This is a genomic window from Bradyrhizobium sp. HKCCYLS3013, assembly GCF_051167615.1.
Taxonomy (GTDB): domain Bacteria; phylum Pseudomonadota; class Alphaproteobacteria; order Rhizobiales; family Xanthobacteraceae; genus Bradyrhizobium.
On the sequence record NZ_JBNPTK010000010.1, the window covers coordinates 1 to 114435 of the forward strand.

Annotated in this window: 103 protein-coding genes, 1 pseudogene and 1 riboswitch (1 of these 105 only partly in view); of the genes and pseudogenes, 53 read left to right on the plus strand and 51 right to left on the minus strand. The window is 66.3% G+C overall.

Features of this window, described 5'->3' with window-relative positions:
* Positions 1 to 435: 435 nt before the first annotated feature.
* The 13 genes from ACQR1F_RS18575 to ACQR1F_RS18635 form a co-directional block, all read right to left on the minus strand.
* Entirely contained in the window at positions 436 to 747 is a 312-nt protein-coding gene (locus tag ACQR1F_RS18575; protein ID WP_434913604.1) for a hypothetical protein, read from the minus strand.
* Positions 748 to 816: 69 nt separating this feature from the next.
* Positions 817 to 3048: an AAA family ATPase gene (locus tag ACQR1F_RS18580; RefSeq protein WP_434913605.1), complete on the minus strand. Its 2232-nt coding sequence runs from the start codon at positions 3046 to 3048 to the stop codon at positions 817 to 819.
* Positions 3049 to 3230: 182 nt separating this feature from the next.
* Positions 3231 to 5234: a methyl-accepting chemotaxis protein gene (locus ACQR1F_RS18585; RefSeq protein WP_434913606.1), complete on the minus strand. Its 2004-nt coding sequence runs from the start codon at positions 5232 to 5234 to the stop codon at positions 3231 to 3233.
* Positions 5235 to 5641: 407 nt separating this feature from the next.
* Positions 5642 to 6985 carry a methyl-accepting chemotaxis protein gene (locus ACQR1F_RS18590; RefSeq protein WP_434913607.1) on the minus strand — a complete coding sequence of 448 codons (1344 nt, stop codon included), beginning with the start codon at positions 6983 to 6985 and terminating at the stop codon, positions 5642 to 5644.
* A gap of 289 nt (positions 6986 to 7274) precedes the next feature.
* Positions 7275 to 7763 (minus strand): cytochrome c-type biogenesis protein, encoded by a 489-nt coding sequence (locus ACQR1F_RS18595; RefSeq protein ID WP_434899731.1) that lies wholly within the window; start codon positions 7761 to 7763, stop codon positions 7275 to 7277.
* Between the two features lie 5 nt (positions 7764 to 7768).
* The gene (locus ACQR1F_RS18600) at positions 7769 to 9748 is read right to left on the minus strand and encodes a heme lyase CcmF/NrfE family subunit (RefSeq protein ID WP_434913608.1); all 1980 of its coding nucleotides are present in this window, start codon (positions 9746 to 9748) and stop codon (positions 7769 to 7771) included.
* Entirely contained in the window at positions 9745 to 10263 is a 519-nt protein-coding gene (gene ccmE / locus ACQR1F_RS18605) for a cytochrome c maturation protein CcmE (RefSeq protein WP_434883514.1), read from the minus strand. Before ccmE ends, ACQR1F_RS18600 begins: the two co-directional genes overlap by 4 nt.
* A 31-nt stretch (positions 10264 to 10294) precedes the next feature.
* On the minus strand, positions 10295 to 11395 hold the full coding sequence (gene ccmI, locus ACQR1F_RS18610) for a c-type cytochrome biogenesis protein CcmI (protein WP_434913609.1): 1101 nt from the start codon (positions 11393 to 11395) through the stop codon (positions 10295 to 10297).
* 138 nt (positions 11396 to 11533) lie between these two features.
* Complete coding sequence (locus tag ACQR1F_RS18615) at positions 11534 to 11803, minus strand: hypothetical protein (RefSeq protein WP_315804188.1); 270 nt, start codon at positions 11801 to 11803, stop codon at positions 11534 to 11536.
* A 106-nt stretch (positions 11804 to 11909) separates the two neighbouring features.
* A complete protein-coding gene (locus ACQR1F_RS18620) occupies positions 11910 to 13376 on the minus strand; it encodes a hypothetical protein (RefSeq protein ID WP_315804189.1) in 1467 nt (488 codons plus the stop codon).
* A 110-nt stretch (positions 13377 to 13486) separates the two neighbouring features.
* On the minus strand, positions 13487 to 14863 hold the full coding sequence (locus tag ACQR1F_RS18625) for an ATP-binding protein (RefSeq protein ID WP_434913610.1): 1377 nt from the start codon (positions 14861 to 14863) through the stop codon (positions 13487 to 13489).
* A gap of 62 nt (positions 14864 to 14925) precedes the next feature.
* Positions 14926 to 15600: a response regulator transcription factor gene (locus ACQR1F_RS18630; RefSeq protein ID WP_006614547.1), complete on the minus strand. Its 675-nt coding sequence runs from the start codon at positions 15598 to 15600 to the stop codon at positions 14926 to 14928.
* A gap of 272 nt (positions 15601 to 15872) precedes the next feature.
* Positions 15873 to 16025, minus strand: a complete 153-nt coding sequence (locus tag ACQR1F_RS18635) for a hypothetical protein (protein ID WP_009027687.1) — start codon at positions 16023 to 16025, stop codon at positions 15873 to 15875.
* A 263-nt stretch (positions 16026 to 16288) separates the two neighbouring features.
* On the opposite strand from ACQR1F_RS18635, the gene ACQR1F_RS18640 reads away from it, so the two are divergent.
* The 3 genes from ACQR1F_RS18640 to ACQR1F_RS18650 all read left to right on the plus strand — a co-directional run bounded on the left by ACQR1F_RS18640 (position 16289) and on the right by ACQR1F_RS18650 (position 20562).
* Positions 16289 to 17245, plus strand: coding sequence for a Ku protein (locus ACQR1F_RS18640; RefSeq protein WP_434913611.1), 957 nt, complete (start codon positions 16289 to 16291; stop codon positions 17243 to 17245).
* Between the two features lie 414 nt (positions 17246 to 17659).
* Positions 17660 to 18661: a LysR family transcriptional regulator gene (locus tag ACQR1F_RS18645; protein ID WP_315804192.1), complete on the plus strand. Its 1002-nt coding sequence runs from the start codon at positions 17660 to 17662 to the stop codon at positions 18659 to 18661.
* A 404-nt stretch (positions 18662 to 19065) separates the two neighbouring features.
* Entirely contained in the window at positions 19066 to 20562 is a 1497-nt protein-coding gene (locus ACQR1F_RS18650; RefSeq protein WP_315804193.1) for a porin, read from the plus strand.
* 199 nt (positions 20563 to 20761) lie between these two features.
* Here the strand turns inward: ACQR1F_RS18650 and ACQR1F_RS18655 are convergent, their stop codons facing one another.
* Complete coding sequence (locus ACQR1F_RS18655) at positions 20762 to 20926, minus strand: Flp family type IVb pilin (RefSeq protein WP_315716136.1); 165 nt, start codon at positions 20924 to 20926, stop codon at positions 20762 to 20764.
* 390 nt (positions 20927 to 21316) lie between these two features.
* On the opposite strand from ACQR1F_RS18655, the gene ACQR1F_RS18660 reads away from it, so the two are divergent.
* The 4 genes from ACQR1F_RS18660 (at position 21317) to ACQR1F_RS18675 (ending at position 28610) form a co-directional block, all read left to right on the plus strand.
* Positions 21317 to 22852 carry a thymidine phosphorylase family protein gene (locus ACQR1F_RS18660; RefSeq protein ID WP_434887687.1) on the plus strand — a complete coding sequence of 512 codons (1536 nt, stop codon included), beginning with the start codon at positions 21317 to 21319 and terminating at the stop codon, positions 22850 to 22852.
* Positions 22853 to 22895: 43 nt separating this feature from the next.
* A complete protein-coding gene (locus tag ACQR1F_RS18665) occupies positions 22896 to 24488 on the plus strand; it encodes an MBL fold metallo-hydrolase (protein WP_434913612.1) in 1593 nt (530 codons plus the stop codon).
* A gap of 258 nt (positions 24489 to 24746) precedes the next feature.
* A complete protein-coding gene (locus ACQR1F_RS18670) occupies positions 24747 to 26864 on the plus strand; it encodes an OmpA family protein (protein WP_434913613.1) in 2118 nt (705 codons plus the stop codon).
* A gap of 12 nt (positions 26865 to 26876) precedes the next feature.
* Entirely contained in the window at positions 26877 to 28610 is a 1734-nt protein-coding gene (locus ACQR1F_RS18675; protein WP_434913614.1) for a cell envelope biogenesis protein TolA, read from the plus strand.
* Positions 28611 to 28791: 181 nt separating this feature from the next.
* Here ACQR1F_RS18675 and ACQR1F_RS18680 read toward each other — a convergent pair whose 3' ends face one another.
* Complete coding sequence (locus ACQR1F_RS18680; RefSeq protein ID WP_315804198.1) at positions 28792 to 30375, minus strand: MDR family MFS transporter; 1584 nt, start codon at positions 30373 to 30375, stop codon at positions 28792 to 28794.
* 168 nt (positions 30376 to 30543) lie between these two features.
* The gene (locus tag ACQR1F_RS18685; RefSeq protein WP_315804199.1) at positions 30544 to 31056 is read right to left on the minus strand and encodes a YcgN family cysteine cluster protein; all 513 of its coding nucleotides are present in this window, start codon (positions 31054 to 31056) and stop codon (positions 30544 to 30546) included.
* A 342-nt stretch (positions 31057 to 31398) separates the two neighbouring features.
* On the opposite strand from ACQR1F_RS18685, the gene ACQR1F_RS18690 reads away from it, so the two are divergent.
* From ACQR1F_RS18690 to ACQR1F_RS18710, 5 genes are all read left to right on the plus strand, one after another.
* Complete coding sequence (locus ACQR1F_RS18690; RefSeq protein ID WP_434913615.1) at positions 31399 to 33678, plus strand: transglycosylase domain-containing protein; 2280 nt, start codon at positions 31399 to 31401, stop codon at positions 33676 to 33678.
* A 14-nt stretch (positions 33679 to 33692) separates the two neighbouring features.
* Entirely contained in the window at positions 33693 to 34274 is a 582-nt protein-coding gene (locus ACQR1F_RS18695; RefSeq protein ID WP_315716128.1) for a DUF1214 domain-containing protein, read from the plus strand.
* Positions 34271 to 34855: a DUF1254 domain-containing protein gene (locus tag ACQR1F_RS18700; protein WP_315804202.1), complete on the plus strand. Its 585-nt coding sequence runs from the start codon at positions 34271 to 34273 to the stop codon at positions 34853 to 34855. Before ACQR1F_RS18695 ends, ACQR1F_RS18700 begins: the two co-directional genes overlap by 4 nt.
* A 119-nt stretch (positions 34856 to 34974) precedes the next feature.
* Entirely contained in the window at positions 34975 to 35478 is a 504-nt protein-coding gene (locus ACQR1F_RS18705) for a CYTH domain-containing protein (protein WP_434847179.1), read from the plus strand.
* 108 nt (positions 35479 to 35586) lie between these two features.
* The gene (locus ACQR1F_RS18710) at positions 35587 to 37077 is read left to right on the plus strand and encodes an acetyl-CoA hydrolase/transferase family protein (RefSeq protein WP_434913616.1); all 1491 of its coding nucleotides are present in this window, start codon (positions 35587 to 35589) and stop codon (positions 37075 to 37077) included.
* 27 nt (positions 37078 to 37104) lie between these two features.
* Here the strand turns inward: ACQR1F_RS18710 and ACQR1F_RS18715 are convergent, their stop codons facing one another.
* Both ACQR1F_RS18715 and ACQR1F_RS18720 read right to left on the minus strand, forming a co-directional pair.
* Positions 37105 to 37866: a hypothetical protein gene (locus ACQR1F_RS18715; protein WP_315804205.1), complete on the minus strand. Its 762-nt coding sequence runs from the start codon at positions 37864 to 37866 to the stop codon at positions 37105 to 37107.
* 19 nt (positions 37867 to 37885) lie between these two features.
* Entirely contained in the window at positions 37886 to 38074 is a 189-nt protein-coding gene (locus tag ACQR1F_RS18720; protein ID WP_315739858.1) for a hypothetical protein, read from the minus strand.
* Between the two features lie 398 nt (positions 38075 to 38472).
* On the opposite strand from ACQR1F_RS18720, the gene ACQR1F_RS18725 reads away from it, so the two are divergent.
* Entirely contained in the window at positions 38473 to 39426 is a 954-nt protein-coding gene (locus ACQR1F_RS18725) for a DUF2336 domain-containing protein (protein ID WP_316218094.1), read from the plus strand.
* A 31-nt stretch (positions 39427 to 39457) separates the two neighbouring features.
* Here ACQR1F_RS18725 and ACQR1F_RS18730 read toward each other — a convergent pair whose 3' ends face one another.
* Genes ACQR1F_RS18730 through ACQR1F_RS18740 form a run of 3 tightly spaced genes read right to left on the minus strand, consistent with a single transcriptional unit; the run spans position 39458 to position 42306 of the window.
* Positions 39458 to 39808, minus strand: coding sequence for a DUF1491 family protein (locus tag ACQR1F_RS18730; RefSeq protein ID WP_315804208.1), 351 nt, complete (start codon positions 39806 to 39808; stop codon positions 39458 to 39460).
* A 49-nt stretch (positions 39809 to 39857) separates the two neighbouring features.
* Complete coding sequence (locus ACQR1F_RS18735) at positions 39858 to 40550, minus strand: peptidoglycan-binding domain-containing protein (protein ID WP_434913617.1); 693 nt, start codon at positions 40548 to 40550, stop codon at positions 39858 to 39860.
* Positions 40543 to 42306: a PAS domain-containing sensor histidine kinase gene (locus tag ACQR1F_RS18740; protein WP_315804210.1), complete on the minus strand. Its 1764-nt coding sequence runs from the start codon at positions 42304 to 42306 to the stop codon at positions 40543 to 40545. The genes ACQR1F_RS18735 and ACQR1F_RS18740 overlap by 8 nt, the downstream gene beginning before the upstream one ends.
* Before the next feature lie 452 nt (positions 42307 to 42758).
* Here ACQR1F_RS18740 and ACQR1F_RS18745 point away from each other — a divergent pair, with 452 nt between their 5' ends.
* Positions 42759 to 43220 carry a DUF5330 domain-containing protein gene (locus tag ACQR1F_RS18745; protein WP_315804211.1) on the plus strand — a complete coding sequence of 154 codons (462 nt, stop codon included), beginning with the start codon at positions 42759 to 42761 and terminating at the stop codon, positions 43218 to 43220.
* 74 nt (positions 43221 to 43294) lie between these two features.
* On the plus strand, positions 43295 to 43720 hold the full coding sequence (locus tag ACQR1F_RS18750) for a SufE family protein (protein ID WP_315804212.1): 426 nt from the start codon (positions 43295 to 43297) through the stop codon (positions 43718 to 43720).
* A gap of 9 nt (positions 43721 to 43729) precedes the next feature.
* On the opposite strand, the gene ACQR1F_RS18755 is transcribed toward ACQR1F_RS18750, so the two are convergent.
* Entirely contained in the window at positions 43730 to 44146 is a 417-nt protein-coding gene (locus ACQR1F_RS18755; RefSeq protein ID WP_315716114.1) for a MucR family transcriptional regulator, read from the minus strand.
* Between the two features lie 229 nt (positions 44147 to 44375).
* Positions 44376 to 45296: a hypothetical protein gene (locus ACQR1F_RS18760; RefSeq protein WP_434913618.1), complete on the minus strand. Its 921-nt coding sequence runs from the start codon at positions 45294 to 45296 to the stop codon at positions 44376 to 44378.
* A 441-nt stretch (positions 45297 to 45737) separates the two neighbouring features.
* Between ACQR1F_RS18760 and ACQR1F_RS18765 the strand changes: the two genes are divergently transcribed.
* A complete protein-coding gene (locus ACQR1F_RS18765) occupies positions 45738 to 47390 on the plus strand; it encodes a glycosyltransferase family 39 protein (protein WP_316182575.1) in 1653 nt (550 codons plus the stop codon).
* 92 nt (positions 47391 to 47482) lie between these two features.
* Positions 47483 to 48262: a class II aldolase/adducin family protein gene (locus tag ACQR1F_RS18770; RefSeq protein WP_315804214.1), complete on the plus strand. Its 780-nt coding sequence runs from the start codon at positions 47483 to 47485 to the stop codon at positions 48260 to 48262.
* A 108-nt stretch (positions 48263 to 48370) separates the two neighbouring features.
* On the opposite strand, the gene ACQR1F_RS18775 is transcribed toward ACQR1F_RS18770, so the two are convergent.
* The 5 genes from ACQR1F_RS18775 to groES all read right to left on the minus strand — a co-directional run bounded on the left by ACQR1F_RS18775 (position 48371) and on the right by groES (position 52183).
* A complete protein-coding gene (locus ACQR1F_RS18775) occupies positions 48371 to 48904 on the minus strand; it encodes a hypothetical protein (RefSeq protein ID WP_316182574.1) in 534 nt (177 codons plus the stop codon).
* Between the two features lie 90 nt (positions 48905 to 48994).
* Positions 48995 to 49444: an Hsp20 family protein gene (locus ACQR1F_RS18780; RefSeq protein ID WP_434913619.1), complete on the minus strand. Its 450-nt coding sequence runs from the start codon at positions 49442 to 49444 to the stop codon at positions 48995 to 48997.
* A gap of 265 nt (positions 49445 to 49709) precedes the next feature.
* Complete coding sequence (locus ACQR1F_RS18785) at positions 49710 to 49940, minus strand: hypothetical protein (RefSeq protein WP_315716108.1); 231 nt, start codon at positions 49938 to 49940, stop codon at positions 49710 to 49712.
* A gap of 265 nt (positions 49941 to 50205) precedes the next feature.
* Entirely contained in the window at positions 50206 to 51828 is a 1623-nt protein-coding gene (groL, locus tag ACQR1F_RS18790) for a chaperonin GroEL (RefSeq protein ID WP_434913620.1), read from the minus strand.
* Between the two features lie 40 nt (positions 51829 to 51868).
* The gene (gene groES / locus ACQR1F_RS18795) at positions 51869 to 52183 is read right to left on the minus strand and encodes a co-chaperone GroES (protein ID WP_316182572.1); all 315 of its coding nucleotides are present in this window, start codon (positions 52181 to 52183) and stop codon (positions 51869 to 51871) included.
* Positions 52184 to 52405: 222 nt separating this feature from the next.
* Between groES and ACQR1F_RS18800 the strand changes: the two genes are divergently transcribed.
* Complete coding sequence (locus tag ACQR1F_RS18800; protein WP_434913621.1) at positions 52406 to 53500, plus strand: trypsin-like peptidase domain-containing protein; 1095 nt, start codon at positions 52406 to 52408, stop codon at positions 53498 to 53500.
* A gap of 145 nt (positions 53501 to 53645) precedes the next feature.
* Positions 53646 to 54857: a diguanylate cyclase domain-containing protein gene (locus tag ACQR1F_RS18805; protein ID WP_434913622.1), complete on the plus strand. Its 1212-nt coding sequence runs from the start codon at positions 53646 to 53648 to the stop codon at positions 54855 to 54857.
* 51 nt (positions 54858 to 54908) lie between these two features.
* Here the strand turns inward: ACQR1F_RS18805 and ACQR1F_RS18810 are convergent, their stop codons facing one another.
* Both ACQR1F_RS18810 and ACQR1F_RS18815 read right to left on the minus strand, forming a co-directional pair.
* Positions 54909 to 56312 carry a M20/M25/M40 family metallo-hydrolase gene (locus ACQR1F_RS18810; RefSeq protein WP_434913623.1) on the minus strand — a complete coding sequence of 468 codons (1404 nt, stop codon included), beginning with the start codon at positions 56310 to 56312 and terminating at the stop codon, positions 54909 to 54911.
* Between the two features lie 158 nt (positions 56313 to 56470).
* Positions 56471 to 58078, minus strand: coding sequence for a helicase HerA-like domain-containing protein (locus ACQR1F_RS18815; RefSeq protein WP_434899720.1), 1608 nt, complete (start codon positions 58076 to 58078; stop codon positions 56471 to 56473).
* Positions 58079 to 58413: 335 nt separating this feature from the next.
* On the opposite strand from ACQR1F_RS18815, the gene ACQR1F_RS18820 reads away from it, so the two are divergent.
* The 14 genes from ACQR1F_RS18820 (at position 58414) to ACQR1F_RS18885 (ending at position 70229) form a co-directional block, all read left to right on the plus strand.
* The gene (locus ACQR1F_RS18820) at positions 58414 to 58620 is read left to right on the plus strand and encodes a hypothetical protein (RefSeq protein WP_315804223.1); all 207 of its coding nucleotides are present in this window, start codon (positions 58414 to 58416) and stop codon (positions 58618 to 58620) included.
* Positions 58621 to 58687: 67 nt separating this feature from the next.
* Positions 58688 to 59095, plus strand: coding sequence for a DUF4332 domain-containing protein (locus ACQR1F_RS18825; protein ID WP_316182561.1), 408 nt, complete (start codon positions 58688 to 58690; stop codon positions 59093 to 59095).
* A 75-nt stretch (positions 59096 to 59170) separates the two neighbouring features.
* Complete coding sequence (folP, locus tag ACQR1F_RS18830) at positions 59171 to 60028, plus strand: dihydropteroate synthase (protein ID WP_434899719.1); 858 nt, start codon at positions 59171 to 59173, stop codon at positions 60026 to 60028.
* Positions 60025 to 60393, plus strand: a complete 369-nt coding sequence (folB, locus tag ACQR1F_RS18835) for a dihydroneopterin aldolase (RefSeq protein ID WP_315804226.1) — start codon at positions 60025 to 60027, stop codon at positions 60391 to 60393. The genes folP and folB overlap by 4 nt, the downstream gene beginning before the upstream one ends.
* 5 nt (positions 60394 to 60398) lie before the next feature.
* Positions 60399 to 60890, plus strand: coding sequence for a 2-amino-4-hydroxy-6-hydroxymethyldihydropteridine diphosphokinase (folK, locus tag ACQR1F_RS18840; RefSeq protein ID WP_316218106.1), 492 nt, complete (start codon positions 60399 to 60401; stop codon positions 60888 to 60890).
* 102 nt (positions 60891 to 60992) lie between these two features.
* Positions 60993 to 62861, plus strand: a complete 1869-nt coding sequence (locus tag ACQR1F_RS18845) for a methylmalonyl-CoA mutase family protein (protein WP_434913624.1) — start codon at positions 60993 to 60995, stop codon at positions 62859 to 62861.
* Positions 62858 to 63322: a GFA family protein gene (locus ACQR1F_RS18850; protein WP_434913625.1), complete on the plus strand. Its 465-nt coding sequence runs from the start codon at positions 62858 to 62860 to the stop codon at positions 63320 to 63322. Before ACQR1F_RS18845 ends, ACQR1F_RS18850 begins: the two co-directional genes overlap by 4 nt.
* Before the next feature lie 19 nt (positions 63323 to 63341).
* Positions 63342 to 65498 carry a methylmalonyl-CoA mutase gene (scpA, locus tag ACQR1F_RS18855; protein ID WP_434913626.1) on the plus strand — a complete coding sequence of 719 codons (2157 nt, stop codon included), beginning with the start codon at positions 63342 to 63344 and terminating at the stop codon, positions 65496 to 65498.
* A gap of 125 nt (positions 65499 to 65623) precedes the next feature.
* Positions 65624 to 66400: an RsiV family protein gene (locus tag ACQR1F_RS18860; protein ID WP_316182550.1), complete on the plus strand. Its 777-nt coding sequence runs from the start codon at positions 65624 to 65626 to the stop codon at positions 66398 to 66400.
* 50 nt (positions 66401 to 66450) lie between these two features.
* Entirely contained in the window at positions 66451 to 66765 is a 315-nt protein-coding gene (locus ACQR1F_RS18865) for a nucleotidyltransferase family protein (protein WP_434847190.1), read from the plus strand.
* A 1-nt stretch (position 66766) separates the two neighbouring features.
* Entirely contained in the window at positions 66767 to 67108 is a 342-nt protein-coding gene (locus tag ACQR1F_RS18870; RefSeq protein ID WP_434913627.1) for a HepT-like ribonuclease domain-containing protein, read from the plus strand.
* A gap of 1 nt (position 67109) precedes the next feature.
* Positions 67110 to 68093 (plus strand): methylmalonyl Co-A mutase-associated GTPase MeaB, encoded by a 984-nt coding sequence (gene meaB, locus ACQR1F_RS18875; RefSeq protein ID WP_434913628.1) that lies wholly within the window; start codon positions 67110 to 67112, stop codon positions 68091 to 68093.
* Positions 68090 to 68740: a pyroglutamyl-peptidase I gene (locus ACQR1F_RS18880; protein ID WP_434913629.1), complete on the plus strand. Its 651-nt coding sequence runs from the start codon at positions 68090 to 68092 to the stop codon at positions 68738 to 68740. Before meaB ends, ACQR1F_RS18880 begins: the two co-directional genes overlap by 4 nt.
* A 112-nt stretch (positions 68741 to 68852) precedes the next feature.
* Complete coding sequence (locus tag ACQR1F_RS18885; RefSeq protein ID WP_434913630.1) at positions 68853 to 70229, plus strand: TIGR03808 family TAT-translocated repetitive protein; 1377 nt, start codon at positions 68853 to 68855, stop codon at positions 70227 to 70229.
* Between the two features lie 13 nt (positions 70230 to 70242).
* On the opposite strand, the gene ACQR1F_RS18890 is transcribed toward ACQR1F_RS18885, so the two are convergent.
* Complete coding sequence (locus ACQR1F_RS18890; RefSeq protein ID WP_434913631.1) at positions 70243 to 71109, minus strand: DMT family transporter; 867 nt, start codon at positions 71107 to 71109, stop codon at positions 70243 to 70245.
* A 70-nt stretch (positions 71110 to 71179) separates the two neighbouring features.
* Entirely contained in the window at positions 71180 to 71776 is a 597-nt protein-coding gene (locus ACQR1F_RS18895) for a TetR/AcrR family transcriptional regulator (RefSeq protein ID WP_434913632.1), read from the minus strand.
* A gap of 54 nt (positions 71777 to 71830) precedes the next feature.
* Between ACQR1F_RS18895 and ACQR1F_RS18900 the strand changes: the two are divergent.
* Positions 71831 to 72561: pseudogene (locus tag ACQR1F_RS18900) on the plus strand (TIGR03808 family TAT-translocated repetitive protein); the annotation flags it as partial.
* 18 nt (positions 72562 to 72579) lie between these two features.
* On the opposite strand, the gene ACQR1F_RS18905 reads toward ACQR1F_RS18900, so the two are convergent.
* From ACQR1F_RS18905 to ACQR1F_RS18925, 5 genes are all read right to left on the minus strand, one after another.
* On the minus strand, positions 72580 to 73215 hold the full coding sequence (locus tag ACQR1F_RS18905) for a hypothetical protein (RefSeq protein WP_434913633.1): 636 nt from the start codon (positions 73213 to 73215) through the stop codon (positions 72580 to 72582).
* Between the two features lie 106 nt (positions 73216 to 73321).
* Positions 73322 to 73912, minus strand: coding sequence for a TIGR03809 family protein (locus ACQR1F_RS18910; RefSeq protein WP_434913634.1), 591 nt, complete (start codon positions 73910 to 73912; stop codon positions 73322 to 73324).
* 469 nt (positions 73913 to 74381) lie between these two features.
* Positions 74382 to 76019 carry a S8 family serine peptidase gene (locus tag ACQR1F_RS18915; protein ID WP_434913635.1) on the minus strand — a complete coding sequence of 546 codons (1638 nt, stop codon included), beginning with the start codon at positions 76017 to 76019 and terminating at the stop codon, positions 74382 to 74384.
* A 33-nt stretch (positions 76020 to 76052) separates the two neighbouring features.
* Positions 76053 to 76892 carry a hypothetical protein gene (locus ACQR1F_RS18920; RefSeq protein ID WP_434913636.1) on the minus strand — a complete coding sequence of 280 codons (840 nt, stop codon included), beginning with the start codon at positions 76890 to 76892 and terminating at the stop codon, positions 76053 to 76055.
* Complete coding sequence (locus ACQR1F_RS18925; RefSeq protein WP_008961196.1) at positions 76889 to 77458, minus strand: sigma-70 family RNA polymerase sigma factor; 570 nt, start codon at positions 77456 to 77458, stop codon at positions 76889 to 76891. Before ACQR1F_RS18925 ends, ACQR1F_RS18920 begins: the two co-directional genes overlap by 4 nt.
* Positions 77459 to 77780: 322 nt before the next feature.
* Between ACQR1F_RS18925 and ACQR1F_RS18930 the strand changes: the two genes are divergently transcribed.
* Together ACQR1F_RS18930 and ACQR1F_RS18935 are read left to right on the plus strand one after the other, a co-directional pair.
* Positions 77781 to 78944, plus strand: coding sequence for a GGDEF domain-containing protein (locus ACQR1F_RS18930; RefSeq protein WP_315804239.1), 1164 nt, complete (start codon positions 77781 to 77783; stop codon positions 78942 to 78944).
* Positions 78941 to 80050, plus strand: a complete 1110-nt coding sequence (locus tag ACQR1F_RS18935) for a DUF2336 domain-containing protein (RefSeq protein ID WP_434837897.1) — start codon at positions 78941 to 78943, stop codon at positions 80048 to 80050. Before ACQR1F_RS18930 ends, ACQR1F_RS18935 begins: the two co-directional genes overlap by 4 nt.
* A 5-nt stretch (positions 80051 to 80055) precedes the next feature.
* Here ACQR1F_RS18935 and ACQR1F_RS18940 read toward each other — a convergent pair whose 3' ends face one another.
* Both ACQR1F_RS18940 and ACQR1F_RS18945 read right to left on the minus strand, forming a co-directional pair.
* Positions 80056 to 80694 carry an NrsF family protein gene (locus tag ACQR1F_RS18940; RefSeq protein WP_434848785.1) on the minus strand — a complete coding sequence of 213 codons (639 nt, stop codon included), beginning with the start codon at positions 80692 to 80694 and terminating at the stop codon, positions 80056 to 80058.
* A gap of 2 nt (positions 80695 to 80696) precedes the next feature.
* Complete coding sequence (locus ACQR1F_RS18945; protein ID WP_315804242.1) at positions 80697 to 81242, minus strand: sigma-70 family RNA polymerase sigma factor; 546 nt, start codon at positions 81240 to 81242, stop codon at positions 80697 to 80699.
* 337 nt (positions 81243 to 81579) lie between these two features.
* Here ACQR1F_RS18945 and ACQR1F_RS18950 point away from each other — a divergent pair, with 337 nt between their 5' ends.
* The 6 genes from ACQR1F_RS18950 (at position 81580) to ACQR1F_RS18975 (ending at position 86665) form a co-directional block, all read left to right on the plus strand.
* A complete protein-coding gene (locus ACQR1F_RS18950) occupies positions 81580 to 81969 on the plus strand; it encodes a hypothetical protein (RefSeq protein ID WP_315804243.1) in 390 nt (129 codons plus the stop codon).
* Between the two features lie 83 nt (positions 81970 to 82052).
* A complete protein-coding gene (locus ACQR1F_RS18955) occupies positions 82053 to 82832 on the plus strand; it encodes an enoyl-CoA hydratase (protein ID WP_315804244.1) in 780 nt (259 codons plus the stop codon).
* A 471-nt stretch (positions 82833 to 83303) separates the two neighbouring features.
* Positions 83304 to 84722 (plus strand): TolC family outer membrane protein, encoded by a 1419-nt coding sequence (locus ACQR1F_RS18960; RefSeq protein WP_434913637.1) that lies wholly within the window; start codon positions 83304 to 83306, stop codon positions 84720 to 84722.
* Positions 84723 to 84838: 116 nt separating this feature from the next.
* A complete protein-coding gene (locus tag ACQR1F_RS18965) occupies positions 84839 to 85126 on the plus strand; it encodes a DUF3303 domain-containing protein (RefSeq protein ID WP_316218117.1) in 288 nt (95 codons plus the stop codon).
* A gap of 11 nt (positions 85127 to 85137) precedes the next feature.
* Positions 85138 to 85530, plus strand: coding sequence for a hypothetical protein (locus ACQR1F_RS18970; protein ID WP_434913638.1), 393 nt, complete (start codon positions 85138 to 85140; stop codon positions 85528 to 85530).
* Positions 85531 to 85855: 325 nt separating this feature from the next.
* Positions 85856 to 86665: a hypothetical protein gene (locus ACQR1F_RS18975; protein ID WP_434913639.1), complete on the plus strand. Its 810-nt coding sequence runs from the start codon at positions 85856 to 85858 to the stop codon at positions 86663 to 86665.
* 36 nt (positions 86666 to 86701) lie between these two features.
* Here the strand turns inward: ACQR1F_RS18975 and ACQR1F_RS18980 are convergent, their stop codons facing one another.
* Both ACQR1F_RS18980 and ACQR1F_RS18985 read right to left on the minus strand, forming a co-directional pair.
* On the minus strand, positions 86702 to 87901 hold the full coding sequence (locus ACQR1F_RS18980) for an adenylate/guanylate cyclase domain-containing protein (protein ID WP_315804249.1): 1200 nt from the start codon (positions 87899 to 87901) through the stop codon (positions 86702 to 86704).
* A 195-nt stretch (positions 87902 to 88096) separates the two neighbouring features.
* Positions 88097 to 89443 (minus strand): carbohydrate porin, encoded by a 1347-nt coding sequence (locus ACQR1F_RS18985; protein WP_434899709.1) that lies wholly within the window; start codon positions 89441 to 89443, stop codon positions 88097 to 88099.
* Between the two features lie 390 nt (positions 89444 to 89833).
* Between ACQR1F_RS18985 and ACQR1F_RS18990 the strand changes: the two genes are divergently transcribed.
* Positions 89834 to 90340 carry a hypothetical protein gene (locus ACQR1F_RS18990; protein ID WP_434887708.1) on the plus strand — a complete coding sequence of 169 codons (507 nt, stop codon included), beginning with the start codon at positions 89834 to 89836 and terminating at the stop codon, positions 90338 to 90340.
* Between the two features lie 14 nt (positions 90341 to 90354).
* Here the strand turns inward: ACQR1F_RS18990 and ACQR1F_RS18995 are convergent, their stop codons facing one another.
* From ACQR1F_RS18995 to alaS, 4 genes are all read right to left on the minus strand, one after another.
* Positions 90355 to 90612: a hypothetical protein gene (locus tag ACQR1F_RS18995; protein ID WP_434887709.1), complete on the minus strand. Its 258-nt coding sequence runs from the start codon at positions 90610 to 90612 to the stop codon at positions 90355 to 90357.
* A gap of 334 nt (positions 90613 to 90946) precedes the next feature.
* Positions 90947 to 91153 carry a hypothetical protein gene (locus ACQR1F_RS19000; protein WP_434887710.1) on the minus strand — a complete coding sequence of 69 codons (207 nt, stop codon included), beginning with the start codon at positions 91151 to 91153 and terminating at the stop codon, positions 90947 to 90949.
* 764 nt (positions 91154 to 91917) lie between these two features.
* Entirely contained in the window at positions 91918 to 93147 is a 1230-nt protein-coding gene (locus ACQR1F_RS19005; protein ID WP_434913640.1) for a cyclic nucleotide-gated ion channel, read from the minus strand.
* 2 nt (positions 93148 to 93149) lie between these two features.
* Positions 93150 to 95831 (minus strand): alanine--tRNA ligase, encoded by a 2682-nt coding sequence (gene alaS / locus ACQR1F_RS19010; protein ID WP_434913683.1) that lies wholly within the window; start codon positions 95829 to 95831, stop codon positions 93150 to 93152.
* 181 nt (positions 95832 to 96012) lie between these two features.
* Positions 96013 to 96124: riboswitch (glycine riboswitch) on the plus strand.
* A gap of 146 nt (positions 96125 to 96270) precedes the next feature.
* Between alaS and gcvT the strand changes: the two genes are divergently transcribed.
* The 3 genes from gcvT to gcvP all read left to right on the plus strand — a co-directional run bounded on the left by gcvT (position 96271) and on the right by gcvP (position 100825).
* Entirely contained in the window at positions 96271 to 97419 is a 1149-nt protein-coding gene (gcvT, locus tag ACQR1F_RS19015; RefSeq protein WP_316238710.1) for a glycine cleavage system aminomethyltransferase GcvT, read from the plus strand.
* Positions 97420 to 97428: 9 nt separating this feature from the next.
* Positions 97429 to 97794, plus strand: coding sequence for a glycine cleavage system protein GcvH (gene gcvH, locus ACQR1F_RS19020; RefSeq protein ID WP_316238711.1), 366 nt, complete (start codon positions 97429 to 97431; stop codon positions 97792 to 97794).
* A gap of 157 nt (positions 97795 to 97951) precedes the next feature.
* Positions 97952 to 100825, plus strand: coding sequence for an aminomethyl-transferring glycine dehydrogenase (gcvP, locus tag ACQR1F_RS19025; protein WP_434913641.1), 2874 nt, complete (start codon positions 97952 to 97954; stop codon positions 100823 to 100825).
* On the opposite strand, the gene ACQR1F_RS19030 is transcribed toward gcvP, so the two are convergent.
* Together ACQR1F_RS19030 and recA are read right to left on the minus strand one after the other, a co-directional pair.
* Complete coding sequence (locus ACQR1F_RS19030) at positions 100804 to 101883, minus strand: DUF1835 domain-containing protein (protein ID WP_434872485.1); 1080 nt, start codon at positions 101881 to 101883, stop codon at positions 100804 to 100806. The two genes, gcvP and ACQR1F_RS19030, sit on opposite strands and share 22 nt — an antisense overlap.
* A gap of 295 nt (positions 101884 to 102178) precedes the next feature.
* Positions 102179 to 103267, minus strand: coding sequence for a recombinase RecA (recA, locus tag ACQR1F_RS19035; protein ID WP_315804259.1), 1089 nt, complete (start codon positions 103265 to 103267; stop codon positions 102179 to 102181).
* Positions 103268 to 103834: 567 nt separating this feature from the next.
* Between recA and ACQR1F_RS19040 the strand changes: the two genes are divergently transcribed.
* Together ACQR1F_RS19040 and ACQR1F_RS19045 are read left to right on the plus strand one after the other, a co-directional pair.
* Entirely contained in the window at positions 103835 to 104128 is a 294-nt protein-coding gene (locus ACQR1F_RS19040) for a hypothetical protein (protein WP_434887764.1), read from the plus strand.
* Positions 104129 to 105396: 1268 nt separating this feature from the next.
* Positions 105397 to 105636: a DUF6894 family protein gene (locus ACQR1F_RS19045; protein ID WP_434913684.1), complete on the plus strand. Its 240-nt coding sequence runs from the start codon at positions 105397 to 105399 to the stop codon at positions 105634 to 105636.
* A gap of 339 nt (positions 105637 to 105975) precedes the next feature.
* Here ACQR1F_RS19045 and ACQR1F_RS19050 read toward each other — a convergent pair whose 3' ends face one another.
* The gene (locus tag ACQR1F_RS19050) at positions 105976 to 106221 is read right to left on the minus strand and encodes a hypothetical protein (RefSeq protein ID WP_315804260.1); all 246 of its coding nucleotides are present in this window, start codon (positions 106219 to 106221) and stop codon (positions 105976 to 105978) included.
* Between the two features lie 111 nt (positions 106222 to 106332).
* Positions 106333 to 106629: a hypothetical protein gene (locus tag ACQR1F_RS19055; RefSeq protein WP_316182504.1), complete on the minus strand. Its 297-nt coding sequence runs from the start codon at positions 106627 to 106629 to the stop codon at positions 106333 to 106335.
* Between the two features lie 254 nt (positions 106630 to 106883).
* On the opposite strand from ACQR1F_RS19055, the gene ACQR1F_RS19060 reads away from it, so the two are divergent.
* Positions 106884 to 107342, plus strand: a complete 459-nt coding sequence (locus ACQR1F_RS19060; protein ID WP_409997964.1) for a PaaI family thioesterase — start codon at positions 106884 to 106886, stop codon at positions 107340 to 107342.
* A gap of 147 nt (positions 107343 to 107489) precedes the next feature.
* Positions 107490 to 107741 carry a PilZ domain-containing protein gene (locus ACQR1F_RS19065; RefSeq protein WP_315716061.1) on the plus strand — a complete coding sequence of 84 codons (252 nt, stop codon included), beginning with the start codon at positions 107490 to 107492 and terminating at the stop codon, positions 107739 to 107741.
* Between the two features lie 15 nt (positions 107742 to 107756).
* Here the strand turns inward: ACQR1F_RS19065 and ACQR1F_RS19070 are convergent, their stop codons facing one another.
* Together ACQR1F_RS19070 and ACQR1F_RS19075 are read right to left on the minus strand one after the other, a co-directional pair.
* Complete coding sequence (locus ACQR1F_RS19070) at positions 107757 to 109730, minus strand: pyrroloquinoline quinone-dependent dehydrogenase (RefSeq protein WP_434913642.1); 1974 nt, start codon at positions 109728 to 109730, stop codon at positions 107757 to 107759.
* Positions 109731 to 110009: 279 nt separating this feature from the next.
* A complete protein-coding gene (locus ACQR1F_RS19075; protein WP_434913643.1) occupies positions 110010 to 111494 on the minus strand; it encodes a caspase family protein in 1485 nt (494 codons plus the stop codon).
* Positions 111495 to 111743: 249 nt separating this feature from the next.
* Here ACQR1F_RS19075 and ACQR1F_RS19080 point away from each other — a divergent pair, with 249 nt between their 5' ends.
* The 3 genes from ACQR1F_RS19080 to ACQR1F_RS19090 all read left to right on the plus strand — a co-directional run.
* Positions 111744 to 112133 (plus strand): hypothetical protein, encoded by a 390-nt coding sequence (locus tag ACQR1F_RS19080; RefSeq protein ID WP_316238716.1) that lies wholly within the window; start codon positions 111744 to 111746, stop codon positions 112131 to 112133.
* Between the two features lie 210 nt (positions 112134 to 112343).
* Positions 112344 to 113390, plus strand: a complete 1047-nt coding sequence (locus ACQR1F_RS19085; protein ID WP_316182497.1) for an HD-GYP domain-containing protein — start codon at positions 112344 to 112346, stop codon at positions 113388 to 113390.
* Positions 113391 to 113529: 139 nt separating this feature from the next.
* Positions 113530 to 114435: the 5' portion of a GNAT family N-acetyltransferase gene (locus tag ACQR1F_RS19090; RefSeq protein ID WP_316238717.1), read on the plus strand. It continues 330 nt past the right edge of the window; the window shows 906 of its 1236 coding nt (coding positions 1-906); the start codon lies at positions 113530 to 113532; its stop codon lies off the right edge, out of view.

Sequence of the window (114435 nt, forward strand, 5' to 3'; positions counted from 1 at the left end):
GGCGCGCCTTCGCGCCAGCCTTGAGGCCGGCCGATCACCGGTCTACAAAAAAGACAGTTGCTCCCCGGGGACCGGCTCATTGACCCCGTCGCCGGCGGATCATCACCACCGGCTTGGCCTCGGCACCGGGAGGCCAGGACGACACGCTTTCCTGTCCGCAGTCCGCCGTTCGTCGGCGAGGCCAAAACCCCGCTGCGGCAGCCCGCATCCATCGCATTCCATCCCGACGTCCGTGACGATCGCGATACGCCCCCTCGGTGGAACGGAACGGCGCGGAGGATAAGGGTGATTTGGGGTAGGAGGCAAACGATTTATGTTTTTCGGAATTACTTGACGAGTTTTCGGAAGGCGGCTGATTTGGACGACGGGCTATTGGCGCTAGAGTTGAGACGCGAAAAGTCGACGCGGAGTGAAGGCGCTGCACAAATAATTGGGTTATCGACGTCTGCCGAGCGATGGCAGGCCACCTGACGCGGATCGACCCCGAAGTCGGCCCCAGTCATTTGAGACCCAGCCCCTGTTGATCTTCTTCACGGTCTGAGCCTCGGCTTCGGTAGCCGGTCGCGTGGTATCGACGACGTCGTCCCAATCATCGACCAAATCGGGATCGGCCTCGGGATGTTTCGCGTGACCGGCGGGCTTCCGGTTCTTTTTCTTATTGAGCGACCCGCGTTTAACTACCATCGCCGCCAGCATCTCCGCGCGATGGGCCAGATATTTCTTTCGCTGCTCTTTCGATCCAGCCATTTGACTAAATCCTAGCTCTCAGGTGCGCAATGAGTCGGGCGAACGCAAAGGCGCGAGCGCTGAAATCTGTCAGCCCTCGCTCAGCAAGTCGTCAAAAAGCTTTGCCCAATTGTCCAAAGTATGGTTGTCGAAAAGAGGTTTCGCCGCCTCCAATGCTCGCCTTTTAGCTTCGCGCGCCACGTCCACTTTCCATCCATCATCAAGTGACACGCCTTGCGACCTCGCCCACACCTCGATTTGCGGAACGATGGGCTGCCCGGATTTCACAACGTCAGCAAATGGCACGTCTGCCTTTCTTCCCCAACGGTCAACGGCTGCAACAAGGAAGATTTGCGGGAAGAGGTCTTCAATCTCGGAATCGGCAAAGCCAACGTACTTGTCCGTAGTTTTTACTTTACCCTTTGCACCTTGGTACAAGCCATTCTGCAGGTCGCGCGCCATCTTCTTTCCGGCGTCATCCCCGTCGAGGAGCACGTTTGGCAAAACCTCATCTTTTCCGCCAAGGATACTCGCGATTACCTTGGCGTTGTTAGCGCCATGAGAGGGCGGAAAAACCATCTCTCGCTTCGGATTTATCTTCTTGTTGGCAATCAAAACTGTTTTGATCAGAGCCAGATAATGCTGGTCCGATGGACCCTCCACGATCACCGGGTGGCAACCATATAGGATGCTCTCGGCAAGACTCATATTGAGCGCGGAGTAAATCGCATATGTCGCTCCAGCTCGTCGCGGATCATCGTTACCCTGTCGCAAGTCTGGCGAGGATTTGGTTGAGCCATCCTCCGAAACAAAGACCTTCCGCACACGGTCGAGCATGTCTGCATCGACAAGAAAGGGCGAATGGGTTGTATAGATAATCTGATTGGTCGAAGAGAGGTTTTCGAAAAACGCCGACAAATCGCGTTGGGCCAGCGGATGGAGGGAAAGCCCCGGCTCGTCTAATAGCAGAATCGCATCGGCATGCACACCACTGCTCTCGACCAAGAAAATAAGATAGAAGCTCAAGAACCATTGCAGCCCACTGCTGCGATCTTCAAGTTCTATCTTTTCTGGTCGCCTTGCATCGCTGACCCAAATCCGAAAATGGTCTCCGTCGGCTTGAAATTCGAACGTATAATCGCCTTGCTTCCACCACTCACGGAACTTTTTGGTTAAGTCAGTTCCGGCTGAGTTCAATAAAATCGTGCGTTCACGTTTTTTGGTTGCGATCTCAGCGATTTCTTCGTCATTCGGCTGCCTATTGGGATCTTTGAAGTCGCGCCCAAGCTGCAGAATTTCCTTGGGCTTTAGTCTGACAAATCGGAATAGGACCCGGAGCGTTCTGGCTTTTGCGGCTTCCTTAGCGCCAAGGTCTTCGCGCGCCAGATTCTGGACGACATGCGGCAAGTAGATTTCGGAATCGAGATTACCGTAGTTTGAGTAATACACAAATCGCGGGAGGCTTCCTACGACGAACTTCGCCACTTCATCAATTTCGTTCGGCGCGGGAGCTTCCAACTTCAGCTTGGCAGCTTGGAGGTCTTGAATTAGCAAATTCAAGCGCGGTACGATCGAGCTTGTCGCTGCTGGTGCTTCAGGCAGCAGAGCGGCGAACGGCTCAATAACATCATCTAGCGCTTTGGCGTCATAAGCCGAGACTGGTCCGTCGCTCTGTTTGGCAGATGCCAAGGCACTTTGTATGTCGGCCTTCAAACTCCCTTCTTTGCTGAGTTGATTCATCGCGCTGATTTCAGTCTCAGCAGCCGTAAGGATCGCGATCAAGTCCGCGCTGGTAAGCGCATCGACTTTCTTGAAGTTCGGAAATGTGACTGCGTACCGCCCATCGAAGAACCGCTGCACGCAAATAATATCAAGCGATCTCTCGTCGAGTCCAGCAAGCTCGGCGAGCTTCGTTTTGACTGCATCAGTCGGCACAAACTCGGCACGTATGAACGGAAATGAACCGGGAGCGGCGCGCACCGCGGCGTAATTGCCTTTTGGATAATCCGAGGTGGGTCTAATCTCGCCTTCATGTGCCGGGTTCAACTTCCAAAGGGGGAGTAACAGATTGGTCTTGCCCGATTCATTAACACCAATAAGCGCTGTAACCCGCTCAGCGTCGATCCAGCCGCTGTCAACCACGGACCGAAAATTCGTCACTTGAAACCTAAGCAGCCGCATTATGCCCCCCAGCGCCTCGTCAGATTGTCGCGAAAAGACGGCAAACGCAATGCGATTAACGTTGAGGATCCACAACTTGACGGAGTTTCGGACGTAACCAGATGGGGGCATTCCCAGACGGATCGACTGTCTGAACCTCATGACACCTCCGCCCACGCGCTCGATCGATTCCCCAGTACCAAGCGCCGACCCGCTGGCCGACGCGCCAGTGGCGAGATGGCGCGTGCCACGGTGCTTCGAATAAAATCCCTGCCGGCGAAGCTGCTCAAATAACCAATGTCATTCGGACGTTGATTTGGCTGCGAGACGCAGCCTCCGCTCCATCACGCCGCCCGCAGCGACCCCAGGAACCGGCTCACCTCGCGCTTCAGCCGTCCGCTCTCCGCCGACAGCGACCTTGCCGCCGCCAGCACCTGCGACGACGCCGAGCCCGTCTCCGATGCCCCCCGCTGTACGTCGTCGATATTCCGCGAGACGCGCTGGGTGCCGTTGGCGGCGTGCTGGACGTTGCGGGAGATCTCTTGCGTCGCGGCGCCCTGCTCTTCCACGGCGGCGGAGACGGCGGCGGAGATTTCGGACAGGCGGCCGATGGTGCTGCCGATCTCCTTGATGGAGCCGACCGACTCCTCGGTGGCGGCCTGGATGCCGGAGACCTGCTGGGCGATCTCGCCGGTGGCCTTCGCGGTCTGCTCGGCCAGCGCCTTGACCTCGGCGGCGACCACGGCGAAGCCGCGGCCGGCCTCGCCCGCGCGCGCCGCCTCGATGGTGGCGTTGAGCGCCAAGAGGTTGGTCTGGCCGGCGATGCTCGAGATCAGCTCGAGCACGTCGCCGATGCGGGTGGCGGCCTTCGACAGGGTGCCGACGCGCTCATTGGTGCGGTTGGCCTGCGCCACGGCTTCGCTGGCGATGCGCGCAGATTCCTGCACCTGGCGGGAGATCTCGCTGACCGAGGACGACAGCTCCTCGGCGGCGGAGGCCACCGTCTGCACGTTGGACGAGGCCTCCTGCGAGGCGGCGGCGACGTCCGCCGACAGGTCCTGGCCGCGCGCGGCGGTGCTGGTCAGCGTCCCGGCGGAGGCTTCGAGCTCGCTCGAGGCATGCGACACCGCATCGACGATCTCGCCGACCGCCTGCTCGAACTGGCGGGCGAGCTTCGCCATGTCGTCCCGGCGCTGCTGCTCCTGCCGCGCTTCGGCGTCCGCGTGCTCGGCGCGCAGCCGCTCGGTCTCGGCCATGTTGTCCTTGAACACCTGGATCGCCGTCGCCATGGCGCCGATCTCGTCGCGGGCGCCGCGGCCGGGGATCTCGACGGCGACGTCGCCGCTCGCGAGCCGGCCCATCGCCCGCGTCATCGACGCCAGCGGGCCTGTGATGCTGCGCGCGATCAGGAACGCGACGAGGCAGCCGAACAGGATGGCGGCGGCGCCGACCAGCATCTGCAGCGAGATCGTGCTGGCGATGGCGCCCTCGGCCGATGTGCGCGAGGCGTGATAATCGGCATTCACGCCTGTTTCGGCGGCCTTGAGCGTGTCGATGCTTTTGGCGATCAGCGGCTCGATCGCATTGGCGTAGATGTCCTCGGACTTCAGCGCCGCGGCGGCGGTGGCCTCGAACGCGGTCTTGTTGAGCGCCAGCGAGGCCTTCACCGGCGCGATCGCGGCCAGCACGCCCGCCGGCGGCGACGCGCCCTCCAAGGTGGCGAGCCGCTGCTCGACATTGTCGACGCCGGCGCGGAAGGCCGACGCCGACTTGGTGTCGCGCAGCGCCAGGAAGCGCCAGGTGGCGATGCGGACGAGCTGCAGCCGGGCGTCGATGTCGGCGACCGCGGTCATCACCTCCGGCTCCTTGCTGATGCGCGCGGCGATCGACAGCTTGGCGGCCTTGGCGGCAAGGTCCTCGCCGCCCGGCAGCAGCGCGGCGCGGCCGGACTTCACCTGCTTGACGGCGTCGCTCAGGGCATCGCGCTGGGTCTTCATCTGCGCGATCTCGCTGGTGAGATCGCCATAGAGCTTGAGCCGCTCGGCGGATAGCGGACCGGCGGTGGCCGCCTGCAGCAGCGCCGTCGCCGCCGCCTCGCGCTCGGCCGCCTCCTTGAGCGCCGGCTCGTTGGCGTCGTGGATGTAGCGCAAATTGGCGCGCTGGATCGCCTGCAAATGGTTGGATATCTGCAGGATGCGCGCGGTCGCGTCCGACAGCGCCGACATGCTCGCGACCTGGTCGCGCACCGCCCACAGATTCCACACCGCCACAGCGGCCATCACGGCACCGGCGACGATGAGCGCCGCAAAGCCGGCGTAGAGACGCCCCCTGATCTTCAAGCTCATCATGTCCTCGTCCGCTCCCCCAAGAGCGGCAGGCGGGCGAACCGACGTCGCCACGCGCCTGCCCCGCAGCAGCGGCCGCCTGGCTGGCGACTCACAGCTGTGCTGTATGCACGATGGGCGGTATTTACTAGTAGCGGGTTAGACGGAGCCGCGGGGACGGGGCATCGTTTGTCGCCGAGCTACGCAGTCCGGATGCGTGCCGTCCGGTGCCCTCAGCTCGCGGCGGACGCAGGTGCGCTCAACTCACCCGGTCGTCATGCGCGGGCTTGACCCGCGCATCCATCCCTTGCGCAGACGGACCGGCGTGGATGGCCGGGTCAAGCCCGGCCATGACAGGAGAGAGGTGGGCTCACAACGCACGCCATGACAGCGGAGAAATACAACTGGCGCCCCCGGCGGTGCGCCTGCCCTCAGCTCGCCTTCACGCTGATGATGAACGCATCGACCTCGCGCTTCAGCGTCTCGGCCTGCTGCGACAGGTCGCCGGCGGCGTCGCGGGCCTCCGAGGCGAGGCGGCCGGTTTCGGCCGAGGTGGAGCTGATCTGGGCGATGTGGTTGGAGACGTCGAGGGTGCCGCGGGCGGCCTCCTGGACGCTCCTGGAGATGTCCTGGGTGGCGGTGCGCTGCTGCGAGGTGTCGACCTCGATGCCGGACATGATGGCGCTGATCTCGCTCAATGTGGTCGAGATGCCGTCGATGGCGCCGCGGGTCTCGGCGGTGATGCCCTGGATGCTGGCGACGTGGGCGGAGATCTCGTCGGTCGCCTTGCTGGTCTGGTTGGCGAGGTTCTTCACCTCCGACGCCACGACCGAGAAGCCCCGGCCGGCCTCGCCGGCGCGGGCGGCCTCGATGGTGGCGTTGAGCGCCAGCAGGTTGGTCTGCGAGGCGATCGCCTGCACGAGCTGCACCACGGCGCCGATCTTCTCGGCGGCGTCCGACAGCGCGTGGATGGTGTTCTTGCTCTTCTCGGCCTGCGAGGCCGCGCCCTCGGCGCGCTGGGTGGCGTCGGAGACGCGGCGGCTGATGGTGCCGATCGAGCTCGTCATCTCCTCGGTCGAGCCGGCCACGGTCTGGACGCTGCGATTGGCGTGGTTGGCGGCGGCCTCGACCGCATTGGCCTTGGCCGAGGTGTCGTTGGCGGCGCGCGACAGGGTCTCGGCATTGCTCTTCAGCCGGATGGCCGACGACGCCACGCTGCCGACGACGCTGGCGACGAGGTCGTTGAAGGAGTGGATGCGGCCGTCGAGAAAGCGCGAGCGCTCGCCCTGGCGCTGCGCCTCCTGCAGCTCGCGCGCGGTGAGGCGCTGGCGCTCGATGCCGTTGGTCTTGAACACCTCGAGCGCGCCGGCGAGCTGGCCGATCTCGTTGCCGAGGCCGAGGCCGGGAATCGGCGTGTCGTATTTCTGGCCGGCGACGTCGCGCATGGCCGAGACCATCGCGGCGAGCGGGCGCAGGATGCCGTTCTGCACGGCGGCATAGGTCATCAGGCAGACGGCGCTGGCGAACACCGCGATGGCCGCGCAGGCCATCAGGAAGTAGGAGAACGCCGACTGCGCCTGCTGATAGATCAGCATCGCATGATCACGGGCCGGACCGCTGAGATTGGCGAAGTCCGACGACAGGCTGGTGATCTGGTTGTTGAGATAGAGCACCGCGATGAAGCCGGTGCCGCCGCCGATCGCCAGGAGCATGAGGAGAGAGGCGACGACGCCTCCCACGAGGAAGCGGATCGTCAGATTGCTGCTGGAGAACATTGGCCTTGCCCGGACGCGTCACATGGAATGTCAACGCACACTTCCAGACAAAGGTAAAATAAGATGAAAGCGCGGGTAGGCGCGGAGCACGGGAAAGCACGGGGTTTTGCGGATCCACGGCGCGTTCCCATTTGCTGCGCTCGCTTCTTACTCGCGACAGCCGGCCTTCGCACCACGCGCTTTCAGCCCGCCTCTCTCCGTCGTCATGGCCGGGCTTGACCCGGCCCCGGGTCAAGCCCGGGCATGACGGGGTAACTAACTGGCAGGGGATCGTGGCGTTAGCGGATCATCACGTCGCCGGCGGCTGCTGCTCGGCGGCCATCAGCGCGGCGAGGCGCGCCTCCTCCTCGGCCGTCAGCTTGGGCGTGGCCTCCGCGCCGCGCTGGCCGCGGCGGCGCACCTGCCACCACAGCGCCAGGCCGCCGCCGAGCAGCAGCACCGGCGGCAGCAGCCACAGCAGCAAAGTCTGGCGCTCGAAGCGCGGCTTCAGCAGCACGAACTGGCCGTAGCGCGCGACCAGGAAATCCAGCACCTGATTGTCACTGTCACCGGCCGCGAGCCGCTCGCGCACCAAGAGGCGCAGATCGCGCGCCAGCGGCGCGTCGGAATCGTCGATCGACTGGTTCTGGCAGACCATGCAGCGCAGCTCGCGCGACAGCGCGCGGGCGCGCTGCTCCTTGGCGGTGTCGGCCATGACCTCGTCGGGCTGCACCGCATGCGCCACCGGCGAGCTCAACAGCAGCAGCGCGAGCGCGAGGAGGCTGAGACTGCGTCGCATCCGCCCTACTCCGCCGGCTGCAGCGCGCGCGCCGCACGCGCCGGCCGCGGCGCGCCGACGCGCAGGCGCCGGTCGGACAGCGACAGCAGGCCGCCGAACGCCATCAGCACCGGACCGAACCAGATCAAGAGCACCAGCGGCTTGTGATAGATGCGCACGGCCAGCCCGCCGTCGGCGGTGGCATCGCCGAGCGAGACGTAGAGCTGGCTGACGCCGCGGGTCATCAGCGCGGCTTCCGTCGTCGACATGCCGCGGGTGGCGAAGCTGCGCTTGCTCGGCGTCATCACCGCGAGCTGCCGGCCGTCCTGGCTGATGACGAAGGTGCTGACGACCTCGCTGAAGTTCGGGCCCTGGCGCTGGGTCATGCCGTCGAACTTGATCTGGTAGCCGGCGAGATTGCGGACGTCGCCCGGACGCAAGGTCGAGATCAGCTCGCTGTTCCAGGTGGTCTCGCAGACGATGCCGAGCAGGGCCACGCCGAGGCCGGCATGCGCGAACGCCGTGCCCCACACCGAGCGCGGCAGGCCGCGGGTCCGGTGCAGCGCGGTCTTGAACGGCACGCGGGCCACGCCGCTGCGCTCGACCAGATCGACGACCGAGCCGGTGATGACGAACACGCCGAGGCCGATGCCGAGCGGCGCCAGCGCGCTGCCGCCGCGCGCCCAGGCCCAGACGATCGCGATCGCCACCAGCGCCGTGACGCCGGCCGCGAGCAGCCGCTGCGTCGCCGCGACGAGGTCGCCGCGCTTCCACGCCAGCATCGGGCCGAACGGCACCATCAGCAAGAGCAGCGCGAACAAGGGGCCGAAGGTGATGTTGTAGAACGGCGCGCCGACCGAGAGCTTGAAGTCGAGTGCCTCCATGATCACCGGGTACAGCGTGCCGAACAGCACGGTGGCGCAGGACACGGTGAGCAGCAGGTTGTTCAAGACCAGCGCGCCCTCGCGCGAGATCGGCGCGAACAGGCCGCCCTGCTTTAGCGCGGTGGCGCGGCCGGCGAACAGCGTGAGGCTGCCGCCGATGAACAGCACGAGGATGCCGAGGATGAACACGCCGCGGGTCGGATCGCTGGCGAAGGCATGGACCGAGGTGATGACGCCGGAGCGGACCAGGAAGGTGCCGAGCAGCGACAGCGAGAAGGTCAGGATCGACAGCAGGATGGTCCAGACCTTGAGCGCGTTGCGCTTCTCCATGACGACGGCGGAGTGCAGCAGCGCGGTGCCGGCGAGCCAGGGCATCAGCGAGGCGTTCTCGACCGGGTCCCAGAACCACCAGCCGCCCCAGCCGAGCTCGTAATAGGCCCAGTACGAGCCCATGGCGATGCCGAGCGTCAGGAAGATCCAGGCCATCAGCGTCCACGGCCGCACCCAGCGCGCCCAGGCGGCATCGATGCGGCCTTCGAGCAGGGCCGCGATCGCGAACGAGAACGAGATCGAGAAGCCGACATAGCCGAGATAGAGCATCGGCGGATGCACCGCGAGGCCGATGTCCTGCAAGACGGGATTGAGGTCGCGGCCCTCGATCGGCGGGTTGGCGAGGCGGGCGAACGGATTCGATGTGGTCAGGATGAACAGATAGAACGCGGTCGCCACCCAGGCCTGCACCGCGAGCACGCGGGCGCGCAAGGACAGCGGCAGGTTGTTGCCGAACATCGCGACCATGGCGCCGAACAGGGCCAGGATCGACACCCACAAGAGCATCGAGCCTTCGTGGTTGCCCCAGACGCCGGTGATCTTGTAGAGCAGCGGCTTCATCGAGTGCGAGTTCTCGAACACGTTGGCGACGGAGAAATCCGAGGTCACGTGCAGGGTGACCAGCGCGATGAAGGAGAGACCGGCGAACAGCAATTGCGCCAGCGCGGCCGAGCGGCCGACATTCATCAGGGCGATGTCACGTTGATGCGCGCCGAGCATCGGCACGGTGGACTGGATCAGCGCCAGCGCGAGCGCCAGCACCAGGGCGTAATGTCCGCTCTCTGCAATCACTGCGTCGCTCCTGCAGCCGTCTTCTCGGCGCCTTCGCGCATCGACACCGGGCCCGGTTTGGCGCCGGCTTTCGGCTTGCCGTAATCGTCCTTCCAATGGCCCTGCTTCTTCAGGGCATCGGCGACTTCCTTCGGCATGTAGGTCTCGTCATGCTTGGCGAGCACGGTGTCGGCCTTGAACACTCCGGCGGCATCGAGCGCGCCCTCGGCGACGACGCCCTGCCCTTCGCGGAACAGATCCGGCAGAATGCCCTTGTAGGCGACCGGCAGCTTGGCGCCGCCATCGGCCACTTCGAACGTCACGGCGAGATCGTCGCCCTTCTTCAGCGAGCCCGGCTGCACCAGGCCGCCGAGCCGGAAGCGCTTGCCCGGGCCGATATGCTTTTCCGCCACCATGGTCGGTGTCGAGAAGAACACGATGGAGTCGCGCAGCGCATTCAGCACCAGCCCGGCCGCGACCGCGAGCACGAACAGCGCCCCGCCGATGATCGTCAAACGCCTCTGCTTGCGTGTCATCCCTTGATCCCGTTGGCGGCGGAAGCGCCGCTCATCCATCCAAGCCGAAAGTCTTCACACCCTCGTTGAGCTGCCGCAACCGCTCGGCATCGCCGGACACCGCCTGCCGCGCCTCCGACAGCGCCCCCTTGGCCTTGTCGAGATCGCCCATCACGACATAGGCGCGCACCAGGCGCAGCCAGCCCTCGACGTCGTCGCCATTCTGCTTCAGCCGCGCCGCCAGCCGGTCGACCATGCCGCGGATCATCGTCTCGCGATCGCCTGCGCTCATGTCCTTGGCCGCGGCGATCGTCTCGCTCGGCAGCGCCGGCACCTCGCCGCCGCCGACGCGGGCCAGCGCCGCCGTCACCAGCGGCCGCCATGGCGCATCCGCGGGCGCCTTGCCCAGCATCGCCCGCCAGATCGCGCTCGCCTCGTCCTTGCGGCCGTCCTGCTCGGCAGAGAGGCCGAGATAGTAGTTCGACTTCGGCTCGTCGGCCTCGAGCGCATGGGCGCGCTCGAACTCCGCCTTGGCCTCGGCGGTGACGACGCCGCCGGCGGCCGCGGTGATCATCTCGCCGAGATCGGCGCGCTTGGCCGCACCGTCGCCGGCATAGGTGATCATGTTGCGATAGGCCCGAATCGCGTCATCGGTGCGGCCGAGCCGCGCCAGCACCGGGGCGAGCACGGTCCAGCCGCGGCCGTCGGTCGGGTTCTTCTGCAGGTGCTGCTCGACCTGCGCCACCAGCGTTTCCAGCGGCTGCGTCCCGTTGGGCGCCGCGCGGGCGGTGAGCGGGAAATCCGGCAGTTGCGGCGAGCCGAGCGGGAGGTAGACCGCGAGCGCCACGATCGGCACGCCGATCAGCGCCAGCACCGCCGACGCGCGGCGCAGGCCGAGGCTCGGCTTCCCCGCGGCCTCGCCCTCCTGGTCCGCGGCGGCCAGCAGGCGGCGGCTGATCTCGACCCGCGCGGCTTCCGCCTCGACCTTGCCGATCAGCCCGGTCTCGACGTCGCGCTCGATCTCCGCCAGCTGGTCCTTGTAGACGGCGACCTCGCGCCCGTCCGACGCGGCCCGCGCGCCCAGCCCGAGCGGCAGCAGGACGGCGAAGATCGCCGCGGCCGTCATCACGGCGAACACGAACCAGAGAGTCATCGGACAGGGTTCCAGTCAGCGCCTACCGGCAGGCGCGCCTCGCGCCGCTTTTAACCAGCACCGTTCCCGGCGGCAATTCACATTTGCCGCCGTGGTAGCCCAGCCGTCCGAGCCGAAAAACTCAGGACAATTACGTAATTAGGGGACCTCGAACTCGGCGCTCTTGGCGAGATAGCTGCCGTGCCCGTTCAGGGCCACCAGGAAATAGGTCCCCGGCCGGACATGGTCGGTGAGCCTGATCCGCAGCGACCCGACCGGGACCGGAGAGGCGATGGTGGTGACGGGATCGGGGAGTGGCGCCCCGCTCGTCTTGTCGACGAGCACGACCTTGGCCTTGATCATGAGGTTGCGATAGGTCGCGCGCACGACGCGGTTCTCGACCTCGACGAAGTTGATGACGGAAATCATGGTCTTGATGAAAACGGATGGAACCTGCGGGAACCTATGCGTGGCCCCGGGGCGGGGTCAACCTGAAATTGCAAAAATCAAAACGTGGACAGACTAGCAGAAAATCTCAACCGGCGCGCGAGGATTTTCGCTCGCCGTTCATCGCGTTCTCGGCCGCCCTGCTCATCAATTGGGCGTAGTCGTTGCCGAACAGGACGTGACAGAAGCGGATCGCCGCCGACACCTGCGACTGCCGATAGGCGCGCGCCCGCGCGTCGCCCGAGCGCAGCGACTGCACCAACGCTTCGGTGGCCTTCTCGACATATTGCTGCAGATCGGAATAGGTCCGCAGCGTCACCTCGTTGATCGCGAGCTCGCTGGCATAGTTGCGGCAGACCGCGACGAACTCGATCAGCGCCGCCACCTCCTCGACCTCGCCGCCGTCGACGCCGGCGCCGGCCGGAATGTCCTTGTCGGCGCGCTGGCGCAGGATGCGGCGGACGCGGCCCGGCACGCTGTCGATCTCCGATTGCAGGGCATTGGAGATGTCGGCGCGGATCGCGGTGAGCTGCTTGCCCCAGTTCGATTCCGAGCGCAGGTCGAGCTCGGTGCGCAGGCCGCGAACGCCGTCATGCAGCGTCTTCAGCGTATCGCCGAGATTGGAGAAATGACCGCGCCGGATGTCGGCGCGCAGCACCGAGGCGAGGCCGGCGAGATCGTTGAGCGCGATGGTGACGGCGACGCCGAACGGGGTCGCCGCCACGCGGATCTCATCGTCCGATGCCGCGATCTTGGTGGCGAGCCGGATGATCTGCCAGGGCGCGGCGAGCCGCTGCATCACCAGCGACAGTGCGAACGGCAGCATCGAGGGCGTCTGCAGTGACGGCACGTTGATGGCTTCGGTGACGGAGGCAATCTGCGAATCGCCGAGCACGCGGATGATGCCGGGCAGCCGGCCGTTGAGGCCGTCGAGCGCCTCGCGATTCTGCAGCACCAGCCCGATCGGCAGCAGATCCTCGATCACGCTGGGTGCGCCGATGCGGGCGAGCGCGCGCTGGCGGTCGCCGGTCGCGTTGGGGCCGACGAGGTTCATCAGCGCCTCGGCGGCGGCGCGCTGCAGCTTGCGTGCGGCCATCTCGACCTCGCGCGAACTGTCGCCGGCGACCGACATCGCGGCCTCGAATTCGGCGTAGCGCTCCGGCGCGCCTTCGCGGCCGAGCCACTGCCAGACCGGCAACAGCGAGGCACGGCGGATCTGGCCGGGACGGAGAGGACCAGTGGAATCGGTGAGGAACGGGTCGAGCGGCCGGAACAGCCGACGCGGGCCATCGCCACTCTGGCGGCGCTCCTCGCGGGCCGGCGGACGAGCGACCTCGATGGCGGGTTGGGGACGCACGGGATCCAATGTTGGAGCGGGAGCCGGCGGCGCGACGGGCCGCACCACCTTGCGCAACTGCTCGAGCACCAGGGTCGCCACGGCGACGTCCTGGCCACGCTCGATGGCGCGCTCGAATTCGCGCATCAGGAGCGACTGCGCGTTCGGCGGCAGCTGCCCGAGATATTCCCTTAACCGCTCGTGAGCTGTCTGACCCATGCGCCGGCGTGCAAATTTCCACGGCGAGAGCGCACATCGCGCACCCCTGCCCGGACCATACGGTCCGCGGTATTAAGAACACCTTTAGGATGGCGAAATTCGCCGCCCCGTCAAACGCCGGGCAATCTCAGCTCCGCCCGCAGGCCCCCGGTCGGGGCATCGCCCAGGGTCAATCGGCCGCCATAGAGCGCGGCCAGATCGGTGACGATCGACAGCCCGAGCCCCGACCCCGGCTTGGATTCGTCCAGCCGCTGGCCGCGCCGCAGCACCTGGGCACGCTCGGCGGCCGAGAGGCCACGGCCATCGTCATCGACCACGATCCGCAGCATCGGCGAGGCCCCGGACTGGGCCGGCCGCTCCACGGTGAGCTCGACCGAGACCCGCGACGTCGCCCATTTGCAGGCATTGTCGACCAGATTGCCGACCATCTCCTCCAGATCCTGGCGCTCGCCACGAAACCTCGCCGCGGGATCGGCGGTCGCCGCGACCACGATGCCGCGGTCGCGGTAGATCTTTTCCATGGTGCGGCGCAGCGCCTCGATGGCCGGCGCCACCTCGGTCACGGTGGACACGATGGTGACGCGCGCGGCGATCCGCGCCCGCTCGAGGTGGTGGGCGACCTGGTCGCGCATGACGTCCGCCTGCTCCATCACCTTGGCGGCGAACGGGTCCGCCGCATGGGTCGCCGCTTCATTCACGATGACCGAGAGCGGCGTCTTGATGGCATGGGCGAGATTGCCGACATGCGTGCGCGCCCGCTCGACGATCTCGCGATTGGCATCGATCAGGGCATTGGTCTCGCGGGCCAGCGGCGCGATCTCCACCGGGAACTCCCCTTCCAGCCGCTCGGCGCGCCCGGACCGGATGTCGGCGATCGATTCGGAGATGCGTTTCAGCGGCGCGAGGCCATAGCGGACCTGGAAAATGGTCGTGAGCAGCAGCACGATCCCGAGCGCGGTGAAGGTGCCGCCGAGGTAGTAGTCGAAGCTGCGGGTCTCGTCGAAGATCTCCGAGGCATCGCCTGCGACGCTGACCAGGAACTTGCCGTCGGAGCCGAGATCCACCGGGCGCTCGACCATGCGCAGGTCCTGGTTCTCCGGCCCCTCGACATAGCCGATCCGGATCCCGGCCGCCGTCAGCTCGATCCCCTGCTCCTCCAGCTTGGGCAGCTTCTTGTCCCACAGCGAGCGCGAGGCCCGTACCTCCGGCTTCTCGGCGTCGGTACGGGTGATCTGCCAGTACCAGCCGGACAGCGGCAGCTCGAACAGTGGCTCGCCCAATGACTGGAATTGGCGGTCCGGCGGATCGTCGGGGGTGGCGACCTCGGCGATCAGGGTGCGCAGATAGAGATTGAGCCGGCGATCGAAGGCGCGCTCGGTCGCGTTGCGATACACCGAGGACAGCACGATGCCGGTGATGGCGAGAATGACCACGAGCCACGCGGTCGCGGACAGGAACAACCGGGTGGCAAGTGAGCTCTGGCGCATGACCGCAAACTAGCGAAACGGCCGGCGCCCGGCCACCGCGAATGGCTGGCTCCGGAAACGGATCAGGCGCCTGCGGCCGGCGGCGGGGTCAGCAGATAGCCGAGGCCGCGCACGGTCTGGATGACGTCGCAGTCGAGCTTCTTCCTGATGCGGCCGACGAACACCTCGATGGTGTTCGAGTCGCGGTCGAAGTCCTGGTCGTAGAGATGCTCGACCAGCTCGCTGCGCGAGACGACGCGGCCGGAATGATGCATCAGATAGGACAGCAGGCGGTATTCGTGTGAGGTCATCTTGACGGGGTTGCCCGACACGCTGACCTTGCCGGTGCGGGTGTCCAGGGTGACCGGCCCGCAGGTCAGCTCGCTCTGGGCGTGGCCGGCCGAGCGGCGCAGCAACGCGCGGATGCGCGCCAGCACCTCTTCGAGGTGGAAGGGCTTGGCAACGTAGTCGTCGGCGCCGGCGTCGAAGCCCTGGACCTTGTCGCTCCAGCGGTCGCGCGCGGTGAGAATCAGGACCGGCATCGCCCGGCCATTGCGCCGCCACGCCTCCAGCACCGAGATGCCGTCCATCTTGGGCAGGCCGATATCCAGCACGACAGCGTCATAGGGCTCGCTGTCGCCCAGATAGTGCCCTTCCTCCCCATCGAACGCACGGTCCACGACGTAGCCGGCGTCGCTCAGGGCCGTGGTGAGCTGACGGTTGAGATCCGGATCGTCCTCGACAACGAGCAGACGCACGCTTGCCTCCAAAGCTGAACTGCACGATTTCCGCCCTCAAGATGAACCGGAAGGCCGTGAACCGTGCATGAACGGAACCCGAGCGACCAGGTTACTTTTTGGTCATCTCGATCGGGACCGCCGGCAGGCGGCCGACAGAATTGGGGCGGATATAAGCTCCGGGACACCACGATGAAAAGCCCGGCCATGGGAATGGCCGGGCTGGATTTCGTGACCAGGCGAAGGGCGGCGGCCGCGGCGTCACGCAGCCGGCCGACCTCGCGATGTGCCTCTCAGGTGTGGAAGAACACGAACCACACGAGGCCCAGGACCAGCAGTGCCAGCCCCGTGGAGATGGCCAGCATCGCGAGGACCGACGGGCCGGGCTCACCCTGCCGCGCTTCGGTTGGAGTTTCGACGATCTGCGACCCTCGTCTTGTTGCCATGGCGCCCTCAGCTCGCTGCTGTTCGATATCGAGCGCGGTATCGCGCTCCCTCAGTTGCTCCCGTTGGCAACGTCGACCGCCAGATGATGTTCCGGGTCGGATACGGCTGCGACCAGTTAACGCCGCTCTCAGAATCTGCAGCTACGCTTGTTGAATCCGGGGCCTGCGGTGTTATCCTCGCGGCAGCTGGCGACAACTACGTCCGCAGCAGCCCGGTCCCGGGGGAGCACGCCCGTCAGTTTGCAGTTGAGTGGAGTTGAGGAATGGCCCCGCGCGCCAATTGGAAGGGTTTTCTGCGCCTGTCGCTCGTGACCTGTCCGGTCGCGCTCTATCCGGCGACGTCGGAGTCCGAGAAGGTCTCCTTCAACCAGATCAACCGCAAGACCGGCCACCGCATCAAATACAGCAGGGTCGATGCCGAGACCGGCGAGGAAGTCGCCAGCGACGACATCGTCAAGGGCTACAAGGTCGACACCGACACCTACATCGAGGTCACCAAGGACGAGCTCGACGACATCGCGCTGGAATCGACGCACACGATCGAGATCGACGAGTTCGTGCCGCGCACCGACATCGACAGCCGCTATCTGATCCGCCCCTATTACCTCGTGCCCGACGGCAAGGTCGGCCATGATGCCTTCGCGGTCATTCGCGAGACCATCCGCAGCATGGACAAGGTCGCGATCGGCCGTGTCGTGCTGACCAACCGCGAGCACATCATCGCGCTGGAGCCGCTCGGCAAGGGCCTGATGGGAACGCTGCTGCGCTACCCCTACGAGGTGCGCAGCGAGGACGAGTATTTCGACGACATCCAGGATGTGAAGATCACCGGCGACATGCTGGATCTCGCCAAGCACATCGTCGAGAAGAAATCGGCCGACTTCCAGCCGGAGACCTTCGAGGATCACTACGAGGCCGCGCTGATCGAGCTCATCAACAAGAAGCGCAGCGGCGTGACGATCGCCGCCAAGACCGCGCCGAAGTCGAGCGGCAACGTCATCAACCTGATGGACGCCCTGAAGCGCAGCCTTGCCGGCGAGGGTGACAAGGCGCCCGCCGCGGCCGCCCCCGCGCCGAAGGCCAAGGCCAAGAAGCCGAAGAAGCGCGTCGAAGGCCAGCGCGAGATGCTGCTGCCGATCAGCGGCAAGAAGGCCAAGGACGAGCCGAAGAAGTCGGACAAGCCAGCGCGGACCACCGCACGCTCGCGCAAGGCGAGTTGAGAGCGACGTCCGAACCTTCGCACGGCCTGCCGAACCTGCGCATCACGATCGCTCGGCCGCGAGTTCCGAGTGTTGCCGCGGGTTCGCCACCGCGTGTGGCGCCACCGCATTCCGATTGGCGCAGGAAATATCTGCGTTGGTCAGGTAAGTCGATCCGGCGATGGTGATCCGGCGATCAGGCGCGGATTCGTGATCGTTTCGACATCACTTGGATGCTTGCGGAATGATCACGTCGCGCCTAGCTCTGCCCCGCGGGATGGTGATCCGGGCGTCAGCTTCCTGACGGAAGATCGATGTGCCTGATCGGTCGGGACGACGCTGGCGAAGTCGTCCCAGCCGCACGACGCGGCGTATCAAGGGGATGTGGATGTTTCAGCACGATGCGGACCAACGCCGGGCGCAGTACGCCTAGCGATGGCACGGGTTCAGCTGTCCGAGCTCTCCGCTTTCGCAGCCGTCGCGGATTCGTTGAGCTTCACCAAGGCGGCCGCTCATCTCGGCTGCTCCTTGCCGACCATCAGCCAGACCATCAAGAGCCTCGAGGAGCGGCTGGACGTCAGGCTGTTCAACCGGACGACGCGCAGCGTGGCCCTCACCGAGGCCGGCGAGCGCCTGCTGGCGGAGATCCAGCCGATTCTCGAACGGGTCGACCAGGCCATCGAGAGCATCAACGCGTTCCGCGACAAGCCGATGGGCACCCTGCGCCTGACCGTATCGCGTGTGTTCGCCGTGAGAGGGCTCGGGCCCCTGATCAGGTCGTTCCTGGCCGAATACCCGGACATCCATATCGAACTGGCTGTCGACGACACCAACAGTGACATCGTGCGCAATCGCTTTGATGCCGGCATCAGATCCGGACACCGGGTGGAGCGCGACATGAAGGTCATCCGCGTGTTCGACGAGTGCAGCTTCGTTGCGGTTGCTGCCCCCGGCTATCTCGCGGCGCATCCCGCGCCGGCCGTTCCCGAGGATCTCCAGGCCCATAACTGCATCCGGCATCGGGTCCCTGCCGACGATACGCTGCAGCCCTGGATCTTCGAAAAGGGCGGCGAGCGCACCGAGATTGCCGTGGACGGCTCTCTTATCGTCAACGACTTCGATCTCGCGCTGAATGCCGCGCTCGACGGCATCGGCGTTGCTTATCTGGTCGAGCCGATGATCGAGTCGCATCTGGCCGAAGGACGGCTGATGCGGCTGCTGCCCGGCTGGCGCTACGCGACGCCCGGACTGTTCCTGTACCATCCGAGCCGCCGGCAACCGCCGATGCCGCTGCAGGTCTTTCTCGACTTCGTCAAGCGCTGGCGCAGCGGCGTCACGCTGGACGCAATGTCGCGCGCGGCGGATTACGATGCACGCGGGTTGGTAGCAGCGACGTCACACCGAGCGTCGATGCACGTCGAGCCGAACCGCCGTTGATATCTCACGTGTGGCCTGAGAATCTTCGCGCGTCGCCGACGGCGCCGCGGAAGCACAATGACGTGCGCAGTTTGCACTGAGCGCCCGGGATTGTTCGGGATTCCCATCTAGCCTATTCACGATTATCACCATTAACAAATCGACACCGCGAGGCCAAAACCGCGGCGTCACTGCGTCGATGCTGGTGCGTGCGAGCAGCGTGTTAACGACGATCGAGTGGGCTTCGAACAAGGCAGAGCACATTCATCAAATCGAAATTGGCTCATGCACACTTCATTCAACCATTCCGCCGGTCGCGCCGATCGAGCCGTCGTCGGAATCAGAGGTGTGAGAGCGGCAATCTGGCGAAGCCAGAGGCGACACGCGGGGGGCCGTGTGCATCGCCGTCAACCGGAGAAACGGAAATGAAGACGTTGAGGGGCCTGCTTCTCGGAACGGGAGCAGTGATACTGTCCGCCGCTGCGGCTCAGGCCGCGGACCTTCCGCTGAAGGCCAAGGCCGTCGAATATGTGAAGGTGTGCTCGCTCTACGGCACGGGCTTCTACTACATTCCCGGCACCGACACCTGCATCAAGCTCGGCGGCTATCTGCGTGCCGAGACCGCGCTGTGGACCAACAGCAACTATGGTGGCGCCTATTCGGGGCAGGCCGGCGCCGACAACCGCCTGAGCAACCGCTATCAGACCCGTTCGCGCCAGGATCTGAACATCGATACACGCACCGCGACCGAATATGGCGTGGTGCGCACCTACTTCGAAACCGTGCTGAACTGGACCTCGGGCTCCTACGGCGGCACCGGCGCCGGCGCGACGTCCTACACCGGCGACGCCATCTCGGGCGGCATCGTCGGCGTCTACTACGCCTTCATCCAGTTCGCCGGCTTCACGATGGGCAAGGCGGTGTCGACCTTCGACGCGCCCTGGACCAATTATCCCGGCAACAATTTCGACGGCCTGGTCGGCGGCAGCGGCTCCAACAACGGCGTCAACCAGTTCACCTACACCGCCGATTTCGGCCAGGGCATCACCGCCGCGATCTCGCTGGAAGACCAGACGCAGTTCTTCACCACCAACATCTGGAACACCTCCGGCATCACCGCGGCTGGCGTGCTCGGTGGCAATTACGGCTCGAGCGCCTTCGGCGGCACTGTCGCGCCCGACATCATCGGCATGGTTCGCGTCGACCAGGCCTGGGGCCTCTTCCAGGCATCGTTCGCCGCGCATGACAATCATGCCGCCTATTACGGTGCGGCCGAGACCTCGGGTCACCCCTCCGACAAATGGGGCTGGGCCGCGCAACTGGCGCTGTCCATCAAGAACATCCCCACCGGTCCGGGCGACGTCGTCAACCTGCAGGCGGTCTACACCGACGGCGCGAGCCGCTACAACTTCCAGAGCCTCGCCAACACGACCTATTCGATGTACGGCAGCACGGGCGTGGCCGGCGCCTATCAGAGCATCGGCTTCGCCGGCGTCGGCGACGCGGTGTTCGGCACCGGCACGGGCCTGTCGACCGTGCAGACCTGGGGCATGCGCGGCGCCTTCACCCACAATTGGGATCCGCGCTGGAATACGGCGCTGTATGGCGCCTATGCCCAGGTGAAGTATGGTCAGACGGGCTCGGCTCTCGTCTGCGCCGGCATTGCCGCCACTGGCATGCTCACGGCGGGCTCGACCTGCAATCCCGACTTCAATCTCGGTCAGATCGGCCTCATCACCCGATGGACGCCGGTCAAGGGCCTGACCTTCTCGGCCGACGTGACCTACAGCCACCTCGACCAGAAATTCTCGGGCACGGCCATTGCTCCGGCCGTCACGAGCACGGCCAAGCCGGCCGCGACCTACCAGCTCAAGGACCAGGACACGGTGAGCATGCTGCTGCGCGCCCAGCGCAACTTTTGAAGCTGGGCCGTTGAACCTCTGACCGCTCGACGAGCTTCCGGCGATGCCCCCGCCGGAAGCTTCGTTCGTGGAGACGAGCGGCGCGTCGCGAGGGATGGGGCGAAATGCGGCAGGCGTCGTGCGGGTCACGACGCCTGTGACTTGTCGGACGGCGATGATCGCCGCGCTGACCTGATCGCGCGGCGGCGTGACCGGCCGGCTACTTGATCGAGGTGTTGATCGCGGTGAACTTGCTGCTCAGCCCCGAGCCCAGGCCATTCACGGCCGCCAGGATCACGATGCTCAATCCACCGGCAATGATGGCGTATTCGATCGAGGTCGCGCCAGCCTGATTCTTCAGGAAGCTCGCAATCAACTGCCGCATCTACCTCTCCGGTCGGGCTCGATCATGGGATCGCGCCGGAACGGCGCGCGCAGGCCGGGACGGACGCCCCAGCGAAAACCCTCGGTCATCCGCTTGAACAATCAGTTAACCCGATCAGGTACCTGGCGGGCCCGCCGCGCCGGCCCCCGGCCCCGCCCTTGCTCTCTGATCCGGCACGCAGCCGCGCCGCCGACTGATCCGCAAACATCTGGATTGATTGAGCTTTATTTTCTGCTTGCCACGCCTTCGGCAGGCCGGCCCGGCCATCGCCGAGCTCGGCCCTTGCCCGGACATATTGAGAAAAAATTCGGTCGGCCCGGGTAGACGCCGGCCGCATGATCTGCGTCAACGGCCATGGCGCGGACGGGCTTAAGGGGTATCCTGGCCGCCATGAGCACAACAGATTCCGCCCGTCCCCAGCTCAAGATCCGCAGCGTCGCGCTCGATACCGGCCGCGAGAACGTGGTCGTGATCTCCCGACGCTCGAAGGCGTTGCGGCCCGAGGTCTTCCGCGGCTTCAGCCGCGTCGAGCTGCGCTGCAACTCGCGGACGCTGCTGGCGACCCTCCTGATCACCGACGACGATGCGCTGGTCGGCCCCGACGAGATCGGCCTGTCGGAGCCGGCGATGCGGCGCTTCGCGGAAGCCGCCGGCACGCTGGCGACGGTGTCGCCGGCGACCCCGCCCGAGAGCCTGGAAGCGGTGCGCGCCAAGATCCGCGGCGAGACCCTGAGCGACCAGGCGATCGCGGCCGTGATCGACGACCTCGCCCACTACCGCTACTCGGACATGGAGATCGCCGCCTTCCTGATCGGCTCAGCCAGCTTCATGAGCTCCGGCGAGCTGCTGGCGCTGACCCGCGCGATGGCCAATGCCGGCACGCAGTTGAAATGGCCCGAGCCGGTCGTGGTCGACAAGCACTGCATCGGCGGCATCCCCGGCAACCGCACCTCGATGGTGGTGGTGCCGATCGTCGCCGCCCACGGCCTGACCATTCCAAAAACCTCGTCGCGCGCGATCACCTCGCCGGCCGGCACCGCCGATACGATGGAGGTGCTGGCGCGGGTGAATGTGGGCGCCGACGAGATGAAGTCGATTGTTGCGGCCTGCAATGGCTGCATGATCTGGGGCGGCCACGTCAATCTGTCGCCGGCCGACGACGTCCTGATCTCGGTCGAGCGCCCGCTCAGCCTCGACACCCGTGAGCAGATGGTCGCCTCGATCCTGTCGAAGAAGCTGGCCGCCGGCTCGACGCATCTGCTGCTCGACCTGCCGGTCGGGCCGACCGCCAAGCTCACCAGCGGCGCGGAGGCGATGCGGCTGCGCAAGCTGTTCGAATTCGTCGGCGACCGGTTCGGGCTCAAGGTCGAGGTGATCACGACCGACGGCCGCCAGCCGATCGGCAACGGCATCGGCCCCGTGCTGGAGGCGCGTGACGTGATGGCGGTGCTGGGCAACGAGCCGTCGGCGCCTGCGGACCTGCGCGAGAAGTCGCTGCGGCTCGCCGCGCATCTGCTCGAATATGATCCGAAGCTGCGCGGCGGCGCCGGCTACAACAGGGCGCGCGAGCTGCTCGACAGCGGCGCGGCGCTCAGGCAGATGCTGAAGATCATCGATGCCCAGGGGCCACCGGAATGCCGCAGCGAGCTCGGCGATCTCGCCTTCGACGTCAAGGCCGAGCACGACGGCATCGTCTCCGCGATCGATTGCCTGCGGCTCAATCGCCTGGCGCGTACCGCCGGCGCGCCGGTGAACAAGGGCTCCGGGATCATGCTGTTCAAGAAGATCGGCGATCGCGTCGACCAGGGTGAGCCACTTTATCGCGTGTTCACCTGCGATCCGTCGGAGCATGATCTGGCCGCAGCCGCAGCCGCCGTCAACCACGGCTATGGCTTCGCCGACGGCGCGAATGGTCGTTCGCAATGAACTGTCAGCAATCGTCGATCCAGAGTTCTCGGGAGACCGCCGCATGAGTGTGACCGTTCGCTTCTGCGGGGCCGCGCATACCGTGACCGGGTCCTGCTATCTGGTGCGGAGCGGCAAGAGCCAGTTCCTGATCGATTGCGGCCTGTTCCAGGGACAGAAGACGCTGAAGGAGCTCAACTACGGCGACTTTCCGTTCCGTCCCGCCGACATCGACGCGGTGCTGCTGACGCATGCGCATATCGACCATAGCGGCCTGCTGCCGAAGCTCGTGCGCCTGGGCTTCGACGGCAAGATCTTCGCCACGCGCGGCACCATCGATCTGTGCTCATGGATGCTGCCCGATGCCGGCAACATCCAGGAGCAGGAGGTGCTGGCGCTGAACCGCCGCAACATCGCGCGCGGCCGCGGCGAGGTCAGCCCGATCTATACCCAGGCCGACGCCATCGCGGCGATGCAATACTTTCAGCCGGTCGCCTATGAGACCTGGACCGACATCGTGCCGGGCGTTCGCGCCCGCTACTGGAATGCCGGGCATCTGCTGGGCTCGGCCTCGATCGAGATCGAATTCGCAGGACAAGGAGCCGACGGCGCGGCGCTGCGGCTGCTCGCCTCCGGCGATGTCGGGCCCGACGCCAAGCTGCTGCAGCCGGACCCGAAAGCGCCCGAAGGTTTCGACTACGTGATCTCGGAGGCCACCTATGGCGACCGCATTCGCGAGCCGACCACGCCGGAGCTGCGCCGCGGCCGTCTGGCCGGCGAGGTGCGCGACGCGGCAGCAGCCAAGGGCGCGCTATTGATCCCGGCCTTCGCGGTCGAACGGACGCAGGAGCTGATCGTCGATCTGGTCGGCCTGATGGAGCGCGGCGAGATTCCGGCCGCACCGGTGTTCCTGGATTCGCCGCTTGCGATCCACGCCACCGAGGTGTTCCGCGCGCATACCGAGAGCCTCGACGGCGGCAGCGATGTCGGCCGTCTGCTGTCGTCGTCGCATCTGCGCTTCACCGAGACCGTCGATGAAAGCAAGGCGATCGCCAAGCTGACCGGCTTCCACATCATCATCGCCGCCAGCGGCATGTGCGATGCCGGCCGCATCCGCCATCATCTCAAGCGCTGGCTGTGGAACAACCGCGCCACCGTGCTGCTGGTCGGCTACCAGGCCAACGGCACGCTCGGACGTTTCCTGCAGGACGGCGTCAAGGCGGTGCGCATCCAGGGCGAGGAGATCAAGGTCGCGGCGCGCATCCGCATGATCGACGACTATTCCGGCCACGCCGACGGCACCGAGATCGCCCGCTGGATCGCGGCCCGCCGTCCGATCGCGCGCGGCCTTTTCCTGTCCCATGGCGAGGAGGCCGCGATCACGGCGCTGGCGGCACGCGTCGCCGAGCGCATCGTGCCGACCGCGAAAGTGTTCTCCCCCCTGCTCGACGACGTCTACGAGCTGACGACCGCGGTGCCGACGCCGCTCGACGTCGCACGCCGGCGACGGCTGGCGCCGGAGGCGGTCACCCGGCTGGACTGGCACAACGACATGTCGGGCCTGCTGCTCGACATCCACGAGCGGATCGAGCAGGCCGCTGACGACCGCGCCCGCGGCGTCATCATCCGCCGCCTGCGCCGGGCGCTGGAAGAATGATGCGAGCGGCGCCGCCGCGAAGGCTGCGCGCCTGCGATGTTCGTCGTCGAACGGTCACACTTTGATCGCACCCTGAGGACGATCAGGTGCGGTGCGAAGCTCGCAGACGGCGACGCTCCTGCAGCTTGTGCATATTGAAACACACAACGTGCCGACGGCTGGTCTCCGGGAGCTGTTCTGATAGGCTCGGCACGTGGTTCATAACAACGGAACGATCCGGGTGAACCGGGCGCAGGTGGGGAAACGAGGGGCTCTCACATGCATCAACCATCGAAATGGTGGGCGGGACTGATCGCTGTTGCCGTGCTGTGGCTCGCCGCCATGAGCTTCAAGACGGCTGATGTCGAGGACGACATTGCGCCGCGAGTCCGCGCCGCCATTGCCGCCGCCGTCCCCGATACGGCCGCAGCGCTCAAGGTCTCGGTCGCGGGCCGCGACGTTCGCATCGCAGGGCCGGAGTTCAGTCCCGACCAGTCGACGAAACTGGCAGACGCCGCCACGGTCAATGGCGTCCGGCTCGTCGACGGTACCTACGACAAGCTGCCGACACCGAAGCCCTATGCTTTCCGCGCCACGCGAAACGGCGGCCAGCTCGTGCTCGAAGGCGCGGTGCCGACGCCCGCCGTTCGCAATGCCGTGCTCAATGCCGTCCGTTCGTCCGGCGGTGAGGTGGTCGATCGCCTCTCCTATGCACTGGGGGCTCCGGCCGACTTCGCGGCCATCGCAAGCCACGGAGCGATCCAGGCCGCCAAGCTCAATGGCGGCACGTTCGCGCTCGCGGACAAGGCCTATTCGATCGCAGGCGCCGCCGCCTCATCGGACGTCTACGAGGCCGCCGTCGCCGCGACGCGGCAGCTGCCCGGCGGCGCCGTGCTCGACAAAATGGCGATCCTGCCGCCGGAGGCAAAGCCCTTCATCTGGAGCGCGGTCCGCGAGGGCAACACGCTGGTGATGTCCGGCGTCGTCCCGAACGACGACATCAGGCGCGCGCTCGAGGCCGCCGCGACCAAGGCCTGGCCCGGCACGTCGGTGATGCATCAGATGCAGATCGCACGCGGCGCGCCTGACGGTGATTTCGGTGCCTACACGTCCTACGCGCTTGCGGAGCTCGCCAGGCTGAGCACGGGCCGCGTCGTCATCTCCGACGCCACCTACGCGATCTCGGGCGAAGCACCCTCGACCGCCGCCTACGACGAAACGATGGCCGGCGTCGGCAAGCTGCCGGCCGGGCTGACCTTGGCCAAGGCCGACATTCTGCCGCCGGAGATCAAGCCCTATCGCTGGTCGGCGGAGTTCGACGGCACCGGCCTGAGCCTCACAGGTCTCGCGCCGAGCGCGACCGCCCGCGAGGCGATGCTGGCCTCTGCCAGCGGACAGTTCGACGGCAAGCCGATCAAGAGCCAGATCGGCATCGCCCGCGGCGCCCCCGATGGCGACGTTGCCAAAGCGAGCGCGAGCCTGCTGCAGCAGCTCGCCAAGCTTGCGCAGGGGCGCGCCGAGATCAACGACACCCAGGTCTCGCTCAGGGGCGTGGGACTCGCCAATGTCACCGGCGCGACCGTGCGCGAGCAACTGGCCGGCGCCCTGCCCGCGCCGTTCGCGCTCGCATCCATCGACGTCCGCGACGGCCCGGTCTCGCCCTACGCGTTCGGACTGCAGAAGCAGGATGGCCGTGTCAGGCTGAGCGGCTACGTGCCTGATGATGCCGCCCGCCGCGATCTCGTCGACGCCGCCACGACGACCTTCATCACCGAGACGGTCGAGGACGGCCTGAAGATCGGCGACGGTGCGCCAAAGGATTACGTGCAGTCGCTGAAGGCGACGTTCCCGGCGCTGGCGCGGCTGTGGTCCGGCGCGCTGACGGCGAAGGATGCGGCGATCACGGTCGACGGGCTCGCCATCTACGACAAGTCGGCCGAGCAGGTCCGCAAGGAGCTCGCCGACGCGGTCGGCAGCGGCTTCAAGCTCGACGACGTCAAGATCGGCCTCAAGCCGGAAGGCCCACCATTGGCGGTCGCGGAGTGCCAGCCGGCGTTCAACGGGCTGCTCGCCAAGGGCCGCATCCGCTTCAGCACCGGCAGCGCCGAGCTGAGCCGCGCCTCGCTGGCGCTGCTCGACCACCTGATCGAGGTTGCGCAGCGCTGCAAGGACGCCGAGATCGCGATCGAGGGCCACACCGACAATGTCGGGGACGAAGCTGACAACATGGACCTCTCGAAGCGCCGGGCGGCGGCGGTGGTCGGCTATATCGGCGACGCCGGCATCGACACCTCGCGCATGACCTCGGAGGGCTACGGCCAGAACAAGCCGGTCGCCTCCAACGACACGGCCGAAGGCCGCGCGCAGAACCGCCGCATCGAATTCGTCGTCAAGTGAGGCGCTGACATCATGATGTACGACCTTGCGACATTTCCGTTCTGGATCATCCTCGCCGCCGGCATCGGCGGCTTCGTCGGCTGGCGCACCTGGTCGGACGAGCCGCGGCCGGACTGGCTGAGAAGCTGGCTGCTGCCGGCGACGCTCGCCCTTGTCATCGGGATCCTGATGGCGCTGCTGAGCGTGCTGCCCGGACGTGCCGGCCTGTGGCTCGAGGTCGGCCTGCTGATGGTCGGCGCCTATGTGCTCGGCTGCCTGATCGGCGGACAGCTCAAGGAATATGTCGGGCTGGGTGACACCAGTGCGATGTCGCCGGGCGGTCCTGGAAACAGCGTCGCGTTCGCCGGCGCAACCGCGGCGGCTCGTCCTTGGGCGGACAGCCCTTCCCCGGCTTCGCAAGCTGCAGCCAGCGTCGAGGCCGACCGCCTCGCCACTGAAGCTGCCGCAAAGGCTGAAGCCGAACGTGTTGCGGCCGAAGCCGCGGCAAGGGCGGAGGCCGAGCGGCTGGCCGCCGAAACGGCCGCAAAGGCCGAGGCTGAGCGGCTCGCCGCGGAAGCCGCGGCAAGGGCCGAGGCTGATCGTCTGGCGGCTGAAGCCGCAGCGAAGGCCGAAGCCGAACGTCTCGCTGCCGAGGCGGCGGCGAAGGCCGAGTCCGATCGCCTTGCTGCGGAGGCCGCCGCGAAAGCCGAATCCGACCGCCTCGCTGCGGAAGCCGCCGCGAAAGCAGAGGCCGATCGTGTTGCGGCAGAAGCGGCTGCAAAGGCCGAAGCTGAACGCTTGGCCGCCGAAGCAGCGGCGAAAGCCGAAGCGGACCGTCTTGCGGCGGAGGCCGTTGCGAAGGCCGCGGCGGAAGCCCAGCGTCTCGCGGCCGAAACGACCGCCAAGGCCGAGGCCGATCGCCTGGCCGCCGAAGCGGCCGCACGGGCGGAAGCCGATCGCCTCGCCGCCGACGCCGAGGCGGAACGGCTCGCAGCCGAGGTTGCCGCATCAGCGGCCCCGGACAGCCCAGCCGCGGCCGACGACAGACCGCCGGCCCTGCCCGCGCCCGAGGGCGCCGCCGACGATCTCAAGCTCATCAAGGGCATCGGACCCAAGAACGAGCGCATCCTGAACGACATCGGCGTGCATCATTTCAGCCAGATCGCGGCGTGGTCGCCAGCGCATGCCGACTGGGTCGGCCATCACATGGCCTTCCCCGGCCGCATCGAGCGCGAGCATTGGATCACGCAGGCCAAGCTGCTCGCGGCCGGCCTCGACACCGCGCATTCCAGCGCGGTGAAGTCCGGCGCGATCACCATCGACGAACACGCCGACACGCCGCTGAGCGAGGACGAGGCGAGCTACCTCCTGGCCCACCTGCCGGCGCTGATGCCGCCCGTCGAGAACGAAGACGCCCATGGCGGCGCCCGCCCGCTCGGGCTCGTCGCGCCGCGCGGCGGCCAGGCCGACGATCTCAAGCTGATCAAGGGCATCGGCAAGCAGAACGAGGCGCGGCTGCACGGCCTCGGCATTTGGCATTTCGCGCAGATCGCGGCCTGGACCGCCGAGCACGCCAAATGGGTCGGCTCGTATCTGGCGTTCGCAGGACGGATCGAGCGCGAGCAATGGATCAGCCAGGCCAGGGAGCTGGCGAGCGGCGGCACGACCGAATTCGCGAAACGCGTCGAGGCCGGTCTGGTGAAGTCATCGCTCGACGATGGCTCGCGCGGGCAGGACAACATCGAAATCGTTCAGCCGCGCGAGTAGATGCGCCGACGGGCGAACCGTAGGGTAGGCAAAGGCGCTGTCGCGCCCTCGCCTCACGCGCGCTCGTGGTGGCGCCGTGCTCACCGTCTCGCCGCGGCCGTGCTGGACGATGGTGGGCACGGCGCGCGACAGCGTGCTTCGCAGGGCCGTCCTGCCGGGCGCCTTTGCCCACCCTACGGCCCTATTCCGCCAGCTCCACGGCCTCATTCCGCGACGGGCCGGCCAGCGGCCGCTCCTCCATCAGCATCATGCAGACGGAGGCGCAGGCGAGCATCGCGGTGGCGGCGGCATAGACGAAGCGGAAGGCATGGATCATGTCGGCTTCCGCAATGCCGCTGACGGCGCCATGAGCGCCCTCTGCCAGCGAGATGTCGGCGCCCAGCGCCATCAGCAGGATGGCGCTGAAGGCCGCGACCGTGAACGAGGACATCATCGAGCGGAAGAAGTTCATCGCGCCGGTGATGGTGCCGATCTGGGAGCGGTCCACCGCGTTCTGCAGCGACACCACCGAGATCGGGAACGCAGTGCCAAGCCCGATGCCGTAGATCGACAGCAGCACCATCAGCACCCATAGCGACGGCGTCGTCACCGTCATGACCGCGGCGGCGATGGTGCCGATGATCGTGCCCACGATGGCGACGCGCTTGTAGTGCTTGACCCGGGCCATGGTACGACCGGCAATCGCGGCACCGAAGGTCGAGATCGCCGCGATCGGAATCAGGCCGAGGCCGGCCTGGCTCGGGGTCAAATGATAGACCAGCTCGTAGTACAGCGGCAGATGGACCGTGAGCCCGATCAGCGCGCCGAGGGCGCAGCCGCTGGCCAGCATGCCGTAGGGCACGACCGTGCCGCCCATCAGCGACAGCGGCAGGAATGGCTCATCGGCCCGCTTGGCGTGCCAGACGAAGGCTAAGCCCAGCGCCACCGCGCTGCCGATCATCGCGAGCAGCGTGGGCGACAGCCAAGCCAGCTTGTGCCCGCCCCAGGTCAGCACCAGCATGAACACGACGGCCGAGGCCATCAGCAGCAGGCCGCCGGCCCAGTCGACCTTGCGCAAGCGGTGATAGACCGGCAGCCGGCCCATCTTGGGCAGCAGCAGCGCCAAGGCCGCGACCGCCAGCGGCACGTTGATCCAGAAGATCATCGACCAGTGCAGATGGTCGGCGAAGAAGCCGCCGATCACCGGCCCGAGCAGGCCGGCCAGCAGCCAGACGCCGCTGAAATAGGCCTGATACTGGCCGCGCTCGCGCGGGCTGACGACGTCGGAGATCACGGTCTGGACCACCGGCATAATGCCGCCGCCGCCGAGCCCCTGCAGGCCGCGGGCAAGGATCAGCACCGGCATGTTCGGTGCCAGCGCGCAGACCACCGAGCCGACCACGAACAGGCTGAGCGCGGTGATGATCATGGAGCGGCGGCCATAGATATCGCACAGCGTGCCGAACACCGGCGCCACCGCGGTCGACGCCAGCAGGTAGGCCGTGATCACCCAGGACAGGTTGGTCACGTCCTGGAACTCGCGGCCGATGGTCGGCAGCGCCGTCGCCACGATGGTCTGGTCGAGCGCGGCCAGGAACATCGTCAGCAGCAGGCTCATCAGGATGGTGCGCACCTCGGCCTGGGTCAGCGGCACCGGCGGCGCAAGCGACGGCGCATCCTCGATCGCCTGCACCTGCGGCGGAATGGCCGGCAGCTCGGCGGCAATCTCTTCAGGCAAGGACTGGGACGCGGCAGGGTAATGCGTCTGCCGATCAAACTTGTTCATGGGATGAATGCTGTGCCCGGGCGCGACATCGCCGCGCGGATTCGCCGACTGGCGAACTACTTAAGGCATAATTTTCCCGTGCGGCAGCGGGTCGGGTGCATGGGTGCATTCCGACAGCACGGGAACGGTCGCATCATCGTGACTTGCTGCGGGCGCGAGGTGATCGCGCTATTTCGGCCGACGCTTCAGCTTGGCCCGCTTCGGCAGCAGCACCGGCCACTGCACGATGTGGTCCTCGAGCTGGTCGTCCGGAACGTCCTCCTCGGTGCCCTCGACCCGGCCGCGCACCGAGACGCCGGCTTCATGGACCGTCTGAGGATCGCCCGAGATCAGAGGATGCCACCAGTAGAGATCGCGCCCCTCCGCCACGAGGCGGTAGCCGCAGCTCGGCGGCAGCCACGTCAGGGTGCGGACGTTCTCAGGTGTCAGTCGAACGCAATCCGACACCTGTTCGGAACGATTCGGGTAGTCCTTGCAGGCACATAGCCCGGCATCCAAGAGTTTGCAGGAAATGTGGGTGAAGTAGATGTCGCCGGTATCCTCGTCTTCCAGCTTCTCCAGGCAGCAGCGCCCGCAGCCATCGCAGAGGCTTTCCCATTCCGCCTCGGACATCTCTTCCAAGATCTTGGTTTTCCAGAACATTCCCTCCTGGCCCGAGGGACGTTTGAGCGGTGCGGTCATCGGGCGATTCTCAAAGAGGGCGTGGGACTTGGCCGCCATCTAGGTGCCCGGCCCCGAGCCGCGCAAGGGGCTTTGCCGGCTTCAGCGGCACGTTAGCTTTGTGCATCAAATTGTGAGCGGAACCATTGGTTTGTGACCCCCGCTCGGCTAGATAGATGATTGAGTCACTCCGGCGGCGGCGCCGGCACGCGGCTTGGGGTCAGGTGCTCGGGTTCGGGCGGCTGACTGTGCAGTGCCATGGGTTTGCCGCAACAATCGCGCAAGACCCTTCGATGGCCCCCAGCCCACTTGCTGAGTGCTTTCGAAGCCAGCTGACACGCTTTCGAAACGACCAGGGTTCCCGTGCGGCAGTTCATTCCAGACGATTGGAAGAAGCGGATCAACAATTTCCGCCTGGATCTCGACGCCCGCTTCGATTCGGCGCTGTTCTCCTCCCTGCGCGGCACCCGTGAGCTCTACGAGCGCTATTCCGCGTTCATGGACCGCTTCTATGTCGGCGGCTGGAAGCGCTGGGTGTTCGTCGAGCCATTGTCGGAGGCGGCCACGATCGGCCTCGGCGGCCTGGTGCTGATGCTGGCGCTGGCGATTCCCGCCTTCCGGGAAACCGCCGACGAGGACTGGCTGAAGAAGTCCGACCTCGCCGTCACCTTCCTCGACCGCTACGGCAACCCGATCGGCAGCCGCGGCATCAAGCACAACGATTCGATTCCGCTGGAGGACTTCCCGGACAATCTGATCAAGGCGACGCTCGCTACCGAGGACCGCCGCTTCTACGACCATTTCGGCATCGACATCGCCGGCACGGCGCGTGCCCTCGTCACCAACGCCCAGGCTGGCGGCGTCCGCCAGGGCGGCTCCTCGATCAGCCAGCAGCTCGCCAAGAACCTGTTCCTGTCCAACGAGCGCACCATCGAGCGCAAGGTCAACGAGGCGTTCCTGGCGATCTGGCTGGAAACCCGCCTGACCAAGAACGAGATCCTCAAGCTCTATCTCGACCGCGCCTATATGGGCGGCGGCACCTTCGGCGTCGACGGCGCGGCACACTTCTATTTCAACAAGTCGGTGCGCGACATCAACCTCGCCGAAGCCGCGATGCTGGCCGGCCTGTTCAAGGCGCCGACCAAGTTCGCCCCCCACATCAACCTGCCCGCCGCCCGCGCCCGCGCCAACGTCGTGCTCGACAACCTGGTCGATGCCGGCTTCATGACCGAGGGCCAGGTGTTCGGTGCCCGCCGCAACCCGGCGTTCGCGGTCGACCGCCGCGACGAGAGTTCGCCGAACTACTTCCTCGACTACGCCTTCGACGAGATGCGCAAGCTGGTCGACACGTTCCCGAAATCCTACACCGAGCGCGTCTTCGTGGTGCGGACCTCGATCGACATGACCGTGCAGCATGCCGCCGACGAGGCGATCGAGAACCAGTTGCGCCAGTTCGGCCGCGACTATCACGCGACCCAGGCGGCGACTGTCGTCTCCGACCTCGACGGCGGCATCCGCGCCATGGTCGGCGGCCGCGACTATGGTGCCAGTCAGTTCAACCGCGCCGTCGACGCCTACCGGCAGCCGGGATCCTCGTTCAAGCCGTATGTCTACACCACCGCGCTGCTGAACGGCTTCAAGCCGACCTCGATCGTGGTCGACGGCCCGGTCTGCATCGGCAACTGGTGCCCGCAGAATTATGGCCATTCCTATTCGGGCTCGGTGACGCTGACGCAGGCGATCACCCGCTCGATCAACGTCGTGCCGGTCAAGCTGTCGATCGCGCTCGGCGGCAAGGAAGGTCCGAAGGCCGGCCGCGCCAAGATCATCGAGGTCGCGCGGCGCTTCGGCCTCAAGGCGCCGCTGCCCGACACCCCGTCGATGCCGATCGGCTCCGACGAGGTCACGGTGCTGGAGCATGCGGTCGCCTATGCGACCTTCCCGAACAAGGGCAAGGCGGTGACGCCGCATTCGGTGCTGGAGGTGCGAACCGGCGCCGGCGACCTGGTCTGGCGCTGGGACCGTGACGGGCCGAAGCCGAAGCAGGCGATCCCGGCCTCGGTTGCCGCCGACATGGCGGGCATGATGAGCCACGTCGTCAGCGAGGGCACCGCGCGCCGCGCCGCACTCGACGGCATTCCGACCGCCGGCAAGACCGGCACGACCAATGCGTATCGCGACGCCTGGTTCGTCGGCTACACCGGCAACTTCACCTGCGCGGTCTGGTACGGCAATGACGACTATTCTCCGACCAACCGCATGACCGGCGGCTCGCTGCCGGCGCAGACGTGGCACGACATCATGCTCGCCGCGCATCAGGGCGTCGAGGTCAAGGAGCTGCCCGGCGTCGGCATGGGCGAGAAGCTGCCGCAGTCCGCGTCCGCCGCGATGGCACAGGCCGGCCAGCCGAAGACCCTGGAGATCAAGCCCGGTCCGCCGCCGATCCTGACCCGCCGCGGCGCCGAGGTGCTGGTGCAGGTCGAGAAGATGCTCGACGATGCCGCGCGCGTCGCCGAAAAGAGCGCGCCAGCGGATCCGCGCAAGCCCGCCAAGCCGGTCTCATCGAGCGCGCTGGCCTTCCCCGAGAACTACGCCGCGGCAACGGCCGACGGCGTCGCCACCCCTGCCTTGCGCAAGAACTGACGTCAGCGATTCCCGTGCGGCTGCTCTTCATCACCTTGGTCACGCTCCTGATCGCCACCGGCGTCGGCATCGGCGCGACCTGGATGACGACGACCCGCGGCACCGAATTCGGCACGCTGACGATCGGCGCCTGGACGGCGCGTCCGAAAACCGGCACGGCCGATGTCGACCCCTATGCGCGCGCGACCATCACCCGCAATGGCGAATTGCCGATCGGCACCGGCGACGGCGTGGCCTTCACCGCCACCACAGACGACAAGAGGAAGCCGCTCGACGGGCGCTGCGACATCCTCGTCAGCGGCGTGACGCCGCCCGCCCGCTTCTGGACGCTCACGCTGTACGACCGCAAGGGCCACCTCGTCGCCAACACGCTGCAGCGCTACGGCTTCACCAGCCAGGAGCTGGTGCGAGGTGCCGATGGCTCGTTCGAGATCCGTGTCGCCGCACGCTCGCGCTCCGGCAACTGGCTGCCGACCGGCGGCATCGAGCGCTATGCGCTGATGCTGCGGCTCTACGACACGCCGGTCGGCGTCGCGACCCGCACGCAGCGCGACGCGCCGATGCCCTCGATCACGACAGTAGGCTGCCCATCATGATCCGGCTGCTGTTCACCATCGTGGTCGGCGTGCTGCTCGGCGGCGTGGTCCATCTCGTCAGCGTGCTGGCGCTGCCGCGGATCTCGACCCAGGACGCCTACTCCCGGCTGACGCCGATGACCAAGCTGAACGCCGTGACGCAATTGCCATTGGCCGACCCCGGCAATTCACCGATGCCGTTCATGGATCCGGCGTTCGCGATGGCGATCTGCCGCTACGATCTGTCGGACGGCCCGCTGAAGCTCACGGTCCCGGTGAGCCAGGCCTATACGTCGGTGTCGTTCTACACGCGCAACGAGATCGCCTACTACGCCATCAACGACCGCTCCGCCGGCAAGCGCGTGATCGAGCTCAACCTGATGACCGAGGCGCAGCACGAAGACCTGCCCGAGGACGAGGAGATCACGGCCGCCGACCGGCTGATCATCGATTCGCCGACGACGACCGGTTTGATCGTGCTGAAGGCCCTTGCCGCCGAGCCGGGCCTCATGCCGCAGGCGCAGGCCTCCCTTGCAGCGGCAAGCTGCGGCGTACAGACCGAGGCACCGGCCAAGGCCGAGAAGCCGCGCGGCAAACGATAAGTCAATACGACGTCCGGAATGAATTCGACAACACTCTCTTCACCCTTGGTGGCATAGTCGTTGTCGCGCGCCGCTGCTATGACGTATCAGGACGGCGGCGCTTCGCTCAACATCAGGTCATGCCTCTCGAAATCGAACGGAAGTTTCTCGTCAAGTCCGATGCTTGGCGGGATCAGGCGACGCACAGTGAACGCCTTCGCGACGGCCTCGTCGCACGTCAGGACGGCCTCAAGGTCCGCGTTCGCTGCTATGGCAACCGGACGACTCTGTGCGTGAAGAGCGGCCGCCGCGGTCTGGCCCGGGATGAATTCGAGTACGATATTCCCGCGGACCACGCCGCGGTGCTGTTCGCGCATTGCGCGGGACGCATCCTCGAAAAGACGCGTCACTACGTGCCGGCCGAAGCCGGCGTCTGGGAGATCGACGTCTACCACGACCCGCTCGAAGGCGTCGTCATCGCCGAGATCGAGCTGCCGACCGAAACGACCGTCGTGACCCTTCCCGACTGGGTCGGCGACGAGGTCACCGGCGACCCGCGCTACAGCAAGGCCAACATGCTGACAGAGCGCTCGCGCGCGGCGAAAGTCCGGGAACTGCGGCGCGCGCGCCTTGCAGGGCTGTGATGCACGCACGGGCCGTTGCGGCTTGACCCCTGTCAAATCACGCGCCGAGCGCACGCCTTAAACAGCGCGGACTTGGCGGTCTGAACGATCGCGCATGGAGTTTGCACGATGAGTTCATCGCAGGTGATGTCGCAGGCGCTGCGCGCCAAGATCATGTCGGCCGACGAGGCTGCCGCGCTGGTCGAGCCCGGCAACCATGTCGGCATGAGCGGCTTCACCGGGTCGGGCTACCCGAAGGCGGTGCCGCTCGCGCTGGCGCGCCGGATCGAAGCGGCGCATGCGCGCGGCGAGCCGTTCCGCGTCGGCGTATGGACGGGGGCAAGCACCGCGCCCGAGCTCGACGGCGCGCTCGCCCGGGCTGACGGCATCGACCTGCGCCTGCCCTATCAGTCCGATCCGGCGACACGACAGCGCATCAACGCCGGCAGCATCGACTATATCGACCTGCATCTCAGCCATGTCGCGCAGTTCGTATGGTTCGGCTTTCTCGGCCATCTCGACGTCGCGGTGATCGAATGCGCCGGCGTCCTGCCCGACGGGCGGCTGATCCCCTCGACCTCGATCGGCAACAACAAGACATGGCTCGATCTGGCTGACCGCGTCATCATCGAGGTCAATTCGTGGATGAATCCGGCGCTGCTCGGCATGCACGACGTCTACTACGGCACCCGCCTGCCACCGCATCGCAAGCCGATCCCGATCGTGGCGCCCGGCGACCGCATCGGCGAGACCACCTATCGCTGCAATCCGGACAAGGTCATCGCGGTCGTCGAGACTCATGCGCCGGACCGCAACACGAGCTTCGCCGCGCCGGACGACGTTTCCGGCGCGATCGCCGGGCACATCCTGGAGTTCTTCGAACACGAGGTGAAGCAGGGCCGCCTGCCGCGCAACCTGCTGCCGCTGCAATCCGGCGTCGGCAATGTCGCAAACGCCGTGATGGCCGGGCTCGATGACGGCCCGTTCCCGCATCTGACCGCCTATACCGAGGTGCTGCAGGACGGCATGCTCAATTTGATCCGCTCGGGCCGCATGGATCTCGCGTCGGCCACCGCGCTGTCGCTGAGCTCGGAAGCTGCGGTCGAATTCAACCGCGAAATCGAGTTCCTGCGCGACCGCATCGTGCTGCGGCCGCAGGAGATCTCCAACCATCCCGAGGTGATCCGCCGGCTCGGCGTCATCGCCATGAACGGCATGATCGAGGCGGACATTTACGGCAACGTCAATTCGACCCATGTGCGCGGCAGCAGCATCATGAACGGCATCGGCGGCTCCGGCGACTTCGCCCGCAACGCCTATCTGTCGATCTTCATGACGCCCTCGACCGCCAAGAACGGCACGATCTCCTGCATCGTGCCGATGGTCACCCATGTCGACCACACCGAGCACGACGTGCAGGTCCTCGTGACCGAGCGCGGCCTCGCCGATCTGCGCGGCCTGTCGCCGAAACAGCGCGCCCGCACCATCATCGACCAGGCGGCGCATCCGAAATTCCGGCCGGCGCTCGCCGACTATTTCGAACGCGCCTGCCGCGATTCGACCGGCAAGCACACGCCGCATCTGCTCGAGGAGGCCTTCCGCCTGCTCAGGCCGGACTGAGCGAAGCGGCGTGCGACCGCGTGCGGGCTAGCCCCGCGTCGTCAGCGGCCGTTCGATCAGGGGCCGCGCCGCGACCGGCGGATTGGCGGTCTGGGCCGCCAGTTCATGGATCAGGCGATCGGCCTCGGCGGCCATGCCGTCGGGCGCCTGCAGCACCAGGCGCTCCAGCGCCCAGCGATAGGACGAGACGCGCTGCTCCAGGCTGATCTGCACCCATTGCACGATCAGCGAGTTCTCCTGCATGCGCGCGACCGCGTCGGCCTTCTCGCGCGGCGAGAGTTCGGTCATGTACTTCATGCTGGCATCGCGCTTGCGGTCGAGATCGATGACGCGGATCGCCGAGGCGAAGAACGGCTCGAACCGGGTGATGTCGTCGCGCACGTCGTCGATCAGCTGGGTGTAGCGCGAGGCGTGCGAGCGGTGCGGTTCGTCGATCAGGGCGCGGCCATAGGCGGTGCGGTCGAACACGACCTTCTGGCGCCAGGGCGAGGCCGACGGCTGATAGTCGCCGAACACGCTCTTCCAGGCGGGGCGCGAATGCGGCGGCTCGATCAGCGGATAAGCGAGATCGCGCAACTGGCGCTCATTGTCGGTGAGCTGGAACTGCGATGGCATGACACCGACGCTGGCGGTGGCTTCCGCGCCGATCCATTTGTGCATGTCGTCATTGCGCATGTCGGCGCGGGTGCGGCCAAAATCGCCGCCGCTGCAGGCGCCGAGCAGGTCGCCGACGAGGACGAGCGCGAGGACCGGCAGCGCGCGCCGGACCGGATTGACGATGGCCGGCATTCCCATGTCCCCCGACCTGTCAGCGGCGACGGCGGCGGCGGCTTGGCGCTGTGCCCTCGCGGGGCCCGCGATCGTCGGTCGTGGTCTCGCGCTCGATCCGAACGACGGGAAGAATCAGGATCGTTCCCATGCCCTCCTGCGGCGCGCCGGTCACGGCAGGCCGCGCGCGACGCGCAACGTCCGCCGGGAATTCAATGATGGTCGCCATGTCCACTCTCTTTCGTGCCCGAAGTTCTTACCCCCTGAAAACTCCCCGTCGCCCGAACTTCGCAGGCAAGAGGGCACGCAGAACTGACGATCACGAATGCCGGCGCATGACGCTGCACTTTGGCATTCGGCGCGGCGAAGATCAGGCTGGGCGCGAGACGCGGCCAAGGCGAGATCATCGAACGGATCGATTAAGATCAGGACGTGGTTAAGAGGATATTAATGCGCGGGCCGCCCGACACGGATCGCGTGCACCGGTGGGAGAGAAGGCAAGCCGGCGTTGCGCCTTTGTCTCACCGGGTCATTTCGACCCATCTTCACCGATTGTTTTCCTTAACGCCGCATTAAAACAACTCCGCTCTAATCGGCGCAACGATTGCCGAAGTTGCGTACCCCGACATGACAAGATCATCGCTGTTCCCCGGCTTCGACGGGTTGCTCACGCTCTCGCGCCGCGAGGGCGTCGACATCAAGCCCACTCTGCTGCGCGTGCTGACCGACCTCTATGTCCAGGCGAGCGCGCATTCCGCTGACGAGGAGCGGCAGTTCGTCGAATTGGCTTCCCGTCTGGTCGACGACGTCGATGATGCGACCCGTGCGGCGGTGCGTGCGCGGCTGGCGATCTATCCGGCGACGCCGATCGAGATCCTGAACAAGCTGGGCTTGCGCCCGGCGCAGAGCGAGCCGGCGCCGCCGCTCGCCGGCCCCATTCCCGCATCGCTTCGCCCCTCGTCTCCGATGCCGCCGCGCGACGACGCATCGTCGGGATTGTCGATGCAGCCGAAGGATGCCGCCGAGCTGAGCGAGATGTTCATGCGCGCCGCCTCGCACGAGCGCATCGCCATCCTGCAGAACCTCGCCACCACGCCGCTGAGGCCCGCCGCGCCGACGCCGTTGCACCGCGCGGTGCATGCGATCGAGGCGCTGGAGATGGCCGCCTTCAACGCCGACGTCGAGACGTTCACGATCGAGCTCGGCGAGAGCCTGATCCTGCCCTCACGCATGACCCTCGAGGTGGTCAACGATCCCCATGGCGAGCCGCTGGCCTGTGCCGCAAAGGCGCTCGGCATGCCAGCGCCGGTGTTCGAGCGCGTGCTGCTGTTCCTCAAGCCGGAGATGGGCCAGTCCGTCCAGACCGTGTTTCGGCTGTCACGCTTCTACGAACGCCTCAGCGAGCGCGCGGCGCTGATCATGCTGGCGGCCTGGCGCGGCTCGGGCATGGCGGCGATCAGGGCCAAACATCGCACGATGCTGTACGACGACGAGCGCCAGTCTGTCCGCGCAGGCGGAGCGCGGCCCGGCACAGCGACGCGACCGATCGTGCGCACGGGCACCGACGGCTTCAAGCGCTGACGCGCGATCACCGTCGCGGATCGGAGGATGATCAGGGACGCTCGCGCACGAGATCGAGGAAATGACGGCCCTGCCTGTCCTCGGTCTCGATGATCCAGGCGTCGGGATCGAAGCGCAGCTCCTTGACGAGACGCTCCTCGACCTGCGCTTCCGCGATCGGCTGCGGCGATACCGGTACGAAGAAGCGGTCGATCGGCCGGCTGTCGTCATAGACGGTCTGCGGCGCGGGGACATAGAGCTGCGCCGTGCCGTCCATCAGCGCGACCTTGACGAACACCGCACCGGCCTCCTCGGCGCCGCGGTGGCGGATCGCGCTGAACGCGCCGGCCGACTGGCAGCGCCGCAGATAGGCGCTCACCCAGATGCTGGTCTTCAATCGCATGATGGTTCGATGCAGGAGCAAGCGCGCTGCACGTCGCAGCCGCCCTGCTCTATTCGATCGGGTGACCGATGACAATCGCAAGCTCGCGCACCAGGCGGTCCGAAACCTGGCCGGTCACCGGCAGCTTGCGCTCACGCTCGAACTTCTGGATCGCGGCCTGGGTGTCGGAGCCGACCATCCCGGTCGGCTTCAATTGGCCATAGCCATATTCGGTCAGCGCACGCTGGACCGCAGCCACACGGCGAACATTGCCGCCCTGCTGCGTCGGCTGCGGACGCGGCACGTTGCCCTGCCCGCCGCTGACCGAGCGGACGAGATCGGCCAGGGGATCGGCATATTTCTGATCCGGACGCGCCTCGGTCGCGCGCTGCTCGACCGCCCTCTGCTCCGCCGCCCTGGTTTCAGCGGGCCGCGTCTCGATCACCTTCGGATCGAGCGGCGAGATGTCCATCGGCCGGGGCCGCGGCAGCGGATTGGAGCTCGTCAGATTGGGCGGAATGGTGACGATCGATCCGAACATCGGCGCCGGATGCGGTCCCGATTGCAGGAACACGGCATTGATGATGATGGCGCTGCCAGCCGCACAGGCCAGCAGGCCCGCAAACAGATCCTTCGGGCTGTAGAGCATGGCCCGCAGCAGCCAGCCGCGCTCCTCCGCCACGTCGGCGACGGCCGCAGCCGCAGCGGCGCGCTTGCGACGGCGCGGCGGCGCCGGATCATCCTCTGCAGCTCGTCTAGGCACTCTTCTTCACCTGCATGACCTGCCCTGGCTGGGCGGAGCGCGAGGGTGACAGCGGCGTGACGGTGGCGCCGGCGGCCGCCTCGGCCACGAAGTTGATCGGCAGCGCGATCGTGACCGTGGTCCCCTCGTCGATCTTGCTTTCTATCGACATTTCGCCGCCGTGCAAGTTCACGAGGCTCTTGACGATGGACAGCCCGAGCCCGGTTCCCTCGTGACGGCGCTGGTAGGTCTTGCCGGCCTGAAAGAACGGATCGCCGATGCGCTTGAGATCATCGGCGGCGATGCCGACGCCGGTGTCGGTGATTCGCAGCAGCAGGCGCGCGCCGTCGACGCCGGCAGAGACCGTGACACGGCCGCCGCGCTCGGTGAACTTGATGGCATTGGAGACGAGGTTGAGCACGATCTGCTTGAAGGCGCGCGGATCACCGGTGACCATCGGCAGGTCCTGCGGCACGTCGGCCGACAGATCGACACCGTTCTCGCGCGCCCGCAGCGCCAGCAGGTTGCAGCAATTGATCAGCGCAGCGCGCGGCGCAAACGGCTCCGGCGTCAGCTCGAAATTGCCGGACTCCATCTTCGACATGTCGAGGATGCCGTTCACGACCGACAGCAGATGCTGGCCGGAATCGTTGATCAGCTGCGCATATTCGCGGCGCCGCGCCGCGTTCAGCACCAGCACCTGCTCCTGCATCAGCATCTCGGAGAAGCCGATGATGGCGTTCAAGGGCGTGCGCAGCTCGTGGCTCATGGTCGCGAGGAATCGCGTCTTCGCGGCGTCGGCGCGCTCGGCAGCGCTGCGCGCCAATTCGAGCGCCTGCTCCTGCAGCTTGCGGTCGGTGACGTCGCGCATGACCGCGACCACCTCCTGCTCCGACCCGCCCGGCATCACGCCGATGCGGTCGAGCGGGCGGCACCGCATCTCGACCCAGATGAAATCGACCGGATGATGAAAGCCGCGGCCCTCGCCCGGCGCATCGCGGCGCAGGCGGAACTCGACGCTCGAGGCTTCGCTGCCGCCCGCCGCTTCCGACAGCGCCGTGAGGTAGGCCGGCCGGTCGGCGACATGGACCCGTTCGAACAGGCCGTGGCCGTGCAACTGCGCGACCGGCGCGCCGAGCAGCGTCTCGGCCGCCGGCGAGATGAACATGACCGCGCCGTTGCGACGGTGACGGGAGATCACGTCGCTCATATTACGTGCGAGCAGGCGATAACGCTCCTCCTCCATCGACAGCAGCGTCACGCTGGTGCGCGCGAGCGTGTCGGCGGCAAAGGCGAGCACGGCCGCATAGAGCGTGGCCGAGGCGACGCCGAACGCGAGCAGCCCGGTGCGCAGGGCGGGGTTGATCTCGGGCTTCGGCAGCCACCCGAAATGACCGATGAGGATGAGCAGCAGCGCGCAGCACAGTGCGAGCCCCGCGGAGAACACGACGACGCGGCGCGAGGCCGAGAACGAGGCTTCCAGGGGTACGACGATCAGCCACACCGCGGCAAAGGATTCGATGCCGCCGGTCTCGATCGACACCGCCATGATCAGCGCCGACAGCGCCATCGACGACAGCGCGCAGGCGCTCTCGTAGCGGCCGGTGCGTGACAGATACCAGGACAGCAGAATGGGCGCGATCAGCCAGGACAGCGCGCCGACCTCGAGCGCGCTCGGCGCACCGCGTAGCGCGAGATAGGCGGGAAACACGGCGAAGGCGGCGAGGCTGCCCAGCAGGCGCGGCGCGATGAAGGCGCGATGACGCGCGCGCGTCATCGCATCAGTTCGAGCCGATGGATGCAATAACGCATCGAGACAATCGCGGATGATACTCAACACACTCACGGCTCTCGCGCCTCGGCCTAATCGGTGGTTCTCACAAAGAGAACGCGCCGGGACGCCCCCTGTCGTCGGAAGTCACCGTGTCAGACTCGCATTAAGCGAACGCTAAGGTCCAGACTGCGGTGAGCCCGCCATTCGGCCGGGATGGTGAATGCATCGTTTCCGGCCGGGCCTGCGGTTGCGAAAGCGGCGCGATCTACAGCCGGTTGCACGGCGCGGGCGCCCGACGCCAATGAAAAATTGACTCCGAAAAAAATCCAGCGCCCGGCTTCGCGAAATCTCAACCAATTAAGCCCAATGCAAGCAGTCGCGACATAGAACAATCAGCTGCGATCCCGTTGCGCGATTTGAGCACGCGAGATCAGCAGCACGGTCGGGGTTGCGTGATGTTCTTTCTGCTTCGGATGGCATTCTGGCTCGGACTCGTGCTGGTGCTGCTGCCGCGCGAGAAGAGCCCGGACGCCGACAAGCTGCCGCAGATCAATGCGCACGAAGCCGTGCAGGCCGCGACCGCGGCCGTCTCCGACATGAGCCAGTTCTGCAAGCGCCAGCCGCAGGCCTGCGAGGTCGGCGGCCAGGCCGCGACCGTGATCGGCCACCGCGCCCAGGAAGGCGCGCGCAAGATCTACCAGATCATCACCGACAAGGCCGAAGGCGCGGAGAAGCCCGCCGGCGCCGACAAGTTCATCGGCCCGGTGAAGCCGGCCAGTCTCGACAAGCGCGGCAACGATCACACCGGCTCGATCGACGCCCCCGTGCTCGAGGAGATTCCGCCGGGCGACGCGCCGGCCGATACGCTCTCGACCGACGATCTCGCCGTCGAATGGCATCTGCCGCCGACGCCCTGAACCGGCGGAACCGACTGTCGCTTTCGTCGTCCCGAACGCCTATATGAAAGCCGACATCGGGACCGAAGAGCATCATGACGATCGACGACATCCGCGACAATTTCGCCCTGCTCGACGACTGGGACGACCGCTACCGCTACGTGATCGAGCTCGGCCGCACCCTGGCCCCGATGCCGGAGGACGAGCACTCCGCCGCGAACAAGGTGCAGGGCTGCGCCAGCCAGGTCTGGCTGTCCAAGCACGTCGATCACAGCAGCGCCGTGCCGGTCCTGAACTATCTCGGCGACAGCGACGCCCATATCGTTCGCGGCCTGATCGCAATTCTGCTGACGCTGTATTCGGGGCGGACGCCGCAGGAGATCATGACCATCGATGCGCCCGCGGTGTTCGACGAGCTCGGGTTCCGCGAGCATCTGACGCCGCAGCGCTCCAACGGCCTGCGCTCGATGGTCGAGCGCATCCGCGCCGACGCCCGCGAGGCGCTCGCCGCGGCGTCCTGATCGGCTCGGCTACTTTTCCCGCTCGGGCCGCTGCTGGCCCAGGCCCATCTTCTTGGCAAGCTGCGAGCGGGTGACCGCGTAGTTCGGCGCCACCATCGGATAGTCCGGCGGCAGGTTCCATTTGTCGCGGTATTGTTCCGGCGTCATGTTGTACTGCGTGCGCAGATGCCGCCGCAGCGACTTGAAGCGCTTGCCGTCCTCGAGGCAGACCAGATAGTCCGGATGGATCGATTTCTTCACTGGGACCGCGGGCCGCGCCGGCTCCGGCGCGGGCTCGCTTCGTCCCGCTGCGACCCGCGTCAGCGCCGCATGCACCTGGCTGATCAGCGAGGGAATCTCCGCCGCCGGGGTCGGGTTGTTGCTGAGATAGGCCGACACGATGTCAGCCGTCAGATCGATAAAGCTCTTGCCGACCGCTTCGGTCATTGACCCCTCATCCCGCTCCGCCCTGTGACCGTCGATCGCAAGTATCCCTCGATCGCAAGTATCACTCGCGCCGAGTGGCAGCGTTGTCTCGCGATTCTGCAAGCAATATGGGCAAATGACTGGCAAAATGACAAGATAGTGAGGACTTCTTCTTGAGAAGTCTGTCACCCGCCAAGTACTGTGTACCGTATGCCAGCCGGGTTCAACCTGACCGTGTGATCCCGCTGCCTCAGGTCCGGCCTTCCAGATGGGTGCGCAGCTCGTCGATCGACGCAAAGCGCATCATCCCTTCGGGCATCTGCGCCTCGATCGAGCCGTCGGAATAGAGCGAATAGGCCATCCCATCCACCACGCCCGACTTGACGATGCTGACGGCCGGCGCGTCCAGATCCTTCGGCTCAGGCGGCGGCGGGGTTGGCTCGGGATCGACGAAGGCCGGGGCGGCCCGCGCCAGGCGCCGCGGGAACGGCGGGCGCAGAGGCTCCGGCGTCCGCTCCGGTCGCGACCAGCCGTCCGACGCGCCCGGCTCGGTCGCGGCAGGTTCGTCCAGCGGCACGGGCGGCGGGGCGCTGAGGGGCGGTGACCGGAAATCCGTCGGCAGCGGCTCGGCGCCGCGCTTCTCCGCGCGTTCCCGCTCCCGGCGCGACGACGCAAACAGCAGGTTGCGCTTGGGCCGCTCGGCGGGTTCGGACGGCGACTCGGCGGGATCCCGCAAGGACTCGGAGGCGCGCAGCGAGCTTGACAAGGGAGACGAGGACAGCGGTGAGGACGACGACAGCCCCGAGGACAAGGGGGCCGACAGGTCCGGCATGCGGGGACGCGGACGCGGCGAACCGCCTTCGCGCCAGACATCTTCTGTCGGCGGCACCGGGGCGGTCTCGAAGTCGGTCGTCCCGGCGGCAGGCGGGAGCTGCAGGGGCCTGGCGTCGGACTCGGCGCCCGAACGCGACCTCAGCCGGCTCGAAATCACCTTCAGCTCGTTGAGGACGGCCGCCAGTCCGAACAGGATCAGCCCGCTGCACACGCCAAGGGTCCCCGACAGGATCAGCGTATTACCGACGCTGAACTCCTTGACCGGAATTCCCCAGGCGATCGCCCCGAGCCCGGCCAACACGGCGAGGGCCCCGGCGGCCAACATTGCACTCATCATCGAACTCATCCCCTAATGCGCCGGTTCCGGGCGGTGTCCCGACCGAAATCACATTAGATAGCTGCGGTTGCGCGCGTCCTTGAATCCGGTTTCTAGTCCAAATCCGCGACGATTTGCAGCGGAAGTTCGTCCAAGACCGCCGAAGTTCGTATCCGACCTGCGCCGCCCGCCACGATCCCGCCACAATACGGTTCAGCCAACCCTCGGAATTCCTGGAGGTTCCTCTCGGGTTCTCCCGGTCCTTCTGGTTCAGCGGGCGTTCATTTGGCTGTGCCAATATGGCGCTTAGCAGCCGAAATTCGGGTCCCCGCTGCGCTGCGACAAGGCGTGCCTCCCATATTTTCGACACCTCCGAACACGGGACGCGCTATACGCAGGCGGGGAACACAAGCCTGAAACGCGGAAGCGGGGTCGCCAGGGGACGCCGGGTCACACTCAGCCATGACAACGATAACCACTTCGGTCCTCGAGACGCCGACGCGGCGGTCCCTCGAGCGGACGTATGACGATCTCGCCGTGTTCGTGCTCGCCGCAGTCGCGGTGGTGGCCGGACTGACGTTCCGGGATTACGGCCTCGGCTGGGACGATTACACCCATGCCGAATATGCCGATCTGTTGCTGCGCATGTACGGCTCCGGTTTCAGGGACCAGGCGGCGCTGTCGTTCGCCAACCTCTATATGTACGGTGGCGGCTTCGACATGGTTGCAGCCCTGCTGCACAAGATCATGCCGCTGGAATTGTTCGAGACCCGCCGGCTGGTCGGGGCCATCGTCGGGCTGATTGGCCTCGGCGTGACCTGGCGCCTGGCGCGCCGCATCGGCGGCCCCGTGGCCGGCCTCGCCGCGCTGCTGCTGCTGGCGCTCTGCCCGATCTTCTACGGCCACATGTTCATGAACCCGAAGGACGCGCCCTTCGCGGTCGCCATGGTGGTGCTGCTGATGGGCCTCGTGCGCCTTGCCGAGGAGTATCCCTACCCCTCGCCACGCACCATCCTGATCATCGGCCTCGGCGCCGGCTTCTCGATCGGCTCGCGGATCCTCGGCGGCATGGCCGTGGTCTACGCCATGGTCGGCTTCATGCCGCTGTTCATGGAGGAGTACCGCACGCAAGGGCCCCGCGAGGCGATCCGCCGCTTCGCCCACGTGCTCTACGTGCTGATCCCCGGCCTGATCCTGGGCTACCTGATCATGGGGTTGATCTGGCCCTGGTCGATCATCGAACCGGCCAACCCGTTCCGGGCCCTGACCTACTTCTCGCATTTCTTCGAGAAGCCGTGGAAGGAGATGTTCGACGGGGCGCTGGTCTCGGTGCCCGACATGCCCTGGTCGTATCTGCCGACGCTGTTCGCGCTGCAACTGCCCGAACTGATGATCGCGCTGTTCGTCGCCGGCGTCGTCGCCTCGATCATGTCGCTGTCGCGGCCCGACATGCCGGCGCGCCAGAAGAGCATCCTGTTGATGCTGACCCTAGCGGCGACGCTGCCGATCCTGATCGCGATCGTCAAACGCCCGGCGCTCTACAACGGCATCCGCCATTTCGTGTTCGTGATCCCGCCGATGGCGCTGCTCGGCGGCATCGCCTTCTCCTGGCTTCTGTCGTGGCTCAACGCCGACGAGCGCCGGAGCTGGCAGCCGGTGGCGATCGCCGCGTTCTGCTTCGGCCTGCTGCTGCCGCTGGCGGAGATGATCCGGCTGCATCCCTATCAGTACACCCACTTCAACTTCATCGCCGGCACCGTGCGCGAGGCCGACACCCGCTTCATGCTCGACTATTGGGGGCTGGCGCTGAAGCAGGCCTCCGACGGGCTGAAGGAACAGCTCGACGAGCGCCAGGAGGTGCCGCCGATCGGGCACAAATGGAAGGTCGCGGTCTGCGGCCCGCAGCGCCCCGCCCAGGTCGCGCTCGGCCCCGATTTCACCATCGGCTGGGACAGCCATGCGGCCGACTTCGCCATGACGCTCGGCGAGTTCTACTGCAAGGGACTGACCGCACCCGTGATGGTCGAGATCAAGCGCGACGATGTCGTGTTCGCCCGGGTCTACGACATCCGCGGCCGCAGCATCTCCAGCCTGCTGTCGATCCCGGCGCCCTGAGCGGCGCACTCGGCCAAACGGCATGACTGCCCCCCCTGCCCCGCGCCGGCGAGCCGCTTAGGCTCCGGTCAACCAGGAAATCGGAGAATGCCATGTCGCCAGCCGAAGCGCGCCTCAAGGAAGTGCCGTCGAACATGACCGAGGCCGAATGGTCACAGCGGGTCAATCTCGCCGCCGCCTACCGGCTGGTGGCGCTGTTCGGCTGGGACGACCTGGTGGACACTCACATCTCCGCCCGCGTGCCCGGCCCCGAGCATCACTTCCTGATCAACCCCTACGGCCTGCTGTTCGAAGAGATCACCGCCTCCAGCCTGATCAAGGTCGACCTCTACGGCAATCAGTTGTCCGAGAGCGAGTACAGCATCAATCCCGCCGGGTTCACCATCCATTCCGCGATCCACGAGGTCCGCGAGGATGCCGGCTGCGTCATCCATCTGCACACGCTGGACGGCGTCGCCGTGTCGAGCTGCGCCGACGGCCTGCTGCCGCTGAACCAGATCGCGCAATACGTGACCCACGACCTCGCCTATCACGACTATGAAGGCGTGGCGCTGGACCATGACGAGCGGCCGCGGCTGCAGCACGACCTCGGCAGCAAGAACCACATGCTGCTGCGCAATCACGGCACGCTGACGGTCGGCCGCTCCGTCGCCTCCGCCTTCGAGCGCATGTATCATCTGGAGCGCGCCTGCTCGATCCAGGTGCGCACCCGCACGCTCGGTCCCTCGGCCTATCCGGTGCGCGACGAGGTCATCGACAAGAACGCGAAGCTGTTCGACAACGAGGATCGCGTCGAGCTGCGCTCCAATCAGTTGGTGTGGCCGCCGCTGCTGCGCCGGCTCGATCGCGTCAACCCGGGCTACCGGAATTGATTTTTCGCCGACGATCGGCTAGCCTGGGTTCATCACCCTCTACGCTTTTCGGAGTCAAACGCCGCCCAATTCCGGGCGGCGTTTTCATTCGTCCGGCGATGTCCCTCGTCAGCAGCACCCGGCCCGAGCCGAGCCATGCCGCTCGGCCGGGCCGTGCACTTGTTGCAGCTCCTCGGCCAGCCGGCGCTCGACGAAGCGCCGCTCGTGCTCGGCAAGGCGGGTGGCAAGCAGCTTGCGATAGCGCCGCACATTGGCCTCGCGCGAGAACCGCAGGCGGGCGGCGGGCCGCATCCTGCCGCTAGCGGTGCTGTCCATCGCAGCGCCATCGGCCTCGACATCGACACGCGGAACGATGCGCATGGCCGCCCCGCCGCGCGGGCGCGGCGGCTGGTCCTCGCGGTCGAGCTGACGCAGCGCGCCGAGCACATCGGCCAGATGCAGCGGCCTGGAGATGCCCGGAATCTTGCGCAGGCCCGGCTGCGACTCGACGGCATACATGTCCGACGCCCAGGACGACAGGATCAGCCGCTTCTCGGCCAGTGACAGCTTGCGATCGTTCAGCAGGTCGGCCGGCGACTCGTAGTGCGAGACCGGATGGAATCCGGCTCGGCCCGCGGTGATCGAAAAACGGTGCTCGCTCATGGCGTCTCTCCTCTTCCGCTCCTTTCACAAGAGACAGATGCTGCAAGGGCGCGGGCGACACGCCGCCCGCGCCGCAACTCGAACAAGGCGTCAGGCCGCCTTCTGCTGCGCGATCTTCTCGACCGGCGCCGTGCCGATGGCGATGCGGCGCGGCTTCATCGCCTCGGGAATCTCGCGCACGAGCTCGATCCGCAGCAGGCCGTTGTCGAACGCCGCGTTGGTCACCTGCACATAGTCGGCGAGATTGAACTGCCGCTTGAACGGCCGCGACGAGATGCCCTGATAGAGGTATTCGCGGGTCTCCTTGTCGCCCTTGCGTCCTTCCACCGTGAGCACGTTGTGCTCGGCGGTGATCGACAGCTCGTCCGGCGCGAACCCCGCCAGCGCCAGCGAAATCTGGTAGCGGTCGTCGCCGAGCCGCTCGATGTTGTACGGGGGATAGTTGTCCTCGACCGCGCGCTGGGTCTCGTCGAGCAGATCGAACAGACGGTCGAAACCGATGGTCGAACGCCACAGCGGAGAGAAGTCGTAGGTCCTCATAGCCAAGTCCTCCTGAGAGCAAGATGGATACGAAGGAGCGCCGAGCCGATGCGGACTTCAAAGTCCCGGAGATGTCTAAGTACCAAGAGACTTGGTACAAGAGACTTCTGAGTACCAGACAACCGGTCAGCGCCCAGATTTCGACCGGGCCCTGATGGCACCCGGCGCCGCCGAAGCGGCAGCAGACGAATTAGAACAACCGATATCCATTTCAAGAGGGGAAGATCGAATTTTTTGTCGTAGCCTTTTCGCGGCGCAACACCCGTCAGGCGGCCACGGCAGACAGCCGCTGCAGCCGCATCGTCGCCTCGCGGAGCACGCTGACCAGCCGGTCGCGCTCGCGCTGATCGATGTCACCGCGCGACAGCACGGCCTGGCAGTGTGCCACCACGCGCTGTTCGCTCTCGATCAGAAACCGTGTCAAGCGACGCGGATCGCCCATGCTCATGACGGAGGTCGGGTTGGGCGGCGGATGATCGTATTGCCAGGCTGGCATGATCGGGCCTGCGAGCTCGCGCTGCTGATGAGACCGGGCGGCGCGACAGCGCTCAACCACACCTCCCGTCGACCGTCGGTCCGTTCTCAGCCGGCTCACCGAATGCAATTGTGGCCGGTTGTGGACGGATTGCGGTCGTTGGCCTGATTGATAGCTGCGCGTTGTGGCCGATCCACGACCTCACGGGGCAGCGATCAGTTGTTTGTCGATATTTCTTTCGGGGAGCCGGGGGTGGCTGCGGCCAGCCGCCCCCGGCTGCATCGGATCAGAAGTCCATCGACGGCGCGGCCGCGGTGGCGTCGGCCTTCTTCGGCTTGTCCGCCACCAGCGCCTCGGTGGTGATCAGCAGCGAGGCGACCGAGGCCGCGTCCTGCAACGCGGTACGGACCACCTTGGCCGGGTCGATCACGCCGGCCTGCACCAGATCCTGGTACTCGCCGGTCGCGGCGTTGAAGCCCCAACCATAGGCATCCTTCTCCAGGAGCTTGCCGACCACCAGCGAGCCGTCCTCCCCGGCGTTCTGCACGATCTGCCGCACCGGCACCTGGATGGCGCGGCGGACGATGTCGACGCCGGCCTTCTGGTCGGCATTGGCGGTCTTGACGCCGTCGAGCACCTTGGTGGCGCGCAGCAGCGCCACGCCGCCGCCGGGCAGGATGCCCTCCTCCACCGCGGCGCGGGTGGCGTGCAGCGCATCGTCGACGCGGTCCTTGCGCTCCTTGACCTCGACCTCGGTGGCGCCGCCGACCCGGATCACCGCGACGCCGCCGGCGAGCTTGGCCAGCCGCTCCTGCAGCTTCTCGCGATCGTAGTCGGAGGTGGTCTCCTCGATCTGCAGCTTGATCTGCTGCGCGCGGGCCTCGATGTCCTTCCTGGCGCCGGCGCCGTCGACGATCGTGGTGTTCTCCTTGTCGATCACGACCTTCTTGGCGCGGCCGAGCATCGACAAGGTCACGTTCTCCAGCTTGATGCCGAGATCCTCCGAGATCGTCGTGCCACCGGTGAGGATCGCGATGTCCTCAAGCATGGCCTTGCGGCGATCGCCGAAGCCCGGCGCCTTGACGGCCGCGATCTTCAGGCCGCCACGCAGCTTGTTGACGACCAGGGTCGCCAGCGCCTCGCCCTCGACGTCTTCAGCCACGATCAGCAGCGGCTTGCCCGACTGCACCACGGCCTCGAGCAGCGGCAGCATGGTCTGCAAGCCCGACAGCTTCTTCTCGTGGATCAGGATGTAGGGATCCTCGAGCTCGACCCGCATCTTCTCGGAGTTGGTGACGAAGTACGGCGAGACATAGCCGCGGTCGAACTGCATGCCCTCGACCACTTCCAGCTCGGTATCGAGGCTCTTGGCCTCCTCGACCGTGATCACGCCCTCGTTGCCGACCTTCTGCATGGCCTCGGCGAGGAAACGCCCGATCTCATTGTCGCCATTGGCCGAGATGGTGCCGACCTGGGCGATCTCGTCGTTGCTGGTGATCTTCCTGGCGTGCGCCTTGAGGTCCGCGACGATCGCGTCGACGGCGAGATCAATGCCGCGCTTGAGATCCATCGGGTTCATGCCGGCGGCCACCGACTTGGCGCCCTCCTTCACGATGGCCTGGGCGAGCACGGTGGCGGTCGTGGTGCCGTCGCCGGCGAGATCGGCGGTCTTCGAGGCCACCTCGCGCACCATCTGCGCGCCCATGTTCTCGAACTTGTCCTCCAGCTCGATCTCCTTGGCGACCGTGACGCCGTCCTTGGTGATGCGCGGCGCGCCGAACGATTTCTCGATCACGACATTGCGGCCCTTGGGGCCGAGCGTGACCTTCACGGCATTGGCGAGGATGTCGACGCCGCGCAGCATGCGGTCGCGCGCGTCGGTGGAAAACTTCACGTCCTTGGCAGCCATGTTCGTCGTCTCCTTTCCTTCGATGACTGTCAGTTGGGGATCAGGCGGCCTTCTTCGCCGCGGCGGGCGCGTCGATGATGCCGAGCAGGTCGCTCTCCTTCATGATCAGGAGATCCTTGCCGTCGATCTTGACCTCGGTGCCCGACCACTTCGCGAACAACACGCGGTCTCCCGGCTTGACGCCGAGGGCGACCTGCTGCCCCTGCTCGTTCCGCGCCCCCGGACCCGCGGCAACGATCTCGCCCTCCTGCGGCTTCTCCTTCGCGGTGTCGGGAATGATGATGCCGCCCTTGGTCTTCTCCTCGGCATCGATGCGGCGCACGAGCACGCGGTCGTGCAATGGACGGAAATGCATGCACATCCTCCTTTACAGATCAGCGATGTCATAAGCCTCGGGTCCCATCAGGCCCCCGGGCGAGCAACGACCTAGGAAAGCCGAACTTTTCGTTCAAGAGGGTCACGCAAATTTTTTGGCACTCTCGGGGAACGATTGCCAGCCCGGCTCTTGAACCGGGCCGGCCGCCTTCCCAGCTCTGTCGTCGCCAAAAAATCCTGATCGCGCTTGTTGGGGATCACGATGCAGCTTCCGCCTTCTCTCCGGGCCGTCCTGGCGCCTGCCATCCTGCTTTGCCTGATGACCGGGCCTGCCTTGGCCCAAATTCCCGATCTCAAGCTCGGCCGGGTGCCGACGCTCGCGCCGCTGGTCAAGGAGGTGACGCCGGCCGTCGTCAACATCTCGGTCGAGGGCAAGGTCCGCCAGGACAATCCGCTCTATCAGGACCCGCTGTTTCGCGAGTTTTTCGACGTGCCGAAGCAGGTCGAGAAGCAGATCAGCGCCACCGGCTCCGGCGTCATCGTCGATGCGCAGCGCGGCTACGTGATGACGGCCAATCACGTCGTCGAGCACGTCACGACGGCGCAGATCCGCACCAAGGATGGCCGCAAATTCGCCGCCCGCCTGGTCGGGCGCGATCCCGCCACCGATATCGCGCTGCTGCAGATCAGGGACCCCATCGACCTCAAGGCGATCTCGCTTGGCGACAGTGACGCGCTCGAGGTCGGCGACTTCGTGATCGCCGTCGGCAACCCGTTCGGTCTCGGCCAGACCGTCACCTCGGGCCTCGTCAGCGCGCTCGGACGCACGGGCCTGGGCAAGCAGGGCTACGAGGATTTCATCCAGACCGACGCGGCGATCAATCCCGGCAATTCCGGCGGCGCGCTGATCAATCTGCGCGGCGAGCTGGTCGGCATCAACACCGCGATCATCTCGCCGGGCGGCGGCAATGTCGGCATCGGCTTCGCCGTCCCGATCAACATGGCGCGGCGGGTGATGGAGCAGCTCGTCGCCAACGGCCGGGTTGATCGCGGACGCATCGGCGTGACCCTGCTCGACCTCGACGCGCCGGCCGACGGCCGCATTCAAGGCGCGCGCGTCGCCGACGTCACCGTGGGCTCGCCGGCCGAACGCGCTGGATTGCGCAAGGGCGACATCATCGTGAAGGCGAACGACATGCCGGTGCGCAGCGCCACGCAGGTGCGCAACCTGATCGGCCTCACACCGGTCGGGCAGCGCGTCCGCCTCGTGTTCGAGCGCGACCGCGCGCTCGGCAATGCGACGGTGGAGGTCGCGCCAGTCGCCGAAGAACGTGCGCGTGCGCGGACTTCGGGCTGAGAATTCAACTTCAGTACGCTGTGAGCTGCGCATACCACGTGGAGTAAATTTTTACCGTGCATCAAGCATGCAGCGAGACGCCGATACCTCTCTAAATGCCTGTTAAGTGCCGTCGCGCTTATTGCAACCCCGCGGAGGTATTGAAATGCGGGGTGATGGTTTGTCGTTCAGTTTGCCACGCTGGCGCGTGACGCGCTGGCTGGCCGACCCGGGATATCCGGTGTCATCAGATATCCGCGGCGCATTGACCGGCGAGCTCTACGGCTGCTGGTCGGTGTTCGCCGGGGGCGCCATCAACACCGTCGCCGTTGCAGGAGCGCTTGCGCTGCGCACGCCGAGCCCGCTCTTCATCACCTGGTTCGTGCTCGAAGTCGCGGTCTGCCTGTCGCGTCTGGTCGTGATGATGATCGCCTACCGCCGCGCGCGCGAGCGGCTGGCGACGCCGACCGACATCCACATCCTGCTGTCGGTCGCCTGGAGCGCCAGCGTCGGCTTTGGCGTCGGCATCAGCCTCGCGTCCGGCGACTGGGTGGCCGCGTCACTGACCTGCATCTCATCGGCCGCCATGGTCGGCGGCATCTGCTTTCGCAATTTCAGCGCGCCGCGCCTCGTCGGCACGATGATCCTGTTCAGCATCGGCCCCGTGATCCCCGGCGTCGCGACGTCGCATGAGCCGCTGTTGTTCGCGATGTATCTGCAGATGCCGGTCTACTTCCTCGCCATGACCGGCGCGGCGTTCCGGCTCAACAGGATGCTGGTGGCGGTGATGCAGGCCAAACGCGAGAGCGACGAGCGGGCGCGGCTCGATCCGCTCACGGGACTGTCCAATCGCGCCGGCCTGATCGACGCGCTGCAGAGCAGGCTCGACGCCAGCGGCGATCGCAGCCTTGCTGTCCTGTATCTCGACCTCGATGGCTTCAAGCCGGTCAACGACACCTTCGGTCACGCCGCAGGCGACGAGCTGCTGAAGATCGTCGGCCGGATGCTGCGGCAGACCGCCTCTTCCGACGACGTCATCGCCCGGATCGGCGGCGACGAGTTCGTCGTGCTCGCCGGCGATCCTGCGGTCGACCACGCGCTGGCGCTCGGCGAGCGCATCATCGAGGTGATGACCGCGCCGATGGCCTTGCCGGGCGGCGCGCATGTCCAGATCGGCATCAGCATCGGCATCGCCGTCGCGCCCGAGCACGGCACCGATCCGGAAGCCCTGCTGTTCGCGGCGGACGCCGCATTGTATGAAGCGAAGTCGAGCGGCAAATCCTGCTGGCGGCTGGCCTCCGCCGAGGCCAATCTCGCAGCGCTGCGCAAGATCGCCGGCAGCGACCCGACCGCGAGCTCGGTCGCCAGCGCTGCGTGAGTTGCGCCTGGTGCAAACGACCAGCGCATCGCAGCCCGGATGAGCGCCTGGCTACCGTGGCATCTCCGCGAGCGCGGCGAGGATGCGGGCCCAGGAGCGGATGCCCTTGTGGTAGCTCTTCAGGTCGTATTTCTCATTCGGCGAATGAATGTTGTCGTCGTCGAGGCCGAAGCCGACCAGCAGTGAATCGAGACCGAGCGTCTTCTTGAAATCGGTGACGATCGGGATCGAGGCGCCCGAGCCCATCAGGATGGTCTCCTTGCCCCACTCCTCGGTCAGCGCCTGCTTGGCAGCCGCCAGCGGCTTCATGGTCCAGTCGAGCGCGATCGCAGCGCCCGCCGAATGATCGCCGAACTCGACCGAGCAGTCGCCGGGAATGCGCGCCGAGACGTAGTCGCGGAACGCCTTGCGGATCTTCAGCGGGTCCTGGCCCTCGACGAGGCGGAACGAGACCTTCGCATGCGCCAGCGACGGGATCACGGTCTTGGAGCCCTCGCCGATATAGCCGCCCCAGATGCCGTTGATGTCGCAGGTCGGTCGCGACGAGATCTGCTCGATCAGCAGACGATCCTTCTCGCCGGCGGGAATCGACAGGCCGATCGGCTTGAGAAAGCTCTCGGGCGTCAGGTTCAGCTTCTTCCACTGCTCCAGCACCTCAGGCGGAACGTCCTTCACGCCATCATAGAAGCCGGGAATGGTGATGCGGCCGTCGGCGTCGAACAGGCCGCCAAGCACTTCGGTCAGCACGCGGATCGGATTGCGCGCGCCGCCGCCGAACACGCCGGAATGCAGGTCGCGATTGGCGGCCTTGATCTTGATCTCCTCATAGAGCAGGCCGCGCAACGAGGTGGTGATCGCCGGCGTGTTCGGGTCCCACATGCCGGTGTCGCAGACCAGCGCGAAATCGGCCTTGAACTCGTCCTTGTTGGCCTCGAGGAACGGCACGAAGTTCTTGGAGCCGACCTCCTCCTCGCCTTCGATCAGCATGGTGATGTCGAGCGGCAGCGCGCCCGTCACCTTCTTCCAGGCGCGACAGGCCTCGACGAAGGTCATCAGTTGGCCCTTGTCGTCCTCGGCGCCGCGCGCGACGATGATCTTGCGGCCGTCGGCGTGATCGGCGACCACAGGCTCGAACGGCGGCCGGTGCCACAATTCGAGCGGATCGACCGGCTGCACGTCGTAATGACCATAGAACAGGACATGCGGCTTGGCGGCGCCATGACCGTTGCTCTTGCCGACCACGGCCGGATGGCCAGCGGTCGGGCGCACCTCGGTCGCAAAGCCGAGCGTCGCAAGATCCTTGGCGAGGTGGTCGGCCGCCACCCTGCAATCGTCAGCAAAGGCCGGATCGGCCGAGATCGACTTGATGCGGATCAGCGCAAACAGCCGTTCCAGGCTGTTGTCGAAATCGGCATCGATGTGATCGAGAACGGATTGAAGCTGCGCATTGGCCATGGCCACCGGATCCTTCGCATGTAACGGCTATTGGCCCGCTTGTAGCTCCGTTGCGCGGTCCGGGCCAGCCTCATGCAAAGGCAGTGAATGCCGCCTGCGTCCCAAGTCGGCCGATGACATGGCAAGGCCATCACGCCGACCGGAAACACGACATCATCTCAACGCCGCAGCAGTCCACCGAGCGCGCCACGCACGAGGGATCGGCCGATCGAACTGCCCAAGGAGCCACCGACCTGCTTGCCGAGATCGGCCGCGATCCCGCCCACCACCTTGTCGGAGACCGAGCGGGCGACGTTGCGCGCGATCACCTGCGTGGTCGAGAGCTGGCCGCGCTTGACGTTGGTGCCGAAGATCGTCGCGGCGATGTCGCCGATCTTGCCGAGCACGCCGCCGGAGGAGGCTGCCGTCGTCACGGCGTTTCCCGCGATCCGCTTCTGCAGCAGCTCGTAGGCGGACTCGGCGTCGATCGCGGTGTCGTATTTGCCCTTGACCGGGCTCGCGGCGATGACCGCCTTGCGTTCCTCCGGCGTCACGGGTCCGATCCGCGCCGAGGGCGGCCGGATCAGGACGCGCTCCACCATCGCCGGTGTGCCGTTGCCCTCCAGGAACGACACCAGCGCCTCGCCCTTGCCGAGTTCCGTGATCACCTTCGCGGTATCGAGCTTGGGGTTGGGACGGAAAGTGTCGGCGGCGGCGGCCACCGCCTTCTGGTCGCGCGGCGTGAAGGCGCGCAGCGCGTGCTGCACGCGATTGCCCAATTGCCCGAGCACCCGGTCCGGAACATCGAGCGGATTCTGCGTGACGAAGTAGACGCCGACACCCTTCGACCGGATCAGCCGCACCACCTGCTCGATCTTGTCCATCAGCGCCTTCGGCGCATCATTGAACAACAGATGCGCCTCGTCGAAAAAGAAGACCAGCTTCGGCTTGGCGACGTCGCCGACCTCCGGCAGTTCCTCGAACAGCTCGGACAGCATCCAGAGCAGGAACGTCGCGTAGAGTCGCGGGCTCTCCAGCAGCCTGTCGGCGACGAGGATGTTGATCATGCCGCGGCCGTCGCGGTCGGTCTTCATGAAGTCGGTGAGCGCCAGCGCCGGTTCGCCGAAGAACTTCGTGCCGCCCTGGTTCTCGAGCACGAGCAACTGCCGCTGGATCGTGCCGACGGTCGCGCGCGTGACATTGCCGAACGACTGCGCCGCCTTCCGGATCGGCGCCAGAGGGTCGGCGTCCGCATCCGCGCCCTTCTTGGCTTCCGGAATGATGGCGTCGAGCAGCGCGCGCAGATCCTTCATGTCGATCAGGGCGAGGCCGTTCTCGTCGGCCACGCGGAACGCGACGTTAAGCACACCTTCCTGGACATCGTTCAGGTCGAGCATCCGCGCCAGCAGCAGCGGTCCCATCTCGGTGACGGTGGCGCGCACCGGATGCCCCTGCTCGCCGAACACATCCCAAAATACCGTCGAGAACTGATCGGGTTGATAGGTGAGGCCGAGCTCGGTGGCGCGCTTGAGGATGAAGTCCTTCGCTTCGCCGGTTTGCGAAATGCCCGAGAGATCACCTTTGATATCGGAGGCGAAGACCGGAACACCGGCACGGGCAAAACCTTCGGCCATCACCTGCAGCGAGACCGTCTTGCCGGTGCCGGTCGCGCCGGTGACCAGTCCATGGCGATTGGCAAGCGCCAGTGTCAACCAGGCCGGCTGCTCGCCGGCACCCACGAAGATCTTGTCGTCGGTATCAGCCAGGGGTTTTCCGGATGGTGCCATGATGATCCATCTTTCGAGAGAGAATGTTTCGCATCACACGTGGTGCGGAGCATCGCGTACGATAACATAGTTGAGTTTCGCGAGCTGGAACCAGCGTCAGGGTGCCTCACCTCTTCGCACGGCACGCACTTTTCTTAGCATTGGTGCCGCGCGATGCGCACGTTTGGTACGTAGATTCAACATCCGGTCTTGCATCGCTGCAACAGTTCATCGTCGATCGCGAATCGATTCGCGCACCAAGCCGGCTCCTCGCTTGTAATTCACGGATCGTCCGATCAAGATGAATTCAGCGAGAGGACGTCCGGTCGTGGGGGACCGGATGAGACGGGGTTCACATGAGCGAGTTGATTGAGCCGCTGGCCAGAACGGCCGGCATCAGTAAAGTCGTGGCTGAAATCATCGGCATCGGGCCTGACCTCCTCAGCGATATTGGATGGCGACGGCAGGGGCAGCAGCCGTCAGCCGGTGAACTTTTTGCGTTCGGCCGCGACCAAATCGAAGCCGATCAGTTGGCACGATCGCGACAGGCACACCCGGCCTGAGCCGGTTGCCCCAAGCCCGACCGCCTGGGCCAGATCATCTGAAGCACCTTCGCGCGCGCCGAGTATCATGACATATCCGATCACCGAACTCGAAGGCATGACGACCTTCTATGCCGCCAAGCTGAAAGCTTTGGGCATCCGGACCACCGACGCATTTCTCGAAGCCGCCCGGACCGTGAAAGGGCGCAAGGCGCTGGCCGCCAAGACCGGCATCAGCGAGCAGCAACTGCTCGATTGGGCAAACGCCGCCGATTACATGCGCATTCCCGGCATGGGCAAGGCCAAGGTCTGCCTCGTCCGCGCAGCCGGCGTGACCACCGTGCGCGAGCTGGCGCACCGCAATCCGGCCCGGCTGGCGCAGAACATCAAGGAAGTGAACACCCGGCGGAAGCTGGTTCGCATCCTGCCGTCGGAGAAGTCGGTCGGCCAGCTCATCGAAAAGGCGCGGCGGCTGGAGCCGAAGATCAGCTATTGATCGCCCTCTGGATTGACCGCGCTTGTGCAGTGCGACACCTTGACTTGACGGTGCCAACCGCGCAAAGCGGCGCCCATGAGCGCCATTTCGCCGCACTCCGCCCCGGACCTCGCGTCGAGCCACCCGCTGCTGCGGCCGTGGCTTTCGCGTCCATTCCCGGCGGTGATGGGCATTCTCAACGTCACACCGGATTCGTTCTCGGACGGCGGCCGTTTCGATGCGCCGGAACGGGCGATCGCGCAGGCCGAGCGCATGATCGCGGCCGGCGCCGACATCATCGACATCGGCGCCGAGTCGACCCGCCCCTACAAGGGCGCGGTGCCGGTCACAGCCGAGGAGGAACTGGCGCGCCTGCAGCCGATCCTGCCTGCGATCGTCGCACTCGGCGTGCCCGTGTCGATCGACAGCATGAAATCTCAAGTTGCAGGTTACGCGCTGGACCATGGTGCCGCAATCGCCAATGATGTGTGGGGCCTGCAGCGCGATCCCGCGATGGCCGCGGTCGTCGCCGCGCATGGCGCGCCGGTCGTGGTGATGCACAACCGTGCTGCCGTCGATCCGGAGATCGACATCATCGAAGACATGCTGGGCTTCTTCACGCGCTCGCTGGACATCGCGGCCAAGGCCGGCATCTCCATTGGGAACATCGTGCTCGATCCCGGTATCGGCTTCGGCAAGACGCCGCAGCAGAGCATGACGGCGCTGGCCCGGCTCGATGCATTCGCACGCTTCGGGCTGCCGCTGCTGGTCGGCGCATCGCGAAAACGTTTCATCAGCACCGTGGTGGCGTCGGAGCCGCAGGAGCGGCTCGGCGGCTCGATCGCGGCGCATCTGATTGCGGCTCGGCGCGGTGCTGCAATCATCCGGGCGCATGACGTCGTCGAGACGGTTCAGGCCGTGCGCGTGACCGCGGCAATCGAGGCACTGCGATGACCGATACGATCTTCATCAAGGGCGTTCTCATCCACGCGCGTCATGGCGTGATGGAGCATGAGAGCGAGGTCGGCCAGCGCTTCGTCATCGACCTCGAACTCTACACCGATCTGTCGGACTCCTCGCGCAGCGACCGCCTCGCCGACACCGTGTCTTATTCCGACGTGGTGGAGACGGCGACGGCGGCGTTCAAGGACACCAACTACCGCCTGCTCGAACGCGCGGCCGGCGCGGTCGCCGATGCGATCCTGTCGACCTTCGCCCGCATTCGCGCCGTCAAGGTCACGGTGCACAAGCCGCATGCGCCGATCGCCGCCATCTTCGAGGATGTCGGCGTCGTGCTGACGCGCTCGCGACATCCGTGACGGCGATGGCAAGCGCGCTGGTTGCTCTCGGCGGCAATGTCGGCGACGTCAGGGCGACGTTCCGGCGCGCCATTCCGGAGATCTGCGCGCGTGCCTCGGCTGCGCTCGTTGCGCGGTCGTCCGACTACACCACGCCGCCTTGGGGCGAGGAGCAGCAGCCGCCCTTCATCAATGCCTGCATCGAGATCGCAACCGCGATGCCCCCACGGCGGCTGCTCAGCGCTCTGCACGCGGTCGAACGCATGTTCGGCCGCGATCGCGCGCAAGAGACGCGTTGGGGTCCGCGGACGCTCGACCTCGATCTGATCGCCTATGACGACATCGCGGTCGACACGCCCGATCTGACGCTGCCGCACCCCCGGCTGTTCGAACGCGGCTTCGTGCTGGTGCCGTTGTCCGAGATCGTGCCGGCGCGACGGATTGCCGGGCGCCGCGTCGACGAGGCCGTGCTCGCCGTTTCGCGCGACGGAATCCGGCCGCTGCCGTCAGCCGAATAGCTGACATCTCCGGCCAAACAACCGTTTGGCTTGGCCGCCCTGACGTGGCATTTTGCGCCACAACAATCGCGATAACAGACGCCCCGGGAGACGCGTGCCGACATGACGACCGAGACCGACGATCTGCGACTGGCGGCCGATTTCGCTCCGGCCGGCGAGGCGGACTGGCGCAAGCTGGTCGATGGCGTGCTGAAGGGTGCGGCCTTCGAGAAGCTGGTTGGCAAGACCTATGACGGGCTCGAAATCCAGCCGATCTATCCGCGCGCCAAGCATGCCGCGCCGGTCGCGGGCCGCGCACCATCAGCGCCGTGGCAGATCATGCAGCGCGTCGATCATCCCGATCCGGCCAAGGCCAATGCGCAGGCGCTGATCGACCTCGAGAGCGGCGCGACCGGTTTGTCGCTGGTATTTGCCGGCTCGAATGCCGCGCATGGCTTTGGCCTCGCCGCCAACGCCGACGCGGTGGCGCGCGCGCTCGACGGCGTGCATCTCGATGCTGCGATTGCAATCGAATTGCAGCTCGGTGACTCGCTCTCGCCCGCCTCGCTCGTCGCCGATATCGTCAAGCAGCGCGGCATCGCGGCCGCGGCCTGCGACATCCGGTTCGGCCTCGATCCGATCGGGGACGCCGCTGTTCGCGGCGCAAGCACGCATGACGCATCGACGCTCGGCGGCAATTCGGGCGCGCTGGTCAGGCAGCTGCACGAGGCCGGCTTCAAAGGCCCGTTCTTCGCCGCCGACGGCCGCGTCGTGCACGACGCCGGCGGATCGGAGGCGCAGGAGCTCGCCTTCGTGCTCGCCTCTGGTGTCGCCTATCTGCGGGCGCTCGAAGCCGAAGGCATCGCGCTCGAGACCGCGCGCGGCATGATCTATGGCCGGCTCGCCGCCGACACCGATCAGTTCCTCACGCTGGCGAAATTCCGCAGCCTGCGCCGGCTGTGGGCACGCGTCGAGGAGGCGTGCGGGCTGGCACCGAAGCCGCTCTTCATCTCGGGCGAGACGGCGTGGCGCATGCTCACCCGGCGCGATCCTTACGTGAACATGCTGCGCGCCACCATCGCCGTGTTTGCGGCCGGGCTCGGCGGCGCCAACGCCGTGACGGTGCTGCCGCATACGACCGCGCTCGGCCTGCCCGACGCGTTCGCGCGCCGCGTCGCCCGCAACACGCAACTGGTGCTGCTGGAGGAAAGCAATCTCGCCCGCGTCGCCGATCCGGCCGCCGGCGCCGGCGGCGTCGAGGCGCTGACCAGCGAGCTGTGCAGCGCCGCCTGGGCCCTGTTCCAGGAGATCGAGAAGGCCGGCGGCGTGGGCGCGGCTCTGCAGACCGGGCTGATCCAGTCCAAGGTCGCCGCGGTCAAGGCGGTGCGGGATGCCAACATCGCGAGGCGCCGCGACGTGCTGACCGGCGCCAGCGAGTTTCCAAATCTCAACGAGGCCGCGGTCGCGGTCGAAGCGCTCGCACCGGTGGCGCCGCAACCGATCGACAAGGCTTCGCTCACCTTCGCCGCGCTCGCGCCGATCCGTCTCGCGGACGGTTTCGAGAAGCTGCGTGATCGCTCGGACGCGCTGTTGGAGCGCCAGGGACAGCGCCCCTCGGTGTTCCTCGCCAATCTCGGCACCGCCGCCGACTTCACCGCGCGCGCCACCTTCGCCCGCAGCTTCTTCGAGGCCGGCGGTATCGCCGCGATCGACGGCCAGGGCGGCGCCGATCCGGCCGCGCTCGCAGATGCCTACCGCGCCTCCGGCGCCGCGATCGCCTGCCTTTGCTCGTCCGACAAGGTCTATGCCGACGCCGCGGTTCCCGCTGCCAAGGCCCTTCAGGCCGCCGGCGCGCGACATATCTATCTGGCAGGCCGCGGCGGCGAACAGGAAGCTGCGCTGCGCGAGGCCGGCATCGGCAGCTTCGTCTTTGCCGGCGGCGACGCATTGAAGACGCTCGCGGACGCCTACGCGCATCTGGAGTCAGCATGACCGACGAAAGCAAACCCGTCCTCACCGGCGGCTGCCAATGCGGCGCGATCCGCTACGCGCTGATGTCGGCGCCGAGCAAGGTCAGCATCTGCCATTGTCGGATGTGCCAGAAGGCTTCGGGCGCGCCGTTCGCGTCGTTCGCCGAAATCAACAATGAGAGCTTCGCCTGGACCCGCGGCCAGCCAGCCGCGTTCAATTCCTCCTCGATCGCGATGCGCGACTTCTGCAGCCAATGCGGCACGCCCCTGAGCTTTCGCCGCATCGACGGGCCGCGCATCGAGATCATGACCGGGACCTTCGACCGGCCGGACCGGGTGGTGCCGACGCGGCAATATGGCTCGGAATCCCGGCTCGGCTGGGTGGTCGCGATCGCCAACCTGCCGAGCCAGACCACGCAGCAGAACTACGGACCGGAGAAGATGGCTGGTATCGTCAGCCATCAGCATCCGGATCATGACTGAGCGATGAGGACACGAGGCCATGAGCCGCATTCCTGATTTCAGCGCCATCGCGTTCGAACCCATCGCAGCCCCCGCGCCCGCGGGGACCGCCGAGCCGTGGCTGACGCCGGAAGGCATTCCGGTGAAACCGGCCTATGGCGAGGCCGATCTCGCCGGCATCGACTTCCTCGACACCTGGCCCGGCATCGCGCCCTATCTGCGCGGCCCCTACCCGACCATGTATGTCAACCAGCCCTGGACCGTCCGGCAATATGCCGGCTTCTCCACGGCGGAGGATTCCAACGCCTTCTACCGGCGCAATCTCGCCGCCGGCCAGAAGGGTCTTTCGGTCGCGTTCGATCTCGCCACCCATCGCGGCTATGATTCCGATCACCCGCGCGTCGGCGGCGACGTCGGCATGGCCGGCGTCGCGATCGACTCGATCTACGACATGCGCACCTTGTTCGCCGGCATTCCGCTCGACCAGATGAGCGTGTCGATGACCATGAACGGCGCGGTGCTGCCGATCCTCGCGCTGTTCGTCGTCGCCGCCGAAGAACAAGGCGTGCCGCCGGAGAAGCTGTCGGGCACCATTCAGAACGACATTCTGAAAGAGTTCATGGTGCGCAACACCTACATCTATCCGCCCTCGCCCTCGATGCGGATCATCTCCGACATCTTCGCCTTCACCTCGCAGCGGATGCCGAAGTTCAACTCGATCTCGATCTCCGGCTATCACATGCAGGAGGCCGGCGCGACGCAGGACCTCGAGCTCGCCTACACGCTCGCCGACGGCGTCGAATATCTGCGCGCCGGCATCGCCGCGGGGCTCGACGTCGACCGCTTCGCGCCACGGCTGTCGTTCTTCTGGGCGATCGGCATGAACTTCTTCATGGAGGTCGCCAAGCTCCGCGCCGCGCGGCTGTTGTGGGCGAAGCTCCTGAAGCCGTTCAATCCGAAGGACGCGCGCTCGCTGTCGCTGCGCACGCACAGCCAGACCTCGGGCTGGTCGCTGACCGCGCAGGACGTCTACAACAACGTGGTGCGCACCGCGGTCGAAGCGATGGCCGCCACGCAAGGCCACACCCAGTCGCTGCACACCAACGCGCTCGACGAGGCGCTGGCGCTGCCCACCGACTTCTCCGCGCGCATCGCCCGCAACACGCAATTGTTCCTGCAGCAGGAGAGCGGCACCACCCGGATCATCGATCCCTGGGGCGGCTCGTACTACGTCGAGCGTCTCACCCGCGATCTCGCCGCGAAGGCCTGGGGCCACATCCAGGAGATCGAGGAGCTCGGCGGCATGGCCAAGGCGATCGAGGCCGGCGTGCCGAAGCTGCGCATCGAGGAGGCCTCGGCCAAGACCCAGGCGCGGATCGACACCGGGCGCCAGTCCGTCATCGGCGTCAACAAGTACAAGCCGACCGACGAGCCGCCGCTCGACGTTCTCAAGGTCGACAATTCCACCGTGCGCCGGCTGCAGATCGACAAGCTGTCGCGGCTGAAGTCCGAGCGCAAGCAGGCCGAGGTCGACGCGGCGCTGGCGGCGCTGACGCGCTCGGCCGGCGACGGCAACGGCAACCTGCTGGCGCTCGCGATCGACGCCGCGCGCGCCAAGGCCACCGTCGGCGAGATCTCCGACGCGCTGGAAAAGGTGTTCGGCCGCCACCGCGCCGAGATCAAGTCCATCACCGGCGTCTACAAGCGGGAGATCGCCGCCATGTCCGGCAAAGCCGAGAAGCTGCAGGCGCTGATCGAGGCGTTCGAGGAGGCGGAAGGCCGCCGGCCGCGCATCCTCGTCGCCAAGATCGGCCAGGACGGCCACGACCGCGGCCAGAAGGTGATCGCGTCCGCTTTCGCCGACATCGGCTTCGACGTCGACATCGGGCCGCTGTTCGCCACCGCCGACGAGGCGGCGAGGCAGGCCGTCGAGAACGACGTCCACATTCTCGGCGTGTCGTCGCTCGCCGCCGCGCATCTCACCGCGGTGCCGGAGCTCAAGGCCGCGCTCAAGAAGCAGGGCCGCGAGGACATCATGATCATCGTCGGCGGCGTGGTGCCGCCGCAGGATTACGACGCGCTGTACAAGTCCGGCGCGGAAGCGATCTTCCCGCCGGGCACCGTGATCGCCGACGCCGCCGAGGAACTGATCCACAAACTCAACGCGCGGCTCGGCCACAGCCAGGCAGCGGAATAGTTTTTCGAATCCGCGAGCGCAGCTCTCCGGCGTACGATCGTCAGATCGTGCGCCGCTACGTTTTTGCAGATGAACCTCAGCATTCCCTGGCGATACGCATCTTCATCCGCTGGATATTGATAGCCATGACCCGTTCGACACTTTGCGCCGCTGCGCTGCTTGGCCTGTTCCTGGCCGCCCCGGTCCTCGCCGCCGATCCCAAGCCGGACGCCAGCATCAACACCAAGGCGGTCGAGGCCAACGTGACGCTCGATGCCCGGATCAGGGCGGACGCGCCGCTCGCCGCCTACTGCCTCGCCGACGGCAAGAAGTGGATCGACAAGAACGCCGCTGACGCCGCCAAGGAGCGCAAGGAGGATCCGGAAACGTTCCGCGACGGCAAGTGGTCGTTCGAGCGCAGATATTCCATTCGCTCGGTCGTCGCCGACCGCTACGTCAGCATCCTCCGGGACGACTACATGGACACGCGCGCCGCGCATCCCAACAGCGACGTCAACACCATCCTCTGGGACAAGGCCGCGGCCAAGCCGATCAGCATCCGCCCGTTCTTCACCGACACCGCCGACAACGGCCCCACGATGAAGGCGATGCTGAATGCGGTGATCACGTCGCTGAAGGCCGAGAAAAAGAAGCGCGACGCCACGGAGACGGCGACCGCCGAATGGTTCAAGGGGCTGGAGCCGAAGCTGCTGAAGATCGGCGCCGTGACGCTCGCTCCCTCCACGGAGGCCGGAAAGAGCTCCGGCCTGACCTTCCACTACCCGCCTTACGCGGTCGGCCCTTACGCCGAAGGCCAGTACGTCGCCTTCGTGCCGTGGGAGACGCTGAAGCCGTATCTTTCACCGGAGGGCCAGGCGATCTTCGGCGGCGCCAGGCCGAAGGGGGATGCGGAAGACCAGTGAAGCCAACCGGCGGCCGTGCAGCCGATGGCTGGATATGCTAGACTGTCCTCATGAACGACGTCGCTGACATTCGCCTCATGACGATCATCGGCCGGCTGCAGGCCCTTGCGCCGGCCCTGCGAAAGGCCGGCATCACGCGACTGTCGCTGTTCGGTTCGCGTGCGCGCGGCGACGCCCGTCCCGACAGCGACCTCGACGTTCTCGTTGAAACTACGCCCCCCGGATTCCCTCCCGCCTTCGATCACTTCAAGGCCCAGCACCTCATCGAGGACGACATCGGACTGCGCGTCCAAATCACGCAACGAGCGCGGTTAAAGCGGCGGATCGTCGATCGAATTGCCGATGACCTGATCGAGGTGTTTTGAGATGCCTCCGACCGTCGAAGACCGGCTACGGGACATTGCCGAAGCCATTGCGGAAATCGAACAGCTTGTCGCCGGTGCCGATCTCGCGGCCTTCAGCTCTGACCGCCTGTTGCGCCTGGCGACCGAGCGCCTGCTCGAGATCATTTACGAGGCCTCCCGCAACATTCCCGACAGCATCAAGAGCGAGAGTCCGACTATCCACTGGCGGAAAATGATCGACTTCGGAAACCTGCTGCGGCATGCCTATCACACCACCGACGTTGCCGTCGTCTGGGATGTCATAGCCAGTGAACTGCCGGCTTTGAAAACGTTCGTCAGCGGCAAGCTCACCGACTTGAAGTAGAATGATCTCGCGGGGCACCGACACCACCTCATTGGCCTATGCGCTCCGCGCCGGCAGCCGCGCCGCGCTGGCGCGCGCGATCACGCTGGTCGAGAGCCGCCGTGCCGACCACCAGGCCGCCGCGCGGGAGCTGGTGCAGGCGCTGCTGCCGCAGACGGGGCACGCGATCCGCGTCGGCATCACCGGCTCGCCCGGCGTCGGCAAATCCACCACGATCGATGCCCTCGGCATGTACCTGATCGGACAGGGCCACAAGGTCGCGGTGCTCGCGGTCGACCCGTCCTCGGCGCGCACCGGCGGTTCGATCCTCGGCGACAAGACGCGGATGGCGCGATTGTCCCATCACGAGCAGGCCTTCATCCGCCCCTCGCCCTCCTCCGGCACGCTCGGCGGCGTCGCCGCCAAGACGCGCGAGGCGATGCTGCTGTGCGAGGCCGCGGGCTTCGACGTGATCCTCGTCGAGACCGTCGGCATCGGCCAGTCCGAGACCGCGGTCTGCGACATGACCGATTTCTTCCTCGCGCTGATGCTGCCCGGCGGCGGCGACGAGCTGCAGGGCATCAAGAAGGGCCTGGTCGAGCTCGCCGACATGATCGCGATCAACAAGGCCGATGGCGACAACGTCAAGCGCGCCAACATCACCGCCGCCGACTATCGCGGCGCGCTGCATCTGCTGGCGCCCCGCTCCGAGCATTGGCATCCGCCGGTCGTGACCTATTCGGCCATATCAGGCACAGGCATCGCCGAGCTGTGGCAGAAGGTGCGCGATCATCGCAAGGCGATGATCGCGTCCGGCGAGTTCGCCGCGCGGCGGCGCGACCAGCAGGTGAAATGGATGTGGACCATGCTGGAGCAGCGCCTGATGGCCCGGCTGCGCACCGATGCGTCGATCCGCGCGAAAGTGAAGAAGCTGGAGAGCGATGTCGCCGAGGGCCGCGTCGCGCCGGCGCTGGCCGCCGAGCAGCTCGCGGAGATGCTGAGTTGAGCGAGCGAACGCGCATCCTGATCACCGGATTCGGCCCGTTCCCCGGCGCGCCGTCCAACCCCACCATGCCGCTGGTGAAACGGCTCGCGGCGCTGCGGCGCCCGGCGCTGGCTGATGTCGACATCTCCAGCCACATCTTTCACGTGACCTACGATACCGTCGATCGCGAGCTGCCCGCATTGATCGCCGAGCGGCGCCCGCATGCGCTGTTGATGTTCGGCCTCGCGGGACGAACATCCTATCTGCGGATCGAGACCCGTGCCCGCAACGCGGTCACCACCACCTTTCCCGATGCCGACCGCCACGTCGCGCACAAGGGCCTGATCGTCCCGGGCGCGCATCCGATCTCCTTCGGCCCGCACATGGCGCGACTGCTGCGCGCGGCACGCGCTACCGGCATCGATGCGCGGGCTTCGCGCGATGCCGGCAGCTATCTTTGCAACTATCTGAGCTGGCGCGCGATCGAGGCGACCAGGGCCGCCGACGGCCCGCGGCTCGCCGCCTTCATCCACATCCCGCCGCTGCCGCGCTCCGGCACGGTACTGCCACAAGGCAGCCCCCGCATCACGCTGGACGCGCTGGTCGATGCCGGCGAAGCCATGCTGATGGAGCTGGTGAAGCTGGCGCGGCATCGAGGCCGAGCGTAAAGATTTAACCCTACCCGCAACAAACAGCCGCTGCGACCGTCCGACCAAGCCGGCCGTGAGCGCTTTTGCGTTATCTCGGCAAGCGAGAACTGACCAACGCGAGCCTGACATCATGGACGTCAACCGCCGCAACCTGCTCGGGACTTCAGCGGCCGCCGCTGCCGCCGTGCTGGCGCTGCCGAGTGAACCGGCGCAGGCTGTCCCCTTGATCTCCACGCTCGGCCGCGACGCCACCCAATTTGGCGTCAAGCCCAACAGCCCGGATGACCAGACCCGTGCCCTGCAGCGCGCGATCGACGAGGCGGCGCGGGCGCAGGCGCCGCTGGCGCTGCCGCCGGGCACCTACCGGAGCTCGATGCTCAGGCTCGCCAAAGGCAGCCAGTTGGTCGGCGTCCGCGGCGCCACGAAGCTCGTGTTCACCGGCGGCGGCCCGTCGCTGCTCTCGGCAGAAGGCGCCGATGGCCTCGGCATCAGCGGCATCGCGCTCGACGGCGGCGGCATCGCCCTTCCCCAGCGGCGCGGCCTGCTTCACGTTGCAGCCGGCAACGATGTCAGGATCCAGGACTGCGAGGTCACGCGCTCCGGCGGCAGCGGCATCTGGCTCGAGCAGGTCTCCGGCGATGTCAGCGGCAACGTCCTGACCGACGTCGCCGTCACCGCGATCGTGTCGTTCGATGCGCTCGGCCTGATCGTGTCGCGCAATGCCATCAAGGGCACGCGCGACAACGGCATCGAGATCCTGCGCACCGCGATCGGCGACGACGGCACCATGGTGCTCGACAACTTCATCGCGGACATCAAGGCCGGCCCCGGCGGCTCGGGCCAGTACGGCAATGCCATCAACGCCTTTCGCGCCGGCAACGTGATCGTGCGCGGCAACCGCATCAGGAATTGCGACTACTCAGCAGTGCGCGGCAACTCGGCCTCCAACATCCAGATCGTCGGCAACAGCGTGACCGACGTGCGCGAGGTCGCGCTCTACTCGGAGTTCTCGTTCGAGGGCGCCGTGATCTCGGGCAATACGGTGGACGGCGCCGCGTTCGGCGTTTCCGTCTGCAACTTCAACGAAGGCGGCCGCATCGCGGTGGTCCAGGGCAACATCATCCGCAACCTGATCCCGAAGCGACCGATCGGCACAGCACCTGACGACGATGCCGGTATCGGAATCTATGTCGAGGCGGACTCCTCGGTGACCGGCAACGTGGTCGAGAACGCCCCGTCCTACGGCATCGTCGCCGGCTGGGGCCGCTATCTCCGTGACGTGGTCATTTCCGGCAACGTGATCCGCAACGCCCTGGCGGGCGTCGGCGTGTCGGTCGTCCCAGGCACAGGCACGGCGATGGTCGGCAACAACGTGATCTCCGGCACGCCGCGGGGCGCCGTGATCGGGCTCGATCACATCAAGCCGGTCACCTCAGACCTGACGCAGGACGGCGCGCAGCGATTTGCGCAGCTCGTGGTCAGCGGCAACGCCGTGCGCCCAAGCTGAGCCTGCCCTCCTCTCAGGCGCGTATTGGTCGAAGGCCAGGCCTGACTTGCGTCAGGGCGACGCCGATGATTGCGAGCAGCCCACCCGCAATCAACCGGGGGGTCACGAGGTCGCCAAGGAATAGAACGCTCGAAACCACGGCGAACATTGGGAGTAACAGGCCAAAGGGCGCCACGCGGCTCATCGAGCAGCGTGCGATCAACCAGAACCAAAGGCCAAACCCGACAATTCCTCCAATGAATATCGTGTAGGCGAGCGCCAGCCAGCCGCGCCCATCCGCTGCGACAAGGCTGCCCAGTTGCCCATGTTCAACGAGCAACGACATCAGCATCACCTGCGGCACCGTGAGCAGCGACGACCATGCCGTCAGCATCAGAGGGTCAAAAGGGCCGTAGCGCTTGGTCAGAACGTTGGACACCGCGAATGCGAAGGCTGCTCCAACCACCAGCAGCAGCGGAAGCACGTTTGCCGACAGGCCCGGCCCGGCCGCCAGCACGACCACGCCGACGAAGGCAAGCGCGACTCCAGCGGACGTGGTGAGAGACGGCCTCTCCGCGAGCAGCGGCCACGCCAGCAGAACGGTGAACGGCGTCGCGAGTTGATACGCAACGGCCGACATGCTGCCCGAGCCGAGCCCAAGGCCGACATAGAACAGCCCGAAGTTCAGTCCGCCGAGAAAAAGGGAAATTGCTGCGATATGACCGAGCTGTCGACGGGTGGGTGTTTTGACGAACGGGACGAGCAGCAGAGCGATCGCCAGAAAGCGAAGCGCGAGGAAGAACAGCGGCGGAAACTCCGTCACGCCGACCTTGATGACCACGAACTGATAACCCCAGAGCAAAGGAACGGCCACGGCGCAGACGATCTGGATGGCAGACATGGAACCCTTCCTTTCAAGACCGATCAGTCCAGATATTGACGCACCCATTGCCGAGGCCTCGATCTGTGATCTAGCTGATGAAACGATCGATCAGAGCGTCGACGGTGGCCTGCGATGTGATGGGTGTCGGACCCGGTTTGGCGACCACGCGCAGCCCCTCGACGAAACAGACGAGGATGCGCGCGGCGCTTGAAGGCTCGACGCCATCGGCCAGCCTGCCCGCCGCCATCGCACGAGACAATGCATCCGCCACCTTGACTTCCATCGCTTTGAAAAAGCCCGCGATGCGTCGGCCGGCTTCGGCATCCTGACCAGCAAGCTCCATGGCCGTGGCCACCAGCAGGCAGCCGCGCCGGCCATTGGCGCCGCGCGTACGTTCGACGTAGCCGCTCAGGTAGACCCGCAGGCCGTCGACGGGGTCTCTGCCGGGGTCGAGCTCGCTCTCCATCCGTGTCAGGGCATCGGCGATGTAGCGGTCGAGTGCGAGCAGGAACAGCGAGTGCTTGTCACCGAAGGCGGCGTAAAGGCTGCCGCGAGAGAGCTTCGTTGCGCGAAGAAGGTCCGGGAGCGCGGTGGCGTGGTAGCCGCGCGACCAGAACACACCCATGGCCCGTTCGACAGCGGCATCCACATCGAAACTTCGCGGGCGGCCACGTTGCAACTGCATCGGGGTTGGGCGGCTCATGGACGATATATAGACCGAACGGTCCTCAAATCGCAAGCCGCTTCGCGCAACACCATCAGGGGCACGCGTGACAACGGCATCGGATCCTGCGCACAGCGATCGGCGACGACGGCACCATGGTGCTCGACAATCGCATTGAGGACATCAAGGCCGGTCCCGGCGGCTCGGGCCAGTACGGCAATGCCATCAACGCCTTCCGCGCCGGCAACGTGATCGTGCGCGGCAACCGCATCAGGAATTGCGACTACTCAGCAGTGCGCGGCAACTCGGCCTCTAACATCCAGATCGTCGGCAACAGCGTGACCGACGTGCGCGAGGTCGCGCTGTACTCGGAGTTCTCGTTCGAGGGCGCCGTGATCTCCATCGCGGTGGTCCAGGGCAACATCATCCGCAACCTGATCCCGAAGCGACCGATCGGCACAGCACCTGACGACGATGCCGGTATCGGAATCTATATCGAGGCGGACTCCTCGGTGACCGGCAACGTGGTCGAGAACGCCCCGTCCTACGGCATCGTCGCCGGCTGGGGCCGCTATCTCCGTGACGTGGTCATTTCCGGCAACGTGATCCGCAACGCCCTGGCGGGCGTCGGCGTGTCGGTCGTCCCAGGCGCAGGCACGGCGATGGTCGGCAACAACGTGATCTCCGGCACGCCGCGCGGCGCCGTGATCGGGCTCGATCACATCAAGCCAGTCACCTCGGACCTGACGCAGGACGGCGCGCAGCGCTTTGCGCAGCTCGTGGTCAGCGGCAACGCTGCGCGATGAGTCGAGACAGGCCGGACCTCATGTTCGCTCCGTTCCGCCCTCCAAGGAGCGGCGGTGCAGAGCATTGGCAAGGAACATCGCCAGCAACGACGCGATGAACGCAACGCAGGTGTCGTAAAGCACAGTCATGCGCAGCAGCTCGACCATCGGAATCTGCTCAGCAACGATGTCTCTCACCAGCAGCGGCGGCATCAGCAAAACTCCGAAAATGGCTACGGCCGTCATGCCACTGATCATTTGTAACAGGTCGAATCGCCCAGACAGCCGCAGTTGGCTGCTCGACCACACCTTGAAAAGCGTAGTGCCGATGATCGCCGACCAGCTGAAAAGCCATACCCAGATGATGTTCGCGGGATGTACCAGAAGAACAGCAGACTGAAGGAGGCTGATAGGCAGAGACGCGATCAGCGCGACCTTGAAATAGGGTTTTGCTGCACCTCGCATCACAACGATGTTCGCAGCGCGCCGATACTCATCCACCGAAGCGGCCAAAGGGACGGTCTGGCGCCAGAGTTCCAGCAATGCGCCGGCCATGCCGAGCGATGCTCCGATCAGCATCAAGGCCTTGATCGCATACCATGACTGCAGACCAATCATGCCGAGAGCTGCCCCGACCATCGCGCTGAACGCGGAGACCACGACTGCATATGGCATGAACACGGCGCCTCCTCATGACCCACGGCCGAGTCTAGCGAGGAACGCTTAAGTAACTACCAGCGAAATGCGGACGTTTTCGTCCAGTCGAACCGGTTGGGCGAAGCTAATACGCGACCGCCAGCGCCGGATAGCGGCGCTCGATGGCGTCGAGATCGACGGCCGGCTCGTCATATTCGGCGCCGGCGTCGATGCCGATGCTCAGGGCCTGCGCCAGCGCCGCCATGTCGATGCGCGGCGGTGCGGCGGCCGGCTCAGGCGCGACGTCATCTTCCGCCATGTCGTCGGATTCCATGAGGTCGGCCGGCTCACGATCATCCTCGACCAGCTCGATCTCGGCTTCGACGATGATCTCGGAGCCGGCAAGGATGGTTTCGAGCGAACGTGGCAGCTCGATCGGGCGATGCACGATGGCCTGCGGCTCGGCCCGGCGCACCGATGCCGGCTGCACGGCCACGATCGCGGGCGGCGTCTGGCTGGGAACGATGCTCACCGCCTCGGGTTCGGACAGGCCCTTCCAGGTCTGCACCGCGGCCTTGGCCTGGCGGATATCGTCGAGGAGAGACTGCTCGGTGTAGTAGCGGCGCCAGCGGCCGCTATCGAACAGCTCGGTGAGATGGTCGAGGCGCCGTTCAGCAAGCGCGCACCAGCGCGCAGCCAGTTCGCGGCTGCAAGCCACGTCCGGTCGATGTGTCATAGGGGAGCCCGTGAGAGAAGGGGACGGACGCACTCGGCACGAATCAACGCAACGTGACGTGAATATTTTGTGGAAAAGGTTAACAAAGTCTAGCTAATGCCATGTTGTTTGGCGGCCAAACCGTAGTCGTGCGGAAATTTTGTCCGTGTTTTTTCGGGCTTTGGCCAAGCGCGGCAATACGAACGCGACCAACGGCATCCCTAACAACCCAAAGATGTTCCCCTCAGGGGCGCGAGACACTGCCGGATATCGACGTTGCCGGGCTTCGACCTCGCTCAAAAATGAAAGACCCGTCCGGGGGGACAACCGGACGGGTCGAGCCATATTGGCGCTTGGGGTGGATGGGCGCTCGCGCCGTATATAGCCTTGGGGAGGGGATCACCGCTCCCACATGCTTTCTGTCGTGACCGCCCCGCTGCACGTTCAAAGCGAGCAGGAGAATTTCGGAACGTTCACGAAAACGTTGGCGTCATTGCTGCGCGGGCCGCAGCGCATCGCCGGCCGGAGATGCTTCGGTCACTGCGGCCGGGCGCAACTCGCGGGCCGGTGCCGGCTCCGCTTGCAGCCCCGCGGACGGCGCCGCAGCAGCAGGCGCATCCTGCGGCGAGACCACGGCCTGGACCGCCGCCAGCGCATCCGCCTCCCCTGCTCCGAACAGATCGTCGCGTCCGGGCGTGCCGAGATCGCGCGCGGTCGCGGTCAGCACGGTCCGCACCGTCTCGGGCTTCAGCGCCGGATTGCGCTCCAGCACCAGCGCCGCAAGCCCGCTGACATAGGCCGCGGAAAACGAGGTGCCCGAGATGATCTGATATTTGCCGTCCGGCGCCGGCAGGAAGATCCCGGCGCCGGGCGCGGCCAGCGCGATGTAATTGCCGCGGTTCGACGCCGGCAGCAGCTGGTCCCTGTCGTCGGTGGCGCTGACGGCGATGACGTTCGGATTGCCCGCGGGATAGAGCGGCGGCGACTTGGCGCCGGCATTGCCGGCGGCCGCGACCATCACGACGCCCTTGGCAGCGACGGCCGCGATCGCGCGCTCGATCACCGCATCCTTCGGGCCCGCGAAGCTCATGTTGACGATCTGGGCGCCGTGCAGGGCCGCGTAGTCCAGCGCCTTCAGGATTACATAGGAGCTGCTTTCCGGCCCGCCGCCCTTCTTGCCGACGCCGAACGCACGGATGGCGATGATCCGCGCATAGGGCGCGCTGCCCATCAACCGCTTGTGCGATACGATCACGCCGGCGATGCCGGTGCCATGCACATCCGGCCCCTCGTCGCCGCCGAGCGCGTCGAACACGTCGAACGACGCGTCGGCGAATTCCGGGTGCCTGAGATCGACCCCAGAATCGATCACTGCGATGGTGACATTGGAGCCCTGGGCCAGCCTGTGCGCTTCCGGCAGCCGCAGCTTCGCCAGCGCGTATTGCGCCGGATCGCCCTCGACGGGTGCTGCGCTCTGCTGCTGCAGCGTATAGCGATAGTTCGGCTGCACCGAACGCACCCTGGCATCTGCCGCGAGCGCACGGCTGACCGCCTGCACCGAGCGGCGATCGGTGATCCTGAACAGACCGATGGTGGCGCCGATCAGCGGAAAGCGCTGCGAGCTGATGCGCTGCAGGCCATGGCGACGCGCCAGCGCATCGGCCTGGTCGGTCGAGAGAGAGTCATCGATTTCGGCGACGATCTCGTTGGCGATGGTCCGTAGATCGACCGCGGCCGCAACCTTCGGCTCGCGCCGCTGCGTCACCCTGGCGGAGCTGCCCTTGTCCAATTTTCCCTGGGCTCGCCGACCCTGCCCATCCCCCGTCACCGACGGGTGGTCGAGACATTCGCCCGAGACGCTGCGATCCGCCGGGTTGCAGGACGCCTGCAGGTTCGGTGCAAATCGCGCATTGGGCAAGGCCGGGCGCGGCGCCATCCCGGTCGGCGGCGGCGCGCGCAGCGCGGTGCCCGGGTTGATGCTCGGCACCCGGCTCGGGATGTTGATGGTGGGCGAACGCATCATCGCCTGGGCATGGGCACTGAGGTCGCCACCTGCGAAAGCAGGCATTGTGACGACGATCAGCATCGCAACCGATCTGGCGAAGCGTAGCGGCGAACTCGACGACATGAAGCCTCCGAATGAATTTCGGACGGCGCGGGCCTATTGCGCGGCCACCGCGAGGCTGACGATCTTCTCCCGCGCCAGACGGCCGATCAGGCTGTCGGCCTCGGCCTTCGACAACGGCCGGTCGCCGAGTTGCAGCTTGAACAGGCCGCCCTTGGCGCCCTCGACAATCGAGGCCTGATAGTTGTCGAGCAACGCCGAGATGTCGGCCATGCGCGCATCCGGCGCGAACCGCACCAGCGCATAGACGGGCGCGGTCGATCCGGCGACCTGCGGTCCAAGGCCGCGGATCAGCGGTGCGGCCGGGGCCGGGGCTTCGGCCATCCGCGAACGCGTCATGCTCTCGGGCGCCCGATCCGCCGGGGCCGGCGCCGCGGCGCTCGGCGGCGGCGCGGCCATCGGCTTGCTCGCGGGCTCGGGCGCGGCGGTCTTGTCCTGGACCGAGGCGGTCTGATAGGTCGCGGTCTGCGAGCGCATCAGCACCGCGCCGATCACGCCGGCCTGCGCCAGCACCAGCAGCGCGCCGAGGCTGACGGTCCACGCCAAGGTCCGCGGCGACAGGCTGTCGAAGAAATCCATCAGCCGCGCGCTGAAGCCGCGCGGCGCGGCAGGCTTCTGCACCGGATCCGCCTCGATCGCCGCGAACAGCTTCTGCATCGCACGCATCGACGGCGCGCCGAGGCTTTCGTTCAGCGCGATGGTCTCGGCATATTCCTTCTGGATTTCCGCATACTGCCTGGCGAGATCGGCATCGTTGGCGAGAGCCTCCTCGACCCTGCGCATGTCGCGCGCGCTCAGCGTGCCGGCGGCATACCACGGCAGCAGGAGTTCGATCTCTCCGGGCTCTTGCTCCAGCATCTTGCTCAAAGCCATCATGGCCAGCCTCTCTCAATGCCGGCCGCTTTCAGGAGTTCGGCCAATTTCTTGCGCGCATAGAACAGGCGCGTCTTGACGGTGTTCTCCGGAATTCCGACGATCTCGGCCACCTCCTCCACGGACTTCTCGTGGTAGTAGACGAGATCGACGATCTCCCGGTGATCAGGCGAAAGCGCCGTCAGGCACTTGCGCAAGGCTTCGCCGGTATTCTTCTTCTGGACCGCGACCTCCGGATCGTCGGACGTATCCTCGATCGCGTTCGCGGCCTCGTCTTCCAGCTCAACGTCCTTCCGGCGCCGAAGTGCCGACAGGGCCTTGAACCGCGTGATCGCCAGGAGCCAGGTGGAGACGGCAGAACGGCCTTCGAACTTGCCGGCCTGACGCCACACGTCGAGAAAGACCTCGCTGATGAGGTCTTCCGCGACCTGCTCGTCCCGCACGAGCCGGAGCCCGAAACGGTACACCCTGACATGGTGCCGTCCGTACAGCACCTGCATGGCGAGCCGGTCGCCTTGAGCGATCCGGGCAATCAGGGTTTCATCTGACGCCGCTGCTGTCACGCTCAATGGCCGTCTCGCAAGATTGGTCTGGAAGATTGACGTCGCGGTTCGAACACAACCGCAAAAATCTTCAAAATACCGGAAAGATACGTCCCGAAATGTGAGTTGGCGCACAGACTTGCAGATTTCGCTGCAGCGCCCAGGTCGATCGCGACCAGCGGGTTCCCGCCTACCATGTTCCGCCCGTTCCCGCCAACTGCCCGCCCTGAAAGCCGTAGATTCCCGGTCGCAGCACCACGGCGGCGGCCTCTTCGTCCATGCCCATAGATACCAAAGTTAAATGCTTTCCCACGTAGATATTAAGCCAACGACGAAGAATCGCGAGCACATGGGCACGACGGCACCGCCTTTTCCCAGTCCTGATATCGCTGAGGCCGGGGACGCGCAGCCGTCTCCGTCCAGCGACCTGCGCGCGCGTCGAGCCGGACGGCGCCGGCAGATGCTGGCGCTGGTCGCCGGATGCTACCTGATCGATGCCGTCATCCTGCTGATCTACGCCCAGGCGGGAACCGTCCCGGTCACGATCGCGCCAGCCTACGCAGCGATCGGCATTCTCACCGTCGCGCTGTGGACCGTCCTGTCGGAGAGCGGTTTCAACGACCGTTTCCGCGACCACTACCTCGTAGTGCCGCAATCGCTCGCCAGCATGATGCTCACGGTCGCGTTCTGCTACATCGCGCCCGAAGTCAGCATCCTGTTCCTATGCACGCTGTACATCGTCGTCGCCTTTGCCTCGCTGCGGGCGACGCCGCGCCAGAGCGCGATCTGCTGGACGTTCCTCGCGATCGGCCTGGCGGGATTGTTCCTGCTCACCGACAAGCCGCTCGGCATGCCGCACGGCAGCGGCCTCGAGCGGCTCGCGACGCTGCTGGTCTTCCTGCTCACCATCGCCTGCTGCATGTTCCTCGGCATCTTCTCCAGCGCGCTGCGCGAGACGCTGTACCAGCGCGGACAGAAGCTCAAGGAAGCCTATCGCCGCATCGAGGAGCTGGCCGAGCTCGACGAGCTCACCGGCGCGCTGAACCGGCACTCGATCATGCATGTGCTGGACGAGGAGATGGCGCAGGCGCAGCAGGGCGGCCAGCCTTGCTCGGTGGTGCTGATCGATCTCGACTGGTTCAAACGCATCAACGACACGCATGGCCATCCGACCGGCGACGATGTGCTGCGCACATTCGCCATCACCATCTTCGCCAACATTCGCGGCAGCGACCGCTTCGGCCGCTACGGCGGCGAGGAATTCCTGCTGGTGCTGCCGGGCGCGCCGGCCGACGCCGCGGCGCGGCTCGCCGAACGATTGCGCCAGATCATCGCCGGCCTCGACTGGAGCGCGTTTTCGACCGGCCTGCAGGTCACGTTCTCGGCCGGCGTGGCCACCCCGCGCGGCGACGAGACCGCCGATTCGCTGCTCGCCCGGGCCGATCGTGCGCTCTACGACTCGAAGGCGCAGGGCCGCAATCGCGTCACCAGCGCCTGCGCCATCCCGGCATGACCCCGAAACCCGCCCCGAACGAAAGCCTGCTCGACGAGCTCGAGGACACGCTCGCGCACGGCACCGTCGCCCGGCGGGTCGAGACCCTGCGCAAGGTAACGGACCTGTTCGTCGACGGCGCGAGGGACTTCGCCGATGATCAGGTCGCGCTGTTCGACGACGTGTTCGAATGCCTGGTCGAGCACATCGAGATCTCGGCCCGCGCCCTGCTCGCGCGGCGGCTGGCGCCGCTGGCGTCGGCGCCGCCGCGGACGCTGCACCGGCTGGCCGATGACGACGCCATCGATGTCGCAGGTCCCGTGCTGTCGAAGTCCGACCGGCTCGACGAGGCCGCGCTGATCCGCACAGCCGAGACCAAGAGCCAGGCGCATCTGCTCGCGATCTCGCTCCGGCGCGTGCTCAGCCGCGCCGTCACCGACATCCTGCTCAGGCGGGGCAACGACGAGGTCGTTCACAGCACCGTCAGCAATCCCGGCGCCGACGTCTCGGAGGCCAGCCTCGACACGCTGGTCGATCGCGCCGCGCTGGACGAAAACCTCGCCGCCTGCCTCGCCATGCGGCCCAATCTGCCGCGCCACCTCTATCTGAAGCTGGTCGCCAAGGCGTCGGCCACGGTCCGCACGCGGCTCGAGGCGGCAAATCCGAAGCTCGCGCAGGAGGTCCCCTCGGCAGTGCGCATGGCGGGCCGGCGGGCGCGATCGAGCGCGGTGGCGCTGACCAGCCAGACCGAGATCGCGCACGCGCTGGTGCGCTCGCTGCATGCCGAGGGCCGGCTCGACGACCGTCTCGTCGTGCAGTTCACCGAGCAGCGCAAGTTCGACGAGGCCAATGCGGCGCTTGCGGCCATGGCCAACGTGCCGGTCGCGGTCGCCGAGAGCATCATGATCGAAAGCCGCGCCGAGGGCGTCATGATCCTCGCCAAGGTCGCAGGCCTGTCATGGCCGACGGTGAAGTCGATCATCCTGATGCGCGATGAGCTCGCCACCACCGCGACCGCCGATCTCGACGCCTGCAAGGCCACCTATGAACGGCTCCGGCGGTCCACCGCGCAGCAGGTGCTGCGCTTCCATCGCGTGCAGGATGCCGCGACGCCGGTGCAGGCGTAGCGCGCTCAATAGCGCAGCACCCTCGCGCCGATGAGCGCGCCGAGCCCGGCCACGATCAGCGTGGCCACCGTGTACCAGGTGGCTACGAAAAATGGCGAGTCGTCGGTGCAATGCGCGGCATAGAGCGTCGCCGCCATGCCCGCCGAGACCAGCCCGGCGATCGCGCCGGTCATCGCCGGACGCGACGGCGCGCCATGGCGCAGGCCGAACAGCGCCGCGCCCAGCAGCGGCAGCGACAGCACGGGGATGGCGCTCATGCACACCATCGAATTGTGGCCGACCAGCCGCGCCATCATCGGCGTGCGCTGCGGCAGCATCATCTCCGCCGCCATGCCGCCGACGAGGACCACGATCGGCGCGATCAGGAGCCAGCTCCAGCCCTGCAGCGAGGCCTCGGGGCGCGACAGGTGCAGGCTGATGATCAGCGCCGGGATCGCCAGCGCCGTGGTGACGACGAACTTCAGGTCGAAGAACGGATTGCGCACCGCGAGCCAGATGTCCGGCCGCACGCCGAGGCCGATGAGCAGCATCGCGGTCGAGACCGGCGTTGCCGCCATCAGGGCCAGCGCCAGCACGATGCCGACCGGCTGCGCGCGCTGCGCATTGTCGGCCGCTAGGGTGCGGATGAGCTGATCGGTGTCCATGGTCAGGTATCCCGTAGCTTGGCCGTGAGGCTTGCGAGTGCCCGGTGCAGCGCCACCCGCACCGCGCCCTCGCTCATCGAAAACTTTTCCGCGGTCTGCTTGATCGAGGCGGCCTCGACCGCGATCGACTGCAGCACGTCGCGCTGGCGCTGCGGCAACGTCTTCAGCTGCGCCTCGACCTCGCCGGCCGAGACGGTGGGTGCCGGCGGCTCGTCGGCCAGCGTCTCCGAGAAATCGTCGATGTCGACGAACACCCGGCGGCCGCGCCGGCGCAGCATGTCGATCAGCTTGTTGCGCGCGATCGCGAACAGCCAGGGCGCGAACGGCGCATCGACGTCCCAGGTGTGCCGCTTGAGATGAACCGCCAACAGAATTTCCTGCACGATGTCCTCGGCCTGGTCGGGGGGCTGGCCGGCGCGCGCCAGCCCGCGCCGTGATGCTGCGCGCAACACCGGCGTGACCGCCCTCAGCAGGCGATGATAGGCCTCGTCGTCACCGGCGACGGCCTGGCGCATCCAGCCCGTCCACTCGTCGTCACGCTCCCGCAATTCCGCTCCACCCCCAGCAATTCGCCCGAATCGTCAGCTTGTTACTCTCGCGGCATCATGATCACTAATTCGTGATGCGGACATTGGCCTCGGAACCATCCGAGTTACGCCACACCGAGAGCACGCCACCGGGCAAGTCTTGGAACAGTTTCCTTGGAACCGCTCCATAGCACCGAATCGAACGGCGCATGATCAGGTTTAATGGGCCGCGCCGCAAAGTGCGGCGCCGCCCAGCTTTTGCCGTGAGCGGCAGGAAGATACCCATTTTCTGCCCCGTTCTCGACATCTGTCGGGGTCTCACTCCGGCTTGGGCTGGCGGGATGGGGAGAAGCCGACGATGACGATCCAAGCCAGTGGACGTTCAGCATTGATCATTGCCGCCGCGTTCGTTCTGGGCCTCGTTGGCACTGGATTGGCGCGCGCGGCCGAACAGCAGAGCTACAGTCCGTTCCTGCCGGTGGGGGCCGAGAGCGCCCCGGCAGCGAAGCAGGACGGATTCCCGGCGCCGATGCCGGCCGAGGCCCAGGCTCAGGCCGCGCCTGCGGCGGAATCGGCCGACGCCGCGCCGAGCGATGCGCCGGCGGCCTCGGACGTCACCGTGAACATGGTCACGGTCAGCAATGACGACAGCTCGGGCTGGGACAAGGCCTCGATCATCGGCAAGATCTTCATCGCCTGCGGCACCCTGCTCACCCTGGGCTCGGCGGCGCGGATGTTCATGATCTGAGGCGCCGCGCGGCGCCCCACCTACTTGATGCGTAACGATCCAGCGGGCACATTGCCCGCTGTTTTGATTTGCGGGGTGGGATCATGAGCGTTTACGAGCACATCATCGTCGAAGGCAAAGGCGCGGTCGGAATCATCACCCTGAACCGGCCGAAGATGCTCAACGCGCTGTCGTTCGGCGTCTTCCGCGAGATCGCTGCAGCCGTCGACGATCTCGAGGCCGACGATGCCATCGGCTGCATCGTGATCACCGGCAGCGAGAAGGCGTTCGCCGCCGGCGCCGACATCAAGGAGATGCAGCCCAAGAGCTTCATCGACATGTTCTCGAGCGACTTCACCGCGATCGGCGGCGACCGCGTCGCGCGCTGCCGCAAGCCGACGATCGCTGCGGTTTCGGGCTATGCGCTCGGCGGCGGCTGCGAGCTCGCGATGATGTGCGACTTCATCATCGCCGCCGACACCGCCAAATTCGGCCAGCCCGAGATCACGCTCGGCACCATCCCGGGCATTGGCGGCACCCAGCGCCTGACGCGCGCGATCGGCAAGGCCAAGGCGATGGACCTCTGCCTCACCGGCCGCATGATGGATGCGGCCGAGGCCGAACGCTCCGGCCTCGTCAGCCGCATCGTGCCGGCCGACAAATTGATGGACGAGGTGATGGCCGCGGCGGAGAAGATCGCATCGATGTCGCGCCCGGCTGCGGCGATGGCCAAGGAGGCCGTCAACCGCGCCTTCGAGACCCCGCTGTCCGAAGGCATGAATGTCGAGCGCAACCTGTTCCACGCCACCTTCGCGCTGGAAGACCGCGCCGAGGGCATGGCCGCGTTCATCGAGAAGCGCAAGCCGGTGAACAAGAACCGGTGAGATTGGCAGTGCGCTCAGTTCGACTGAGTTGATATTTTTCGAAGTCAGTTCATCGATAGCCGTGGACGCGGTGCGCTCCCTCTCCCAGTTCTTCACGGGGTGAGCGTTGGGATGAGGGCAGACGCTCGGGAAGCGTACGTCGTTGGACCTGTCCCCCCTCACCCGAATGGCATCCGCGATGCCATTCGACCTCCCCCCGCAAGCGGCGCGAGGTAGACCGAGCGAGCCGCGAGTTACTCGCATATCACCGACGCGATTCGCGGCGCGCCCGTGCGCTGTCGTCCGCGCACGCCCACCCACCGGCCTACCGCACGACCGTCGCGCAAGCGCCTGACAAACGGCCTGTGGCGAGAGCGCCACAACAAACCATGGAAAAGCCCGCCGGATTCCATATCCGCGGTTTGTGTGTGGCCGCCATCCGCCGTAAACAGGTAAACAACTGGTTAAGACAGTGAGACGCGGCGGAGTCGGATGGGGGGTCGAGCCAAACAATTTGGCGTCGGCAAGGTGCATGCGCGGCGGTTCGGCCTCGGCCTGACCGTGGCCGCCGGCTTTGTCGTCGCCTGCTCGCCCGCGCGCGCCGAGGATCTCGCGGCCGCGCTCGTCAAAGCCTATCAGACCAACCCGGCGCTGAACGCCGAGCGCGCGCGCCAGCGCGCCACCGACGAGAACGTGCCGCAGGCGCTCGCCGGCTATCGCCCGCAACTGATCGCGAGCCTCGGCGCCGGCCTGCAGGCCGTGCGCAATCTGCTGCCCGGCAACACGATCCAGACCGCGACATTGAAGCCCTGGACCATCGGCGTGACCGTGACGCAGACGCTGTTCAACGGCTTCCGCACCGCCAACAGCGTGCGCATGGCCGAGTTGCAGGTGCAGTCGGGCCGCGAGGCGCTGCGCAATGTCGGTCAGGGCGTGCTGCTCGACGCCGTCACGGCCTACACCAACGTGCTCGCCAACCAGTCGCTGGTCGAGGCGCAGCGCTCCAACGTCGCCTTCCTGCGCGAGACGCTCTCCGTCACGCAGCGCCGCCTCAATGCCGGCGACGTCACGCCGACCGACGCCTCGCAGGCCGAGGCGCGGCTGGCGCGCGGCCAGTCCGACCTCAACGCCGCCGAGGTCAACCTCGCCATCAGCCAGGCGACCTATGCCCAGGTCATCGGCATGGCGCCGGGCCAGCTGCGCGCGGCCGACCCGATCGATCGCCTGCTGCCGCGCAGCCGCGAGGACGCGATTGCGCTTGGCAACAAGGAAAATCCGGCGGTGGCTGCGGCGAGCTTCGACGTCGACGTGGCCTCGACCTCGATCAAGGTCGCCGAGGGCGCGCTGCTGCCGACCGTGACCCTGCAAGGCAATGTCAGCCGCAGCCGCGATTCGGATCAGACGCTCGGCACCTTCGGCACCGATCAGGCCTCGATCGTCGGCAGCGTCACCGCGCCGATCTATGACGGCGGCACCGCCGCGTCGCAGACCCGCCAGAGCAAGGAGCTCGCGGCGCAGAGCCGCCTCGTGCTCGACCAGGTCCGCAACCAGGCCCGCACCGCGGCGGTCAGCGCCTGGGTCGCCAATGAAGGCGCCAAGGTCGCCGTCAGCGCCTCCGAGGCCGAGGTGAAGGCCGCCACCGTCGCGCTGCAGGGCGTCTCGCGCGAGGCCCAGGGCGGCCAGCGCACCACCGTCGACGTGCTGAACTCGCAGGCCGACCTGATCCAGGCCAAGGCGCGGCTGATCGGCGCGCAGCGCGACCGCGTCATCGCCTCCTACACGCTGCTCAGCGCGGTCGGCCGGCTCGACGTCAAGAACCTCAATCTGAATACGCCGGACTATCTGCCCGAGGTTCACTACCATCAGGTGCGCGACGCCTGGCACGGCCTGCGCACGCCGTCGGGACAGTAGAGCTCCCTCACCGCCGGTGCCGCAGCCGGTCTTTCGGACCGCGAGGCCACGCGCGAGACCTGGAACACCTGCTCGATTCCGTCCACACTCTGCGCCGGACCCAGGCGGAGGCGCGCATGCTGTTCATGGTGATCGAGCGTTTCAAGGACCGCGATCCGATTCCCGTCTACCGTCGCGTTCGCGACCCCGGCATCACCTTTCCCGACGGGCTGAAATATCTCGGCAGCTGGATCGAGCCGAATTTCGACCGCTGCTTCCAACTGATGGAATGCAACGACGCCCGCCTGCTGCAGCAATGGATCCTGTCCAACGCCCGCAACACCGGCATGACCTTCGAGATCGTCCCGGTGGTCACCAGCGCGGAGACGCGCGAGGTGGTGGCGCCGTTCCTGGATGAGAGTTGAGTCGCGCGACGATGCTCGACGTCCTGACGCAGATGCTCGCCGTCTGCCTGATCTCTTATGCGATCGCGGTGCTAATGCCATCGTGGCGGGCGCTGCTGGCGGCAACGCTGCTGCTCGCGCTGGCGACAATGATCGGCGGCCTGCGAGAATGGTGGACGCTGGAGCAAGGCAGCTGCAGCCGCGCGTGTACGCTCGAAGATCTGCTCGACATCCCGATGCTGCCGATCGCTAGAGCGGGCTTCATCACCGGAGCGATCGTCCGGGCGCTCACATTCCTGCCGCAGGCCCGCGGCCTGTCGCCGCGCGCCATCGTCACGATCTGTATTGCCGGGGGCGCATTTGCGCTCGCTGTGGCCTTGTTCGCGCCGAGCCTCGTCTGGTGGCGGCCGCTGCGAATCTTCTAGGCACGGCGACAGAGTCGTTCATTGCTGCGGCGAGCTGCGATGGCCTACACTGCGTCTCGCGCGAACGTCAGACGCCGAGGCGATTTCGCCGCATCTTGTCGGCTAGCAAAAACGAAAGGCTGATGTCGTGGACTGGTTCGAACGCCTGACCGGCTTCAAGGAGACCGACTATGCCTCGACGCGCGCCAGACTGGTCTGCGAAGATGGACGGCTGACGTCTCTGGTCAATGGCAAGAGCTACCAGACCGGGCGGCTGGAGCTTCCGAAATTGTCGGAGCTCCGGACCAGGGTCCAAGACTCGGCCTGTCGAACCGGACGGCTCCGCGTGAGCCTCGTCAGCGGCGATGTCCGCACCCTTCATCTGGTCCCGGAGTTCGCCGGCGCCCTGTTCCAGGTCGCCTCGCAGTTCAATCTGCTGGAGATGATCGGCCCCCACGCGACCCCGGAAGACGGCGTGACGATCTACCAGCATGATCCGACGCAGGGGCCGGCCTGCGCGATCGCCGCCGGCGCCGCAACGATCTATCGCAACTACTTTGCCCCGGTCGGCGGTGAATCGGGCCAGACCCGCGACCGTCAGCTCGACGCGCTCGCAGATGTCGGGGCGGCTCTGAAGTCCCGTCTATCCCGCGGCGGCGAGCTTTGGGCGATGACGAACGGGTACGCCCTGTGCACGCGGACCGGACTCGAGACCATCACGGCCATCCTCGACGCAAGCGATGGCGATGAGATCGACGCATTGCGCGGACACCTTCGGATCGGCCTGCATTCCGACGTCGAGCTGACCGACGCGGGCGAGCCCCGACCGACAGTGTCACAGGCCTTCTGCTCCGCGCTCCCCGTGGCCTACTGCTCCCCTGCCCCCCGATATTGGCAGACATTCGCTCGCCTGATCCTCGAGGCCAGCTACGAGGCAACGATCTGGGCGGCGGTCCTCAACGCGACACGCGGCTCGAACGTTGCCCTGCTCACCAGCGTCGGCGGCGGCGCGTTCGGCAATGAGGAGAGCTGGATCGAGGACGCGCTGCGCCGCGCGCTGCTGCTGGCGTCCAGCTTCGACCTCGACGTCAGGCTCGTCAGCTATGATCGCCCGACCGAGACATTCCTGCGGCTTCAGGACGAGTTCGGCCGCTGAGCCATGCCGTGAGCACGGCACAGCTCGTACGACGCCCTACCCCTCGAACGCAAACAGCTCGATCGGGTCGTTGAAGCCGCGCACCGGGTATTCGCCGACGCGTTCGAGCGCGAACGGGCCTTCGACGAGTTCGGCGAAGGCCCGCGACATCAGCACGGGACGACCGACCTGCTTGGTCAGCGCCTCCATGCGCGAAGCCATGTTGACCGCGGGTCCGATCACGGTGAAATCCAGCCGCGTGCGCGAGCCGATGTTGCCGTACATGACGTCGCCGACGTGGATGCCGATGCCGTAGCGCAGCGGCGCACGGCCGCCTTCCGCATGCCGCGCGTTGAGCGCCGCCATCGCCTGCCTGGCGCCGGTGACCGCGTGTAGCAGGTTCTCGCAGGCGCCGGGCTGGCTAAGCGGAAAGATGGCGAGCAGGCCGTCGCCGATGAACTTCAGGATCTCGCCTCCATGCTCTGTGATCGGCTCGACCATCGCGTCGAAATAGCCGTTGAGGAGATCGATCACGTCGTCGCGCGGCCAATTGTCGGAGATCTTGGTGAAGTCGCGGAGATCGCAGATCATGATCGCGGCGCTCACGGTCTCGCCGCTGCCGCGTCGGGTCGCGCCGGCCAGCACCATCTCGCCGGCATGCGGCCCGACATAGGTCTCGAGCAGGGTGCGCGCCAGCCGGTTCTTGATGCGGATCTCGCTGACCAGCGCCAGCACCGGCAGCAGCCGCTTCAGGGCGCCGATCTCGGCATGATCGAAGCCGCCGCGCTGGTCGGTCGCGAAGGTCACGCAGTGGCGCTTGCCGAGCGTGTGAAAGATCGGCCAGGCGACATAGTCGGTCAGCCCCTGCGCGCGCATGTCGTCATAGATGCCATGCTGCCGGCCGAGCGCGGGATCACGCGCCAGGTTTTCACGGATCTCGTCGGCGCCGTTGTAGACCTCGCTCACCGGGCTGCCGATGAACTCGGAACGCGAGCCGACGTCATAGTCGACGCGATTGATCTCGGAGCTCTCCATCCCGTCGCTCCACAGGATGCGCGCGCCGAGCCATTGCGGATGGTTGATCTGCACGTGCAGCGACGCGCGCTTCACCGGGATTCCGGCGCGCTGCAGGCGGATGCACATCTGCGCGAAGATGTTGTCGATGAAGCGTTCGTCGCGGGTGCCGCTGGTGAGCCAGTCCACGACCTCGTCGCCCAGGCGCTGGCCGGCGGCGAGACGGACGTCGGTTGCTGTCATGGCGGTCTCCTGGGCCGGCGCGGCAATGCCAGGGAGATGTCGTGTCGCAGCGCAAAAGAGTCAACCGATACCAACGCATCGCGCCCCTACCCCGATGGGCAGGCCCATCAGGTTCGGCGTCGGCAAAGGACGGCTCATCGTCTCAGCCCAGCGAGGGACGGATGCTGCACATCCGCCCCTCGCCTGACAGGCTTCTCAGAAATGCACCACCGTCCGCAGGCCGAGCACCACCGCATTGCCGGTCTTCAGGCCGGCGGCGTTGAAGCCGCGTCCGCCCGGATTGATGACATACTGGGCGTCGAACTTCAGGTTCATCCAGCCGGTCGCCTGCCAGCCATACCAGGCTTCGATCGGCACTTCGTTGCCGCCTGCATTCGGCGTCAGCGCCGCCGAGTTGACATGCGTGGTGCCGACCGCGAAGCCGACCTCGTCGTCGGGACGGAAAGAGAAGGTGCCGGTGTGCTTGACGCCCCAGGAGATCTGGTAATCCTGATAGGACGTGCGGTGATCGGCCACGCTGGTGTTGAGGAAGGTATACCAGCCCTGCGCCTTCGGACCCTCGACGGTCAGCCGCTGCAGGATCGATTCGTAGAAGCCGTAGCGGCCGCGCTGGCTGCTGAGGTTCTGATCGCCCACGCCGGGACCGCCGGCGTAGACCCCGGTGATGCCGGGCAGACCGCCGTCGATGGTCGAAGCGCTGTCATACCAGCCGCCGAAGCGCCAGGTGCCGTTGAGCGGACCGCTCGGCTCCCACACCACTTCGACCGGCACCAGGACGCCCGAGGCCGGATTGGAGCGCGCGATGCCCGGCGCGAGATACACGCCCGCGTCCGACGTCGTCAGGTAGTTCGGATTGGCATCGTAGACGCCGACCGACAGCTTCCACTCCTTGGTGAAGTTGTAGTGCACGACGCCGGCCCACTGGCTGACCGGCCAGTTGTAGATGTAGCCGCCCTGGATGTTGCCCGGCTGGCCGCCGCAGAAGGTCAGGTTGATGAACTCGCACTGGCCGAAGAAGAAGTCGGAGCCGACCGGCAGCCGGCCGCCCTTGAGCACGAGGCGATCGTCGAACAGCTTCTGCTGATAGTAGAACTCGGTCAGGCGCAGGATGTTGCCGCGGCCGAACACCTCGTTGGTCAGTTGCAGCGCCGGAATGCCGGCTTCGCTGTTGAGGTTCTTGCCGAAGCGGTCCACCAGCGTGACGCCGATCAGGCCGCCCTGGATGCCGGCGAGCTTGGCCATGTCGAACTTGGCCTCGAACCACAATTGTCCGGCATTGGCCGAGGTGTTGCGCGAGCCGCCCGACAGGTTGGTGACGGCCTCGTCACCGAGCGTGAGCGCAAGCGAGATGCCCTGCTCCTTCAGCCTGGTCCGGCCGAGATCACCGAACAGATATGGCCGCGTCCAGAAATCGTCGACACCGGCATAGGGAACCGGCGGCGCCTTCATCGGCAAATCGGCAGCGAGCGCACCGCCGCCCAACAAACAAGACAAAGCAACCCCTACGCCGCACATGCGTGCGGTCGTCGCAAACCCACTCATTTTTCCTGCTCCTCGCAGCGTCCCCAGGCTCTGGCTGTTGTTCTGTCGCGTCCGGCCCAGAGCCTCCGTCCCGGCACGCGCTTCCCCACGGCTCAATCCCGGCCGCCGCCCATTCGAGGAGCGCATTCGTCAACCTGAGATTGGAAGGCGATCCTAGCAAGCGCCGAGGTGCCTTTGAATAGTCATATTATATTGGGGAGTCGGTATAACCGTAAGTGTGACATGAGTGTCACATGCCGCATTGCGGAATATTATGTTCCGCGCCGTTGCGGCTCTCGGGATGCTTCGGACGCACGACAAGGCAACCAATTTGGAGAACCGTGGCGTGGCTGTTGACCTGCGCCTTTCAGCTCGCATGAGATCACGCCCAAGCTGGACGAGACTTGCTGCATGAAAGTGTCAGACCCCGATTTGTCAGAAGCGCGCTGGGCCAGCCTCCTCGGCGGCTATCGCGTTCCCTACGACCCGCGCCCAGCCCTGCAACGCCTCGAAGGTGGCGATAGCTCAGCCTGGGACGAACTCTGGAATGAGCTGCACCACCAAGGTGACGTCGGCGAAGCATCCTTCGCCGCCGTACCCGGTCTGGTCCGAATTCGCGAGCGCCGCGGTGTTGCCGACTGGCAGACCTACACGATGATCGCGATCATCGAGCTTGCGCGAGACGGCTCTCGCAATCCGGCGATGCCGGCTGACCTGCGCGAGAGCTACGAAGCGGCGTGGGGCCAATTGCTCCACATGGCACTCCGCGACCTCACCACGGCGCAGGATGCCGACGTTGTCAGCCAACTCCTCGGCGTTATAGCGATCGCGCGCGGCCAACGCGCGCTGGGACGCATTGCGATCGAATTCACGGAAGATGAACGGGCTGCAATGCTGGCCGGCGAATGGCCTCCATGAATCGCAACGCGACCTCACGGGTAGAATCGCTTTAGGAAGGCATCGATCTCGTCGTCATCTGCCTGCCAGTCGGCGCCGCGCTCCATGTACATCAACGCAAGTCCAAGCAGCTGCAGGGGGCTCTCGGCGACGAGTTGAAGCGTCCCCTTCGTTGCGCTCCAGAGTTCGCCGTCGCTCTCATAGCGACGATCGATTTCGTATCCGAGCTTGATCAGCGTCAGATATGCCGGAATTTCGGTATTGCCTGCCGCTGCGATGGTTTGGGTAAACACGGAGTTCTCCCGTTCTGGATGGAGTCCCCGGCCTGCCGACTGCGTCAATCAAACAGACTGGATCTGATTTGGCACGCGTGGAGCACTACACCCCGGATCTCGACCACATCAGCCGATATCGTGTAGTAGACGACATGCGCCTGGAATCGAAACCGTCGTAGCCCGCGCCGGAAGTCCTCGGCTGATTGACCTATGGCCGGGAATCTGAGAGCAGCTCGAAGGTCCGGATCAGCCCGGACGCGCGTAGGCTTCCGCCTGATAAGCACCAAATTGCAGTTCGGTGTATTCGTAGATCTGAGCGAGTTGATCGCGTGCTCGAATGGTGAGGCGATAGCTACCCACGGCGCGCAGCAACACGCTGCCGAGCAGCCGCGATGATGTCCTCAGCAGTCTCGGCAGTGAACGTCTCGCAATCAGGGTGCGCGAAGAACTCTTTGAAGCGAGCGATCTGCTCCTCGCGACTCAATGCCTGCCAATCCGCAAGCTCGGCTTCACTGGGCGGCAGCGCCGACGGGACGACCCGAGACTTGATTTGCGACATTGGTCCTTTCCGAGAGAACGGAGCCTGAAACATAAAGGTAGCACCTCCCGGTGGAATTGCGAGATCGGCCGCCATCTTCGACGAGGCATCGAGCTTGGCCGATTTTGCCGGGCGGGCAGTATCGCGCCGACGAAAGCACGGGACCGTTCCTGATCACGGGTCAAAATCGCCTGCGTCAATGCTTCCATTTTCCCATTCCGTTCAGCCACATCTTTCGTTTCAAGAGCTTCGCGCGAAAATAAATCACTTCCGAAAATCAGCAAATCATGTCTATTCTATCCGCGTTCCGGTCCGGATGAGGGGCGTACGCGTCGTCACGAGACGTTGGGCCGGCAATGCGGTGGACGTGAGGACATCAGCGCGCTTTCGGGTGCGGACGAATGATGCGCTCGCGGACGTGAAGTCGCGTGGTCCTGGCATCCCGATGCTGATGTCCCGCGCGATGCGCTTGAAGCGCATTGTCGCGAACGGTGGCCAACAAGCCCGGTGCACCGAGGAGATCGCGTATAAGCGTTAAAACCGCCGCGCAGGGAATGCCGGATGATCCGGCTTTGCCTGTGGTACCTGCCGCCTGCATTTTTTCAGCAGGCGGGCCATGGGTGAGGCCCTCACCCGGCATTCCCTGCGCCCTCATCGTCTTTCGAGGGCGAGTGCTTTCCGCATCCCCCGGGCGCGACCGCGCCGCGGGACCGTGTGTGCACGCCCGGCTGTTTGACTGGTTGGAAGATGGGACGGGGGACTGCGAGCGATCCGGGAGCAGCGTCCTACACGTCCGGCTGGTCGTCGCGTTCGGCCTGCGACAGCTCGGCGAGGGCAAGATCGCCGGAATCGGCCATGCGCGCCTTGGCGATGGTCCGGACATGCGCGGCGAGCGCCGGCATGCGCGCGATCAGCGCATGGAAATCCTGCGCGTCGAGCACCAGCAGCCGGGTCTTGCGCGTCGCCGTCACGGTGCCCGAGCGTTTGGTCCGGTGCAGCAGCGCGATCTCGCCGAAGAACGTGCCGTCGGCGAGCTTGACGCATTGCGTCGGCAGCTCGATCTCGACCTCGCCCGTGGTGATGAAATACATCGAGGACGCCGGATCGCCACGCCGCACCAGCACCTCGCCGGCTTCGATCGTACGCGCACGCAACAGCCGCATGATGTCGGCGATTTCGGACGCCGAAAGATGCGAGAACAGCGGCACCCGCGCCAGCATGCCCCAGGTGACGACGAAATCGCGCCGCTTGATCTCCTCGGCGAACGCGGTGGAGATGATCGCGACCGGCAGCGCGATCATGGCAAAGCCCCAGATGATCGCGAACACCGTGATGATGCGGCCGAGCGGCGTCACCGGCACGACGTCGCCGTAGCCGACGGTGCCGAGCGTCACGATCGCCCACCACATCGCATGCGGGATGGTGCCGAACTTGTCGGGCTGGACGTCGCGCTCGACCGCGTAGAGCAGTGAGGCGAACAGCAGCACCGCGCCGGCCAGGATGACGAGGCAGCCGATCAAGATGCGCCGCTCGGCCTGCACGGCCGACAAGAGCGAGCGCAGCGCCGGCGAATAGCGCACCAGCTTCAGGAACGGCAGCACGATGCACAGCGCTTCCAGCGTGCGATCGCCAAGCACCAGCGCGATGGACGCCGGCACGAAGGACAGGAGATCAATCAGGCCGAGCGCGGACAAGGCGTAGGCGAGCCGCTCCCGGTGCGGCGACTGGCGCCGCGGCATGTGCCCCGCCACGCTCCAGAGCCGAGCGACATACTCCGCGGCAAACACGATCAGCGAACAGACCTTGATCGCTCGCAGCAATCCGCCAATGGAAGCCGCGATGTCCGGGTCGGAGGCCAGCACCACCGCCAGCACGTCGAGCGTGATGACGAGCACGATGAGCTGGACGATGCGCGAGCCGTGCGTGCTCGGCAGATGGTCGTGCTCGAGCAGCTCGTACAGCCGGTCGCGCAGATCGGGATCGCGAACGCTCTCGCCCGGCCCGAGCGTCGGCACGATCAGCCTGCCTTGCCGATCGCGCTCTCGATCGCGGCCAGCGCAGCCTCCGCCTTGGTGCCGTCCGGGCCGCCGGCCTGGGCCATGTCGGGACGGCCGCCGCCGCCCTTGCCGCCGAGCGCCTCGGACGCGGCGCGCACAAGGTCGACCGCATTGAAGCGCGGTGTGAGATCGGCGGTGACGCCGACCACGACCCCGGCCTTGCCGTCCTCGGAGGTCGCGACAAGCGCGACCACGCCGGAGCCGAGCTGCTTCTTGGCCTCGTCGGCGAGCGACTTGAGGTCCTTCATCTCGATTCCGGAGACGGCGCGGGCCATCAGCTTCACGCCGCCGACCTCGCGGACGCCGGCCGCCGGCGAGCCGTTGCCGATCGAGGTGCCGCTGCCCATCGCGAGCTTCTTGCGCGCGTCCGACAGCTCGCGCTCGAGCTTCTTGCGCTCCTCCATCAGCGCGGTGATGCGCGCTGGCACATCCTCGACCGTGGTGCGCAGCTCGGCTGCCGCCGCCTTGGCGAGCGAGAGGTTGTGGTTGGCATGCGCCCGCGCGCCGCGCGCCGTCAGTGCCTCGATGCGGCGGACGCCGGACGCGACAGCGCTCTCCGAGGTGACCGCGATCAGGCCGATGTCGCCGGTGCGCCTGACGTGGGTGCCGCCGCACAGCTCGACCGACCAGCCCATGGCATTGGCGCCGTGGTCGCGCGCGGCATTGCCCATCGAGACGACGCGGACCTCGTCGCCATATTTCTCGCCGAACAGCGCGCGGGCGCCGGCCTCGCGGGCATCGTCGAGCCCCATCAGCCGGGTCGTGACCTCGGCATTCTCGAGCACGACGTCGTTGGCGATGTCCTCGACGCGGGCGAGCTCCTCCGGAGAGATCGGCTTCGGATGGACGAAATCGAAGCGCAGGCGGTCGGGCGAGACCAGCGAGCCACGCTGGGCGATGTGGTCGCCGAGCACCTGGCGCAGCGCCTCGTGCAGGATGTGGGTGGCGGAGTGATTGGCGCGGATCGCCGAGCGCCGGCCGTGATCGACGTCGAGCTGCAGCGCCGTGCCGAGCTTGAGCGTGCCCTGCTCCACCGTGCCGATATGCGCGAACAGGTCGCCGGCCTTCTTCTGGGTGTCGGTGATACGGACGCGGACGCCGTCGCCGGTCATCACGCCGGTGTCGCCGACCTGGCCGCCGGACTCGCCATAGAACGGCGTCTGGTTGAGCACGATGACGCCGCTCTCGCCGGCCTTGAGGCTGTCGACCTCGGCGCCGTCCTTGACCAGCGCGGTGACCGCGCCCTCCGCCGTCTCGGTCTCATAGCCGAGGAACTCGGTGGCGCCGAGCTTCTCGCGCAGCGGGAACCAGACGGCCTCGGTCGCCGCCTCGCCGCTTCCGGCCCAAGCTGCGCGGGCCTTGGCCCGCTGGCGGTCCATGGCATCGGTGAACGAGGCCTGGTCGACGCTGATGCCACGCGACTTCAGCGCGTCCTGCGTGAGGTCCAGCGGGAAGCCGTAGGTGTCGTACAGGGTGAAGGCGACGTCGCCGTCGAACATGTCGCCCTTGGTGAGCGAGGCCGACTTCTCGTCGAGGATGGCCAGCCCGCGCTCCAGGGTCTTGCGGAAGCGGGTCTCCTCGAGCCGCAGCGTCTCCTTGATCAGCGCCTCGGCGCGGATCAGCTCGGGATAGGCCTGGCCCATCTCGCGCGAGAGCGTGCCGACGAGCTTGTGCATCAGCGGCTCACGGGCGCCGAGCAGCTGGGCGTGGCGCATCGCGCGGCGCATGATCCGGCGCAGCACATAGCCGCGGCCCTCGTTGGACGGCAGCACGCCGTCCGAGATCAGGAACGACGAGGCGCGCAAATGGTCGGCGATCACGCGAAGCGACGCCTTCTGCGGCCCCTGCGGGTCGGCATTGGTGAGGTCGGCGATGGCGCGGATCAGCGCGACGAACAGGTCGATGTCGTAATTGTCGTGCTTGCCCTGCAGCACCGCGGCGACGCGCTCGAGGCCCGCGCCGGTGTCGATCGACGGCTTCGGAAGGGGATTGCGGACCCCGCCCTCGAGCTGCTCGTACTGCATGAACACGAGGTTCCAGATCTCGATGAAGCGGTCGCCGTCGGCCTCGGGCGAGCCCGGGGGGCCGCCCCAGATCTTGTCGCCGTGGTCATAGAAGATCTCGGAGCACGGGCCGCACGGGCCGGTGTCGCCCATCTGCCAGAAATTGTCCGAGCCGGCGATGCGGATGATGCGCGATTCCGGCAGGCCGGCGATCTTCTTCCAGAGCCCGAACGCCTCGTCGTCGTCGATGTAGACGGTCGCGGTCAGCTTGTCCTTCGGGAGGCCGAACTCCTTGGTGACGAGCTTCCAGGCAAGCTCGATGGCGTTCTCCTTGAAGTAATCTCCGAAGGAGAAGTTGCCGAGCATCTCGAAGAAGGTGTGGTGCCGGGCGGTGTAGCCGACATTGTCGAGGTCGTTGTGCTTGCCGCCGGCGCGGACGCATTTCTGCGACGTGGTGGCGCGGTTGTAGGGCCGCTTCTCGACCCCGGTGAAGACGTTCTTGAACTGCACCATGCCGGCGTTCGTGAACATCAAAGTCGGGTCGTTGCGCGGCACCAGCGGCGAGGACGGCACGATCTCGTGGCCGTTCGCAGCGAAGAAATTGAGGAAGGTCGACCTGATCTCGTTGACGCCGCTCATAGCAATCCAATCGAAGAAGTCCGGGAATTCGGCGGCAATGCTTTTAGACAAGGCGACTTCGCGTGTCCAGAAACTGTGCAGAAACATCATGGGCTTGCTGCACGGCTCCTAAAGCTGGTTGAAAGCCGCCGTGACGCGTTGACAGCTTGCGCGGGCTGGTGTTTGGTCCCGGACATAGACGACAGTCGCGTCGGGAGAGACTGGCCTTCTGAGGTTCTGGTTGAACGTCAAGGGCCGGCGCCGAAGGAGCAACCGCCCCGGAAACTCTCAGGCAAAAGGACCCTCGCGACTGCAACTGCATCTGGAAAGAGACGCTGGCCGGGCCTGATCCCGGGACGCGTCCGCCGACGGGATAATACTCTCAGGCACAGCGACAGATGGGGCTTCGGTGGCGTTTTTCGGGACTGGTCCCGAGGAACCGCGCGAGGACCCCTGATCGATGGCTGAACCGGCTGCCCCCCATTCTTTGAAGCGAACGCCGCTGCATGCGCTGCATGTCAGCCTCGGCGGCAAGATGGTGCCCTTTGCGGGCTATGAGATGCCGGTGCAATACGCGCCCGGCGTACTCAAGGAACACCTCCATACCCGCAGCGCGGCCGGGCTGTTCGACGTCTCCCACATGGGCCAGGTCGCGCTGCTGCCGAAATCCGGCAACGTCGCCGACGCCGCGGCGGCGCTGGAGCGGCTGGTGCCGCAGGACGTCATCGGCATCCCGCCCGGCCGGCAGCGCTATGCCCAGTTCACCAACGCCGAGGGCGGCATCCTCGACGACCTGATGGTGGCGAATTTCGGCGAGCACCTGGTGCTGGTGGTCAACGCCGCCTGCAAGGAGGCGGACATCGCGCTGCTGCGCGACGGGCTGTCCGACGTCTGCGAGGTCCAACCGCTGACCGACCGCGCGCTGCTGGCGCTGCAGGGGCCGAAGGCGGCGTCCGTGCTGACGAAATTCTGTGCAGAGGCCGAGGCGATGCGGTTCATGGACGCGGGGCCGCGCAGCGTCGATGGGCTCGCCTGCTACGTTTCGCGCTCGGGCTACACCGGCGAGGACGGCTACGAGATCTCGGTGCCTGCCGATCAGGCCGAGCGGCTCGCCGAGGCGATGCTGTCCGACAAGGACGTGCTGCCGATCGGGCTGGGCGCCCGCGACAGCCTGCGGCTCGAGGCCGGGCTCTGCCTCTACGGCCACGACATCGACACGGCGACAACGCCCGTGGAAGCTGCGCTGGAATGGTCGGTGCAGAAGGTCCGCCGCACCGGCGGCGCGCGCGCCGGCGGCTTCCCCGGCGCTGACAAGATCCTCGCGCAGTTCGATGGCGGTGCGACACGCCGCCGCGTCGGTTTGCGGCCCGAGGGCCGCGCGCCGGTGCGCGAGGGAGCAGCGCTGTTCGCTTCGGCCGATTCAGGCGAGCCGGTCGGCAAGGTCACCTCTGGTGGCTTCGGCCCGACGCTGAATGCGCCGGTCGCGATGGGTTACGTGCCGACCACTCTCTCTGCGCTCGACACCCCGTTGTTCGCCGATGTGCGCGGCCAACGCCTGCCGCTGCGGGTCGCCGCCATGCCCTTCGTTCCCAACACCTACAAGCGCTGAAGGACGTCCATGACTACGCTCTACACCTCCGACCATGAATGGCTCAGCATCGATGGCGACACAGCCACCATCGGCATCACCGACTATGCGCAGGCCCAGCTCGGCGACGTCGTGTTCGTGGAGCTGCCGCAGGTCGGCCGCGCGCTGAAGAAGTCGGAAGCCGCCGCCGTGGTCGAATCGGTCAAGGCCGCCTCCGACGTCTATGCGCCGATCACCGGCGAGGTGGTCGAGGTCAACCAGGCGATCGTCGACGAGCCTGCGCTCGTCAACACCGACGCCGGCGGCAAGGCCTGGTTCTTCAAGCTCAAGATCGCCGACAAGAGCGAGCTCGGCGGGCTGATGGATGAGGCCGCCTACAAGGCGCACACGGCGTGAGACGCGCGGTGCGTAGCCCGCATGAGCGGAGCGATATGCGGGACCGGCGGTCCCGGGGGTGCTGCGCTCGCCCGGGCTACGGCCTGCCGATCTCGCCGTCGCTGTTTACTGGATGCCCCGCCGTCGCGGGGCATGACGAGGCATAGAGGATTTGCTCATGACCATGCCGCTCAAGCCGCTCGATGATGCCGCCACCAGCTTCGCCCGCCGCCATATCGGTCCCTCGCCGCGCGACGTCGCGGCGATGCTGGAGACCGTCGGCGCCAAGAGCGTCGCGGAGCTGATGGCGCAGACGCTGCCCGGCACGATCCGGCAGGCGGCGCCGCTCACCCTCGAGCCGGCGTTGAGCGAAACTGAAGCCTTGTCGCACATGCGTGCACTGGCGGCACGGAATCAGGTCTTCATCTCGCTGATCGGCCAGGGCTATTCCGGCACGCTGATGCCGGCGGTGATCCAGCGCAACATCCTGGAGAACCCGGCCTGGTACACGGCCTACACCCCCTATCAGCCGGAGATCAGCCAGGGCCGGCTGGAAGCGCTGTTCAACTTCCAGACCATGATCTGCGATCTCACCGGGCTCGACGTCGCCAACGCCTCGCTGCTGGACGAAGCCACGGCGGCCGCGGAAGCGATGGCGCTGGCCGAGCGGTCGGCACGGGCGAAGACCAAGGCATTCTTCGTCGATCGGAACGTGCATCCGCAGACGCTGTCGGTGCTGCGCACCCGCGCGGAGCCGCTCGGCTGGCAGCTGATCGTCGGCGATCCCGCCAAGGATCTGGACGGCGCCGAGGTGTTCGGCGGCCTGCTGCAATATCCGGATACGACGGGCGCGCTGCGCGATCCGCGCGCCGCGATCGCCAAGCTGCACGACAAGGGCGCACTGGCGATTCTGGCCGCCGACCTGCTGGCCGTGACCGTGATTGCCTCGCCGGGCGAACTCGGCGCCGACATCGCGATCGGCTCGGCGCAGCGCTTCGGCGTGCCGATGGGCTATGGCGGACCGCATGCGGCCTACATGGCGGTGCGCGATGCGCTGAAGCGGTCGCTGCCCGGCCGCATCGTCGGCCTGTCCGTCGATTCGCGCGGTGCCCCCGCCTATCGGCTGGCGCTGCAGACCCGCGAGCAGCACATCAGGCGCGAGAAGGCAACGTCGAACATCTGCACCGCGCAAGTGCTGCTGGCGGTGATCGCCGCGATGTATGCGGTCTATCATGGCCCGGATGGGCTGAAGGCGATCGCCCGCACCGCGCATCGGCGGACCGCGGTGCTGGCTGCGGGGCTGCGCAAGCTCGGCTTTGCGCCGGAAAGCGAGACCTTCTTCGACACGATCACCGTCGAGGCCGGCGCCAAGTCCGAGTCGATCATCGCCCGCGCCGAAGGCGAGCGGATCAATCTTGGCCGCGACGGCAGCAGGCTGCGGATCGCGCTCGATGAGACCACGACGGCCGATGTCGTCGAAGCCGTCTGGCGCGCATTCGGCGGCGACCTCTCCTACACGACGATCGAGGCGGAAGCCCGCGAGGCGCTGCCGGCCGAGCTCAAGCGGCAGCGGCCGTACCTCGCGCATCCGGTGTTCCACGCGCATCGCTCCGAGACCGAGATGCTGCGCTATCTGCGCAAGCTCGCGGACCGCGACCTCGCGCTCGACCGCGCGATGATTCCGCTCGGCTCCTGCACGATGAAGCTGAACGCGACCACCGAGATGATCCCGCTGACCTGGCCGGAATTTTCCAGCCTGCACCCGTTCGTGCCGCGCGCGCAGGCGGCCGGCTATCACACGATGTTCGCCGATCTGACCGACTGGCTGTGCCGCATTTCCGGCTATGACGCCGTGTCGCTGCAGCCGAACTCGGGCGCGCAGGGCGAATATGCCGGCCTCCTGGCGATCCGCGGCTACCACGCCGCCCGCGGCGAGGGCCACCGCACCATCTGCCTGATCCCCTCCTCCGCCCACGGCACCAACCCGGCCTCCGCGCACATGGCCGGCATGGAGGTGGTCGTGGTCGGCTGCGATGCAGGCGGCAATGTCGATCTCGCCGATCTCAAGGCCAAGGCGGAAGCGCATGGCGCCAAGCTCGCCGCCATCATGATCACCTATCCCTCGACGCATGGCGTGTTCGAGGAGCACATCCGCGACATCTGCGACATCGTCCATGCCCACGGCGGACAGGTCTATCTCGACGGCGCCAACCTCAATGCGCAGGTCGGCCTCTCCAGGCCCGGCGATTACGGCGCTGATGTCAGCCATTTCAACCTGCACAAGACGTTCTGCATTCCGCATGGCGGCGGCGGCCCGGGCATGGGCCCGATCGGCGTGAAGGCGCATCTGGCGCCCTTCCTGCCCGGTCACCCCGCGACCGACGGCGCGAGCGCGCATCCGGTCGGGCCGGTCTCGGCCGCCCCCTACGGCTCGGCCTCGATCCTGACCATCTCCTACATCTACATGCTGCTGATGGGCGGCGACGGCCTGACCCGCGCCACCGAGATTGCGATCCTCAACGCCAACTACGTCGCGGCGCGGCTCGATGCGCATTTTCCGGTGCTCTACCGCAACGAGCGCGGCCGCGTCGCGCATGAATGCATCATCGACCCGCGGCCGCTCAAGCAGAGCAGCGGCGTCACCGTCGACGACATCGCCAAGCGGCTGATCGACTACGGCTTCCATGCGCCGACCATGAGCTTCCCGGTGGCGGGCACCTTGATGATCGAGCCGACGGAATCGGAATCCAAGGCCGAGCTCGACCGCTTCTGCGACGCCATGATCGCGATCCGCAAGGAGATCGCCGAGGTCGAGCAGGGCCGCTTCGGAATCGAGGCCTCGCCGCTGCGCCACGCGCCGCACACGGTGCACGACATCGCCGACGACGATTGGAACAGGGCCTACCGCCGCAGCGAGGGTTGCTTCCCCGCGGGCACCTCGCGCACCGACAAGTACTGGTGCCCGGTCGGCCGCGTCGACAACGTCTACGGCGACCGCAATCTGGTGTGCTCCTGCCCGCCGGTGGCGGACTACGCCCAGGCGGCGGAGTAAGCTTCCTCACGCATGTTCCGAGCGATCGGGCGCCACGGCTCGCGGCAAACAATGACGTCAGACGTGCCCGGATCCGGAGCGATGAGCACCGCATGCCAACGCCAGAGATTGGCGTTGATCAATTCGGTGCCGCCCCACCAGCGCCGGATCGGATTATGGCTGCTGAAATCCTCCTCGCCGGCGAGGATCGCCTTGCCGAGCGGCGTCAGCGACAGCCTGCTGGCCTTGTAGCGCTCGAGGCGTTCACGGCTGTCGTGCATCTCGACCGAGAACGGCCATTCGTCGAGGCCCGAAATTGCCGGCACCGGCGCGAGTGCCAGACCGTCAAGCAACGTGCCTCCTTCCCAATAGTCATAGACGCGGCGTTGAAAGCGATCCCGATGATGCGGCAACAGGTCGAAGGGGTGCTGATAGCCGGCTGACAGCAATTCGAGGATTCGCAGTTCCGATGCTCCCAGGCCCGTGGCAACACCGGGAAGCTCATCGAGCATCTCCTGCACGCAGCGGCGAAGCTGCGGCAGTGCACTGAGATCCTGCTTCAACAGATCGAACCAGGCTTGCGGCGTCGGCGTCCGAAACGCCTGCCATGCCAGATGGCCCAGGTCGAGATGCTCACGCGCGAGCGCCACGCCGGCAATGGTCCGGCCGGCGGGTTGTCTGGCCAAGGCGTCGAAGACTGGCGCATCGAGGTGTCGCAACACGATCTTCGTCGCGATCTCGGCGTAATCGCGCAGATAATCCAAGAGCCAGATCAGCACCAACTGATCGTTCGGACGGGTCCCCATCCACAGTTCGACGCTATCGCAACGGTCGACAAGTTCGAGAAAACTCTGACTCCGCCCGCCGACCGCCATGAAGTCGACGCGCGAGGCGAAATCCAACCAATGCCCCCGCTTCCGTCGCACGGTGCGCTGGACGAGATAAGCCGATAATTCGGCATCGGATGGCAGCGGTCCCCACACGAAACGATGGAGAATTGGCACCACCAGGTCGGCAAAGCCGCCCCTCCGAAGCGCTCCGGCGCTGGGATCATCGGCCGCTAAAATCAAACGTGTCATGCTGTTGGCTCCGGCACGACCTGATTGGCTCAAGGCGCTATCAACACGTTCGCAATCGGCTCCCGGCGCCCAGGACCGGCGCCGGAAACGTCGGTGCCGCCGCGCGGATCCGGTCCGCTCGTCCGCCCGCACGCTTTCGACTATTCGCGCTGAAGATCGTATCCGGCGCTCAGAAACCCGGGCTCACTGCATTGGTCATGCAGCAACGCAGATTTCGGCAGAACACCACACTTCTGCAAACGGGCGCCGGAACGTCGGCAACACGACGTCCATGGCACCCGCCGCCGTCGTAGCTCTACTCCTCCGCCGGCTCCTCGCCGTCGGCGTCGCGCTCGGCATTGCCGGCCAGGATCTGCTCGGCGATCAGGCCGGAGTTCTGGCGGATCGCGGCTTCGATCTTGGCGGTCATGTCCGGATTGGTCTTGAGGAACGATTTCGAATTCTCACGTCCCTGCCCGAGACGCTGGCTATCGTAAGAGAACCAGGCGCCGGACTTCTCGACGATGCCGGCCTTGACGCCGAGATCGAGGATCTCGCCCATCTTGGAGACGCCCTCGCCATACATGATGTCGAACTCGACCTGCTTGAACGGCGGCGCCAGCTTGTTCTTCACCACCTTCACACGGGTGGAATTGCCGATCACCTCGTCGCGCTCCTTGATCGCGCCGATGCGGCGGATGTCGAGGCGGACCGAGGCATAGAATTTCAGCGCATTGCCGCCGGTGGTGGTCTCCGGCGAGCCGTACATCACACCGATCTTCATGCGGATCTGGTTGATGAAGATCACCATCGTGTTGGACTTGTTGATCGAGGCCGTCAGCTTGCGCAGAGCCTGGCTCATCAGGCGGGCCTGCAGGCCCGGCAGCGACTCGCCCATCTCGCCTTCGAGCTCGGCCTTCGGCACCAGCGCCGCCACCGAGTCGACCACCAGCACGTCGACCGCACCGGAACGCACCAGGGTGTCGCAGATCTCCAGCGCCTGCTCACCCGTATCCGGCTGTGAGATCAGGAGCTCATCGATGTTGACGCCCAGCTTGCGCGCATAGACCGGATCGAGCGCATGCTCGGCATCGATGAAGGCACAGATGCCGCCCTTCTTCTGCGCTTCCGCCACCGTGTGCAGCGCCAGCGTGGTCTTGCCCGAGGATTCCGGACCGTAGATCTCGACGATGCGCCCTTTCGGCAGCCCACCGATCCCCAACGCGATGTCGAGCCCGAGCGAGCCGGTCGACACCGTCTCGACATCCATCGAGCGGTCGTTCTTGCCCAGCTTCATCACCGAGCCCTTGCCGAACTGACGTTCGATCTGGGACAGCGCAGCAGAGAGCGCCTTACTCTTATCCATTGAGGAACCTTCGACGATACGCAGGGCGGTGGCGGACATTGGCGCTCCTTATGGCGGGGATTCGCGAGATGGACAAACGGTTAACGAGGTCGGCCAGCAATCTTGAGGTGAATGTACTCCATCCGTTCTTTGTTCGCAATATGTTCTTCTCGACAATCACGCCTCTTCTCTTCGCAAACCCCTGACAGCCGCGGGGACACGCCTGCCGCTCGAGGGGCCGGCGCCCAGTGCACCGAGCACCGCCGAGGAAGCGCTGCCCGACGAGCGCGCCCACAAGCGAAGTAAGGGATGCTGGATGACGGCGACCGCGAGAGGATCCTGGCTCGGCTGAAGGCGGAGGCCATGCGCGCGAGCGGCGCAGCCGCCGACCGGCGATCATGCGAATTACGACCGGCCTGTCCGAGCGCTCCAACCTCGCCTCTCGCGCCAGTGACAGACGCCACTTCAATTATAAGTTGTTATCGTGGTCTCGACCGTGCCCTATCATCCTGCTGGTCCTTCTCTGTGAGCCCCCTACCGCTTCCAATTTTCGGGACCAGCATGACCGGATCCAACAAGGAACAGACCCTCACGCTGTGGCGCCCGGTCGGCCCAAAGGAGTTCGCCTTGATCGCAGCCTCGGGCATGCGGGCGTTTCCGCCGCGCCTTCCGGAGCAGCCGATCTTCTACCCGGTGCTGACCGAGGCCTATGCCGTGAAGATCGCGAGGGACTTGAACGTACCGGCGAGCGGCTGCGGCCATGTGCTGCGCTTCGCGATCCTGCGACGCTTCATCGACGCGTACGAAGTGCATGAGGCCGGCGGCCGAGAGCATCTCGAGTACTGGATTCCCAGCGAAGACCTCGCCGACTTCAATGCCGCGATCGTCGGGCCGATCGAGCTCGTCAAGACTTTTCCTTGAAACTACCAAACTCCTACACGCGTGCGTAGATCGCACGGTCCGTGGTTCTCCTGAGAAGAACGAAGTTCCCTCGCCTCTTCTGCTTTTGTTCGGCTCATCGTGCGTGCAGACGCACGATTTCGATGCAGATGTGCAGCCGCCCTGCACGCGGCGTCCGGCCGCGAAGTTCCGCAGCACGCGGATCCGACCAGCTCGGCGGCCGCCATATGACGAGCGACAGATGAAACGACGAACCTCGGACAACTTCGTGTCGGACCACGCCCGAGGGATGGGTTAGCGTGCCATTCGCGCAAGCTCCTCATGCCGGCCTGAGGAACGGCCTGGACGAGACCCGCGTGACCCGCATCACGCGGCGCCCCCGCGCCCACGACATCTTCAAGCCACAAACCATTGTCATAAACTTTGGGTTGCGTTATATAATCGTGGTTGTCGTACGTCTGAGCAAATTTTTGATCAGCCCCGGATTTGTTTGTTCGTTGCGATGATGGCTGACCCGTATTGTCCGTGATGTATTGTCAGTGATGCGGCGTCGACCGATCCCTTGCAGCCTGCCAGCTCCAACATTTGCAGGCTCCGTCACCCGTAGGCGCACGGCCCTGAAACCATCCGCGCCGAAAGAAAGCCCCGGACCACGTCCGGGGCTTTCGACGTTGATAGCTCCGCTCGGGATGCATCTCCCTCCGTCATTGTCGTGATGTCGGGGAACGGATTGCGGGCGCTGCGCTTCATATCGGCGATGACAAGAGATGACGTGACGTGTCCGTCCTGCAGGGCCGGCCTTCAAAGGATCGAGCTTCACTCGCAGCAAGGCGCCGCGGGAGAGAGGCGTTGTCCGGCCTGCGACGAACTCCTGGAAATGGTCGACGGCGCGACGCAGATTGCCTACCGACTGACAGTCGTGCCGGAACGGATCTTCGACCGCAGCCAAGTGCGTCCCGCGGCGGTTGATCGAGATTGCAACCTTGATCTGACGCAAGGCACGCCGACAGGTTTCGTACTAATTTAATTATGTCATTGCCGAACTGCCCTTGCTGGGAAGCTACGACGTTGACGCCGAGCCTCGGACCGCGGCGGTCCGAGGCTCATTCGTCGGCCTTCGCTGTGCCCGGTTGCGCCGCACATCACCAACGGCAATCAGCCTAACCGAAGCGAACAGCGCGACCGACCGTATTTTACCGGAATTGATCCGAGTGGGTTTTGCGCTTCCATTTGTGGTGCGTACATCAAACCCAGCGGCCTGGGGCGGTCAGGGCTCACCGGTTTTGGCAATGCCGCTCTATTACTTTCGTATCCGCAACGGCCACTTCTCAGGCGCGTCCGAGTATGGGACCGAGTGCGCCGACCGCAACGCAGCCTGGAAAGAGATGACCACCGTCTGCGCTGACATGGCCAGCAGCATCTCGCGCAAGCTCGCCGAAAACTCCGAATGGCAGATGGAGCTGCTCGACGAGGCACGGCAGCCGGTCTTCCGCATCCGGATCGTCGCCGAGTCGCTGGATCAGGCCTGACGGCTCGCCAGACCTCTTGTGGATTGTCACCGACGAGAACCACAACCTCAGCCTGTGGCCGGCGAGGTCGACTGCGCGTCATTTCGGCAGCCGAGCTTGATCGAGATCAAAATGCCGGTCTGCATCCTGGCAGACATTTAAATTTGTATGGGTAATCTGATCTTCAAATGTCCGCGAACGGGGATGAACGTGCAGCATTGGCTGGAAGAGCCGAAGCCAGGCGATCCCACGTGCTCCTATGAAACCGTGGTCTGCAAGGCCTGCACGCGGCTTCATTTCATCAATCGCGACACACGCAAGCTTCTTGGCGAAAAGGAATGAGGCGCTTGCCGGAATCGTTCAATCGGCGCTGGGAAGCCGCCGCATCGTGAACTCGATCGCCCCGTCGGGAAGCTCGCGCCAGCTTTCGACGGCGCTCATGTAGCCGGCCTTGGGATAGCGGGTCAGATAGTCGCGGGCCTTGGCGCGCGCTTGCTCGCGCGGCAGCGTGAACGTGTCGCGAACGTAGCCGTCCCGAGCCTGTGCGGCGCCCTTCTGGCGCCGGGCCGCCATCCGGCTGGCAATGTCCCGGGGCCGCATCCCCATCGACGAACTCCAACGCGCTGCCACACCGTCAATATAGACGGGGCCGCGAGGAATCCGAGTCCGCAATCGGCCCGGAGGGTCAGAGCCCGCCCGACCCGAACGCGATAAATCTCAATTGGTGCTGCCGACAGCCTTCGGCTTCTTGGCCGCAGTGGTCTTCATGGCAGGCGCCGCCTTGGGCTGCTCCGCCGCGCGGACGTTGCCCCAGGGATCGGCGCTCGTCTTGGCGTCCGGAATCTTGCGCATGGTATCCTTGTAGGCCTGCTCCCGCGCCGCTTCAGCTTCCTTTTCCTCGGGCGTCTTCGAGGGACCGTCGGCGAGAAGGTTGATATTGGGCATTTGCGCCATCGCGGGAACCGCCCAGCCTGCCAGCACGGCGACCGCCATCGTCACGATCAGCTTCTTCATTGGTTACTCCCCGGTAGAGGCGCCTTATACCATCGCCTCGCCATGCGCCAAGCCCGCGGCACTGTGCCGAAACGGTGGACCGCAGGCCGGGATGTTCGCGGCCGCACCGTCTGCGCGCACCTGCCGTCTGTTCCACGGTGTGCCATCATCATAGTTTTCCAACTCCGGCCTTTTCAAGCCGCCGCTCTGCGGCAACATTCCGGCGGCTCCGCCGATCGCGGCGACAAAAGTCGACGAGACAAATCGACAAGACCATGGGAGGACCTCCGCGCGTGCCGAATGAGACCCCGAACTTCACCATCGACGACGCGAGGCGAATCCTCGATGACGTGTTCGCTCCCTGGATCAAGGATCTTGGCCTGATCGTCGAGGACATCGCGCCCTCCCCGCTGGGCGAAGCCGGCGCCATCCTGCGCATGCCGTTCTCGCCGCGGCTCTGCCGCGACAATGGCGTTGTCTGCGGCCAGGCGCTGATGGCTTTTGCCGATACCGCGATGGTGATCGGGATGGTCACCGCCAGCGGCGGCTACCGGCCGATGACCACTGTCGACCAGACCACGCATTTCATGCGCGCCATTGCTTCCGCCGACGTGCTGGCGGATGCGCGCGTGGTGCGGATGGGCCGCACCATGAGCTTCGGCCGGGTCACACTGACCAGCGCCGGCGATGGCAAGCCGGTGGCCATGGTGTCGAGCGCCTTCGCGATGCTCTGATCCGCGCGGCCCGGCCGGGGTTAACGAAACGTGAAGGCGACGGCCCGGGCCTCGCGGGCCGGATTCATCTGATCGAAACGCGAGCGTGATTTATTTTAGGTGCTTTTGACGCGAAAGGTGACGCCATTCGGCACCGGGTTACAGGCCATGAGCGAGACGAGTGACAAGCGCATTGCACCGAGGCATCGGGTGCTGAAGCAGGGCAGGCTGGCGTTCGACGGCGGCGGCGCGGTCGATTGCATGGTCCGCAACATGTCCGATACCGGCGCCAGGGTCGAGGTGGTCAGCCCGGTCGGTCTGCCCGAAGCCTTCACGCTTGTGATCCCGGCCGACAAGTTCACGCGGCGCTGCCACGCAGTCTGGAGCCACGACAAGCGGATCGGCGTCGCATTCGACTGATGGCGGTGCGGAGGGCTAGGCCCGCCGCAGGCGCCATCGCCACAACGCCACGAACAGACCAACCAGCACAATGGCCGCGAGCAGCACACCGGCGGCAAACCGTCCGCCGGGGCGATCAATCGTCCGTGACCATAGCGAGGGCCCTTCGCCATCCCGCGCCAGCCGAAACGCCACGACGCTGTCGCCGAGCGACGTTCCCGCCTCCGAATGACCCCCCGCTGCGATCACCACGAATTGCTCGCCCTTCCATTGATAGGTCATCGGATTGGCGACGCCCGGCGCGGGCAACCGGCCCTGCCAGAGCTCCTGACCTGAGATAGCGTCGAAGGCGCGCAGATAGGCGTCCATCGCGCCGGTGAAGACGAGGCCGCCGGCTGTGACCACGACGCCGTTGACGAGCGGCGTGCCCCACTTGAACGCCAGTCCGAGCGGAGCGCGATCCTCGGTGGTGCCGACGGTCGAGCGCCACAGGATCTTTCCGGCCTTGAGGTCGACCGCAACCATTTCGCCCCATGGCGGCCGGTTGCACAACAGGCCGAGCCTGGACATCGCGACCGCCCGTGTCACGGCGAACGGCGCTCCGCGCTGCAGTCCAAAATCAACACCGCGCGGCGCCTTCATCCGGTCGGCTTCTGCGCGCGGGATCAGCCTGACGATGTGGATGGCGCGGCTGACATTGGCGTAGAGGATCTGGTGGACGGGATCGAACGCCGCACCGCCCCAGTTCACGCCGCCGCCGGTCATCGGAAACAGCAGCGTGCCCTGAGTCGTCGGTGGCGTGTAGAGACCCTCATTGCGCAACGGCGCGAGCTGATCATCGCAGGAGGAATCCAGGACGCGCGGCACGGCCCTGAAAATATCACCCGCCGCGAAGCGCTGATCGAGCAGCGGCGGCACATGGGTCGGGAACGGCTGCGTCGGCGACAGAACGTCACCCTCGACCGCGCCTTGCGGCACTGCGCGCTCCTCCACCGGCCAGACCGGCGCGCCGGTGTCGCGGTCGAGCACGAACACGAAGCCTTGCTTGGTCGGCTGCATCACGACGTCACGCGCCCCCTGCCCGGTCTCGATCCGCGCCAGCATCGGCTGCGCCGGCAGATCGTAGTCCCAGACGTCATGATGGGTGGTCTGAAACGACCAGGCCAGCGCGCCGCTTTCGATCCGCAAAGCGACCACGGAATCGGCGTGCCGGTTGTCACCCGGACGCGCACCACCGAAGAAATCCGGACTGGGCGAGGAGGTCGGAAGGAACACGAGGCCGCGCGCCTCGTCGACCGACATCGGCGCCCAGACGTTCGCATGTCCCGCCGCGATGCCGTCATGGATCAACGGATCGAAACTCCAGCGCGACTCGCCGGTGCGCGCATCGAAGCCGTTGACCGTGCCTCTGGGCGCATCGACCCGCACATTGTCGCCGATCGATGAGCCGACCACGACGACGTCCCTGCCCGCCACTGGCGCCGAGGTGATCTGGAACTCGCCCGGCCACAGCAGGTCCTTGCCGATGTCGATCCGCACTTCGCCGTTCGATCCAAAGCCGGCGCAGGGCTGTCCCGTCCGGGCGTCGAGGGCGATCAGGCGAGCATCGACCGTCCCCATGAACAGCCGGCTGCGGCATGCCGTGCCGGCGGGCGCCCGCTCGTCCACCCAATAGGCAACGCCGCGGCAGGCATAGCGATTGGCCGGGCGCCGCCCGTCACCGACCTTGGGGTCGAAACGCCAGCGCTGCGCGCCGGTGCCGGGATCGAGCGCGACCACCTCGTTGAACGGTGTGCAGAACACCACGCTGTCCTCGACCAGGATCGGCGTCGCCTCGAACTTGGTGCGCAGGGCTGCTGCAGGCGGCCGGCTCTGCAGATCTCCGGTGTGATAGTCCCAGGCCGGCACCAGCCGATCGACATTGGAAGGCGTGATCTGCGCCAGCGGCGAGAACCGCGTTCCACCGGCATCGCCGCCCCAGTGCTGCCAGCCAAAGGCCGGCACCACCATCAGCTGGCTCCAGACAAGGCCCGCGCAAACACCCGCTCGCCGCAACGACATGACCCTTCCCTCCCTCAGACGGCATCCGAAGCGGAGCACCGGGACGATGAAAGCAGCCTTCGCGGACGGATCGAGCGGGATGGGACGGACGGCGGCATCCGCGGGACGAGTGGTGAGGAGCGATGACGAATGGCGGAACCGAGAGGATGACCCGAACGAACGCCTCCCGCCCAACGTCAATGGCCGCCCCTGCGGGCGGCCACATCGATGCACGGATGTCAGCAAGCTTCAGTAGCCGTAGCCGCGCCGTGCCGGATAGTTCTGAGGCACCCGTCCATAGCCGCCGCCGATCCCGATGCTCACCGGCGGCGCCACGCGTACCGGCGGTCCATAATACACGCGCGGCGGAGGCGGCGGCGCATAGACGACGACATCGTCGCCAGGGTCGCGCCGGGGCGTGCGGCCGGCGCGCTTGGGCGGGTCCTCGTCGCGCTTCCTCGCCGGCTTCTCCTCGACCCGCTTCTCCGACTTCCGGGCCGGCGGAGGCGTCTGCGAGCATGGGCAGGTGGGGCCTGCCGCGGCCACGGCCGGCACGACCGGCGGGGCTGCCGAAGCGGCCGGGATCGCCGCATTGGCGGCCGCCACGACCGGCGTCACCACCGGCCGGTTGCGCAGGCGCTCGATCAGCTTGCGCGCGGTCGGGGTCAGGTCGCTGTTCGGATAGCGGTCGAGAAAGCCCTGATAGGACGCCACCGTATTGATCAGCACCGCCTCGTTCCAGGCGGCCATCCTGTTGTGGAGGTCGAGCCATTCCCGCGCCTGCGGGCCATAGGGCGGCGCGGTGTAGAGCGCCACGAACGCCTCATAGGCCTCGACGCTGCCGTCGCCGACGATGATTTCGTTGGCGGCCTCGATCGGCTTGCCTTCCAGGCTGCGCTTCCATTCGTCGACGCTGCGCTTGGCGACGGCCGGCCGCGGGCCCGCATTGGCAGCGCCCGCATCCGTCGCCCCGACGAAGCGAAAATCCTCCGTCAGGGACGACGAATCCCATGGCGTCTGACGGCCCTCAGTGACCTTGTTCACCGCGACGCGCACGCGCTTGAACGCCTGCTCGATCGGCAGGCCCGGCTCCCGCGCCGCCTGCAGCAGCGCCGTGGTGTAGGGACTGTTGGCGCCGGTGCCATCCTCGGCTTCCGCGCCGGGCGAGGTCGAGTAGGACAGGAAGGTGCCCGGCGCTCCGGTCTTGGTGTCGACCAGCGCAAGGCCGCGGCCCGCGTTCTGGCTGATGGCGGGAAACGGATTGTTGCGGCAGGCGTCGAGCAGCAGGATGCGCATCCGGCTCGGCACCGAATTGAGCGTGTTCAGGAGATCGTTGAGACGCACGGCCTGCAGCGGAATGTCGGCTTCACGCCGCGGATCGACGTCGACGGGTACGAGATAGTTCTCGCCATCGATCTGCAAGCCGTGACCGGCATAGAACACCAGCGCCACCGTGTCGGGTCCCTTGGCCGCGATCTTGGCAGCAAAGTCGCCCACCTCCCGGTTGAGGTCCCGCTGCGACAGATCGGCGGCGGTCGTCACGTCGAACCCCGCTTCACCCAGCATCTTCGCCATTGCCTTGGCGTCGTTGGCGGGGTTCGGCAGCGGCGTCACCGAACGATAGGCCGACTGCCCGATCACCAGCGCCAGCCTGCTGCCTTCGGCCAATGCGGGAGCAAGGCCGGCGAACAGGCCGCCGGCGAGCAATGCAGCCCTGAGAGCGTACCGAAACATGGGATCTCCAATCTACTCATGGCGTGCCTGTTGGTCGGGCCGTTTCGTGACCCGGTTCACCCCGACGGGCACAATCCGGTGAGCACGATGCCGCACCGCCGGCGCCGTCGACGCCCGCTCTTGCCGCATCGGCCCGCGCCCCGACATCGTTGCTGCACGAGATTCCCGCAGCAAAGCCGTGATCACTGGCTACGCGCTAGCTTGCGCGGCAATGGGGAACGATGCGACATGCGGCGGATTGCGTCACACGTGGGGCTGCTCGCGGCGCTGCTTCTGACCGGCTGCGCCGCCGACAGCAATGCGCGCCTGCCGGCCTTCATGCGGGCCAAGGCGCCCGAGCCGCCGCCGCCCGAAGCCGCACCGGACGTCGCCCTTCTCGTGCGCAAGAATCTCGACATGATCTTCGTCGCAACGACGCTGCCGCGCGATCTCGAGGCCACATCCGCCCGACATGCCGATGCCGGCGATACATGGACCGCCTGCGTGCGGGCTCAGATCATATCCGCCAGTGGAACCGCGCTTCGGCGCCAGACCTATAGGCTCATGATCAGGCACAACGAGATCATCGACCGGCGGCGCGCGGCGGCCGGCGACGACTGTGTTTCTGAAGATTACAAAGCCGTCCTGCCGACCAAGTAATTCCCTCCGACGACGAGCTGGATCCGCCAACTCGACCGGAACTCGCCCTGTCTGTGGGCGGGCAGGAACGGACTACCGCACCGCTCGCAGATTGTTAGTTCTTGGCTAACGCAAATCCGCAACCGCACAGCGAACGAATGGCTCAAATTTAACGATTCCTGCGGAACATCGGGGCCCACAAACGCGGAATGACCCTGGACCTGGTTTTCCATGAACGTTCACCTCGTCGGCGATGACACGGCCAAGCTCGCTATGCTTCGCGGCATGCTGGCCGAACGCTGCTCGCTCACATCTGAACTGATCGGTGATGCCGACTTCAAAGGCGGCGACATCGACGCGATTGTCGTGGCCGCCGATCTGCGCCACGTCGACAACATCACCGCATTGAAGGAAATCTCCGACCGGCTCTCGCGTATTCCGCGGCGGATCTTCCTGACCAACAACAAATCCCGTCTGTCGACGGTCCAGGCCTATGCGCTCGGTGCGACGAGCGTGCTGTCGAGCACGCCGAGCCGCAATCAGTTGCTCGGAAAGCTGCTCGATGCGCGCCCCGGTTCTGCAGCCAAGAGCATCGCGACCGACGACCGCCAGGCTGCATTTGCAGGCGCGTCCTGCATCGCCTCGATGTTCGCAGCCGTGCTGGGCGGTACTGCGATCGACGTCGAGGAGACCCGGCGGGCGGGCAAGCGGATCGCCGACTGTATAGCGGAAAACGGTCTGTCCGACTGGCTCGCCACCGTTCGCCGCCATCACGAAGGCACCTATCAGCACTGCCTGCTGGTGACCGGCATCACCGTGGATTTCGGCTTGAGCCTCGGCGTCCACAGCTCCGATCTGGAGCGTCTCTACATGGCCGCGATGTTCCACGACATCGGCAAGGCCAAGATCCCGCTCACCATTCTCGACAAGCCGGGCCGGCTCGACGTCAAGGAACGCACGCTGGTGGAAACCCATCCCGTGGCTGGTTACGATGCACTGAAGGACAACGCAGCGATCACCGACGAAGTGCTGAAGGCGGTACGCAACCATCACGAATTTCTCGACGGCAGCGGCTATCCCGACGGGCTGATGGCCGACAACATCCCGGACCTGACGCGCATCCTCACCATCTCCGACATCTTCTCGGCGCTGATCGAATATCGCAGCTACAAGCCGGTGATGACGCGCGAGAAGGCCTATGAGATCCTCCAGGGGATGGAGGGCAAGCTCGAGAAGCCGCTGATCGGCGCCTTCCGCGAGGTCGCGCTGATCCGCTGACCGCATCCAGCGACATGCTGAACCGGCCGTTAACGCATCGATTCGAATTGTTGGCCGGCGGCAAGCGTCTCTTGTCAGCTTTGCGCTAGTGTCGCCCACGCGGTGCGGGTTGTCCGCCTCGCGAGGGGATTATCGGGACGTGGCCGAGATCATCGATCGCGCGATGGCGACTGCTTCATCGACGGCAGGGAACCAGCAGGCCGGTCCGCTCGCGCGCGAGCGCGCCGCCGACCTGGTGCCGTTGGAGACCGTTTCACCGCAGGCATGGCAGGATCTGGCGCAGCGTGCGCGCGAGCCGAACGGCTATTACCTGCCCGGCTGGGAACGCGCGGTGAACGCCACGGCGCGCGGCCGCACCGGAACATCGGCGCTGTGCGCATGGGATGACGATCAGCCCTCGCGTCTCATCGGCCTGATGCCCACGACCTCTTTATGGCATGCCTGCAGGCTTCCCCTGCCTGCGCTCGCCAGCGGCCATCCCTACGGCACGCTGTGCACGCCGCTGCTCGACGCCGTGCGCGCGGAGCGGGCTGCGGCGCAACTGCTCGATGCCGCGCGACGAACGGGCGCTCGGGCCCTGCTGCTGCGCGACATGTCGCTGGCAGGCTCCGTGATGCAGGCGTTCGAGGCGGCGCTTCGTCGCGGGGATCTGCGCCCGCGTGTGCTGCAATCCTATGAAAGAGCCTTTCTCGATGCGACCGGCGTCGGCGACCAGATGCTGCATGACGCGCTTGGCGCCAAGAAGCTGAAGGAGCTGCGCCGCCTGCGTCATCGGCTGGCCGAGCATGGCGACGTCCGCTTCGAGGTCGCGCGCTCTCCCGGCGACGTCTCCACTGCGCTGGAGACGTTTCTGGTGCTGGAGGCGAGCGGCTGGAAGGGACATCGCGGCACTGCGCTGATCCAGCACGACGGCGACGCGGCGTTCATCCGACGCGCTGCACCGGCGCTGGCGCGGCACGAGGCCTGCGAGATCATCAGCCTCATGGCGGGCGACACCACCGTTGCGGCGGGCGTCGTCTTGCGGCATCAGGATCGCGCCTTCTTC

Coding starts and splice junctions, on each gene's coding strand:
- ACQR1F_RS18970 (WP_434913638.1), top strand. CDS start 85,138: ATGCTCGACGTCCTGACGCAGATGCTCGCCGTCTGCCTGATCTCTTAT.
- ACQR1F_RS18965 (WP_316218117.1), top strand. CDS start 84,839: ATGCTGTTCATGGTGATCGAGCGTTTCAAGGACCGCGATCCGATTCCC.
- ACQR1F_RS18650 (WP_315804193.1), top strand. CDS start 19,066: ATGAAGACGTTGAGGGGCCTGCTTCTCGGAACGGGAGCAGTGATACTG.
- ACQR1F_RS18770 (WP_315804214.1), top strand. CDS start 47,483: ATGTCGCCAGCCGAAGCGCGCCTCAAGGAAGTGCCGTCGAACATGACC.
- ACQR1F_RS18660 (WP_434887687.1), top strand. CDS start 21,317: ATGAGCACAACAGATTCCGCCCGTCCCCAGCTCAAGATCCGCAGCGTC.
- ACQR1F_RS19050 (WP_315804260.1), bottom strand. CDS start 106,221: ATGGGGATGCGGCCCCGGGACATTGCCAGCCGGATGGCGGCCCGGCGC.
- ACQR1F_RS18580 (WP_434913605.1), bottom strand. CDS start 3,048: ATGAGGTTCAGACAGTCGATCCGTCTGGGAATGCCCCCATCTGGTTAC.
- ACQR1F_RS18850 (WP_434913625.1), top strand. CDS start 62,858: ATGACCGACGAAAGCAAACCCGTCCTCACCGGCGGCTGCCAATGCGGC.
- ACQR1F_RS18685 (WP_315804199.1), bottom strand. CDS start 31,056: ATGACCGCACCGCTCAAACGTCCCTCGGGCCAGGAGGGAATGTTCTGG.
- ACQR1F_RS19030 (WP_434872485.1), bottom strand. CDS start 101,883: ATGACACGTTTGATTTTAGCGGCCGATGATCCCAGCGCCGGAGCGCTT.
- ACQR1F_RS18720 (WP_315739858.1), bottom strand. CDS start 38,074: ATGGCGACCATCATTGAATTCCCGGCGGACGTTGCGCGTCGCGCGCGG.
- ACQR1F_RS18930 (WP_315804239.1), top strand. CDS start 77,781: ATGGGCACGACGGCACCGCCTTTTCCCAGTCCTGATATCGCTGAGGCC.
- folK (WP_316218106.1), top strand. CDS start 60,399: ATGGCAAGCGCGCTGGTTGCTCTCGGCGGCAATGTCGGCGACGTCAGG.
- groES (WP_316182572.1), bottom strand. CDS start 52,183: ATGCATTTCCGTCCATTGCACGACCGCGTGCTCGTGCGCCGCATCGAT.
- meaB (WP_434913628.1), top strand. CDS start 67,110: ATGATCTCGCGGGGCACCGACACCACCTCATTGGCCTATGCGCTCCGC.
- ACQR1F_RS18780 (WP_434913619.1), bottom strand. CDS start 49,444: ATGAGGACCTACGACTTCTCTCCGCTGTGGCGTTCGACCATCGGTTTC.
- ACQR1F_RS18730 (WP_315804208.1), bottom strand. CDS start 39,808: ATGCGATTGAAGACCAGCATCTGGGTGAGCGCCTATCTGCGGCGCTGC.
- ACQR1F_RS18655 (WP_315716136.1), bottom strand. CDS start 20,926: ATGCGGCAGTTGATTGCGAGCTTCCTGAAGAATCAGGCTGGCGCGACC.
- ACQR1F_RS18750 (WP_315804212.1), top strand. CDS start 43,295: ATGACGATCGACGACATCCGCGACAATTTCGCCCTGCTCGACGACTGG.
- ACQR1F_RS18990 (WP_434887708.1), top strand. CDS start 89,834: ATGAAAGTGTCAGACCCCGATTTGTCAGAAGCGCGCTGGGCCAGCCTC.
- ACQR1F_RS19060 (WP_409997964.1), top strand. CDS start 106,884: ATGGGAGGACCTCCGCGCGTGCCGAATGAGACCCCGAACTTCACCATC.
- ACQR1F_RS19070 (WP_434913642.1), bottom strand. CDS start 109,730: ATGGTGGTGCCGGCCTTTGGCTGGCAGCACTGGGGCGGCGATGCCGGT.
- ACQR1F_RS18670 (WP_434913613.1), top strand. CDS start 24,747: ATGCATCAACCATCGAAATGGTGGGCGGGACTGATCGCTGTTGCCGTG.
- ccmI (WP_434913609.1), bottom strand. CDS start 11,395: ATGACTCTCTGGTTCGTGTTCGCCGTGATGACGGCCGCGGCGATCTTC.
- ACQR1F_RS18845 (WP_434913624.1), top strand. CDS start 60,993: ATGACGACCGAGACCGACGATCTGCGACTGGCGGCCGATTTCGCTCCG.
- ACQR1F_RS18715 (WP_315804205.1), bottom strand. CDS start 37,866: ATGCCGGCCATCGTCAATCCGGTCCGGCGCGCGCTGCCGGTCCTCGCG.
- groL (WP_434913620.1), bottom strand. CDS start 51,828: ATGGCTGCCAAGGACGTGAAGTTTTCCACCGACGCGCGCGACCGCATG.
- ccmE (WP_434883514.1), bottom strand. CDS start 10,263: ATGACACGCAAGCAGAGGCGTTTGACGATCATCGGCGGGGCGCTGTTC.
- ACQR1F_RS18595 (WP_434899731.1), bottom strand. CDS start 7,763: ATGCGACGCAGTCTCAGCCTCCTCGCGCTCGCGCTGCTGCTGTTGAGC.
- ACQR1F_RS18645 (WP_315804192.1), top strand. CDS start 17,660: ATGGCACGGGTTCAGCTGTCCGAGCTCTCCGCTTTCGCAGCCGTCGCG.
- gcvH (WP_316238711.1), top strand. CDS start 97,429: ATGACTACGCTCTACACCTCCGACCATGAATGGCTCAGCATCGATGGC.
- ACQR1F_RS18935 (WP_434837897.1), top strand. CDS start 78,941: ATGACCCCGAAACCCGCCCCGAACGAAAGCCTGCTCGACGAGCTCGAG.
- folB (WP_315804226.1), top strand. CDS start 60,025: ATGACCGATACGATCTTCATCAAGGGCGTTCTCATCCACGCGCGTCAT.
- ACQR1F_RS18635 (WP_009027687.1), bottom strand. CDS start 16,025: ATGGCAACAAGACGAGGGTCGCAGATCGTCGAAACTCCAACCGAAGCG.
- ACQR1F_RS18885 (WP_434913630.1), top strand. CDS start 68,853: ATGGACGTCAACCGCCGCAACCTGCTCGGGACTTCAGCGGCCGCCGCT.
- ACQR1F_RS18860 (WP_316182550.1), top strand. CDS start 65,624: ATGACCCGTTCGACACTTTGCGCCGCTGCGCTGCTTGGCCTGTTCCTG.
- ACQR1F_RS18910 (WP_434913634.1), bottom strand. CDS start 73,912: ATGACACATCGACCGGACGTGGCTTGCAGCCGCGAACTGGCTGCGCGC.
- ACQR1F_RS18700 (WP_315804202.1), top strand. CDS start 34,271: ATGATCCGGCTGCTGTTCACCATCGTGGTCGGCGTGCTGCTCGGCGGC.
- ACQR1F_RS18865 (WP_434847190.1), top strand. CDS start 66,451: ATGAACGACGTCGCTGACATTCGCCTCATGACGATCATCGGCCGGCTG.
- ACQR1F_RS18815 (WP_434899720.1), bottom strand. CDS start 58,078: ATGGCACCATCCGGAAAACCCCTGGCTGATACCGACGACAAGATCTTC.
- ACQR1F_RS18745 (WP_315804211.1), top strand. CDS start 42,759: ATGTTCTTTCTGCTTCGGATGGCATTCTGGCTCGGACTCGTGCTGGTG.
- ACQR1F_RS18665 (WP_434913612.1), top strand. CDS start 22,896: ATGAGTGTGACCGTTCGCTTCTGCGGGGCCGCGCATACCGTGACCGGG.
- ACQR1F_RS18760 (WP_434913618.1), bottom strand. CDS start 45,296: ATGATGAGTGCAATGTTGGCCGCCGGGGCCCTCGCCGTGTTGGCCGGG.
- ACQR1F_RS18675 (WP_434913614.1), top strand. CDS start 26,877: ATGATGTACGACCTTGCGACATTTCCGTTCTGGATCATCCTCGCCGCC.
- ACQR1F_RS18765 (WP_316182575.1), top strand. CDS start 45,738: ATGACAACGATAACCACTTCGGTCCTCGAGACGCCGACGCGGCGGTCC.
- ACQR1F_RS18625 (WP_434913610.1), bottom strand. CDS start 14,863: ATGCGCCAGAGCTCACTTGCCACCCGGTTGTTCCTGTCCGCGACCGCG.
- ACQR1F_RS18705 (WP_434847179.1), top strand. CDS start 34,975: ATGCCTCTCGAAATCGAACGGAAGTTTCTCGTCAAGTCCGATGCTTGG.
- ACQR1F_RS18895 (WP_434913632.1), bottom strand. CDS start 71,776: ATGCAGTTGCAACGTGGCCGCCCGCGAAGTTTCGATGTGGATGCCGCT.
- ACQR1F_RS18905 (WP_434913633.1), bottom strand. CDS start 73,215: ATGCCATATGCAGTCGTGGTCTCCGCGTTCAGCGCGATGGTCGGGGCA.
- ACQR1F_RS18615 (WP_315804188.1), bottom strand. CDS start 11,803: ATGATTTCCGTCATCAACTTCGTCGAGGTCGAGAACCGCGTCGTGCGC.
- ACQR1F_RS18915 (WP_434913635.1), bottom strand. CDS start 76,019: ATGTCGTCGAGTTCGCCGCTACGCTTCGCCAGATCGGTTGCGATGCTG.
- folP (WP_434899719.1), top strand. CDS start 59,171: ATGAGCGCCATTTCGCCGCACTCCGCCCCGGACCTCGCGTCGAGCCAC.
- ACQR1F_RS18755 (WP_315716114.1), bottom strand. CDS start 44,146: ATGACCGAAGCGGTCGGCAAGAGCTTTATCGATCTGACGGCTGACATC.
- ACQR1F_RS18680 (WP_315804198.1), bottom strand. CDS start 30,375: ATGAACAAGTTTGATCGGCAGACGCATTACCCTGCCGCGTCCCAGTCC.
- ACQR1F_RS18810 (WP_434913623.1), bottom strand. CDS start 56,312: ATGGCCAATGCGCAGCTTCAATCCGTTCTCGATCACATCGATGCCGAT.
- alaS (WP_434913683.1), bottom strand. CDS start 95,831: ATGAGCGGCGTCAACGAGATCAGGTCGACCTTCCTCAATTTCTTCGCT.
- ACQR1F_RS18725 (WP_316218094.1), top strand. CDS start 38,473: ATGACAAGATCATCGCTGTTCCCCGGCTTCGACGGGTTGCTCACGCTC.
- ACQR1F_RS18590 (WP_434913607.1), bottom strand. CDS start 6,985: ATGTTCTCCAGCAGCAATCTGACGATCCGCTTCCTCGTGGGAGGCGTC.
- gcvP (WP_434913641.1), top strand. CDS start 97,952: ATGACCATGCCGCTCAAGCCGCTCGATGATGCCGCCACCAGCTTCGCC.
- ACQR1F_RS18890 (WP_434913631.1), bottom strand. CDS start 71,109: ATGTCTGCCATCCAGATCGTCTGCGCCGTGGCCGTTCCTTTGCTCTGG.
- gcvT (WP_316238710.1), top strand. CDS start 96,271: ATGGCTGAACCGGCTGCCCCCCATTCTTTGAAGCGAACGCCGCTGCAT.
- ACQR1F_RS19065 (WP_315716061.1), top strand. CDS start 107,490: ATGAGCGAGACGAGTGACAAGCGCATTGCACCGAGGCATCGGGTGCTG.
- ACQR1F_RS18585 (WP_434913606.1), bottom strand. CDS start 5,234: ATGATGAGCTTGAAGATCAGGGGGCGTCTCTACGCCGGCTTTGCGGCG.
- ACQR1F_RS18805 (WP_434913622.1), top strand. CDS start 53,646: ATGCGGGGTGATGGTTTGTCGTTCAGTTTGCCACGCTGGCGCGTGACG.
- ACQR1F_RS19055 (WP_316182504.1), bottom strand. CDS start 106,629: ATGAAGAAGCTGATCGTGACGATGGCGGTCGCCGTGCTGGCAGGCTGG.
- ACQR1F_RS19085 (WP_316182497.1), top strand. CDS start 112,344: ATGAACGTTCACCTCGTCGGCGATGACACGGCCAAGCTCGCTATGCTT.
- ACQR1F_RS18950 (WP_315804243.1), top strand. CDS start 81,580: ATGACGATCCAAGCCAGTGGACGTTCAGCATTGATCATTGCCGCCGCG.
- ACQR1F_RS18775 (WP_316182574.1), bottom strand. CDS start 48,904: ATGAGCGAGCACCGTTTTTCGATCACCGCGGGCCGAGCCGGATTCCAT.
- ACQR1F_RS18620 (WP_315804189.1), bottom strand. CDS start 13,376: ATGGGTCAGACAGCTCACGAGCGGTTAAGGGAATATCTCGGGCAGCTG.
- ACQR1F_RS19045 (WP_434913684.1), top strand. CDS start 105,397: ATGCCGCTCTATTACTTTCGTATCCGCAACGGCCACTTCTCAGGCGCG.
- ACQR1F_RS18980 (WP_315804249.1), bottom strand. CDS start 87,901: ATGACAGCAACCGACGTCCGTCTCGCCGCCGGCCAGCGCCTGGGCGAC.
- ACQR1F_RS18575 (WP_434913604.1), bottom strand. CDS start 747: ATGGCTGGATCGAAAGAGCAGCGAAAGAAATATCTGGCCCATCGCGCG.
- ACQR1F_RS18820 (WP_315804223.1), top strand. CDS start 58,414: ATGAGCGAGTTGATTGAGCCGCTGGCCAGAACGGCCGGCATCAGTAAA.
- scpA (WP_434913626.1), top strand. CDS start 63,342: ATGAGCCGCATTCCTGATTTCAGCGCCATCGCGTTCGAACCCATCGCA.
- ACQR1F_RS18960 (WP_434913637.1), top strand. CDS start 83,304: ATGGGGGGTCGAGCCAAACAATTTGGCGTCGGCAAGGTGCATGCGCGG.
- recA (WP_315804259.1), bottom strand. CDS start 103,267: ATGTCCGCCACCGCCCTGCGTATCGTCGAAGGTTCCTCAATGGATAAG.
- ACQR1F_RS18800 (WP_434913621.1), top strand. CDS start 52,406: ATGCAGCTTCCGCCTTCTCTCCGGGCCGTCCTGGCGCCTGCCATCCTG.
- ACQR1F_RS18870 (WP_434913627.1), top strand. CDS start 66,767: ATGCCTCCGACCGTCGAAGACCGGCTACGGGACATTGCCGAAGCCATT.
- ACQR1F_RS18640 (WP_434913611.1), top strand. CDS start 16,289: ATGGCCCCGCGCGCCAATTGGAAGGGTTTTCTGCGCCTGTCGCTCGTG.
- ACQR1F_RS18955 (WP_315804244.1), top strand. CDS start 82,053: ATGAGCGTTTACGAGCACATCATCGTCGAAGGCAAAGGCGCGGTCGGA.
- ACQR1F_RS18740 (WP_315804210.1), bottom strand. CDS start 42,306: ATGACGCGCGCGCGTCATCGCGCCTTCATCGCGCCGCGCCTGCTGGGC.
- ACQR1F_RS18825 (WP_316182561.1), top strand. CDS start 58,688: ATGACATATCCGATCACCGAACTCGAAGGCATGACGACCTTCTATGCC.
- ACQR1F_RS19075 (WP_434913643.1), bottom strand. CDS start 111,494: ATGTTTCGGTACGCTCTCAGGGCTGCATTGCTCGCCGGCGGCCTGTTC.
- ACQR1F_RS18940 (WP_434848785.1), bottom strand. CDS start 80,694: ATGGACACCGATCAGCTCATCCGCACCCTAGCGGCCGACAATGCGCAG.
- ACQR1F_RS19000 (WP_434887710.1), bottom strand. CDS start 91,153: ATGTCGCAAATCAAGTCTCGGGTCGTCCCGTCGGCGCTGCCGCCCAGT.
- ACQR1F_RS18985 (WP_434899709.1), bottom strand. CDS start 89,443: ATGAGTGGGTTTGCGACGACCGCACGCATGTGCGGCGTAGGGGTTGCT.
- ACQR1F_RS18785 (WP_315716108.1), bottom strand. CDS start 49,940: ATGCCAGCCTGGCAATACGATCATCCGCCGCCCAACCCGACCTCCGTC.
- ACQR1F_RS18920 (WP_434913636.1), bottom strand. CDS start 76,892: ATGATGGCTTTGAGCAAGATGCTGGAGCAAGAGCCCGGAGAGATCGAA.
- ACQR1F_RS18710 (WP_434913616.1), top strand. CDS start 35,587: ATGAGTTCATCGCAGGTGATGTCGCAGGCGCTGCGCGCCAAGATCATG.